This is a genomic window from Natronorubrum texcoconense (assembly GCF_900100335.1).
Lineage (GTDB): Archaea > Halobacteriota > Halobacteria > Halobacteriales > Natrialbaceae > Natronorubrum > Natronorubrum texcoconense.
The window spans coordinates 846,016-961,358 of sequence record NZ_FNFE01000001.1; the positions used below are offsets into that span (position 1 = coordinate 846,016).

Annotated in this window: 94 protein-coding genes, 3 tRNA genes and 1 pseudogene (2 of these 98 only partly in view); 46 read left to right on the top strand and 52 right to left on the bottom strand. The window is 59.0% G+C overall.

The window, feature by feature from the left end; all coding sequences use genetic code 11:
* The 4 genes in view from phaC to BLT08_RS04035 are tightly spaced (at most 52 nt apart) and all read right to left on the bottom strand, a layout consistent with a single transcriptional unit that may run on beyond the window.
* Positions 1–668, bottom strand: partial view of a class III poly(R)-hydroxyalkanoic acid synthase subunit PhaC gene (phaC, locus tag BLT08_RS04020; RefSeq protein WP_090303478.1) — the 5' end (the start) only. It extends 910 nt beyond the left edge of the window; the window shows 668 of its 1,578 coding nt (coding positions 1–668); its start codon is at positions 666–668; its stop codon lies off the left edge, out of view.
* A complete protein-coding gene (locus BLT08_RS04025; protein ID WP_090303479.1) occupies positions 665–1,210 on the bottom strand; it encodes a poly(R)-hydroxyalkanoic acid synthase subunit PhaE in 546 nt (181 codons plus the stop codon). Before BLT08_RS04025 ends, phaC begins: the two co-directional genes overlap by 4 nt.
* Before the next feature lie 52 nt (positions 1,211–1,262).
* Positions 1,263–1,748 carry a hypothetical protein gene (locus BLT08_RS04030; RefSeq protein ID WP_090303480.1) on the bottom strand — a complete coding sequence of 162 codons (486 nt, stop codon included), beginning with the start codon at positions 1,746–1,748 and terminating at the stop codon, positions 1,263–1,265.
* Positions 1,745–2,065: an AbrB/MazE/SpoVT family DNA-binding domain-containing protein gene (locus BLT08_RS04035; protein ID WP_090303481.1), complete on the bottom strand. Its 321-nt coding sequence runs from the start codon at positions 2,063–2,065 to the stop codon at positions 1,745–1,747. Before BLT08_RS04035 ends, BLT08_RS04030 begins: the two co-directional genes overlap by 4 nt.
* Positions 2,066–2,328: 263 nt before the next feature.
* Between BLT08_RS04035 and BLT08_RS04040 the strand changes: the two genes are divergently transcribed.
* The 7 genes from BLT08_RS04040 (at position 2,329) to cdd (ending at position 10,380) form a co-directional block, all read left to right on the top strand.
* A complete protein-coding gene (locus tag BLT08_RS04040; protein WP_090303482.1) occupies positions 2,329–2,964 on the top strand; it encodes a MaoC family dehydratase in 636 nt (211 codons plus the stop codon).
* A gap of 231 nt (positions 2,965–3,195) precedes the next feature.
* Entirely contained in the window at positions 3,196–4,593 is a 1,398-nt protein-coding gene (locus BLT08_RS04045; protein WP_090303483.1) for a phosphohexomutase domain-containing protein, read from the top strand.
* A 229-nt stretch (positions 4,594–4,822) separates the two neighbouring features.
* The gene (locus tag BLT08_RS04050) at positions 4,823–5,887 is read left to right on the top strand and encodes a BMP family lipoprotein (protein WP_090303484.1); all 1,065 of its coding nucleotides are present in this window, start codon (positions 4,823–4,825) and stop codon (positions 5,885–5,887) included.
* Positions 5,888–5,893: 6 nt separating this feature from the next.
* Positions 5,894–7,540: an ABC transporter ATP-binding protein gene (locus tag BLT08_RS04055; RefSeq protein WP_090303485.1), complete on the top strand. Its 1,647-nt coding sequence runs from the start codon at positions 5,894–5,896 to the stop codon at positions 7,538–7,540.
* The gene (locus BLT08_RS04060) at positions 7,537–8,802 is read left to right on the top strand and encodes an ABC transporter permease (protein ID WP_090303486.1); all 1,266 of its coding nucleotides are present in this window, start codon (positions 7,537–7,539) and stop codon (positions 8,800–8,802) included. The genes BLT08_RS04055 and BLT08_RS04060 overlap by 4 nt, the downstream gene beginning before the upstream one ends.
* Positions 8,795–9,862, top strand: coding sequence for an ABC transporter permease (locus tag BLT08_RS04065; protein ID WP_090303929.1), 1,068 nt, complete (start codon positions 8,795–8,797; stop codon positions 9,860–9,862). The genes BLT08_RS04060 and BLT08_RS04065 overlap by 8 nt, the downstream gene beginning before the upstream one ends.
* Before the next feature lie 119 nt (positions 9,863–9,981).
* The gene (gene cdd, locus BLT08_RS04070; protein ID WP_090303487.1) at positions 9,982–10,380 is read left to right on the top strand and encodes a cytidine deaminase; all 399 of its coding nucleotides are present in this window, start codon (positions 9,982–9,984) and stop codon (positions 10,378–10,380) included.
* Between the two features lie 28 nt (positions 10,381–10,408).
* Here the strand turns inward: cdd and BLT08_RS04075 are convergent, their stop codons facing one another.
* Both BLT08_RS04075 and BLT08_RS04080 read right to left on the bottom strand, forming a co-directional pair.
* Entirely contained in the window at positions 10,409–11,008 is a 600-nt protein-coding gene (locus BLT08_RS04075; protein WP_090303488.1) for a flavin reductase family protein, read from the bottom strand.
* A 59-nt stretch (positions 11,009–11,067) separates the two neighbouring features.
* Positions 11,068–11,496, bottom strand: coding sequence for a DUF488 domain-containing protein (locus BLT08_RS04080; protein ID WP_245724163.1), 429 nt, complete (start codon positions 11,494–11,496; stop codon positions 11,068–11,070).
* A gap of 198 nt (positions 11,497–11,694) precedes the next feature.
* Here BLT08_RS04080 and BLT08_RS04085 point away from each other — a divergent pair, with 198 nt between their 5' ends.
* Positions 11,695–12,522: a nucleoside phosphorylase gene (locus tag BLT08_RS04085; RefSeq protein WP_090303490.1), complete on the top strand. Its 828-nt coding sequence runs from the start codon at positions 11,695–11,697 to the stop codon at positions 12,520–12,522.
* A gap of 50 nt (positions 12,523–12,572) precedes the next feature.
* Here the strand turns inward: BLT08_RS04085 and BLT08_RS04090 are convergent, their stop codons facing one another.
* From BLT08_RS04090 to BLT08_RS04105, 4 genes are all read right to left on the bottom strand, one after another.
* Positions 12,573–13,946, bottom strand: coding sequence for an APC family permease (locus BLT08_RS04090; protein WP_090303491.1), 1,374 nt, complete (start codon positions 13,944–13,946; stop codon positions 12,573–12,575).
* 358 nt (positions 13,947–14,304) lie between these two features.
* Positions 14,305–15,069 (bottom strand): mechanosensitive ion channel family protein, encoded by a 765-nt coding sequence (locus tag BLT08_RS04095; RefSeq protein WP_090303492.1) that lies wholly within the window; start codon positions 15,067–15,069, stop codon positions 14,305–14,307.
* Position 15,070: 1 nt separating this feature from the next.
* Positions 15,071–15,883, bottom strand: a complete 813-nt coding sequence (gene dacZ / locus BLT08_RS04100; protein WP_090303493.1) for a diadenylate cyclase DacZ — start codon at positions 15,881–15,883, stop codon at positions 15,071–15,073.
* A 510-nt stretch (positions 15,884–16,393) separates the two neighbouring features.
* A tRNA-Leu gene (locus BLT08_RS04105) sits at positions 16,394–16,478 on the bottom strand.
* 481 nt (positions 16,479–16,959) lie between these two features.
* Between BLT08_RS04105 and BLT08_RS04110 the strand changes: the two genes are divergently transcribed.
* Positions 16,960–17,268, top strand: a complete 309-nt coding sequence (locus BLT08_RS04110) for a transcription initiation factor IIB family protein (protein WP_090303494.1) — start codon at positions 16,960–16,962, stop codon at positions 17,266–17,268.
* A 141-nt stretch (positions 17,269–17,409) separates the two neighbouring features.
* Here the strand turns inward: BLT08_RS04110 and BLT08_RS04115 are convergent, their stop codons facing one another.
* Positions 17,410–17,901 (bottom strand): phosphopantetheine adenylyltransferase, encoded by a 492-nt coding sequence (locus BLT08_RS04115; protein WP_090303495.1) that lies wholly within the window; start codon positions 17,899–17,901, stop codon positions 17,410–17,412.
* 144 nt (positions 17,902–18,045) lie between these two features.
* Between BLT08_RS04115 and BLT08_RS04120 the strand changes: the two genes are divergently transcribed.
* The 3 genes from BLT08_RS04120 (at position 18,046) to BLT08_RS04130 (ending at position 22,488) form a co-directional block, all read left to right on the top strand.
* A complete protein-coding gene (locus BLT08_RS04120; protein ID WP_090303496.1) occupies positions 18,046–20,301 on the top strand; it encodes an NADP-dependent malic enzyme in 2,256 nt (751 codons plus the stop codon).
* A 291-nt stretch (positions 20,302–20,592) separates the two neighbouring features.
* A complete protein-coding gene (locus BLT08_RS04125) occupies positions 20,593–21,945 on the top strand; it encodes an outer membrane protein assembly factor BamB family protein (RefSeq protein WP_090303497.1) in 1,353 nt (450 codons plus the stop codon).
* Between the two features lie 171 nt (positions 21,946–22,116).
* Positions 22,117–22,488, top strand: a complete 372-nt coding sequence (locus tag BLT08_RS04130) for a 30S ribosomal protein S8e (protein ID WP_090303498.1) — start codon at positions 22,117–22,119, stop codon at positions 22,486–22,488.
* A 137-nt stretch (positions 22,489–22,625) separates the two neighbouring features.
* On the opposite strand, the gene BLT08_RS04135 is transcribed toward BLT08_RS04130, so the two are convergent.
* Positions 22,626–23,621 carry a phosphate signaling complex PhoU family protein gene (locus tag BLT08_RS04135; protein WP_090303499.1) on the bottom strand — a complete coding sequence of 332 codons (996 nt, stop codon included), beginning with the start codon at positions 23,619–23,621 and terminating at the stop codon, positions 22,626–22,628.
* Between the two features lie 202 nt (positions 23,622–23,823).
* Between BLT08_RS04135 and BLT08_RS04140 the strand changes: the two genes are divergently transcribed.
* From BLT08_RS04140 to BLT08_RS04165, 6 genes are all read left to right on the top strand, one after another.
* The gene (locus tag BLT08_RS04140) at positions 23,824–24,795 is read left to right on the top strand and encodes a PstS family phosphate ABC transporter substrate-binding protein (RefSeq protein ID WP_090303500.1); all 972 of its coding nucleotides are present in this window, start codon (positions 23,824–23,826) and stop codon (positions 24,793–24,795) included.
* 58 nt (positions 24,796–24,853) lie between these two features.
* Positions 24,854–25,777, top strand: a complete 924-nt coding sequence (pstC, locus tag BLT08_RS04145) for a phosphate ABC transporter permease subunit PstC (RefSeq protein ID WP_090303501.1) — start codon at positions 24,854–24,856, stop codon at positions 25,775–25,777.
* Positions 25,774–26,709 (top strand): phosphate ABC transporter permease PstA, encoded by a 936-nt coding sequence (pstA, locus tag BLT08_RS04150; RefSeq protein ID WP_090303502.1) that lies wholly within the window; start codon positions 25,774–25,776, stop codon positions 26,707–26,709. Before pstC ends, pstA begins: the two co-directional genes overlap by 4 nt.
* A 169-nt stretch (positions 26,710–26,878) precedes the next feature.
* A complete protein-coding gene (locus BLT08_RS04155) occupies positions 26,879–28,540 on the top strand; it encodes a sensor histidine kinase (protein ID WP_090303503.1) in 1,662 nt (553 codons plus the stop codon).
* Positions 28,541–28,948: 408 nt separating this feature from the next.
* The gene (pstB, locus tag BLT08_RS04160) at positions 28,949–29,812 is read left to right on the top strand and encodes a phosphate ABC transporter ATP-binding protein PstB (RefSeq protein WP_090303504.1); all 864 of its coding nucleotides are present in this window, start codon (positions 28,949–28,951) and stop codon (positions 29,810–29,812) included.
* 61 nt (positions 29,813–29,873) lie between these two features.
* Complete coding sequence (locus BLT08_RS04165; protein ID WP_090303505.1) at positions 29,874–30,713, top strand: ABC transporter permease; 840 nt, start codon at positions 29,874–29,876, stop codon at positions 30,711–30,713.
* Between the two features lie 26 nt (positions 30,714–30,739).
* On the opposite strand, the gene BLT08_RS04170 is transcribed toward BLT08_RS04165, so the two are convergent.
* From BLT08_RS04170 to BLT08_RS04185, 4 genes are all read right to left on the bottom strand, one after another.
* Positions 30,740–31,012 carry a hypothetical protein gene (locus tag BLT08_RS04170; protein WP_090303506.1) on the bottom strand — a complete coding sequence of 91 codons (273 nt, stop codon included), beginning with the start codon at positions 31,010–31,012 and terminating at the stop codon, positions 30,740–30,742.
* The gene (locus BLT08_RS04175; protein ID WP_090303507.1) at positions 31,009–32,397 is read right to left on the bottom strand and encodes an FAD-binding oxidoreductase; all 1,389 of its coding nucleotides are present in this window, start codon (positions 32,395–32,397) and stop codon (positions 31,009–31,011) included. The genes BLT08_RS04170 and BLT08_RS04175 overlap by 4 nt, the downstream gene beginning before the upstream one ends.
* A gap of 204 nt (positions 32,398–32,601) precedes the next feature.
* Complete coding sequence (locus BLT08_RS04180; protein WP_090303508.1) at positions 32,602–33,336, bottom strand: HNH endonuclease; 735 nt, start codon at positions 33,334–33,336, stop codon at positions 32,602–32,604.
* A gap of 167 nt (positions 33,337–33,503) precedes the next feature.
* A complete protein-coding gene (locus tag BLT08_RS04185) occupies positions 33,504–33,953 on the bottom strand; it encodes a universal stress protein (RefSeq protein WP_090303509.1) in 450 nt (149 codons plus the stop codon).
* A gap of 206 nt (positions 33,954–34,159) precedes the next feature.
* Here BLT08_RS04185 and phoU point away from each other — a divergent pair, with 206 nt between their 5' ends.
* Complete coding sequence (gene phoU / locus BLT08_RS04190; protein ID WP_090303510.1) at positions 34,160–34,831, top strand: phosphate signaling complex protein PhoU; 672 nt, start codon at positions 34,160–34,162, stop codon at positions 34,829–34,831.
* A 25-nt stretch (positions 34,832–34,856) separates the two neighbouring features.
* On the opposite strand, the gene BLT08_RS04195 is transcribed toward phoU, so the two are convergent.
* From BLT08_RS04195 to BLT08_RS04215, 5 genes are all read right to left on the bottom strand, one after another.
* On the bottom strand, positions 34,857–35,231 hold the full coding sequence (locus BLT08_RS04195; RefSeq protein WP_090303511.1) for a DUF8055 family protein: 375 nt from the start codon (positions 35,229–35,231) through the stop codon (positions 34,857–34,859).
* A 2-nt stretch (positions 35,232–35,233) separates the two neighbouring features.
* Positions 35,234–36,925, bottom strand: a complete 1,692-nt coding sequence (locus tag BLT08_RS04200; protein WP_090303512.1) for an FAD-dependent monooxygenase — start codon at positions 36,923–36,925, stop codon at positions 35,234–35,236.
* Positions 36,925–38,505, bottom strand: a complete 1,581-nt coding sequence (locus BLT08_RS04205; RefSeq protein WP_090303513.1) for an electron transfer flavoprotein subunit alpha/FixB family protein — start codon at positions 38,503–38,505, stop codon at positions 36,925–36,927. Before BLT08_RS04205 ends, BLT08_RS04200 begins: the two co-directional genes overlap by 1 nt.
* Position 38,506: 1 nt before the next feature.
* Positions 38,507–39,376, bottom strand: coding sequence for an electron transfer flavoprotein subunit beta/FixA family protein (locus tag BLT08_RS04210; RefSeq protein WP_090303514.1), 870 nt, complete (start codon positions 39,374–39,376; stop codon positions 38,507–38,509).
* Positions 39,377–39,628: 252 nt separating this feature from the next.
* Positions 39,629–40,489 (bottom strand): polymer-forming cytoskeletal protein, encoded by an 861-nt coding sequence (locus tag BLT08_RS04215; RefSeq protein WP_090303515.1) that lies wholly within the window; start codon positions 40,487–40,489, stop codon positions 39,629–39,631.
* A 126-nt stretch (positions 40,490–40,615) separates the two neighbouring features.
* Between BLT08_RS04215 and BLT08_RS04220 the strand changes: the two genes are divergently transcribed.
* Complete coding sequence (locus BLT08_RS04220) at positions 40,616–40,813, top strand: DUF5800 family protein (RefSeq protein ID WP_006090731.1); 198 nt, start codon at positions 40,616–40,618, stop codon at positions 40,811–40,813.
* A gap of 62 nt (positions 40,814–40,875) precedes the next feature.
* On the opposite strand, the gene BLT08_RS04225 is transcribed toward BLT08_RS04220, so the two are convergent.
* The gene (locus BLT08_RS04225) at positions 40,876–41,826 is read right to left on the bottom strand and encodes an AAA family ATPase (RefSeq protein ID WP_090303516.1); all 951 of its coding nucleotides are present in this window, start codon (positions 41,824–41,826) and stop codon (positions 40,876–40,878) included.
* 117 nt (positions 41,827–41,943) lie between these two features.
* Between BLT08_RS04225 and BLT08_RS04230 the strand changes: the two genes are divergently transcribed.
* Positions 41,944–42,028: transfer RNA gene (locus BLT08_RS04230), tRNA-Ser, on the top strand.
* 270 nt (positions 42,029–42,298) lie between these two features.
* Here BLT08_RS04230 and BLT08_RS04235 read toward each other — a convergent pair.
* A complete protein-coding gene (locus BLT08_RS04235) occupies positions 42,299–42,709 on the bottom strand; it encodes a nuclear transport factor 2 family protein (RefSeq protein ID WP_139171263.1) in 411 nt (136 codons plus the stop codon).
* Positions 42,710–42,784: 75 nt separating this feature from the next.
* On the bottom strand, positions 42,785–43,879 hold the full coding sequence (locus tag BLT08_RS04240; protein ID WP_090303518.1) for a PAS domain-containing sensor histidine kinase: 1,095 nt from the start codon (positions 43,877–43,879) through the stop codon (positions 42,785–42,787).
* 265 nt (positions 43,880–44,144) lie between these two features.
* Here BLT08_RS04240 and BLT08_RS04245 point away from each other — a divergent pair, with 265 nt between their 5' ends.
* The gene (locus tag BLT08_RS04245) at positions 44,145–45,788 is read left to right on the top strand and encodes a 4Fe-4S ferredoxin N-terminal domain-containing protein (protein WP_090303519.1); all 1,644 of its coding nucleotides are present in this window, start codon (positions 44,145–44,147) and stop codon (positions 45,786–45,788) included.
* 55 nt (positions 45,789–45,843) lie between these two features.
* A complete protein-coding gene (locus BLT08_RS04250) occupies positions 45,844–46,047 on the top strand; it encodes a hypothetical protein (RefSeq protein WP_090303520.1) in 204 nt (67 codons plus the stop codon).
* Positions 46,048–46,106: 59 nt separating this feature from the next.
* On the opposite strand, the gene BLT08_RS04255 is transcribed toward BLT08_RS04250, so the two are convergent.
* Entirely contained in the window at positions 46,107–47,633 is a 1,527-nt protein-coding gene (locus tag BLT08_RS04255; RefSeq protein ID WP_090303521.1) for a (R)-citramalate synthase, read from the bottom strand.
* Positions 47,634–47,878: 245 nt separating this feature from the next.
* On the opposite strand from BLT08_RS04255, the gene hpt reads away from it, so the two are divergent.
* Positions 47,879–48,439, top strand: a complete 561-nt coding sequence (gene hpt / locus BLT08_RS04260) for a hypoxanthine/guanine phosphoribosyltransferase (RefSeq protein ID WP_090303522.1) — start codon at positions 47,879–47,881, stop codon at positions 48,437–48,439.
* Between the two features lie 13 nt (positions 48,440–48,452).
* On the opposite strand, the gene BLT08_RS04265 is transcribed toward hpt, so the two are convergent.
* Together BLT08_RS04265 and BLT08_RS04270 are read right to left on the bottom strand one after the other, a co-directional pair.
* Entirely contained in the window at positions 48,453–48,845 is a 393-nt protein-coding gene (locus BLT08_RS04265; protein WP_090303523.1) for a DUF192 domain-containing protein, read from the bottom strand.
* A gap of 86 nt (positions 48,846–48,931) precedes the next feature.
* Positions 48,932–51,460 carry a methyl-accepting chemotaxis protein gene (locus tag BLT08_RS04270; RefSeq protein ID WP_090303524.1) on the bottom strand — a complete coding sequence of 843 codons (2,529 nt, stop codon included), beginning with the start codon at positions 51,458–51,460 and terminating at the stop codon, positions 48,932–48,934.
* 174 nt (positions 51,461–51,634) lie between these two features.
* Here BLT08_RS04270 and BLT08_RS04275 point away from each other — a divergent pair, with 174 nt between their 5' ends.
* Positions 51,635–52,174 carry a DUF7097 family protein gene (locus BLT08_RS04275; RefSeq protein WP_090303525.1) on the top strand — a complete coding sequence of 180 codons (540 nt, stop codon included), beginning with the start codon at positions 51,635–51,637 and terminating at the stop codon, positions 52,172–52,174.
* Positions 52,175–52,198: 24 nt separating this feature from the next.
* On the opposite strand, the gene ppc is transcribed toward BLT08_RS04275, so the two are convergent.
* The 4 genes from ppc to BLT08_RS04295 form a co-directional block, all read right to left on the bottom strand.
* Positions 52,199–54,889: a phosphoenolpyruvate carboxylase gene (gene ppc / locus BLT08_RS04280; protein ID WP_090303526.1), complete on the bottom strand. Its 2,691-nt coding sequence runs from the start codon at positions 54,887–54,889 to the stop codon at positions 52,199–52,201.
* A gap of 382 nt (positions 54,890–55,271) precedes the next feature.
* Positions 55,272–55,517 (bottom strand): DUF7861 family protein, encoded by a 246-nt coding sequence (locus BLT08_RS04285; RefSeq protein WP_090303527.1) that lies wholly within the window; start codon positions 55,515–55,517, stop codon positions 55,272–55,274.
* 68 nt (positions 55,518–55,585) lie between these two features.
* On the bottom strand, positions 55,586–56,398 hold the full coding sequence (locus tag BLT08_RS04290; RefSeq protein ID WP_090303528.1) for an ABC transporter permease: 813 nt from the start codon (positions 56,396–56,398) through the stop codon (positions 55,586–55,588).
* Complete coding sequence (locus tag BLT08_RS04295) at positions 56,395–57,513, bottom strand: ABC transporter ATP-binding protein (protein WP_090303529.1); 1,119 nt, start codon at positions 57,511–57,513, stop codon at positions 56,395–56,397. Before BLT08_RS04295 ends, BLT08_RS04290 begins: the two co-directional genes overlap by 4 nt.
* Positions 57,514–57,697: 184 nt before the next feature.
* On the opposite strand from BLT08_RS04295, the gene BLT08_RS04300 reads away from it, so the two are divergent.
* Positions 57,698–58,024: a TRAM domain-containing protein gene (locus tag BLT08_RS04300; RefSeq protein ID WP_090303530.1), complete on the top strand. Its 327-nt coding sequence runs from the start codon at positions 57,698–57,700 to the stop codon at positions 58,022–58,024.
* Between the two features lie 1,070 nt (positions 58,025–59,094).
* Here the strand turns inward: BLT08_RS04300 and BLT08_RS04310 are convergent.
* Positions 59,095–59,757 carry a helix-turn-helix domain-containing protein gene (locus BLT08_RS04310; protein ID WP_090303930.1) on the bottom strand — a complete coding sequence of 221 codons (663 nt, stop codon included), beginning with the start codon at positions 59,755–59,757 and terminating at the stop codon, positions 59,095–59,097.
* Between the two features lie 151 nt (positions 59,758–59,908).
* Here BLT08_RS04310 and BLT08_RS04315 point away from each other — a divergent pair, with 151 nt between their 5' ends.
* The 4 genes from BLT08_RS04315 (at position 59,909) to BLT08_RS04330 (ending at position 65,504) form a co-directional block, all read left to right on the top strand.
* Positions 59,909–61,972 carry a hydantoinase/oxoprolinase family protein gene (locus BLT08_RS04315; protein WP_090303531.1) on the top strand — a complete coding sequence of 688 codons (2,064 nt, stop codon included), beginning with the start codon at positions 59,909–59,911 and terminating at the stop codon, positions 61,970–61,972.
* Positions 61,969–63,825, top strand: a complete 1,857-nt coding sequence (locus tag BLT08_RS04320) for a hydantoinase B/oxoprolinase family protein (RefSeq protein ID WP_090303532.1) — start codon at positions 61,969–61,971, stop codon at positions 63,823–63,825. The genes BLT08_RS04315 and BLT08_RS04320 overlap by 4 nt, the downstream gene beginning before the upstream one ends.
* 32 nt (positions 63,826–63,857) lie before the next feature.
* Positions 63,858–64,493 (top strand): isochorismatase family protein, encoded by a 636-nt coding sequence (locus tag BLT08_RS04325; RefSeq protein WP_090303533.1) that lies wholly within the window; start codon positions 63,858–63,860, stop codon positions 64,491–64,493.
* Positions 64,494–64,556: 63 nt separating this feature from the next.
* A complete protein-coding gene (locus BLT08_RS04330; RefSeq protein WP_090303534.1) occupies positions 64,557–65,504 on the top strand; it encodes an isocitrate lyase/PEP mutase family protein in 948 nt (315 codons plus the stop codon).
* 290 nt (positions 65,505–65,794) lie between these two features.
* Here BLT08_RS04330 and BLT08_RS22450 read toward each other — a convergent pair whose 3' ends face one another.
* From BLT08_RS22450 to BLT08_RS04345, 3 genes are all read right to left on the bottom strand, one after another.
* Positions 65,795–66,247: a hypothetical protein gene (locus tag BLT08_RS22450; RefSeq protein WP_139171264.1), complete on the bottom strand. Its 453-nt coding sequence runs from the start codon at positions 66,245–66,247 to the stop codon at positions 65,795–65,797.
* Positions 66,248–66,745: 498 nt separating this feature from the next.
* Positions 66,746–67,540, bottom strand: coding sequence for a DUF429 domain-containing protein (locus BLT08_RS04340; RefSeq protein WP_090303536.1), 795 nt, complete (start codon positions 67,538–67,540; stop codon positions 66,746–66,748).
* A 158-nt stretch (positions 67,541–67,698) separates the two neighbouring features.
* Positions 67,699–68,172 carry a hypothetical protein gene (locus BLT08_RS04345; protein ID WP_090303537.1) on the bottom strand — a complete coding sequence of 158 codons (474 nt, stop codon included), beginning with the start codon at positions 68,170–68,172 and terminating at the stop codon, positions 67,699–67,701.
* Between the two features lie 390 nt (positions 68,173–68,562).
* Here BLT08_RS04345 and BLT08_RS22455 point away from each other — a divergent pair, with 390 nt between their 5' ends.
* From BLT08_RS22455 to BLT08_RS04355, 3 genes are read left to right on the top strand one after another with little or no spacing between them, the layout of a single operon-like run.
* A complete protein-coding gene (locus BLT08_RS22455; RefSeq protein ID WP_139171265.1) occupies positions 68,563–69,024 on the top strand; it encodes a DUF6884 domain-containing protein in 462 nt (153 codons plus the stop codon).
* Positions 69,024–70,262, top strand: a complete 1,239-nt coding sequence (locus BLT08_RS04350; protein WP_217636365.1) for a tRNA-guanine transglycosylase — start codon at positions 69,024–69,026, stop codon at positions 70,260–70,262. The genes BLT08_RS22455 and BLT08_RS04350 overlap by 1 nt, the downstream gene beginning before the upstream one ends.
* Positions 70,262–71,827, top strand: a complete 1,566-nt coding sequence (locus BLT08_RS04355; protein WP_090303539.1) for an ATP-binding protein — start codon at positions 70,262–70,264, stop codon at positions 71,825–71,827. Before BLT08_RS04350 ends, BLT08_RS04355 begins: the two co-directional genes overlap by 1 nt.
* Positions 71,828–71,928: 101 nt before the next feature.
* Here the strand turns inward: BLT08_RS04355 and BLT08_RS04360 are convergent, their stop codons facing one another.
* Complete coding sequence (locus tag BLT08_RS04360) at positions 71,929–72,381, bottom strand: phospholipase D-like domain-containing protein (protein WP_090303540.1); 453 nt, start codon at positions 72,379–72,381, stop codon at positions 71,929–71,931.
* The gene (locus BLT08_RS04365) at positions 72,353–76,441 is read right to left on the bottom strand and encodes a DEAD/DEAH box helicase (protein ID WP_090303541.1); all 4,089 of its coding nucleotides are present in this window, start codon (positions 76,439–76,441) and stop codon (positions 72,353–72,355) included. Before BLT08_RS04365 ends, BLT08_RS04360 begins: the two co-directional genes overlap by 29 nt.
* A 155-nt stretch (positions 76,442–76,596) precedes the next feature.
* On the opposite strand from BLT08_RS04365, the gene BLT08_RS04370 reads away from it, so the two are divergent.
* The 5 genes and pseudogenes from BLT08_RS04370 to BLT08_RS23270 all read left to right on the top strand — a co-directional run bounded on the left by BLT08_RS04370 (position 76,597) and on the right by BLT08_RS23270 (position 84,182).
* Positions 76,597–77,067 (top strand): hypothetical protein, encoded by a 471-nt coding sequence (locus BLT08_RS04370; RefSeq protein WP_090303542.1) that lies wholly within the window; start codon positions 76,597–76,599, stop codon positions 77,065–77,067.
* Positions 77,068–77,173: 106 nt separating this feature from the next.
* On the top strand, positions 77,174–79,681 hold the full coding sequence (locus BLT08_RS04375) for a DEAD/DEAH box helicase (protein WP_090303543.1): 2,508 nt from the start codon (positions 77,174–77,176) through the stop codon (positions 79,679–79,681).
* Positions 79,682–79,722: 41 nt separating this feature from the next.
* Positions 79,723–82,437, top strand: coding sequence for a homing endonuclease associated repeat-containing protein (locus tag BLT08_RS04380; RefSeq protein WP_175529229.1), 2,715 nt, complete (start codon positions 79,723–79,725; stop codon positions 82,435–82,437).
* A gap of 317 nt (positions 82,438–82,754) precedes the next feature.
* Positions 82,755–82,998, top strand: a pseudogene (locus BLT08_RS23545) (DUF5797 family protein); the annotation flags it as partial.
* Positions 82,998–84,182: a homing endonuclease associated repeat-containing protein gene (locus tag BLT08_RS23270; protein WP_245724165.1), complete on the top strand. Its 1,185-nt coding sequence runs from the start codon at positions 82,998–83,000 to the stop codon at positions 84,180–84,182. The pseudogene BLT08_RS23545 and the gene BLT08_RS23270, both read left to right, overlap by 1 nt.
* A gap of 206 nt (positions 84,183–84,388) precedes the next feature.
* Here the strand turns inward: BLT08_RS23270 and BLT08_RS04390 are convergent, their stop codons facing one another.
* Complete coding sequence (locus BLT08_RS04390; RefSeq protein ID WP_090303545.1) at positions 84,389–84,859, bottom strand: tyrosine-type recombinase/integrase; 471 nt, start codon at positions 84,857–84,859, stop codon at positions 84,389–84,391.
* A gap of 963 nt (positions 84,860–85,822) precedes the next feature.
* On the opposite strand from BLT08_RS04390, the gene BLT08_RS04395 reads away from it, so the two are divergent.
* On the top strand, positions 85,823–87,628 hold the full coding sequence (locus tag BLT08_RS04395) for a DUF262 domain-containing protein (protein ID WP_090303546.1): 1,806 nt from the start codon (positions 85,823–85,825) through the stop codon (positions 87,626–87,628).
* 352 nt (positions 87,629–87,980) lie between these two features.
* On the opposite strand, the gene BLT08_RS04400 is transcribed toward BLT08_RS04395, so the two are convergent.
* The 7 genes from BLT08_RS04400 to BLT08_RS04430 all read right to left on the bottom strand — a co-directional run bounded on the left by BLT08_RS04400 (position 87,981) and on the right by BLT08_RS04430 (position 100,796).
* Entirely contained in the window at positions 87,981–88,670 is a 690-nt protein-coding gene (locus BLT08_RS04400) for a hypothetical protein (RefSeq protein WP_090303547.1), read from the bottom strand.
* Positions 88,660–91,581, bottom strand: a complete 2,922-nt coding sequence (locus tag BLT08_RS04405) for a hypothetical protein (protein ID WP_217636367.1) — start codon at positions 91,579–91,581, stop codon at positions 88,660–88,662. Before BLT08_RS04405 ends, BLT08_RS04400 begins: the two co-directional genes overlap by 11 nt.
* Positions 91,578–92,414: a hypothetical protein gene (locus tag BLT08_RS04410; RefSeq protein ID WP_090303548.1), complete on the bottom strand. Its 837-nt coding sequence runs from the start codon at positions 92,412–92,414 to the stop codon at positions 91,578–91,580. Before BLT08_RS04410 ends, BLT08_RS04405 begins: the two co-directional genes overlap by 4 nt.
* 14 nt (positions 92,415–92,428) lie before the next feature.
* Complete coding sequence (locus BLT08_RS04415) at positions 92,429–93,337, bottom strand: hypothetical protein (RefSeq protein WP_090303549.1); 909 nt, start codon at positions 93,335–93,337, stop codon at positions 92,429–92,431.
* Positions 93,338–93,365: 28 nt separating this feature from the next.
* Positions 93,366–98,024: a DEAD/DEAH box helicase gene (locus BLT08_RS04420; RefSeq protein ID WP_090303550.1), complete on the bottom strand. Its 4,659-nt coding sequence runs from the start codon at positions 98,022–98,024 to the stop codon at positions 93,366–93,368.
* Positions 98,025–98,334: 310 nt separating this feature from the next.
* Positions 98,335–100,323, bottom strand: coding sequence for a DUF5591 domain-containing protein (locus BLT08_RS04425; protein WP_175529230.1), 1,989 nt, complete (start codon positions 100,321–100,323; stop codon positions 98,335–98,337).
* Between the two features lie 251 nt (positions 100,324–100,574).
* Positions 100,575–100,796 carry a hypothetical protein gene (locus BLT08_RS04430; RefSeq protein WP_090303552.1) on the bottom strand — a complete coding sequence of 74 codons (222 nt, stop codon included), beginning with the start codon at positions 100,794–100,796 and terminating at the stop codon, positions 100,575–100,577.
* Between the two features lie 201 nt (positions 100,797–100,997).
* Between BLT08_RS04430 and BLT08_RS04435 the strand changes: the two genes are divergently transcribed.
* The 5 genes from BLT08_RS04435 (at position 100,998) to BLT08_RS04460 (ending at position 106,217) form a co-directional block, all read left to right on the top strand.
* Positions 100,998–101,390 (top strand): hypothetical protein, encoded by a 393-nt coding sequence (locus BLT08_RS04435; protein ID WP_090303553.1) that lies wholly within the window; start codon positions 100,998–101,000, stop codon positions 101,388–101,390.
* Positions 101,390–101,854 (top strand): hypothetical protein, encoded by a 465-nt coding sequence (locus BLT08_RS04440; RefSeq protein ID WP_090303554.1) that lies wholly within the window; start codon positions 101,390–101,392, stop codon positions 101,852–101,854. The genes BLT08_RS04435 and BLT08_RS04440 overlap by 1 nt, the downstream gene beginning before the upstream one ends.
* Entirely contained in the window at positions 101,844–102,860 is a 1,017-nt protein-coding gene (locus BLT08_RS04445; protein WP_090303555.1) for a hypothetical protein, read from the top strand. Before BLT08_RS04440 ends, BLT08_RS04445 begins: the two co-directional genes overlap by 11 nt.
* Positions 102,861–102,962: 102 nt before the next feature.
* Positions 102,963–103,592 (top strand): restriction endonuclease, encoded by a 630-nt coding sequence (locus tag BLT08_RS04450; RefSeq protein ID WP_090303556.1) that lies wholly within the window; start codon positions 102,963–102,965, stop codon positions 103,590–103,592.
* Positions 103,593–104,552: 960 nt separating this feature from the next.
* Positions 104,553–106,217, top strand: coding sequence for a site-specific integrase (locus tag BLT08_RS04460; protein WP_090303558.1), 1,665 nt, complete (start codon positions 104,553–104,555; stop codon positions 106,215–106,217).
* Positions 106,218–106,497: 280 nt separating this feature from the next.
* Here BLT08_RS04460 and BLT08_RS04470 read toward each other — a convergent pair whose 3' ends face one another.
* Both BLT08_RS04470 and BLT08_RS22460 read right to left on the bottom strand, forming a co-directional pair.
* Complete coding sequence (locus tag BLT08_RS04470) at positions 106,498–106,785, bottom strand: ribbon-helix-helix domain-containing protein (RefSeq protein ID WP_090303559.1); 288 nt, start codon at positions 106,783–106,785, stop codon at positions 106,498–106,500.
* A 1,737-nt stretch (positions 106,786–108,522) separates the two neighbouring features.
* Complete coding sequence (locus tag BLT08_RS22460; RefSeq protein WP_139171266.1) at positions 108,523–108,900, bottom strand: hypothetical protein; 378 nt, start codon at positions 108,898–108,900, stop codon at positions 108,523–108,525.
* 195 nt (positions 108,901–109,095) lie between these two features.
* On the opposite strand from BLT08_RS22460, the gene BLT08_RS04475 reads away from it, so the two are divergent.
* Positions 109,096–110,322, top strand: a complete 1,227-nt coding sequence (locus BLT08_RS04475) for a tyrosine-type recombinase/integrase (RefSeq protein ID WP_090303560.1) — start codon at positions 109,096–109,098, stop codon at positions 110,320–110,322.
* A gap of 332 nt (positions 110,323–110,654) precedes the next feature.
* Here BLT08_RS04475 and BLT08_RS04480 read toward each other — a convergent pair whose 3' ends face one another.
* From BLT08_RS04480 to BLT08_RS04495, 4 genes are all read right to left on the bottom strand, one after another.
* On the bottom strand, positions 110,655–111,125 hold the full coding sequence (locus BLT08_RS04480) for a hypothetical protein (protein WP_090303561.1): 471 nt from the start codon (positions 111,123–111,125) through the stop codon (positions 110,655–110,657).
* A 272-nt stretch (positions 111,126–111,397) separates the two neighbouring features.
* Complete coding sequence (locus tag BLT08_RS04485; RefSeq protein WP_090303562.1) at positions 111,398–112,501, bottom strand: tyrosine-type recombinase/integrase; 1,104 nt, start codon at positions 112,499–112,501, stop codon at positions 111,398–111,400.
* Positions 112,502–112,667: 166 nt separating this feature from the next.
* Positions 112,668–112,742, bottom strand: a tRNA-Glu gene (locus BLT08_RS04490).
* 97 nt (positions 112,743–112,839) lie between these two features.
* Positions 112,840–114,129 carry a helix-turn-helix transcriptional regulator gene (locus tag BLT08_RS04495; RefSeq protein WP_090303563.1) on the bottom strand — a complete coding sequence of 430 codons (1,290 nt, stop codon included), beginning with the start codon at positions 114,127–114,129 and terminating at the stop codon, positions 112,840–112,842.
* 147 nt (positions 114,130–114,276) lie between these two features.
* Here BLT08_RS04495 and BLT08_RS04500 point away from each other — a divergent pair, with 147 nt between their 5' ends.
* A complete protein-coding gene (locus BLT08_RS04500; protein WP_090303564.1) occupies positions 114,277–114,855 on the top strand; it encodes an MBL fold metallo-hydrolase in 579 nt (192 codons plus the stop codon).
* A 94-nt stretch (positions 114,856–114,949) separates the two neighbouring features.
* Here BLT08_RS04500 and BLT08_RS04505 read toward each other — a convergent pair whose 3' ends face one another.
* On the bottom strand, positions 114,950–115,343 hold the final stretch of the coding sequence (locus BLT08_RS04505; protein ID WP_090303565.1) for an ABC transporter ATP-binding protein. Its footprint extends 656 nt past the window's final position; the window shows 394 of its 1,050 coding nt (coding positions 657–1,050); its start codon lies beyond the right edge, outside the window — the gene reads right to left on this strand; the stop codon is at positions 114,950–114,952.

The window sequence follows — 115,343 nt, forward strand, 5'->3', positions numbered from 1 at the left end:
ACAGGATCCATCAGCGCGAAGCCGACGTCGAGGAATTCGGCGGGAACGTTGTCGAAGGTGTCGGTGACTGTCTCGGGGTCGTAGTAATCGTCGGCGCCCCAGAGCTCGAGTACGCCGCCGTCGCCGGCGAAGCAGAGGCCGGCGGCCATCAGCGCGAGGTTTTTGACCTTCTCGGGGTAGAGCGCGGCGTACATGGCCGACTTCGTGCCACCCATACAGTAGCCGAGGATGTTGATCGAGTCCTGGCCGGAGCGCTCGCGGACCACGTCGACGCAGTTGTCGATGTAGCGGTTGACGTAGTCGTCGAGTCCGAGCGTGCGGTCGAGCCTGGAGGGCTCGCCCCAGTCGATCAGGTAGACGTCGAAGCCGGACTCGAGCAGCGTCTGGACGACCGAGCGGTCGGGCTGGAGGTCGAGGATGTACGGTTTGTTGATCAGCGCGTACGTGACGAGGATCGGCACGTCGTGTTGCTCCTCCGTCATCGGCTCGTAGTGGAGGAGTTTGAGCTTGTTCTCCTCGTAGACGACCTCACTCGGCGTCTGGCCGACCTCGACGTTCTCGAGCGTTTCGGTCCGATCGGGTGTGACTTTGCTCTTGTCGGCCAGATCGGCGGCCGCCTCCCAGGTCTGGCGCTGCATGTCCATGACGGATGTGAACGGGTTCATCATTCCTCCTCGAGATGGTCCAGAACGCGGTCGAGTTTCCCCTCGACGGCGTGCTGGCGGCGTTCGAGTTCGACGAGGCGGTCGCCGACTTCGACGACGTCGTCTCTGGTCGCGAAACCGAGCTGGCTGAGCGTCTCCTGTGAGGCCTCGTCTGCCTGTTGCTGGAGTTCGAGGATGTCGCCGACGGTCTCGCCGGTCATTTTCGCGAAGGCGGTCGTCGACATGACGTCCTTGAACGCCTCGTTGGCCGTGTTGAGCCAAATGTCACGGAACTCCTCCATGTCGACGTCCTCGCCCTCCACGCTGTCGTTCATCCGCTCGACCATCTGCTGGGAGGCGTTCATCCACGTTTCGTAGGCCCGCGCGTAGCCCTCGACGCCCTCGGAGATCTCGTTCTCGTCGGTGGCGTCGCCGACGGCCTCGGACCAGCTCTCGACGAACTGGGCCTGGGCTTCCATGTTCTCCTCGATCGCGTCCATAAACTGTTCGTTCCACTGTTCGACGACTGCGTTCCAGTTCTGGTCCTGGGGCTGTGAATCTGTCATTGTGCTAAAATTGGGGGTGCGGCGCTGAAAAGGCTGCGCCTGATGCTGCGGTCTACGCCGAGACGTCGAACTCTTCGGCGGCTTCCTCGACGTTGTCGGCGACGGACGTCACGTTCGCTTCGACCTGTTCGTGGGCCTCGAGTGCGGCGTCGAACGAGCTGTCGACGACTTCGGAGTAGTTGGCGGCGAACTCGTCGTAGGCGGCTTCGGACTCGTCGATGGCCTCGACGACGGCCTCGAGCGACTGGTGCTGTGCGTCGGTTGCGGAGTCGAAGCCTTCGTCGACGAGTTCGCGGAGGTCGTCGAACTCGGCGGCCTGCTCGGGCATGGAGGCCTCGAGGGCGTCGAAGTAGGCGTGGACGGCGCCCTTGGTCAGTTCGGCGTTGGATTCGAACATCGCGCCGGAGCTCTCGACGGCGTCGCCGAAGGCGCTGATCGAGGACTTCTGGGCCTCGAGGGCGTCGTGGGTGAGGTTCTGGGACTGTTCGAGTGCGGTGCGCTGTGCGTCGAAGACGGCGGTGAATGGGTTCTGAGTCATGATTGATCTTCTCGGTTTCGCTTGACGGGTACGACGATCGTCTGGACGATATCGCCCTCTTCGATGTCGAGGGCTTCCCGTTCCGGGCCGGGAATGCTGATCCGACCGCCGCTCTGGACGCGAGCTTTGAACGTCGCCGTTCCCATGTTCATCGGGCCGAAGCTGGAACCGGTATCGAACGGGTTCGAGCCGCTGGCCTGCATCATCTTCTTCATCATCTCCTGCTGGGATTCGGCAACCTGCTCGCCTGCCTCCTGCATCTGTTCGGTGAACATCGCAGGCGGGAACCAGAGCGATCGGTCGGAGTCGTCCGTCATCAACAGAACGTACGGGCTCGGACCTGATAAGAGTTTCCACTAGATACCATCTAATACCATCCAATGGTTCGGAGCGTATCGGACGTGCTCTCGCGGTCTTCAGACGGGCGACGAGTCGGCGATGCCGATCGAACGAGGGTACGGGAATCACCCGATCGAGCGAGTCGGGCGAACGAAAATAGCTAATAATCGTGTACAATACGGTTAAAATCGTCCAGGTCAGCCAAAGAAGTCATAACCACCACACACCTACCGGCCCGTAGATGTCCCACGAGAAGCCTGCGAAACATAACTTCGCTGCCATGACCGACGCGTGGACGTCGATGGCCCAGACTCTCTTCGAAAGTGCGACTGCTGCCAACCGCGCGGCGATGTCCGCCATGTTGGCACCCGGCGTTTCGAACGGCTCCGATACCGAGACCGTCGCCGCGTCGATTCCGTCCATCGATCACTCCCACCTCGACTGGCAGTTCGACCGAACGGTCGACGACCCGGCCCACATCAGCGTCGGCGACACCGTCACCTTCGAGAAAGTCCTGAGCGAGGACGACGTCCGGGCCTTCGCCCACGTCAGCGGCGACACGAACCGACTCCACCTGGACGAGGACTTCGCCGCCGGCACCCGGTTCGGCGAGCGAATCGTCCACGGGACCCTCGTTTCCGGTCTCATCAGCGCCGCGCTAGCGCGACTCCCCGGACTCACGATCTACCTCTCCCAGGACCTCGAGTTCAGCGGGCCAGTCGGCATCGGCGACCGCGTCTCCGCCCGCGTCGAGATCGTCGAGGACCTCGGAAACAGGCAGTTCCGCCTCGAGACGATCATCCGGAACGAGAGCGAGGACGCGACCGTTATCAACGGCGAAGCGGTCGTCCTCATCGACGACATGCCGGAAGAGTAGTCGACGTTCCACGCCGTCGACCGACCGTTCAGGCAGTTTAGCAGCCTCTCGTTTTCAGCCCAGCCCTCCCCCGCCCGCCGATTCCGTATAGTAGCCACTGAAAGTCAACGCACACCCGATCGCAGGACGGCGTTGCGATCGGTGTGTAAATCGTTTCAGTTGTTACTATAGCGACGGCGCTTCCGAATCGGGTGCAACGTTGCTAAGTAGTTCCTCGCGGAACGGCCTGCTATGACGCTCTTCGGGACTGCAGGGATCCGCGGCCCGGTCGAAGAGGTAACGCCAGCACTCGCGCTCGCGGTCGGACAGGCCGCCGGCGATCCCGACACGACGTTCGTCGTCGGCCGAGACGGCCGAGAAACCGGACCCGCACTCGCCGCGGCGGTCGAAGCCGGCCTCGAGAGCGCCGGCTCAGACGTCGTTCGAATCGGCGAAGTACCGACGCCGACGCTGGCGTTTGCCTCGCGCGGCCGCAAGGGCGTGATGCTCACCGCGAGCCACAACCCGCCCCAGGACAACGGCATCAAACTCTTCGCGAACGGCGTCGAGTTCGACCGCAACGCCGAACGCGCCGTCGAGGATCTGGTCGAGAGCGACGGCGAAATCGAGTCCGTCCGCTGGGACCAGTGGGGCGAGTCGTCGACGCTCGAGGTCCTCGACGCGTATCGGGACGCCGTCGTCGCCTACGTGCGCGAGCAGTTCACGTCGTCGAGCGATGCCGCGGCCGACGACGCGCCGCTCGAGGGGCTCGAGATCGCCGTCGACTGCGGCAACGGGATGGGATCGCTCGCGACGCCCCACGTCCTCGGACGACTCGGCGCCGACGTCGTCGCGCTCAACGCGAACGTCGACGGCCACTTTATCGCCCGCGAGAGCAAGCCGACGCCGGAGACGCTGTCGGACTTTTCGGCCTTTTTAGAGACGAGCTCGTTCGACCTCGGACTGGCCCACGACGGCGACGCCGATCGACTGGTCGTGCTCGGTCCCGACGGCGAGGTGATCCACGAGGACACCGTGCTCGCCCTCGTTGCGGCCCACTACACGGCGGCGAGCGACGCCGACGATCCCGTCGTCGTGACGACGCCCAACGCATCGGCGCGCATCGACGAACAGGTCCGAAACGCGGGCGGGCGCGTCGAACGGGTCCGTCTCGGCGCGCTTCACGAGGGGATCGCTCGAGAGCGCCGTGCGGCGGCGGACGACGACGAGACGGCCGTCGTCTTCGCCGCGGAGCCGTGGAAACACATCCACACGGCCTTCGGTGGGTGGATCGACGGCGTCGCGAGCGCGGCCGTCGTCAGCGCCCTCGTCGCCGCGGCCGGCGATACGGAGACGCTCCGCGCGCCCGTCACCGAACGGCCCTACCGCAAGGTCAGCGTCGACTGCCCGGACGACGCCAAAGCCGGCGCGATGGCCGCCCTCGAGACCGACCTCTCCGACGCGTTCCCGGCGGCGGCCGTCGACACGAGCTACGGCGTTCGACTCGAGTTCGAGGACGCCTCGTGGGTCCTCGTCCGCCCGAGCGGGACCGAGCCCTACGTGCGGATCTACGCCGAGAGCGACACCGTCGACGACCTGGTCGCGGACGCTCGCGATGTCGTCGAGGCCGCGATCGCGGCTTCCCGGTGAGCGAATCGGATCCGAAGCGCCGAAACCCGATTCGACGCTTCGGTCGGGTTCACGACGGCGGAGTCGAACCGGATCGGGTTTCGTGAAAGCCGGGCGATTTCGATTCCGGCTATGCGTTTCACGCCGCTCGTGTTCGGAACGAATAACAAGTGTAGACAGACTAGTTCTGTTACTATTACATTCGTCGATTCCGACGAGTATAAACCGAATGTCTACGCTATTCAGGGCTATGGCGCAGAATCGACGGCGGTTCCTTACTGGTGCAGGTGTCGCAGGACTAACCACGTTAGCCGGCTGTGTGGGCGGATTCGGCGAAGACGCCGACACGGAGTTCAACGTCGGCATGATCTACGCGAGCGGCGGGCTCGGCGACAACTCGTTCAACGACATGGCGCAGTCGGGGATCGAGGACGCACAGGACGAGTTCGACCTCAGCTACGATCAAGCCGAACCCGACGACGAGGGTGAGTTCGACGGCCACCAGCGCGACTTCGCGGAGGGTGGCGAGTACGATCTGATCACCTGTGTCGGCTTCGCACAGGAGGACGCGCTCGCGGAGAACGCCCCCGAGTACCCCGATCAGAACTTCATGATCATCGATACCGCGGGTATCGAGGAAGACAACGTCCGAAACTACGTCTTCGACGAGCCGGGCGGCTCGTTCCAGGTCGGCCACCTGGCGGGACTGTTGACCGCCGAGGAGTTCTCGGCCGGCGACGGAGAGACGAACCCGGACGAGGACGTCGTCGGCTTCGTCGGCGGCGTCGAATCACCCCTGATCGAGTCGTTCGAGGCCGGCTTCACCGCCGGCGTCGAGTACGCGAACGACGACGCCGAGGTCATCTCCTCGTACGTCGGCGACTTCAACGACACGAGCGGCGGTCAAGAGGCCGCACTCTCGATGTATCAGGACCACGGCGCCGATATCGTCTTCCACGCCGCGGGTGCGACCGGCGTGGGCGTCTTCCAGGCCGCCGAATCCGAAGGTCGGTTCGCGATCGGCGTCGACTCCGATCAGTCGCTCGAGGAGGAAGACTACGCCGACGTGATCCTCGCGAGCATGGTCAAGCGCGTCGACGAGGCCGTCTACACGGCCGTCGAGTCGATCGTCAACGACGAGTTCGAGGGCGGCGAAACCGAGGAGCTCGGACTCGAGGACGGCGGCGTCGAGGCGGTCTACGGCGACACGATCGGCGACGAGATCCCCGACGAGATCACGGAGCAGGTCGACCAATCCAGACAGGAACTCATCGACGGCGAGATCGAGGTTCCGGACGATCCCGACGACGTCTGATCGCGCATGACCGAGCCGGGAACGGAACACACCGACGACGCGGGCGGAGTCGAGACAGCGACTGCGGGCGATCTCGCGGTGCATCTCGACGGAATCACCAAACGGTTTCCGGGCGTCGTCGCGAACGACGACGTCGACCTGCTGGTCGAGCGAGGGAGCGTCCACGCCCTGCTAGGGGAGAACGGGGCCGGAAAGACGACGCTGATGAACGTCCTCTACGGGCTCTACGAGCCGAACGAGGGTCGCGTGGTCGTCGACGGCACCGAACGGGCGTTCGGTTCGCCGCGCGATGCCATCGACGCGGGGATCGGCATGATCCACCAGCACTTCATGCTGGTCGACACGATGACCGTCGCGGAGAACATCGCACTCGGTAACGAGCCGCGAAAGTGGTTCGGGATGGCGGTCGACCGCGAGCGTATCGAGCGCGAGATCCGGGATCTCTGCGATCGCTACGGGTTCGACGTCGATCCGACGGCGACGATCGCCGACTGTAGCGTCGGCGTCCAGCAGCGCGTCGAGATCCTCAAAGCGCTCTACCGTGGCGCCGACGTTCTCATTCTCGACGAGCCGACGGCCGTCCTCACGCCCCAGGAGGTCGAGGGGCTCTACGACGTGCTCGAGGAGCTAACGGCCCAGGGGAAGACGATCATTTTCATCACGCACAAACTCGGCGAGGCGACCCACGCCGCGGACGCGATCACCGTCCTCCGGGACGGGGAATCCGTCGGCACGGTCGATCCGAACCGGACGACGCGAGAAGAACTGGCCGAGTACATGGTCGGCCGAGAGGTCCTCCTCGAGGCCGAAACCGAGCCGAACGAGGTCGGCGAGACGATCCTCTCCGTCGAGGATATTGCCGTCGAAGACGCGCGCGGCGTCGAGGTCGTCTCGGGCATCGATCTCGAGGTCCGGGCCGGCGAGATCCTCGGCATCGCCGGGGTCGACGGCAACGGTCAGGCCGAACTGATCGAAGCGATCACGGGGCTTCGAGCGCCCGAACGCGGGTCGGTCGTCTTCGACGACGCGGACGTGACCGACTGGTCGCGCCGCGATCGAATCGACGCCGGCATGTCGTACATCCCGGAGGATCGCCACGAGCGCGGGCTCGTGATGTCGTTCGATCTCGTCGAAAACGGCGTGCTCGGAAGCCAGCGCTCCGAGGAGTTCTCCGAGTCCGGACGCATCGACTGGCAGGGGGTCCGGGACCACTCCGAGGAGATCATCGAGACCTACGACGTTCGCCCGCCCGACGCGGAGGCGGACGCCGAATCCCTCTCGGGCGGCAACCAGCAGAAGTTCATCGTCGGCCGCGAGTTCGAACGCGATCCGCGGCTGGTCGTCGCGACCCACCCGACCCGCGGCGTCGACATCGGGTCGACCGAGTTCATCCACGAACGGCTGCTCGAACTCCGTCGGGCGGGTATCGCCATCCTGCTGGTCTCGTCGAATCTGGACGAGGTGCGGAGCCTCTCCGACCGGCTGGCGGTCATCTACGAGGGCTCGTTCATGGACGTCACCGATCCCGACGATCTCACCGAGGAGGGACTCGGCTTGCTCATGGCCGGCGAACGGCCGGAGTCACGAGCCGCGTCCGACTCCGCCGACGGAATGTCACCGACCACCGACGCCGATTCCGGAGGTGACGCATGAGACAGCGACTCGAGGCGCTTCTCGAGCGACTCGTCCGTGCGTCGATCGTAGAGCGGATCGCCATCAGTATCGCGGCCCTGTTCGCGTCGATTCTGGTCGGCGGCGTGCTCGTGTTCGTTTCGGGCGCCTTCGCCTCCTGTCAGACCGGGCTGAACGTCGCCGGCTGGACCTTCTGTTACAACCCGATGCAGGTCTACTACGAGCTGTTCTTGGGCGCGCTCGGCCACCCGCTCGAGGGCGGCTGGAGTCCGGGGAACCACCGACTGGCGACGACGCTCCAGCAGACGACGCTGCTGATCTTCACCGGACTGTCGTTCGCGGTGGCCTACCGGGCCGGCCTGTTCAACATCGGGACGCAGGGACAGTTAGTCGTCGGCGGTCTCGCGACGGCGGTCACCGTCGTCTACGCCTCGCTGGTCGTTCCCAGCGGCGTCGTCGGGACGGTCGTGCTCATCCCGCTCGGCGTGCTCGCCGGTGCGGTCGCGGGTGGGTTCTTCGGCGCGATTCCGGGTGCGCTCAAAGCCTACGCCGACGCGAACGAGGTCATCACGACCATCATGCTCAACTTCGTCGCCGTCGGGATCACCTCGACGCTGCTATCGTGGCAGTTCCAGGACCCCGACAGCCCCAATCCGGGGACTCGGCGAATTCCCGAGTACGCCGAGATTCCGAACATCCCGCTCGTCGGCTTCAGTAGCCGGGCGAACTTCTCGCTGCTCGCGCTCGCGTTCGCGATCGCGCTCATGATCGGGATCGCCTGGCTGCTCGCGCGTACTTCCTTCGGCTACGAACTCCGGACGAGCGGCGTCCAGCCGGAGGCGGCCGCCTACAGCGGCGTCGACGAGAAACGGATGATCGTCACGAGCATGACCCTCTCCGGCGCGCTCGGCGGCATCGGCGGCGCGCTCTGGGTGCTCATGCAACACGGCCGCTGGCTCGAGAGCGTGCCGCCGCTCGGCTTCGACGGCATCGCCGTCTCGATCCTCGCGGCTAACAACCCGCTGGGTATCGGCGTGTCGGCGCTCCTCTTCGGCGTCCTCGACAGCGGCTCGAGCGCGATCGGGACCGCGACGGCCGTCCCGCCGGAGTTGGTGGGGATTCTGAGCGGTCTCATCATCCTGTTCGTCGCGATGCCGGAGTTCTTCCGTATGATCGGCACACGATACGTCGAAGTCGGCAGTAGCGACCTCGTCCGCACAGACGGCGGTGAACTCGCCGAAGACGGTGCAACGGCCGACGACGGAGGTGAACGCGATGATTGACGGACTCTCACGCTGGACCGTCATCGCGATAACTGCCTCGGTTGCGGTCCTCTGGATCGCGCTCGGTGTCGTCTTCCCCGATTCGTGGGCGGGCGTTACGCTGTCGGTCGCCGCCAGCCCGGGAACGCACACGGCGATGCTCCGGCTGGCCGTCCCCATCGCGCTCGCCGCGATCGGGGGGATCTTCGCGGAGAAGAGCGGCGTGATCAACATCGGAATCGAGGGTCTGCTCATCGTCTCGGCGTTCAGCGCGGTGATCGTCACCTTCTGGCTGGGCTCCGGCGAGTCGACGTTCGCGGTCTCACACCACTGGTGGGGACTGCTCGCGGGCGTGCTCGTGAGCACGCTGTTCGCGCTGCTGTTCGCGGTCGTCTGCATCGAGTACAAGGCGGACCAGATCATCGCGGGACTGGCGCTCTGGCTCATCGCGCTCGGGCTGGCACCGTTCGTCTCGCGGATCGTCTTCGACAGCCCGAACACCGGCAACGTCGGTACGTTCGACAACGTGACGATCCCGGTGCTGTCCGAGATTCCGCTGCTCGGCTATCTGCTGTTCGACACGCCGCCGCAGGTCTACCTCATGTTCGGGGCCGTCCTCGTCGGCTGGTACGTACTCAACTGGACGAGCTTCGGGCGCTGGGTCGTCGCCAGCGGCGAGAATCCCAAGGCGCTCGACACGGCCGGCGTCGACGTCCGAAAGGTCCGCTACGCGGCGGTCATCCTCTCGGGCGTGTTCGCCGGCCTCGGCGGTGCAGGGTTCGCTCTCGGCCAGCTCGGCACCTTCGCCGGCGGCGGCGAAACCGACATGCAGGGCCGCGGATTCATCGCCATCGCGACCTACCTGTTCGCGAACTACCACCCCCTCGGCGCGCTCGCGGGCTCGTTCCTCTTCGCGGGCCTCGACGCGTTCCAGCTTCGGATTCAGAACATCGGCTACGCCGTCCCGTCGGAGCTCATCCGCACGATTCCCTACGTGACGGTGATCCTCGTGATCACCTTCGTCGGGAAGACCCGGCTGCCGGACGCCGCCGGCGAGAACTACGAGTCCGGCGAGGACTGAGCACCGCTTCGCGTCTGGCAGCGGTTCTACAGGCGGCCGAGGCAGAGTGCCTCGGGGTTCAACCCCGAGCGGTTCACGGCCGTCGGTGCCTTCTTGTCCGCGCTCGAGCTAGCACCGCTATGAACGAAACCGAACTCCTCGAGATCGCCCGCGACGTCCAGTCCGACGCCCACGTTCCCTACTCCGAGTACCCCGTTGGCGCCGCCCTCGAGACGGCCGACGGCGAGGTCTTCGTCGGTTGCAACCTCGAAAACGCGAACTACAGCAACAGCCTCCACGCGGAGGAGGTAGCCGTCGCCGAGGCGGTCAAGAACGGTCACCGCGACTTTACGCGGCTCGCCGTCAGCTCCGGCCGCCGGGACGGGGTCACCCCCTGCGGGATGTGTCGCCAGACGCTCGCGGAGTTCTGCGACGACGACCTCCTCGTGATCTGCGACGAGGGAGAGGACGAGGAGCCAACGGAGTACACGCTCGGTGGCCTGCTGCCGAACACGATCACCGAGGAGATGCTCGAGTAACGAGTCGAGTCGTCCACACGCTATTCGGTCAGAACTGGCGTTCGAACTCCACCGGATCGGAGACCGTGTAGTACGGCCCGCCCAGCCGGCCGACGGTCGGGAGGTCCCGCATATCGAGTTTTCCGTCACCCTCGGCGAGCAGTTCCTCGTCGACGTGGACGTGCTGGACGTCGCCGAGGATCATCAGTTTGTCGTGGACCTCGAGCGAGTCGTGCAGCGTACACTCCATCGAAACGGCCGCGTTCGCGACGCGCGACGCCGACACGGTCCGACAGTCGGCGCGCTCGACGTCGGCGAGATCGAACTCGCTCTCCTCTGATGGGATCGCGGCCGAGGTGTGGTCCATCCGTTCGATCTCGGACTCGGTGACAACGTTGACGACGAACTCGCCGGTGTCAAGGGCGTTTCGCGCGGTGTCTTTCAGTTCGTCGCGGTCGCCGTTTGGCGTGTTGAACAGCACCGTCGGTTCCTTCAACGAGACGTAGTTGTAGGAGCTAAAGGGAGCCAGGTTGTCGACGCCGTCTTCGGTTCGCGTGCTGATCCAGGCGATGGGACGGGGGGTGACGACCGTCTTGACGAACCGCGCGATTTCGTCTTCGGACCGCTCGTCCGTGTCGAACTCGTGCATGGATCGCGGATAGGGGTGCTACCATATCAGTTCGACGGGTTCCGGCGAGTTGGTGAGGGTCAGGCTCGTTCCGCGAGCACGTCCCGAAGCACCGTCCGGTGGCAGCGCTTCTTCGCGGTGTTCTCGAAACAGACCAGCGCCAGCGACTCGCCGTCCGCGAGTCGGGTTTCGAGGCCCTCGAGCGCCGCCCGCGCGTCGGCCGACTCCTCGAGGTGGTCTCGATACGCCTCCTCGAACCCGACCTCGTCCCACGCGGCGTTGTGCGCACCCTCCTCGCAGACGCCGCGCATCTTGAGGTCGTCGACGGTCGTCCGGAACGACTCGAGCAACTCGGTGGGCGGCCCGAGTTCCGGCTGATTCTCGTCGACGGCCGCGTGAAACCACGGCGTCGGTTTCCGAACGACGCCGACGAGCGTCGTCTCGGGCGGGAGATCGACGAGATCGTGTTGCAATGCGGCGACGTAGGTGTCCGCGAGCGTGCCCTCGATCCCGGCCGCATCGTCGGCTCCGGCTGTACCGCCAGGTTCGCCCGCACCGTCGGCACCAGCCGTACCGTTAGCCCCGGCTGCACCGTCGGCCTCGGCCGTGTCGTCAGGTTCGTCCGGTCCCTCGAATCCGCGTGCCATACCGGTCGGTACGTCGGCCCTGCAGTTATATACGGCGGCGGTGCGAATCACCGCGTCTGAATGACCGGCGACAGCGAAGATCCGAACGCCGACGTACAGTACCACCTCGAGGTCGGCTCCGACGACGTCGCGGAGACCGTGCTCCTCCCGGGGAATCCGGAGCGACTCGAGAAGATCGTCGACTTCTGGGACGACCACGAAGTCACGGCCCACCACCGCGAGTACCGGACCGCGACGGGGACAACCGAGGGAACGCCGATTTCGGTCACGTCGACGGGGATCGGCAGTCCGTCGGCGGCCATCGCCGTCGAGGAACTCGCCCGCGTCGGCTGTGACACGTTTATTCGTGTCGGCTCCTGTGGCGCAATCCAGCCCGAGATGGACGTCGGCGATCTGGTGATCACGACCGGTGCGGTCCGCCAGGAGGGGACCAGCGACGAGTACGTTCGGGAGGATTACCCCGCCGCGGCCGATCACGAGGTCGTCTGCGCGCTGATCGCGGCCGCCGAGCGACTCGGCTACGACTACCACACGGGCATCACGATGAGCGCGGACTCCTTCTACGCGGGGCAGGGGCGACCCGGCTTCGACGGCTTCGAGGCGGCTAACGCGGACGATCTCGTCGACCAGTTGAAGGAGGCGAACGTCAAAAATATCGAGATGGAAGCCAGCGCGATCGTGACCATCGCGAACATCTACGGTCTTCGCGCCGGTGCCGTCTGTACCGTCTACGCGAACCGCGAAACCGGCGAGTTCCGAACGGAAGGCGAATCACGCGCCGCCGAGACGGCGACGCTCGCGACCCACCTGCTCGCGAAGATGGACGCCGTCAAGCGCGAGGCCGGCGCGGATCGCTGGCACGCCGGGCTCTCGCTCGAGGACGCGTGAACGGCGGTCGGCCGAAAACCGGTCGCTGATTCGAATCGCCTACGACTCGTCTATAACTGCTCGTTCTCGTGGAGGCGTTTCATCCGGTTCTCGAGGTCGACGCCGCGCTTCTCGAAGTACGCGATTCGGGCCCGGTAGAAGAGGTAGCCGAGAATCATCCAGCCGGCGAGGACGGCGACCATCACGGGCAGTTGCGTCGACACCAGCACCCAGAGGATCACGGCGGAGACGACGGCGCCCGCGGCGGTGATCTTGAGCAGCCACGGCGGCAGCTTGTACAGCGAGTACTCGTAGCGGTCGGGAAACACCTTCGGCAGGTTCCACAGCGCGACGCCGGCGACCGCGAGTCCGAACAGGATCGTCAGCGAGAGCGCCACGGAGAGCGTGACGGTTCCCGGCGAGATCGGCGCGACGAGCAGCGGCGGGACGCCCAGCAGGAGGACGGCCACGTACGGCGAGTCGTAGCGGTCGTGGATGCGGGCGATCGCCCCCGGAATGATGTTGTCACGCCCGGCCCGCATCAGGAGCCTCGAGTAGGCGGTGTAGGTCATGTTAATCGACGTCAGCGCACCCATCGCCGCGGCCATCAGGACGAGTGCGGTCAGTGCCGTCGGGAAGTTCTGTAGGGACACCTCCGCAACGGCTGCGTCCATGCCGCCGAGGAGTTCGTAGTTCGTCGAGCCGACGAGAACGACGACGAGTCCGACCAGCAGCGAGAGCGAGATCGCGGCCGAGAGCCCGAGCACGCGCGGGATGTTCTTCGCGGGATTCTCCATCTCCTCGCCGAGTTCGACGACGAGTCGGAAGCCTCGAAGCGGGAAGTACAGCGAGACGACGGCGACGATAGCCGGGCCGGTTCCCTCCGGGAACAGCGGCGTGTAGTTGTTCGTATCGACGATGAACGTGCCGGGAACGATGAACGCGAGCATTCCGACGACGATAATCGACACCATGATGAACTGGACGATAGCGACCATCTTGATCCCGAGTACGTTCAAAACGATAAACGGGATCAGTAGCCCGTAGATCAACCAGATATCGGGAATCGCCGGAATCGCCGAGATGTTGTCGGCGACGAACCCGGCGTACTCGGCGAAGCCGAGTCCGATGAACAGCATGCCGGCCCAGACGCCGGGGATCGTGATCCAGGGGAGCAAAAAGCCCCAGAACGGACCCACGAGCCGCGACGCGTAGACGTAGCTCCCTCCGGCGACGGGTATTGCACTGCCCAGCTGCAGCGACATGAGGATCCCGAAGGTCAGCGGGATCAACGCGAGCAACAGCGCGAAGATGATCCCCGGGCCGGCATCCCCCGCCAGCGGGCCGGGAAGCACGAACGCACTCACTCCGATGACGTTCCCGATTATCAGTACCGTGGCCCCTATCAGCCCAACTTTCTGATCGATTATCCCGTGTTCAGACATTGTATCTATCTCGAGAGATTGTTCGTGATATATCCGGTAGTGGATAACAGTGTTACGGATTATCGATGCATGCGGTAACAGTGGTTGTAATATTTGCCAGCAGGGATTCCATAGCGGGTCGCTGGGTGATCTCGAGGGAAAAAGTAGCGGACTCGAGTTCGGCAAGTCAGCGAGCAACAGTTCGATCGGTATTTGAGATGCGCACGAGACACTCGGCAGCAATCGGGCCCGCAGGTCAGTACACGAGCCCGCATTGCGCTACCGATTCGTCGGACTCGTTCGATAGCGGAGTCTCTGATTCTTTTCGACTCACGGGTCGTTTCACTCCCCGTTCGTAAGCGGTTCTTTCCGAACCGCTCTACTCACGAATCCGGACGATTCCATCCTCGAAGACCTTCCGATTGGGGACGATATACTCCTCGGACTCGTCTTCGATTTTCGTCACGAACAGGTCGACTTCCTGGACGATTCCCGTCTGCTCGCCGATCCGGATCCGGTCTCCGATCCCGTAGGGCTGGTTGAGCAACAGGTAAATGCCCGCTGCACTCGAGACGAGAAAGTCCTTGAACGCGAGGGATCCCACGAAGACGAGTCCGAGAGCGTACACCGTCAACAGGATCAGCAACGCGACGACGTGCACTCCGATCTGACCCAGCGCGATGATGAGGGTCACGTACAGGACGGTGTACTTGACGAGTTTGGGGAGGACCGACACCTCCGGGAGTTTGACGCCGCGGAGATACTCGCCGACGACCAGCTCCGCCTTGTCCGCGACGATGAAGCCGATGATGAGCACGAGGACGGCGATGAACACCTGCGGGATGAACTCCGTCACGCGCAGCCAGAACGCGTCCGTATCCAGCAACTGCGCGATGTGAATCGCCGTGAGCACGGCGATCCCGTAGATGAACCACGAACTCAATCGCGCGACGATGCCGACCGTGGAGGTGCCGATCGACTGGGCGGTTCGCTCGAACGGCGTCCCCTCGACCGTCTCCGGCACGCCGGATGCCGTCAACAACTCCTCGTTGAGCCGTCCGACCAGATAGCCGACGACGATTCCGAGCGCCAGCACTGCTGCGGCTATCACGGCCGGTTCGTCGATGAGGGTCTGCCAATCCATATCAGTACGCCTCCGGATCGACCTCCAGAATGAGCTCGCCGGCCTTGAACGCCCGCACGAGTCCGTCGCTCTCGGAGAGGACGATCGTTATCGCGTTCGTATCCCGCGTGATCGCCCCACCCGCCATGTGGCGCGCGCCGAGCCCCTTCGGAATGTCGACTCCCTCGGCGGACGGCTCGAGGTACCGATACGCCGAGACGATCTTCCCCGCATCGGAGATGACGAACGCCCCGTCGAGCCGCGAGAACTCCTTCAACATCACGTTCACGATCGGGTCGCCGACGTGAACGTGAGATTTCTCGAAGGGGTTGTACGACAGCGGCCGGGACTTGTTCATCACCTTGCCCGCGTCGCCGACGACGAACAGCGCGCCGACCGGTTTCCCCTTCTGTCCTTTCTTTCCGAGTTCGATGGCCAACTCGAGAACCGCCTTGACGACCTCCGGCTCCGCCCGGGATTTGACGAAGAGGTCGTAGATTCCCGTGTGGGCTTCGGCATCCGCGCGGACGCGAGAGAGCGTGTCGATACTGTCCGAGAAGGTGTTCGTCGCACACAGGAGTTCGTCGCCACCGTCGATCAAGTCCTGCTCTAACGCGCCCTCGAGGCCGAACTTGATTCGCTCTCTGATGTCGTCGAACGCCAGGGGAAGTTCGACGAACGTCTCCGCGCCGACGGCGTTTTCGGTGCCGATGACGATCAGATCGAGGTCCTCGATGTCCGTAAACCGCTCGTAGTACGAGCCGCTCGGCGAAAAGAGAACGACCGCATCGACATTCGCGTAGAGATCCCCGAACACGTCGTCTAACCCGTCCATTGATCATACAAGTCGGTCCCGCGTGAATAAGCGTTGTGGACCGTCTGACGTGCGTCTGTCGCGTGGCATCCGGTTTCGCCGGTCAGAAGGCCGCTCCCGGCCGTGACGGGGGCTCGGCGACGGTCGGGTCACCGATTCGGATCGGTCCTCGAGTGTCGGCGGACGCTCGCAGCGTGGGCCTCGATGGTTGTTGGGTGGGTTGCTCGAGTGGTATCGTACTCGACTGTGCGGGGCCGGATTCTCCGCCCACGACGTAGTTCGTGTAGTAAGCGCGGGACCGGATTCGAACCACGTGAAGACGTGCTCGCGACGCTGCGCGCGTCTTCTCTCGTTCGAATCCTCTTCGCGATGCTTCTCCTCGCGTCATTGCTCGGAGAAGCATGCGCGGGACCGGATTCGAACCGGAGCAAGAAATGCTCGCTCCCGATAGTCGCTGCGCGTTCCTTGCAAGATCCGAATCCTGTCCTGCTCCTTCACTCGTTTTCTCGCTGCGCTCGAAAACTCGTTCAGTGCGCGGGACCGGATTCGAACCGGCGGACCCCTACGGGACAGCGTCCTAAGCGCTGCGCCGTTGGCCTGGCTTGGCTACCCGCGCGCACTCTCAGCTATCCACGAACTCAGTAAGAAACTGTCGATACGCACTACGGGTGTGTCACCGGCTCCTCGGGTGACCAGTCCGGCGGAACGATGAACGTCACGTGCTCCGAGTCCCGGAGTTGATGTAGCTCCGCCGCTTGTTCGGCCAGCGATCGATCCCGGTACGGCATTTCTAAACCGCACCCGGTGCAGACGAGCTTGCAGGTTGGCTCTTTCATAGACGAGACGCAGCCGCGGATCGTACCCGGTCGACGAGCGTCTATTGGAATGGCGGGACAGCGACGGTTTAGTAGTTGTATCCTAGTGAAACTGACAGTGAACGGCCAGTTCGCCTACTCGTTCGTAGCTGAACATTGTCCGGGACAGCGCCGCGCTGGTCGATCGTTTCGCCGAGTATATGTCTCGAGTCCTATCGATATACTCAACTTTTGATACACCTATTCCGTAGCTTTATCGGCGATGCACCGATACCCTCTCGTATGCACAGCGCTCGAGATCGTATCGAATACGAACAGTGGCTCGATGAACTCGAGTGCGTCGCGGACCGACTGGAGCTCTCGACCGACGCTCGGTCGTGTGCGGTGGATCTCTTTTTAGCCGACGTTCCCGACGAAGACCGGTCGAAACGGGCGGTTCTCGCGGCGAGCGTCTACGCCGGATCGCTCGTCGCGGGCGACGGCCGAACGCAGGGGGCCGTCGCCGACGCTGCGGACGTCTCGCGACTCTCGATTCAATCCCGCTGGAAGGAGTTACTCGAGACCGCGGGTCTCGAACCACCGCGGTGGTAGGTCGATCTAAGCCACCGTTTCGACCGTTTCAGGGGGACAGTTTCACACTGAGACACTGTAAGTAGACGATACGCAGCCGAAATCGGATACAACAGCGGTGAACAGTCACCTACATCGCAGACGATGGGGAATTTCTCCGACTCACTCGGAGCGGCCCGTCTCGCTGTCCGCGTCCTCGAGGACGTTCCCGTGTTCGTCGATTTCGCCCATGACGATTCGCGTACTCGAGATAATGTCACCGTCGTCGGCCCGCAGGTGCGGAACGACGACGACCTCGAGTGGGTCGTGGCCTCGTTCACGTCGGATTTCGTTGATCCGCTCGCCGCCGTCTTTGGTTTCGGGCGAGACGACCAGATAGTCGAACTGCGGTTCGGTCGCGATGCCGGTCGGTCCGTCGAGGCGTCGAATCTCGAACTCGCGGTCGTAGTCGGCGGCGATCGATTCGAGTTCGTCCTCGAGCGCCGCTTTTCGCTCGTCGAACGCTCTGACTCGTCGCTCGACGTGTCGTGTCTTCGGTGCGAGTTCGTCGCTCGTCAGTCCCACAGTCACGTCCCCGAGTTCGAACGCCCGTTCGAACAGCCGTCGATGGCCATCGTGGACGGGGTCGAACGTCCCACCAAGCGCGACGTCCATACTCCACCTCACTCGAGCGGTGCGTATAAAACGGTCGAATCGGGGAACGACGCGATGCGAGGGGGAGAGACCAATCGATATGTTCGACAATTGTCGTACCTCCCCTTCGCATTGTTTTTAGTAGTCGCCCGCAGTGTCCCCGATATGGGATTAGACGAGGATTCACTGGAGTACCACCGAACCGATCCGCCCGGAAAGATCGAAATTTCGACGACGAAGCCGACGAACACGCAGCGTGACCTCTCGCTCGCGTACTCACCCGGTGTCGCCGCGCCATGTTTGGAGATCGACGCGGACGAAAACGAGGCGTACACCTACACGGCCAAGGGTAACCTCGTCGGCGTCGTCTCGAACGGCTCCGCCGTGCTCGGACTCGGCGACATCGGCGCGCAGGCCTCGAAGCCGGTCATGGAGGGGAAAGGCGTCCTGTTCAAGCGCTTCGCCGACATCGACGTCTTCGACATCGAACTCGACGAGGCCGATCCCGACAAGGTCGTCGAGGCCGTCAAGATGATGGAGCCGACGTTCGGCGGCGTCAACTTAGAGGATATCAAAGCGCCGGGCTGTTTCACCATCGAGGAGCGCCTGCGCGAGGAGATCGACATTCCGGTCTTCCACGACGACCAGCACGGGACGGCGATCATCTCCGGCGCGGCGCTGCTCAACGCCGCCGATATCGCTGGAAAGGACCTCGAGGACCTCGAAATCGTCTTCTCGGGTGCCGGAGCGAGCGCGATCGCGACGGCCCGCTTCTACGTCTCGCTCGGTTGCAAGAAGGAGAACATCACCATGTGTGACTCCTCGGGGATCATCACCGCCGAGCGCGCCGACGCGGGCGACGTCAACGAGTACAAACGGCAGTTCGCTCGCGACGTCCCCGAAGGCGACCTCGCGGACGCGATGGACGGTGCGGACGTCTTCGTCGGCCTCTCGATCGGCGGCATCGTCTCGCAGGAGATGATACAGTCCATGGGCGACGATCCTATCGTCTTCGCGATGGCTAACCCCGATCCCGAGATCGGCTACGAGGAGGCTAAAGCGGCCCGCGACGACACCGTCATCATGGCGACCGGGCGTTCGGACTACCCGAACCAGGTCAACAACGTCCTCGGCTTCCCGTTCATCTTCCGCGGGGCACTCGACGTGCGCGCGACCGAGATCAACGAGGAGATGAAGGTCGCCTGCGCCGAGGCGCTGGCCGACCTCGCACGGCAGGACGTCCCCGACGCGGTCGTCAAGGCCTACGGCGACGAGCCGATCCAGTACGGCCCGAACTACATCATTCCGAAACCGGTCGACCCCCGGGTGCTCTTCCGCGTGGCGCCCTCGATCGCAGAGGCCGCGATGGAGTCCGGCGCCGCACGGACCGAGATCGACCTCGAGGCCTACGAGGAGGAGCTCGAGGCTCGCCTCGGCAAATCGCGCGAGATGATGCGCGTCGTCCTCAACAAGGCCAAGAGCGACCCCAAGACGGTCGCCCTCGCGGAGGGCGAGAACGAGAAGATGATCCGGGCGGCCTACCAGATCCAGGAGCAGGGGATCGCCCTGCCGATCCTGATCGGCGACGAGGGCGAGATTCGCCGGACCGCCGCGAACCTCGGGCTGGACTACGATCCGCAGGTCGCGGACCCTTCGGTCGGCGACTACGAGGCGTACGCCGAACGCCTGCACGAACTCCGCGCGCGGAAGGGGATCACGCGAAGCGAGGCCGGCGAACTCGTCGAGCGCGACTCGAACTACTTCGGCAGCGTGATGGTCGAACAGGGCGACGCCGACGCGCTCCTGACCGGACTCTCCCATCACTATCCGTCCGCCCTGCGCCCGCCGCTGCAGGTCATCGGAACGGACGACGACGTCGACTACGCGGCCGGCGTCTACATGCTCACGTTCAAGAACCGCGTGATCTTCGTCGCCGACGCGACGGTCAATCAGGCCCCCGACGAGGACGTCCTCGCCGAGGTCACCAAGCAGACGGGGAAACTCGCCCGCCGGTTCAACATCGAACCGCGCGCCGCACTGCTATCGTACTCGAACTTCGGCAGCGTCGACAACGAGGGCACCCGCAAGCCACGCAAGGCGGCCGCGATGCTCCAGGACGACCCCGAAGTCGACTTCCCCGTCGACGGGGAGATGCAGGCCGACACGGCCGTCGTCGAGGATATCCTCGAGGGCACCTACGGCTTCTCGGACCTCGACGAACCCGCGAACGTGCTGGTCTTCCCGAACCTCGAGTCGGGCAACATCGGCTACAAGCTGCTCCAGCGCCTCGGCGGCGCGGACGCCATCGGCCCGATGCTGGTCGGGATGGACGAGCCGGTCCACGTTCTCCAGCGGGGCGACGAGGTCAAGGATATCGTCAATCTGGCGGGTGTGGCGGTCGTCGACGCACAGCAAGAGTAACGTGATTCGGAGCGAACGCGGTTCGGAGCGAACGAAGTGAGCGAGAACCGCGGCAAAGCGAACGGGGAACGCAGTGACCCGTGAGCGAACGAAGTGAGCGAGAACCGCGAATTGCGAACGGGGAGCGCAAGCGACCCGTGAGCCGGAAATGAGCGAGAATCACGAGACACGAACGGGTAACGAAGGAAACCGTGAGCGAGCGAAGTGAGCAGGAACCGCCAAGTGACGAACGAGCGGCGATCGATCACCGCGTTTTAGCTGTCGCGGGTACCGAGTGTCAGTAGAACCCGAATGCAACGTCCGAACAACTCCTCCGTGTCGGAGACCGATCGAGACCGCGCTGCTGGCTTCTCCCGCCGGCGACTGCTCGCCGCGAGCGGCGCGGCCGCGGCGACGGGACTCGCCGGCTGTGTCGACCTTCCGACGTCGCTCGGCAACCGCCTCGAGGGCACCGAGGACGTCTCGCTGTTCCACGGCGGACTCCGTCGACTTGGGTACTACCCAGACGAAACCGTCCCGGAGTCGGTGACCGTCAACTGGGAGTTCCCGCTCAACTACGTCGAGCACACGGCGGCCAAATCCAGCCCCGTGCCGACCCCCGACGGGGAGACGATCCTGTTTGCGGGCGATACGGGCTGGGTCTACGGCTACACGCCGGGAGGCGAACTGCGCTGGTCGACGCGAACGGGCGCGACGGACCTCGGCTTCCACGGCTCGGCGGCCGTCGTCGGCGACACCGCCTACATCGGGGGCTACGACGGCGACCTCTACGCTCTCGATATCGAGGGCGGCGAGATCGTCTGGCGGACTCGATCCGCGGATCTCGACGACGCGCTCGCGATCGGCTCGAGCCCGGCCTACCACGACGGCTCGCTGTACGTCGTCTCCGAGTACGGCTCGCCCTCTACGGGGACGCTTTGGGAAATCGATCCGAACACGGGCGAGCCGACCTGGAAGGACGACCGCATGTGGGGCCAGCCCCATCCCTCGCCCACGATCGACCTTGAGACGGGGCGAATCCTCGCCGGCTCGAACGACGGCGTCCTCTACTGCTGGGAGTACCCCTCCCTCGAGTTCGCGTGGGAGTTCCAGGCCGAAGCCGACGGTGAGGAACGGGAGGACGGCGCCTTTCGCGCGGGCGCCGAAATCAAGGGCACGCTCGCGGCCCACGACGGCTACGGCTATTTCGGTAGTTGGGACGATACCTTCTACTGCCTCGATCTCGAGGACGGCTCTCAGGAGTGGGCGTTCGAGGCGGGCAGATCGATCATGTCGAACCCGGCGGTCGATGTCGAGACGGATATCGTCTACATGGGAAGCGACGACGGCTTCGTCTACGCGCTCGACGCCGCCTCCGGCGAGGAGATCTGGTCGACAGATGTCGACGGCCGCGTCATCGGTGCGCTGACGATCACCGCGGAGACGGTACTCGTCGGCTCGTACGATTCGCATCTCTACGCGCTGGACAAGGAAACCGGCGACCGAAACTGGCGCGTCGAGAACCGGGGGCGCGTCACCAGCGCACCGGTCCCCGTCGACGGGCGAATCTACTACGCGGAACGGGCCGTCGTATCGACGGACGACGAAAACGAGGAGACGACCGAGGTTCCGGGCCACGCGTACTGTCTGGTCGGAGACGAGTGAGATCGGTTGCGGACGAACGAAGACTGGTGAGACGGGGACAGACCAACGAGGACGAGCGAATTCGGCTCGAACGCGACGACCGCGATACCGTGTGAGCACGGCGCACGGCTGTCGTTCATCGCCGGCGTCCATCCCGTTGCATATAAATATCCGCCGAGATTGTTTGCGGGTATGCAAGACCAGGGTAGCTCTACGCGCAAGCGAACCGGTGGCCGACTGAAGAACGTCCGCAAACGCCGAAAGGACGAACTCGGTCGCCTGCCGACCGAGACGCAGGTCGGCGAACAGCGATTCCGAACCGTCGACGTCCGTGGAAACGGAACGAAGACGCGCGCACTCGCAACGAACGTCGCGAGCGTCAACAAGGGCGACGAGACCGTCTCGGCCGACATCGAAGACGTCGTCGAGAACGACGCCAACCCGAACTACGTCCGCCGAAACATCATCACGAAGGGCGCCGTCATCGACACTTCGGAAGGACAGGCCCGCGTCACGTCCCGACCCGGCCAGACCGGTCAGGTCAACGCCGTTCTCCTCGAGTAACGTCTCGATTATCGGTTCGTCCGGCGGAGTCGGACGACACTCGTACCGTTCGTTCGACCGCGAGTGACGACGCTCTCGAGCGCGGCGTCGCGGTGACGGGAGAGACAAAGAGTTGGGTTTCCAGCCGAATACCGGGCTCAGGGCCGCGGCGCGGCCTTTTGCAGCGCCGTCTCCGCGATGTTGCCGCCGTAGTCGGCGCTTCGTGAGAGCGAGTCGACGATCAAGCCGAGCGACTGGGCCTGGACGGGGTCTAAGTCGCGCAGCATGTCGTCGATCCGCCGGGTGTGTTCGTCGATCTCGAGGACGGACTCGAGGGCGGCGTGGCCCAGTCGCGTGGCCTCCTCGGACTCCTCGGCGACCAGCGCGTCCATCGCCTTCTCGAGGATGTCGGAGGCGTCCCCGTGGAGTTCGACGAGCGCGTCGGCGACGTCCTCGGGGATCTCATCGAGCTTGAACGCGAGATTGGAGATCTTGGCCGCGTGATCGGCCACTCGTTCGAGTTGGCGCGCGCTCGAGTGGTAGTCGAAACAGTCCTCGCGGGGAACGCCGAGTTCCTCCGCGGCGCGGGGCGAGCGCAGCGTGGCGCGGAAGATTCGGGAGACGACGAGCCAGAGCCGGTCGACGTCGTCGTCGCGCTCGATAACGTCCTGTGCGATGTCGTCGTCGTTCTCGACGAGCGCAGTGACGGCGTCCTCGAGCATCGATCGGGCGATCAGGCGCATTCGGCTCACCGCGTTGACGATCGAGAGCTCCGCGGAGTCGAGGAGGTCCTGAATGACGACGCTGTCGGTCGTCTCCTCTAACACTTCGACTCCGACGAGACTCTGGGTCGCACTCCTGATCGCGCTGCGCTGGTCGGTCGTGATTCGGCCCGCCTCGAGTCGGATGATGTCGAACCCGCTGACGTACATCGTCATGACGGCCCGCGTGAGTCGTTCGCCCTCGAGGTCGGTGATTTCGAGGGTCCCCTCCTGACGGTCGGTCTCGCTCTGGGGCGTCAACAGGAGCGAATCGTTCTCGGGGTAGAATTCGACCGTCGTTCCTGCGCTGACGCCGTTGTCGGTCGCCCAGGATTTCGGCAGTGAGACGGTGTACGTCGAACCGCCCGTTACCTGCACTTTGCGCGTCTCCATGCGAGACGCTTTCGGGAGGGTACGTATAAATTCACTCCTCTCTATAGATGTCGTCTCTCGGATCAGGGGGACAACGTGGCGATAATCCGACGTATGTAACCGTTCTACGGCAGGAACTCGCTCCTGTTACTCCGTGTCGAACATAGAGATATATAGATAACATAGTAGGGTATTTAGACTGGACGTGCGCTATACCTACTCGATGGGTACCGAGCCGATGTCCGGTGCGGACGGCGTCTCTCGTCGTCGCGTTTTACTCGGTGTCGCAGGATCGAGTCTGATGGGACTGTCGGGGTGTATCGTTCACGGCGAAGATAGCGGTCTCGAGGGCGAGATCGTTATCGACGGATCGAACACGTTGTTGCCCAACAGCGCCCTCGTCGCCGAGCAGTTCAACTGGGAGAACAATCAGGTACAGATTCCAGTCAGAGGGTCGGGAACGGGAGCCGGTTTTCAGCAGTTCTGTCGCGGCGAAACCGATTTACAGAACGCGAGCCGCGATATCGCCGACGACGAGCAGGATCTGTGCGACAGCAACGACGTCGACTGGATTCAACTCGAGGTCGTGACGGACGGACTCGCGATCATGAAACACCCGGAGAACGACTGGTGTGACTGTTTGACGACCGACGAACTCCGCGAACTGTGGGAGAGCGGGTCGGACGTCGAAACGTGGCAGGATCTCGACGACGAGTGGCCCGACGAGGAGATCTCGTTCTACGGCCGGGATACGGCGTCGGGAACGTTCGATTACTTCACGGAGACGATCAACGGAGACGTCGGAAACATTCGCAGCGACTACAGCGGAACGCCGGACACGAACGCGATCATCCGCGGCGTCAGAGGGAATCGCAACGCGATCGGGTTCGGCGGCGCCGGCTACTACTACGAGAACGAGGACGACCTCGATCTGATCGCCGTCGACGACGGCGACGGCTGTATCTACCCCGAACCGGACACGATCGAAGAGGGCACGTATACGCCGCTTTCACGGCCGATGTACCTCTACGTACGCGAGCAAGCGCTGGAACGGGAGGTCGTCCGGGTGTTCCTCCGGTACTATCTCGACAACACCCAACAGACGGCCCGAGACGTCGGCTTCTACGCGGTTCCGGACGAGACGATCGACGCGCAGCACGAGAAACTCGACGAACTATTCGAGGAGTACGAATGAACACCGCTATCGACGGCACTGAGCCGCACACTGATCGACGAGGAATTGGGGGGAGACGATGAGCACTGAGCCGATCGATCTCAGCCGTGAAGACAACAACGTCGGATCGCTCGTCGACAGGGCCGCGAAGTGGATCTTTTTCTCGTGTGCGCTCGTAACCGTACTGACGACGCTGGCGATCATCGTCGTCCTTCTCGACGGGGCGATCGACTTCTTCGCGGAGGTATCGGTTGTCGAGTACCTCACGGGGACTACCTGGAATCCGCGGGACGCAACCGATCCGAGTTACGGGGTTCTCCCGCTCGTCTGGGGGACGCTCGTGGTGACGATCGGCTCGGCGCTCATCGCGCTCCCGGTCGGCACGCTGACGGCGATCTACCTCTCGGAGTACGCCGACGAGCGAGTTCGTCGCACCGTCAAGCCGACCCTCGAGATTCTGGCCGGGATCCCGACGATCGTCTACGGCTTTTTCGCACTCTCGTTTATCACGCCGATCATCCAGTACTTCTACGCGGACGTGGGGACGTTCAACGTGCTCTCCGGGGCGATCGTCGTCGGGATCATGATCATCCCGATGGTCTCGTCGATCTCCGAAGACGCGATGAGTTCGGTGCCGGATTCGCTTCGAAACGCTGCTTACGGTCTCGGTGCGACGAAGTTCGAGGTCTCGACGCAGGTCGTCCTCCCGGCGTCGCTGTCGGGGATTCTGGCCGCGTACATTCTCGCGATCTCTCGAGCGATCGGCGAGACGATGGCGGTCACGCTCGCCGTCGGAATGCTCCCACAGATCACGATGAGCCCGTTCGCCGAGATGCAGACGATGACGGCGTACATGGTCGAAATTGGGACCGGTGACGCCTCCGTCGGCTCGATCGGCTACATGAGCCTGTTCGCGATCGGGCTGACGCTTTTCGTGATGACCTTCCTGATGAACGTCGGTAGCATGTGGATCCGCTCGCGCTACCGGGAGGAGTACCAATGAGCGCGCCGACCGAAACCGACGCGTTCGAGGTGGACGACTCCTCGATCCGTCGGATGCGGTTCTACGGGCGGATTTTCCTCGGCGCCTGCCTGCTGGCGACGATGGTCGGCATCGTCGCGCTGATCGCGCTCGTCTTCGACGTCGTCAACGAGGCCTGGGGCTGGCTCACCTGGGAGTTCCTGACGCACCCGCCGTCCTACCTGGCCGAACACTACGATCCCGCGAACTACGGCGACCTGCCGACCGGGCCTGGCGGCATCTATCCGGCGCTCGTCGGTTCGATCTACCTCATCGCGATGACCGCCGTCTTCACGCTGATCCTCGGCGTCGGCGCCGCGATCTACCTCGAGGAGTACGCCGGCGACAACCTCCTGACGCGGTTCATCGAGGCGAACATCTCGAATCTCGCGGGCGTTCCGTCGATCGTCTACGGACTGCTCGGACTGGCGCTGTTCGTCAGAGCGGTCGGCGCGGGCTCGAGCCTGCTCGCGGGTGCGCTGACGCTGACGCTGTTGATCCTTCCGATCGTCATCGTCCAGACGCAGGAGGCGCTGCGCGCGGTGCCGGACTCGATGCGCCGGGCGTCGTACGGCACCGGTGCGACGAAGTGGCAGACGATCCGCAACGTCGTCCTCCCCGAGGCCATCCCGGGAATCATGACGGGGATCATCCTCTCGCTCTCTCGAGCGATCGGCGAAACGGCACCGATCATCATGGTCGGCGCGGCCACCTCGATGTTCGCTCCGCCGAACCTGACCGATCCGACCGGCTCGTTCGCCGCGATGCCGATGCAGATCTTCACGTGGGCGAAAGAGCCCGAAGGTGACTTCCAGCACATCGCGGCCGCCGGTATTATCGTCCTCCTGACAGTTCTGTTGCTGATGAACGCGGTCGCGATCTACATCCGGAACAAGTACGATCGGCGGAAGTAGCGTCCACACGCCGGACGATCGCATCGAGCCCGCGGACCGTTCCAGTTCCTGCTGTTCGGTTTCGGACCGATCAAACACGTTAGTACCTGGCCCAAATGACAGTGAATTAAGGCTATGGCCACAAGAATAATGCGTTCGTTATCTGTATCGTGTATCGATACATGCTCGCATGAGGCTCGTGCATCGGTTCGGAATCGTGTTTTTGGTCGTCGTTCTCGTCGCGGGAGCCGTGCTCGTGGTCACGTTCGACGCCCACCGAACCGACGTCGAGGAGCAGGCGAACACGTCGGTCGCCGACCGAGCGACGCTCTCGGCGTCGATCCTCGACGACCGCCTCGAGGAACAGCGGCGAACCGTCGCAGTCGGAGGGATCAACCCCGATCTCGCCGCCCACGGAGCGGATCGGCAGGGGGAGGCGCTCGAGCGGTTCGTCGCGTCGACCGCGTTCGACGGGGCGTCAGTAGTCGACGAGGATGGAACGGTCCAGTCGTTCGAGACAACGTCACTCGGGTTCGAATCCGAAGCGATCGTCGGTGACGACTTCAGCGACCGCACCTACGTCCAGCGGGCGCTTGCCGGCGAGCAACACGTCAGCGACCCGTTTCGGGCACAGACCGGCAACACGGTCGTCGTGATCAGCGCGCCGCTCGTCGTCGACGGCGAGGTCGTCGGCTCGATCAACGGCGGCTCCCAACTCGAGGAGACGGGTCTGTTCGACGGGCTAAGCGGTGACGACGAGCGAGAGGCCGTCACGGTCGCGACTGAGACCGAGACGCTGTACACGACTGCCGATCGCTTCGACCAGACCGTCGCCCACAGCGCCGACCTCGAGACCGTCGATTGGACGGTTACGGCCCACCGTGATCGAGCGGCGGTCGACGCTCGAATCAACCGGCTCGCCGTCTTTCAGGCCGTCTCCGGCATCGCCCTGCTCGGCTCGATCATCGTCTTCGGCGGCTGGGTGTACCGCTCGAAGATCCGTCGGATCGGCCAGTTCGCAGACCGCGTCAGGGCCCTCGAACGACGGGAGTACGACGCGGGCCCGTCGTTCGAGGGGGCCGCCGAGTGGCGGCGCATCGACGACGCGCTCGAGCGACTCGGGACCGCACTGGCCCGGCGCGAGCAGATGCTGCTCGTCCTCAATCGAATCCTGCGACACAACCTCCGAAACTCGCTCAACGTGGTCGCCGGTCGGGCCAGCGACCTCGAGGATCAACTGGACGGTCCCGAGCGGGAATCGGCCCGAGAGATCCGGCTGGTGACGGGTGAACTGCTCACGTTAGCCGACCGAGCGCGGATGACCGAGGAGTTGCTCGACCCGGTCGGCGAGGAGTCGCCGCGGATCGATCTCGCGGCCGTCGTCCACGAACGCATCGTCCAGTTCGGGCTGTCGGGAGCCGACGACGCGAAACCGAACCTGACCGTGACGATGCCGGATCGAGCCGTCGCCGTCTGCGGACCAGAGATCGCCGTCGCGATCGACGAACTGCTCGCGAACATCGCCGACCACGCCGGCCCCGAGCCGACCGTCGACGTCACCGTCGAGACGGACGACGACGTCGTTCGGATTCTGGTCGCCGACGACGGGCCCGGCATTCCGGCGGACGAGGCCGCCGTCATCACCGGCAACCGGAAAATCTCGCAGGTCAGTCACACCGGCGGCATCGGGCTCTGGCTGGTCGACTGGATCGTGACTCAGTACGACGGACGGCTGCTGATCCCGGCGGCGGACTCGAGCACCGCGGCGATAGCCGACGGCACGACCGTCGTCCTCGAGTTCGCTCGAGCGCCGGACTCGACAGCGGACGCTGACGACGAGGAGCGGACCTGATACACTTCCGGCGCTATCGCCCCGATGTTCGGGCGGTCGATGGCCAGGGTTGACGGCGTTCGTGCCTCGACTACAGTTCCCTATATATCCCTCAGTAGCGGTATATGGGCGACAGCAGCCGAACGGAGTCGTCATAGCACACTATTTATTCGATCGACTGATCGTGTCGGATATGACGACGGCGCCTCGAGTCGGACGATCCGAGAGATTGACCGACCGAACTCCACCAGATAGGACCCTCTGCCGGCCCATGTGGCCAGTTCGTCGGCCTCTCGAACCAGATTGCCGGTCCGCCGAGCCGAGTAACGGTCCCGTCGTGGCTCGAGCGAGTACCTGCGCGACACTGCCCGTAACGAAGCACATTTCGGAACAAGTAACTGCGTGAGTCCCAAGGATCAACCACCTCATATGACCGCGAATGGCGGCGGACCCAGAACCGTATCGACGACAGAATCCGACGGCGCTCGGTCGGACGTGTCGATGGCCGACAACGCGCCGCTCGGCACCCCGCGCGTCGACGATGCCGTCATCGAATCCCGAGACCTCGACGTCTTCTACGGCGACGATCAGGCGCTTCACGGGATCGATATGGACATTCCCGAGAAGAAGGTGACCGCGCTCATCGGTCCCTCGGGCTGTGGGAAGTCGACGTTCCTGCGCTCGATCAACCGGATGAACGACCTCATCGACGTCGCTCGCGTCGAGGGCGACCTCTACTTCCACGGGAAGAACGTCTACGACGACGACGTCGATCCCGTCGCCCTCCGGCGGAAGATCGGCATGGTCTTTCAGAAGCCGAACCCCTTCCCGAAGAGCATCTTCGACAACGTCGCCTACGGGCTGCGCGTCCAGGGCAAAGACGACGGCGACGTCGAGAAGCAGGTCCGGACCGCACTCGAGCGCGCGGCGTTGCTCGAAGAAGTCGAAGACCAGCTCGACTCATCGGGACTCGACCTCTCCGGCGGCCAGCAACAGCGACTCTGCATCGCTCGCGCCATCGCGCCCGACCCCGAGGTCATCCTGATGGACGAGCCGGCGTCGGCGCTGGACCCCGTCGCCACCTCGAAGATCGAGGATCTGGTCGAGGAGCTCGCCAAGGAGTACACGGTGGTCATCGTCACGCACAACATGCAGCAGGCGGCCCGTATCTCCGACAAAACGGCCGTGTTCCTCACCGGCGGCCACCTCGTCGAGTTCGACGACACGAACAAGATCTTCGAGAACCCCGAGAGCGATCGAGTCGAGGACTACATCACCGGAAAGTTCGGATAGAAAACACGTTCGGTGAGGCTTTATACCACCCGGAAAACGGATAGTACATGGTGTCGCTCCGGTGAGCCTGATTACGGTTGCCGAGAAGGAATTTCTCGATACCGTTCGTTCGAACGCACTGCTGGTGTCGACGCTGGCGTTCGTGCTCTGGGCAGGATTCCTCGCCGCGATCCAGCACGTCCCCAACATCCACGAGGGGAGCTATCTGCCGCGAAGTACCCTCGCGTTGATGAACAGCATGCAGCAGTCGGCGGTGTTTTTCGTCCCGTTGATCGGACTCGGACTCGGCTACAACGCGATCGCCGGCGAGCGCGAGCGCGGGAGTCTCAAGTTTATGCTGGGGCTCCCGCATACTCGACTCGATATAGTGGTCGGCAAATTTCTCGGCAGAACAGCCGTTATTTGGGTTGCCATACTTTCCGGGTACACTACTGCTGCCGCTGTTGCGATACTTACCTACGACTCGTTCGCGCTCGGGATATTCGTTCGGTACACGCTCTTGACACTGCTGTACGGGTCGGTTTACGTCGCAATCGGAGTCGGCTTCTCGGCGTTCGTGAAATCCAGATCGATGGCTTTCGGGGCTGCAACCGTTCTCTTCGTGGTGTTCTTGCTGCTCTGGGACGCGTTCTTGCTCTTCTTGCAGCTAGTCGCTGTTGGCTGGGAACTCCCCGAAAACGGCTTGCCGGAGTGGATACAGTTCGTCGGGGTACTCAACCCATCGACGGCGGTCGAGTACGCCTCGAGAGCGCTCGTCCCCGAGTTTCACGAACTCACGGTGTTCAACGAGTCCGATGCGCTCTATCTGCAAAACTGGGTTGGACTCGTCGTGCTCGGCCTCTGGCTCGTCGGGCCGCTCGCGATCGGATACGCACGGTTTAGACGAACGGATCTCCACTGACCGTCGACACTTCCGATAGCGGAGGATCACGTTTCGGTGTCGTAGGTCTGGCCTATTGCTGCGGATCGGTTTCGGAGCCGTCTCTCAGTCCGACTCGAGTGGCCCGGCGTCGCCGCCAGCGGTAAACGCTCGGGTTCGACATCGACCCCGACGGTCTCCGACAGATACTCCGAATGCACCTGAAGCGTGTTGTCGACATCGTAGGGGTGCTGGATCAGGGTGTCGACGTCGGTGTTCCCGTCGAGGCTGTAGAGTCGCCCGTCGAGAGTGACAGCGCGGTCTCCTCCGCCGGCGGTCACGTCGCCGGCTCGATATTCTGGTTGACCCGGAAGAAGTTGTCGGGATCGTACTTCGATTTGACCTCTTGCAACCGGGCGTAGTTGTCCCCGTAGGTCGCTCGGATCCGCTCCTCGCCTTCGTCCATCATGAAGTTGATGTACGACGCGCCGGCCGAGTGCGGGTGCAACGCCGCCCAGTAGTCGCGAGCCCACTCGGTGATGCGATCGCGTTCGGCGGGGTCCGGATCGACGCCGACGATCACCATCGACCACGTGGCGTCGCGGTGGCTCCACGCCGTCTCGTCCGCACCGACGCGGTGGACGGCCCCGTCGATCGGGTAGAGGTGCATCGTCGACTTAGGGGTCGGCACCTCCCCGAAGCGTCGATGCTCCTCGATGGCGTCGTCGGTCAACTCCGCCACGAAGTCTCCCTTCCAGTACCACTGGTCACCCGGCGGGTAGAGGTCGTCGAACATGCTCTGGAGCGTCGGATACGGCATCGGCCCGACGTGTTCGAACAGGGGTTCAGCTACGTCGCGGGCCGGTTGGATCGCGGCCTCCGCCTCCGCTTCCGGGCCCGTGTAACACCACAGCAGCCCGCAGACCTTCTCGCCGTGTATCTCCGCCGGGAAGGGATCTCCCGGAACCTCGGCAGTGAGGTAGAACGCGTAGACGTCCTCCGGCGCTTCGGGCAGCCACTCGCGGTACCAGCGCATCGTCGTCTCGAGTTCCTCGATCGGCCAGAACATCGGGCCGGCGACCACCGTCTCGACCGGCTGTAACTGGAACTCGAACGCGGTGACGACGCCGAAGTTACCGCCGCCGCCGCGCAGCGCCCAGAACAGATCGGCGTTCTCGTCCTCGCTGGCGTGGACCAAGCGGCCGTCGGCCAGCACTACGTCAGCGCTCACGAGATTGTCGATGGCCAGTCCGTACTTTCGGCTCAGGTAGCCGTGGCCGCCGCCGAGCGTCAGTCCGCCGACGCCGGTCGTCGAGATGACGCCGCTGACGGTCGCCATCCCGAACGCGTGGGTGGCGTGGTCGACGTCGCCCCAGGTGCAGCCCGGTTCGACGCGGACCGTCTCCGCCTCGGGGTCGACTCGGATCCCGGTCATCTCGGAGAGATCGATGACCAGTCCGTCGTCGACGAGCGCCAGTCCCGGACCGCTGTGGCCCCCGCTTCGAATCGCCGTCTCGAGCCCGCGTTCGCGTCCGAACGTTACCGCTGCGATCACGTCCGCGACGTTCGCACACCGGACGATCAGCCCCGGGTGCTTGTCGATCATTCCGTTGTAAACGGTGCGCGCGTCGTCGAACGCCGGATCGGCGGGTCGAATCAGTTCACCTCGCAGCGTCGCCGACAGTTCCTCGATCGCCGCATCATCGTCTGTTGCTGTTGTTGCCATACTATCTCCCCCGTCCGACTCGCGACGAACGGGTATCGCCCCGGTAATAGCGTGCTATTACCAAGCACGCATCTAGGGACTACCGAGAGCGTGATGAACGTAGTGAGTGCCGATCCGGCAGTCACTGGGCTCCGTGCGACCGCTGCGTCGCGGTCACCGGCTGCAGGACCGAAAGCAGGCGTAGGGAAGGTCTGTACACGACGTTCACAGCGAGACGACGAGCATCAGGAGGACGTACCCTATCGCGGCGAGCATCGCCCAGCGGATCCCGGCGTGGTTGACGGCGAACCGGAGCGGCGTGTCGTCGACCAGTCGTTCGCGAGCGGTCCGGGGCTCCCGACGAATCGCGACCTGGGGCGACGCGAACACGCTGGGACGAACCGGGGCGTTCGCTCGTCGCGACGCGAGTTCGTGCGTCGAGAACCGGTGATTGGCGGAGAGCGAGCCTCGAGTACAGTTCGGCTCGCGCTCGAGTACCAGTCCGGCACACGGTTTGCAGAGGATCAGGTGGTCGGTCTCCCGCCCGTCTGCCGGTGTCGGCACGTCGGTCCAGGCGACCAGTTCCGTCGGGTCGTCGCGCTGGGCTCCGCACCGACTACAGCACTGATCGTCCGGGGTCCGCATCCGGGCGACGGGAGCGGGCGCGGTGCGGTCGGGAAAGAGCGGCGCGTCGTCGCGAACGTCGTCGAACGCGCCGTTGGACCGGTGGATCACGCCGTGGCACGGACGACAGACCGTGAGTAAGTTCTCGAGGTCGTCCGGTCCGCCGGCCGATCTCGGGACGACGTGGTGGGCCTGGAGCGTCCGATCGTCGGCCCCGCAGCGCGTACAGGCGTACCCGTCCCGACGCAGCGTTTGTTGGCGAAGTTCCTCCCAGCCCTCGCCGTAGCCGTGATCGTCGGGTCGGTCGCCGGTCTCCCGTTCGCTCCGATTCCCCATCGGTTTCGAGACCGTACGACTCGTGGTCTCAAAGGACCATCGGCGGACTCGAGACGACCCCGGCACGCTGACGATTCCGGTCACGCAGAGAACTCGGCACTCGGACGACCATCGTTCGGACGAAAGCGGTGAACACAGCGGTCCCACCGAGAGCACTGGGGCGACGATCAGGCCGCGTCGATACTTCCGTCCGGTCGAACCGTCACGACCGGGACGGGTGCCGTTCGCACGACTTTGTCGGTGACGCTGCCGAGAATCCGTTTTTCCAGACCGGTCCGGCCGGCCGTTCCGATCACGATCATCTCGGCGTCTAGCTCCGCCGCGTACGCTGCGATCTCCTCTGCGGGGACGCCGGTTTTGACGACGGTCTCCGTCTCGAGACCGCGTTCTTCGGCCGCCGCCGCGAGATCGTCGGCCCACTCGGCGGCGACGTCGGTGACGTCCTGTTTGCTCTGGGGCGGCGCGCCGCCGATCGACGAAATCTCCGAGATAGTGACATCGCCGACGGCGAGCGCGTGGACCGTCGCATCGAGCTTTTCGGCGAAATTGAATCCGATTTCGGCTGCTTTTTCGGCGTACTCGCTCCCATCTGTTGGTATTATAATGTCGTTTGCCATCGAACGTACTCTATTTCAGGTGTTTAGAGGACGTTCGTATAGTGTTTTCCAATCGAGCAACGTTAGCGATGGGGTCGGCTCTTCGGGTGTTGTCCCGTCCGGTCCGCCTCTGACACCCGCCAGCTGACTCCGTCTGGTTACTGGACGCCGCGATCACCGTCGAAATGAGCGCAAGCTATATCTTCGCCCGGAAAGGTGCGTGAATCATGGCTCGGAAATCGTATCAGGAGCAGCTCGCGGAACTCCGCGAGGATATCCTCTACATGAGTGAGGTCGTCATGGAGCGACTTCGGATGGGGCTCGACGCGCTGGAGCAGAAAGACGACGAGCTCGCTTACCAGGTGATCGAGGGCGACGGCGAGATCAACCGAATGTACCTCAATCTCGAGCAGGACTGTATCGATCTGCTGGCCCTGCAGCAACCGGTCGCGAGCGACCTCCGCTTTATCGCCGCCTCGTTCAAGATCATCACCGACTTAGAGCGAATCGCCGACCTCGCGGTCAACCTCGGCGAGTACACCTTGGACGCCGAGGAGAACCTCTTCCCCGACGTCGACGTCCAGGAGATGGGCGATCTCACCCTCGAGATGATCGAGGATGCGATGGTCGCCTACGACGTCGAGGACACCGAGGCCTGCCGGGAGCTGGCCTCTCGCGACGACGATCTCGATCACTTCGCCGAGCGAGCGAGCGAGATCGTCGTCCGAGACCTCATCGAACGCGAACTCGACTCCCCCTCGGAGGTCGAACTCCTCTTGCAGGACGTCTCCCGGCTACTGTTGACGATTCGTGACCTCGAGCGCGTCGGCGATCACGCGGTCAACATCGCCGCACGGACGCTGTACATGGTCGAGAACGACGACGAACTGATCTACTAGCGGCATCTCCGAGTCCCGGCGCGCGTCAGCAGCGCTCTCGCGGTGGCGTTCCGGTCAACAACTGGCCGACGTCGTCGACGTTTCGCGTCTGGACGAGCAGTTCCGCGGCTTCTCGGACCGTAAAATCGGCGTCGAACGCGACTCCGTAGCAGCGAGTGTAGCACTCGAGCCACCGGTTCATCGCTCGTTCCAGAGCCTCGAGTTCGGCCGGCGAAAACGGGACCAAGCGACCGCCGGTTCGGGCTTCGACGTAGAGCCAGATCGCCTGCCCCGCGCCCTCGCGGAGATACGTCGAGGCCTTCTCTGGCTCGAGAACGGTCTTGTCGTCGACTGCAACGGCAGCCCGATCGCGTTCCGCGCGGCGCTCGAGGGCCGCGATCCGCGGGCCGTATCGGCTCACGGCTATCCCTCGCGGTACTCGACGCCCTTGCCGCCCCGCGGGTGTTCCCACTCGGTGTCGGCGACGATCGCACAGGTCCCACACTCGATGCAGGGCTGGGTGTCGAGGCTGACCAGGGTCTCCTCCGTACCGTTCGTCTTCACCGTCTCGGAGCGGTAACAGCCGCCGCCGAAGTCCTCGGCGCTGACCGGGCAGGCGTGGACGGCCGCCCCGCTGGCCTCGGCGGACTCGTCTCTGAGTTCGATGTGGGGGTTTCCGACGTCCGTATCGTAGGTGAGGTCGCCGATGCGTTCCTCGAGCGTCGGCGGCTCGATCTCGCTGCCCCAGTGGATGGTCCGCCCGTGTTGCTCGCCGATGACCGTCGGGAGCGTGACGTACCCCGTGCTCGTGTCGGGCAACATCGACACCAGAAACGGCGAGTTGTAGGCTCGCTTCAGCAGCCCGTTCGCGATCGGGTTGCCGACCGCGAGCGAACCGACTCGGGACTCGAGCACTCGATCGACCGCGCTCTCGACCAGGTCGTGCTCGCCGACGCCCCGGCTGAGTTCGTAGCGTCGGGGCCGGAGCTTGTCCATCGTGCCGGATTTCTCGAGCATCTGTGCGTACCGTCGACCGGCGGCCTCGGATTCTGCATCGTCGCGGGTGACCACGAAGGCGTCGGCCGCGAGCGCGCCGGCGGTGACGGCGTGGTTCATGCCCTTGATGATCGGACCCTGGGCCTGCATCTGACCGGCGGCGTCGCCGACGAGTACCAGTCGGTCCTGGTAGGGCTCGGGGTGGGCAACCTTCTTCGAGTCGGGGACGAGTTTCGCCGAGTACTCGCGCTCGTCGTAGTCGTCGCGGAGCCACTGGGCCAGCAACGGATGGGTGAGCAACGCGTCGAGCAGTTCGTGTGGCTCGGCGTTCTCTTCGACGAGGCTGTCGAGGTGGAAGACGGTCCCGATCGACAGCGAGTCCTCGTTGGTATACAGGAAGCCGCCGCCGCGAACGTCCTCGAAGAGGTCGCCCGAGAACAGGTGGGCGACGCCCTCGTCGTCGTCGATCCCGAAGCGGTCGTTGACCACGTCCGGCTCCATGTCGACGACGGCTTTGACGCCCTGGAACCACTCGTCGGGCTCCTCCCAGTCCATCAGCCCGGCGTCGCGGGCGAGTTCGGAGTTGACGCCGTCCGCGCCGACGATCAGGTCGGCTTTGATGGGATCGAGTTCGTCGCAGGTGACGCCGACGATCTCTCCGTTTTCGCGGAGCAGGCCGTTCACGCGGACGTCCGTCAACACGCCGCCGCCCGTCTCGCTGGTCTTCTCGTGGACGCGCCGCTCGAGCCAGGAGTCCATCTGCCGGCGGAGCACCGCGTCACACCAGTCGGTGTCGTGCTCGTGCAGGTCGGTTAGCTCGTAGCTCTTGACCTTGTTCCCCGCGATGTTGTGGATGTGGTAGTCCGTGACCGGCCGTTCTGCGGCCGCCTCGCGGAAGCCGTCGAAGAGGTCGTCGATCGTGTAGGCGGCCGACTCCTCGGCGTAGATCAGTCCGCCGGAGACGTTCTTCGATCCCGCTTCAGTGCCGCGCTCTAAGACGAGCGTCTCGACGCCGTGATCCGCCAGTCGCGCGGCGGCCGCGGCCCCGCCGGGGCCACAGCCGACGACGACGGCCTCGTAGTGTTCGTACTCGCCCGTGTCGTCGCTTTCAGTACTCATCAGTCGTCACCTCCGCTCCCGTCCGCCATCGCCTCGAGTTCGATCTCGCCCGATTCGACCGCCCGCGTCAGCCGCGGCAACACCTCGAACAGATCGCCCTCGACGAAGTAGTCCGAGAAGTCACGGATTCGGGCGTCGGTATCCGTGTTGATCGAGACGATGGTGTCCGACTCGTCCATCCCGACCTTGTGCTGAACCGCGCCGGACACTCCGGCAGCAATGTACAGCTCGGGCGCGACGACCTGTCCCGTCTCGCCGATCTGGCGTTCCTCTTTCGAGTACTCCTCGACGTGGCCCTCGAACTGGTAGGACGAGGTGACGATTCCCCGAGTGATGCCGAGTTCGGCGTCCTCGAAGGCGTCGGCCAGATCGAGTCCGAGCTCCATCCCCTGGGTGGGATCGTCCGCGATGCCGCGCCCGAGACAGACGACGACCTCGTGGCCGGTGAGGTCGATTCCGGCCTCGAGCTGGTCGTGCTCGGTGATCTCGACGCGGAACCAGTCCGCCTCGAGGTCCATGTCGTGTTCGATCACGAGCCCCTCCCGGTCGGAGTCACGTTCGATCGGATCGAAGCTGCCGGGGATGATCGACGCCCCCTGCGGGTGGAACTCCCGTCCCGGATTGTCGAGACAGAGGATCGTCGAGTACTCGAAGCCCGAGAAGTCCGGCCGCTTCATATGTAAGACCTTCTCGAAAGTCTTCTTGACGCCGGGCTCGCCCGTCTTGACCGGGTTCGAGACCTCGTTCTCCTCGATGTAGAGGTCCGAACAGTCGGAGGCCAGCCCGGAGTCGAGTTCCGCCTGCACCTTCGCCGAGAGGTCGCGACCGTTGTTGGTCGCCGGGAACAGGATGTACCGTGGCTTGTCGTACTCGCGCCAGTCGGTGCTCTCGACGGTCCCCTCGCCGCGGGCCATGTGGGACGTAATTTCGGTGTAGGGTTTGTGGAGGAATCGCTCGAGCCGTTCGTCGTCGTGGTACACCGCGACGTCCGCACCGTAGGCGATGCACTCCTCGGCGAGCCCCTCGCAGTCGTCGCCCATGAGGAACGCGACGACGCGTTCCTCGTCGTTGTAGTCCTCCTCGAATTGGTCCATTAGTTCGCGGGCCTTGCCGAGCATCTCGAGCGAGACGTCGAGCAACTCGCCGCCCTGGGTCTCGCAGAACACCCACATGTCGGCGTACTCGCCGTCGGCGAGCGCGCGGACGTGTCGCTTGTCGCGCGTTGGGTGTGAGAGGCCGTCGTCTTCCTCGACGTCGGCTTCGTCCGGTTCGGTCTCCTCGTCCTCGACCGCTTCATCGACCTCCTCGCCCTCGGCTTCTTCGCCGACGTCCTCTTTCGTCCCCTCGTACTCGCCTTCGGTCTCGGTTCCCTCCTCGACGCCGTCGCTGGCTTCCGACTCGTCGGCGTCGAGTTCGCCGATGTCCTCGAGGCGCTTGTGGACCGCTTCGCGAGCGGTCGCCCGATCCTGTCCGGTCTGTTCGGCCTCGAGGATCGTCTGCAGTTCGTCCGCGTCGTCGATCGTCTCGAGTTCCTCGGTCAGTTCGTCGACCGTGTGTTCGTTGGGGTCTACGTCGGTCATCTCAATCACCCGCTCCTGTCGCGTACGGTTGCATCTCCTCGAGCATCTCGCTCATCTCGTCTTCGTCGCCGGGATCGATCATCGTCGCCTCCCGTTCCGAGGGCGCTTTGGGGATCGGATCGACCGACGAGACGATCGTCGGCGAGCCGTCGAGCCCGATGTAGTCGGGATCGAGGTTCAGATCCTCGTGGTTCCACGTCGTCAGGTGCTCCTCGTGGTCGGCCGCTCGTTCCTCGGTTTCAGCCCTGAGTTGCTTGTGCGTCAGCCGGTGTGAGGCCTTTCGGTAGGTCGGCTCGAACTCGGGATCGGTGACGACGAAGCAGGGAAGCGGCACCTCCACGGTCTCGATCTCGTCGATATCGCCCTCGACGAGCCGTTTCGCTCGGAGCACTCGCTCGTCGGGATCGATGTCGAGCGCGAGGACGTGCGTGACGATCGGCCAGTCCATCGCCCACGCGGTCTGGGGGCCGGTCTGGCCCGTCTCCCCGTCGGCCGATTTGAAGCCGGCGAAGACGATATCGATGTCGCCGACCTCCTCCTGATAGGTCTCGAGACCGGCACAGAGCGTGATCGCCGTCGCCCACGTGTCCGACGCGGCGAGTTCCCGGTCGGAGAGCAGGTAATTGTCGTCGGTGTAGACCGTCTCCATGGCCTCCTTCAGGACGTCGGCGTAGCCCGGCGGGCCCATACTCATCCCGCTAACGTGCCCGCCGTGGCGAACCCGCGTTTGTAGCGCGGCCTGGACGGCGAACTTGTCGTTCGGATTCATCACCGTCGGCGTCTTTCCGCGCTCGAGGTGGCCGTCCTCGTCGAACGAGACGGCCCCTTCTGAAAAGTCCGGGACCCCTTTCGTCAGTACGATCGATCGCATCGCACCCTCCGTTTCGGTTGTGTGATTGTCACTCCCATGCCTGTCAACCCCTATCGTAATTATCGGTATTAAGAATAGGGGTAAAAATCGCCACGAGAAGCCGTCGGTCCGCTCGCTACTCGTTCGACCGGCGACACTTTCGGCTCGAGGCGGGCAGCGAATCCACGACAAGGGATCTCTCGGCGGACGTGACGAACTGACCGTCGGATAGACGATCACGGATGCAACCGACTGTTAGCGATTCGGTCGTGCTCACTCGGGATCGCGTTCGGTCGTCCCCATCGTAATTTCGCCGTCCGCGCGGATCGTGCCGTCGATTTCGGCTTCGGGGCCGAGTTCGAGGTCGTTGCACGAGACGTCGCCGAGGATGCGAGCGGTCGGTTCGATCGTGACGTCGCCGTCGCGGGTCGTCAGATCGCCGTGAATTCGCGTTCCCTCGCCGACGGTGACGTCGCCTCGAGCGCGGAGGCTGCCGAAGATCGTCGTATCGGTGCCGACGTCGATCGTCTCGGCGCGGACGTTGCCGTGAAGCCGGCAGTCGTCGCCGATCGTCGCGGGCGTCGAGACCCGCCAGGCGTCGTCGCTGACGGTCGCGTTCCGGGGGATCACGAGCGGTTCGACGTCGGGTTGGGCGTCTCCCTCTTCGTCGACGAGTTCGGAGACGAGCCGCTGGGCGGTGTCCTCTTCGCCGACGAGCAGGAGATGTTTGAGGTAAACGAAAAGCAGGACGATGGTCGGCATCGGGTTGCGGATGACGATCCAGCCGTTGGCCTCGAACCCCTCCTCGATCTCGACGTCGTCGCCGATGTCCAGATCGCCGGCGACTTTCATCTCGCCCGCGACGTGGACTCGCTCGCCGATGTAGGCGTCCTGCCCGACCAGCACGTTCTCGGCGACGTCACACCACATGTCGAGTCGGCAGTCGCCCTCGGCTTCGATGGCACCGCCGAACTCGACGCTCTCGCCGGCGAGGACGTTTCGGCCGCGGACGCCGAAGTCGATCGTCGACCGGGCGCCGACGAGGACGTCTCCGTCGGTCACGAGGTCGACTTCCTTGGCTTCCGTCCCGTCGGGAACGACGAGTTCGTCGAGCGGATCCCTGCTAAATGCCACGTTTCAGGCCAAAGGAGTTATCCGGTAATAAATCTCGCGCGTCGTCCGCCGTCCGTCTGACGCGCGTCTCACGCCTGTCGGATGCAGTCGCCTCGCTTTTATGGCCCCCACCGCGTACACTCGCACATGACTACACTTGCGTTCGACGACGAGGGCGTCGACGTCGTCTACGAAGGAACCGAATTTCGCCTCGAGAAGGAACTCATCGAAGAGGCCACGGAGAAGTCCTACTACGACGTGACTGACCACGAAGTGCTCAAGATCGTCGCCGAACAGCCGAACCTGCAGGGCGAACCGCGGCGCGTCGGCGATATTCTCGACTGAGCGTCAGATCTCGGGCGCGCGCTCTCGACGCTACCACTTTCGGTCGAACAGAACCGCAACAGTCAGTCGATCGTCGGCACCGGCACCGACTCGAGGACGCGCTCGACGATCCGCCCCTTGTCGGCGTCGTTGACCGTCGCGTCGGGCGTCAGCACCAGTCGATGCGCCAGCACCGGCTTCGCGACGCGCTTGATGTCGTCGGGGGTGACGTACTCCCGGCCCGTGACGACGGCGTACGCGCGGGCCGCCTCGAACAGCCGTTGGGTTCCGCGCGGGGAGACGCCGGTCTCGACGCGACCGTCGGTTCTGGTCTCTCGCGACAGCGTCGCGATGTACTCGAGCAGATCCTCGTCCACCCGAACCGTTTCGGGTACCTGTCGTAACTGCGAAACCTGCTCGGGCTCGAGGACGGGATCGACCGACGGACTGCCGGTCTCGCGACTTGCCCGGCGGCGGAGCAGTTCGACCTCGCCGTCCGCGTCGGGATACCCCATCGCCGTCTTCACGAGGAAGCGGTCGACCTGGGCTTCCGGCAGGGGGAACGTCCCCTCCTGCTCGACGGGGTTCTGCGTTGCGATGACGAAGAACGGATCCGGGAGCGGGCGGGTCTCGCCGTCGACGGTTACCTGTCCCTCCTCCATGGCCTCGAGCAGCGCGGCCTGCGTTTTCGGCGGCGCGCGGTTGATCTCGTCGGCCAGCACGATGTTGGCGAAGATCGGGCCCGCCGAGAACTCGAACTCGCGGTCCTGTTCGTTGAAGATGTGCGTGCCGGTGACGTCCGACGGGAGCAGATCGGGCGTGAACTGGATCCGCGAAAACGAGAGCCCCAGCGCGCTCGCGACGGTTCGGGCCGTCAGCGTCTTCCCCGTTCCTGGTACGTCCTCGACGAGCACGTGGCCGCGGCCGACGACGCCGAGCAGGATCTCCTCGAGAAAGGCGCGGTCACAGATGACGGCGTCGCCGATCGCCTCGAGGACGGCCTCGCAGTCGGCGGTCGCCTGAGTTCCGTTCATGGTTTACGAGTCGCAGACTCGTGTCAAATGGATTTCGCTCTCGAGGGACGAGAGCGACTCACATTCAGGCGGAAAAATCGAAACGGGTAAAAACGTCTCCCGGGTAAGTAAGGATGAGCCGAGATAGCCTAGCCCGGCCAAGGCGGTAGATTCGAAATCTACTGTCCTCACGGACTCGGGAGTTCAAATCTCCCTCTCGGCGTTTTCAGCAGCACAATACGGCGAGCGGAGCGAGCCGTTCGTGCTGCTGGAAACTCGCACAGGGAGTTTGAACGAGAGAAGACGCAGCGCGACCGACGGGAGCGACCGTCTTCGCGTTGTTCAAATCTCCCTCTCGGCAGATTCACAGAACGGTGTAGCGATCACGATCCGAAGCGCTCGAGAATCACGATTCGGCCCTCGAGTCCGATGACAACGCGACGCGTCCCGTTCTCGCGAGTTCTATCCGCCCGCTCGAGGGACCCCCGCCCGATCACCCATCCTCCTGACCGGCGTAGATGGCTTCCCACGTCACGTCCGCCGATTGCTGAACGGGCTCCAGGTAAATTCGACCCCACTGAATGCGGTCTCCGGAGATTCCCTTGATGACGACCCCGCGAACGTCCAGTTCCTCGTCCGTCTGTGTACCGTGCATTCGCAGCTCTATCCAGGCAGTGTCGTCGTCGATCATCGTTCGCGAAAACTCGACCGCCAGATCGGGGGTGGTCTCGAACAGCTGTACCCAGTTCGCCCGAACCTGCGCGCGCCCGGTGAACGATCGTTCGGGATGGGCGGGCGTTTCGCTCCGATAGTCCTCGTGGAAACACGAGATCAGTTCGTCGAGGTCGTGATCGTTCATCGCCCGCAGGAACCGATCCACGACGTGTTTGGTACTTTGTGACACGGAGACTCTCCACCGGCGGCGGTGATAAACCCGAGGTGGCGAACAGTGAGTGAGTCGTGAGACGCGGTACGAGTTTCAATCGGTAGGTTCGTCTGCGGCGGGGAGCGTGAACGAGAACGTCGATCCGCCGTTCGGACCGGAGTCGATCCAAATCTCGCCGCCGTGTCGTTCGACGATCCGTTTACAGAGCGCGAGTCCGATCCCCGTTCCAGGGTGTTCCTCCCGGCTGTGCAGCCGCTGGAACACCTCGAACACCCGATCTTCGTCTTCGGAGTCGATCCCGATTCCCTCGTCGTTGACCGAGACGGTCCACTCGTCTTCGTCGCGCGTGGCCGAAATCGTCACTCGAGGCGGCCCCTCGCCTCGGTACTCGATGGCGTTGTCCAGCAGGTTCTGGAACAGCTGGCGGAGCTGGCTGGCGTCGCCCGCGACGATCGGTAACGGCTCGCTGGTGATCTCCGCGTCGGTGTCCTCGATTCGTCTCTCGAGATCCATCAGGACGTCCTCGAGCACGGCGTCGAGGTCGACCGGGTCGAAGGAGTCGCCCCTCGTATCGATTCGCGAGTACTCGAGGAGCCCGTCGATCATCGCTCTCATCCGCTCGGCTCCGTCGACGGCGTACTCGATGAACTCGTCGGCGTCCTCGTCGAGTTCGTCGGCGTATCGGCGCTCGAGGAGCCCGAGGTAGCTCGTGACCATTCGCAACGGCTCCTGGAGGTCGTGAGAGACGGCGTACGCGAACTGCTCCAAGCGCTCGTTGGACGCCTCCAGTTGACGCTGATACTCGTGGCGCTCGGTGATATCGAAGTGGGCGACGGCGACGTATCGTTGCCCGCCGTCGGTAAAGGGTGCTGCCCGCATGAGGAACCACCGTCGCTCGTCGGGAGAGTGACACGGGTACTCGAACTCGAACAGGTCCCGTTCGCCCGCGAGGATTTCGGATAAGCCCGCGGCAACCGCCCGTGCGGTCTCCGTCTCCGCTTGCGCGGTGACCTCGAGATAGTTCGTCCCGATCGCGTCCGCCGAGAGTTCGAGATCGTTCGCGTCGCCGAACTCCCGCCACGCGCGGTTCGTATGCAGGATCGTTCCCTCGTCGTCGAGAATCGCGAAGTTGATCGGGAGGGTATCAACTGCCGCAGGAACGAGAGCCTCCGGCTCTCGAGAGTGCATAGACGGGTCCAGTCGACCGACGGAAATAACGTTGTTCCCGGCAGGTTGTGGTGGCACGATTTCGGATACCGTGGCTCGCTACAGGTACCACTGTCGGCCGTCGACCAGTATCTGACTGCAACCCTGGTGATCGGCGACAGTGGAGAGATGCATGTCAGTCGCAAGCATCCCGTTTATCGATATCTGCCTGTTAGCTACAGTGTCAGTATCTAACAATGGACACGGACCGCATCTACCGCGCCGCTCGTCGGGGCGAGGTGGCGCGATGAGTTTCGACGACAGCGATGAGCGCGACGAGGAGGAGCCGTTCCATCCACTCGGAGAATCGTGGCAGGACGGCCTCGAGGACGCACTCGAGGACACCGAGTACGACGCGGAGCTGGGGATGGAGATGGCGAAAGACGCCATGCGCGTCACGGAGGGGGAGCTCTCTGAGGAAGAATTCTACGATCGGTACCACGACGACGTCGTCGAGGAGTTCGGCGAGGATAGCCGGCCGATGGCCGACGAGATCGAGGCCGCTCGGGAGGAGGACGGGCGGTTCGAGGAGACGCTCTCGCGGTTCGGCGTCGGCGAGGACTCCCGACGAAACGTGATGAAGAAAATGGGGGGTGTCGGGGCCGTGGGGCTCGGAGCGTGGGGCGCAACCAACAGCGGCGGCACCGATTCCGCATTCCTCCAAGACGAGGACCAGGAGGCGGACGAGCCGGACGATACGAACGGCGAGGGCGTTCAGTGGGGGATGGCGCTGGACCTCGAGCACTGCGACGGCTGTCTCTCCTGTGTCGTCGCCTGCGCTGAAGAGCACGACTGGGATCAGGGGGCGAACTGGATGTACGTCCTCGCGTACGAGGACGACACCGTCTCGTCGCCCGACGCCGACGACTTCGAGTCGACGGAGGACTTCGAGTATCTGATCCGACCCTGTCAACACTGTACCGACGCTCCCTGCGAGAAGGTGTGCCCGACGACGGCTCGTCACACCCGCGACTCGGACGGCCTCGTCCTGACCGACTACGACGTCTGTATCGGCTGTCGCTACTGTCAGGTTGCCTGCCCGTACGGGGTCAACTACTTCCAGTGGGAGAATCCGGAGGTCGGCGACGACGAACTCGACGAGGACCACGTCTACGACGAACGCGACCGTCCCGTCAGCGCCCGCGGCCCGCGCGGCGTCATGGAGAAGTGTACGTTCTGTCCGACCCGACAGGACGGCAACCTGGGCGACGAGATGGTCGGGACGACCGCCTGCGAGGACGCCTGTCCGCCCGAAGTGATCCAGTTCGGCAACATGAACGATCCGAACAGCGACCCGCAACGCTACATCGAAAACACCGCCAAGAGCCGAACCCTCGTCCGCACCGCCGGCGACCTGCCCAGCCCGGAGGACCTCGAGGAAGCACTCGACGGCGAGGACGACGACCTCGAGTCCATCGTCGACGCTGTCGAGGATCTCGACGAGGAGATGATCGGGAACCTGCTGGCGATCGCGATACTGAGCGACGAGGAGCAACTCGAAACCGAGGAGAACAGTAGTCTCGTCGAACAGGAAGCCGACGCACTCGAACTGGTCGAAGTGTTGGTGGATCACGGCCTCGACCTCGAGGACGAGGAACTCCTGATCGAACTCGATTTCGCCGAGGAGCCGGACGATGACGAGGAGTTCGAGGGAGCAAGCGAGGCGCTCGCACAGGAGCGACTCGACACGTTCGCCGGCGACCCCGACTCGAAGTTCAAGTTGCTCGAGGGAATCGGGACGGATCCGAACGTCGTCTATCTCGGCAACGAGCCGGGACCGAACGCTCACCAGGTCGAGGGACCGGTGAGCTACGCCGACGTCGGTCAGACGGACGACCGAAAGGACGTCCTCGACGAGGGAACCGTCGGCATCGACGGCCCGTCGCTCTGATCGATCCGGCGACTCGACTCGCCGGCTTCATTACGACTGGCTCGAACGTCCACGTATGAACGTTCGTCAGCGGGTGATCGTCGGCAGCCTCTGGATCGGGGTCGCGGCGTTGATGGCGATCACGCTCGAGCCGGGGATTCCGTCGACGGTCGACGGGTTCGCACGGCTGTTCGTCGTGATCGTCGCACTGTTTCTCGCCGTCGTCTACCTGTTCGATCCCTGGAACATCCACGGGCGGCTGATGCCTAACCAAGAGTAATCAGCGGGAAGCGTCAGTCATCCCGAAAACGCCGATCGCGTCGAATCGCTCGCCGCTCGTCAGTCGTCCGCCGGTGTAAGCGGCTGCGGATCGGCTGCGAGGAGTCGATCGAGTGCGTCGACCATCGCCTCCACACTCGCCCGCGTGATGTCGGCCTCGCTGCGAGCGACGGTGACCGAGCGATCGTTGCGAACCATCGTCACCTCGACCGTGACGACGGCGTCGGTGCCGCCCGTCACGGCGTCGACGTGGTAGGAGTCGAGTTCGGCGTCGGCCATCGAGCCGAGCGCCTCGCGAACGGCGGAGACGGCGGCGTCGACCGGACCGGAGCCGGTGCCGCTGGCGACGCGCTCCTCGCCGCCGACGGCGAGTCGGATGCTCGCGGTCGGAACGGCCCCGCCGCTCGTCGCGGTGAGGTCGAGCAGTTCGACCACGCGTTCGCGGTCGTCGCCCGTGACGTCCTCCGCGATGGCGAGCAGATCGGCGTCCGTCACCCGTCGGCCGCGGTCGCCGAGTTCGGTGACGCGGGTCGCTATTTCGGCGACGGCGTCGTCGTCGGCCTCGACGCCGTGTTCTTCGAGCGTCGCCTGAACGCCGGCACGCCCGGTGTGTTTGCCGAGTGCGAGCCGTCGTTCCCGCCCGACCGTCTCGGGCGCGTAGGGCTCGTACATCTTGTCGTCCTTGAGCGTGCCGTCGGTGTGGATCCCGCTCTCGTGGGTGAAGGCGTTCTCGCCGATGACGGCCTTGTTCGGCGCCAGTTGAATTCCCGTCGCTCGGGAGACGGTCTGTGCGAGACCGTACAGCTCCTCGAGCTCGAGCGTCTCGACGTCGTAGACGTGAGAGAGTGCGATCGCGACCTCCTCTAAGGCGACGTTGCCGGCGCGCTCGCCGAGGCCGTTGACGGTGCAGTGAACGAGGTCGGCGCCGGCGGAGACGGCCGACAGGGCGTTCGCGACGCCCAGTCCCAGATCGTCGTGGGTGTGGGCGCTGACCGGCCCCAGTTCGGCGAGTCGGGAGACTGCCTCGGCGGTTCGTTCGGGACCCGTGTGGCCGACGGTGTCGGCGAAACAGACCCGGTCCGCTCCGGCGTCGAGGGAGGTTCCCATGAGCTCCTCGAGGTAGTCGAGGTCGGCCCGGGAGCCGTCTTCGCCGATGACCTCGACCCAGAGGTCGTGGCCGGCGGCGTACTCGACGAGCTCGGCGGTCTTCGCGAGGTTGTCCTCGCGGGAGGTGCCGACCTTCCCCTCGACGTGACGGTCGCTCGAGGGGACGACGAGGTGGATGCCGTCGACGTCGCAGTCGAGCGCGAGGTCGATGTCGGTCCGGATCCCGCGACAGAAACTGGTGACGCGGGCGTCGAGGCCGAGGTCAGTGACGCGGGAAATAGCCTGACGCTCGCCCGCCCCGGTACAGGCGCTGCCGGCCTCGATGACCGACACGCCGGCGCGCTCGAGTGCACGCGCGATTTCGACTTTCTCGTCGGGCGAAAGCGAGACGCCCGGCGCTTGCTCGCCGTCGCGAAGCGTCGTGTCGAGAAGGCGGACGGTACGGTCCGGAGAGATCGTCTGCTCGGCGGAGTGAGTCACAGGTAGGAGTGAAGAGTGGTGGCTTTCATCGCTGAATTTCACGCCCAGCCGGGTTGCCCCGACTTCCTCTATCCTCGGACTCCGGCGTTGAGAAGGTATCTCGTGCCATTGTATCTCCCCCTATCGAATCACGGCGACTTAACTCCGCCGGTCACGGTACAACCTGCGAGCGGGTCGTCCACGGAGTCGAGACGTAACGCCGACCCGAACACCCATCCACCTCCCCGTCGTACCCCCACTCGAGTATGGATTCAACTCTGGAGCCGCTCGCGCGCTCGCTTCGCGAGGCCCCGGTCGTCGACAGAGACGGCTACGAATACTTCGTCCACGGCGTCACCGACGGCGTCCCGCCGGTCGACCCGTCGGTGTTGCGGGCGATCGCCGAGGGCATCCGCGAGCGTGTCGACCTCGAGTCCGTCGACACGCTCGTCGCGCCGGAAGCGATGGGCATTCACCACGGGACGGCGCTCTCGCTCGCGACCGACGTCCCCCTGGTCGTCGTCCGCAAGCGCTCCTACGGCTTCCCCGACGAGGTCGCCGTCCACCAGGAGACCAGTTACGGCGAGGATGAACTCTTCTTGAACGGCGTCGACGCTGGCGATCGCGTGGTCGTCGTCGACGACGTGCTCTCCTCCGGCGGAACGATCGACGCCGTCTGCGGGGCGCTCGAGTCCGTGGGTGCCGAAATCGTCGACGTCGTGACCGTTCTTCGACGGATCGACGTCGACCACGAGGACGTCTCGCGCGACGTGACGAGCCTGCTCGACGTCCGGGTTCGGGACGGAGCAGTCGAGATCGTCGACTGAACACCGGTCGAGATCACTGTTCGGCGAGAACGAGTTTGTCACCAGCCTCGACGTTCGCCGCGGCTCCGGCTGGGAGTTCGACGAGCAGGTCGCACTGCTCGCGGGCGAAGCTCCGCCACGGCCGCAGTCGCTCGACGCGTTGGACGACGTCGTCGACGACCCAGACGGCGTCGATGGGGAAGAAGACGAACAGCATGTGCACGTCGCGCGTCTTGGCCGTGTCGAACCGGAACACGAGCGCGGAGTCGTCCGGAAAGGATCGACGAAACATCAGCCCGCGGGTCTGGCTCACGATCGATTCCGCGAGTTCGACGTCCGTCGCCAGCACGTCCTCGTGGCTCACGGGGTCGGTCTCCGCCTCCAAATCGTCACCGCGTCCGACTGTCGAGTGGTGAACCAGCTGCACGCTCTCGGCTCCGGGGGCGAATAGCAAAAATCTTCTCGCTGGCGTCGAACGCGGACCGATTCGCCGACGCTCGCTCAGCCGTCGAGCTACTCGTCGAACGAGAAGGAGTCGTCCTCGGCCGACTCCTCGGACGCGTTCGCGTCCGTCTCAACCGTCTCCTCGCCGAACGAGAAGGTGTCCTCACCGGCGTCTTCGTCGCGTTCGACAGCGTCTCCATCCGGAGTCGGAGCGTCGCCGACGACGGCAGCGCCGGTGGCGGTCTCGAGGGACTCGAGTTCGATACCCGAGGCGCTGCCGTCGGTATCGGTTTCGAACCGGTCGAGCGCCTCCGAGAGCGTCACCGCCTGTTGGGAGAGATCGTCGGCCGATTCGGAGACCTCCGATAGCGCGGACGTCTGTTCCTCGGCGGACGCGGCGACGTTCTCGGCTTCGGCGGTGGTCTCCTCGGAGATCGTCGCCACCTCGTCGACCATCGCGACGACCTCCTGGGTCGATGCGGCCTGCTCCTCGGTTGCCGCCGAGATCGACTGCACGCCGTCGTTCGTCTTCTGTGCGTACTCCGCGATCTCCTCGAGTGCGGAGCCGGCGTTCGTCACGAGTTCGTTGACCTCCTCGATCTCCTCGCTGGTCTGGTCGACCTCCTCGGCCGACCGCTCGGTCTGGTCCTGGATCTCCTCGAGTCGGGCGCTGATCTCGTCGGTGGCCGTCTTGACGTCCTGGGAGAGCTCCTTGACTTCGGCTGCGACCGCTGCGAACCCGCCGTCGTCGCCCGCGGCGGATCTGGAGGCCTCGATGTTGGCGTTGAGCGCGAGCATGTTCGTCTGCTCGGCGATCTCGGCGATCCGGTCGATCAACTCGTCGACCGTCGCGACCTCGTCACGGAGTTGGTCGAACTCCTCGACGACGGCGTCGCGATCCCGCTCGAGTTCCTCACAGGCCTCGATGGCGTCGTCGAGTTTCTTTCGCCCGTCGCGGCCGGTCTGGGCGGTTCGCTCGGCGACGTCCGCGACCTCGTTCGAGGAGGCGGCGATCTCTTCGGTCGTCGTCGAGAGGTTGTTCATCTCCGCGTCGACCGACCGTAGCGACTCGTACTGCTGGTCCGCGCCGTCGGAGATCTCCTGAACCGACGCGCTGACCTGTTCGCTCGCGGATCTGACCTCCTCGCTCGAGGCCGTGACCTGCTCGCTGGCGGTCGCGACGTCGGTCGCGAACCGGTTGAGGTGCTCGACGGTCGCTTCGATCTCGGTGAGCATCTCGTTGAAGTCGACCGCGATCGCTTCCATGGTCTCGTTATCCGAGGCGTTCGGATCCATCCGAACGGTGAGGTCGCCGTCCGCAGCGTCTTCCATCACCCCGCAGTACGTCGTCGCTGCCTGCTTGAGATCGTCGTTGATCCGCTCGACGCGTTCGCGTTCGCGCTCGGCGTCGGCCCTCGCGTCCTCGGCTTCCGTGATCTGCAGTTTCAGTTCGTCGCGCATCGAGCCGAAGCCGTCGTAGAGTCGGCCGATATTGTCGATCCGCTTGGTCTCGAACTCGACATCGAGATCACCCTCCTCCATCTGACCGACCTTGTCGGTCAGTCGGTCGATCGACGTCGCCGTACTGCGGCCGATCACGGCACCGACGAGACCGATCAGGAGGACGCCACCCAGCGTGGCCATCGTTCCGTACTGGTTGACCGAGTTAACGAAGCCGTAGGCCTCCTCAGTCGACGTGTGAGAGAGTACGACCCATCCCGTTTCGGTCCCGTGGTACGCCGCAACGTAGCCGTCCGGATCGAAGTCGTGTGGCGAGGACTGAAGCGCACTGACTGGTGGCTCGTCGAACGTCATCGACCCCGAGTGAGTCGCGTTCTCACCGGCCAGCGCCTCGTCCAAAAGTGGGTGCTCGTCCGCGTAGGCGGTCTGGAATCCGGAGTCGACGAACCCATCCTGTAATCCGTCCGCGCCGCTTCCGGTGAGTCTGTCGTCGAGAATGATCTGTCCCTCGCGATCGACGACGACCGTCGATCGTTCGCCCTCGACCGTCGCACCGAGATCCGTCATCACGTGCTCGAGTTCGAACGACACGACGATCGCCGTGTCGTCCTGGCCACCCGTGCTGATATAGTACGAGACGACCGGCGTGTCGTCGACGGCGTACGGCTCCGTTCGTTCGACGTTCGACGCCGAAATTTCCGAATCGATTCGGTGTGGCTCGGGGAACTCGACATCTTCGAGCGTCGCCGCATCACTCGTCGTCGTCGCTAACAGTTCGTGGCTCTCCTGGTCGACGTAGTGGATCGCTTCGACCTGTCCCGATAACTCGAGTTGGAGGTCGTAGAGATAGGACTGGATCGCTTCTTCGTCACCCGATTCGACGACGGGTGTATCGGACGTACTGGCAGTCCGTCGTTCGTTCTCCTCGTCCCAGTTGTCGATCGTGTTCGCCTCCTGAGCGGCGAGCGACTGTTGGTCTTCCAGCGCGTTCTCTTCGACGCTGTCGGTGATCTGGGCCGTCGCGACGAATCCGATCGCGCCGACGGAGAGGCCGAGTAGTAACAGGGCGATACCGAACTTCAGTGCGTAACTTCGTCGAATCGTCGATGGGACGATCCGTCGTATCGAATCGAGCATTGAGATAGAACAGTTATCATTATTCAAAAAACCTTCCTGTTTGACCTAGTATCTCGCCAGCCTACAGGAACGGAGTGAAAAATGTTATGGCCAAATAGGGTGTGCCGTTGACAGTTGTGTCGAACCCCGCTCGGTGCATTCAAACCGATTCGTTCCCTACCGTTGACTCGAGGCATGGAGAAAACGCCCCAGGGTACGTCCGTCGGCGTCGACGACCCGTACGAGTTCGCAGGCGTCTGTGACTATCTTACCGGCGAGGGGCGGTGTCGCTACGCGTTCGACCACTACGAACACGATCCGGAGTTCGCCCGTGAACGCGCGGCCGACGACTACGCCTGTCCCGTCGTCGATCCCGAAACCGACGAGACGTGGGCCGACTGCCCGCACTTTCGCTCTCGAAACCACGATCGGGAGTGCGTCCGCTGTGGACTCGAGGAAAAGCGCATGGCCCACGACGACGAGCGCCCGCTGCTCGAGGAACACCACCTCTCGTACGTCCGCAACGGCGAGGAGCTGACCCACGAGATCACGATCTACCTCTGTCGGTGGTGCCACTCGAAGGTCCACAACTCGTGGGCCCGGATCACCGACGACGCCGCGCCGGAGCCGGACGCGATCGCCGCGCTCGAACAGCGCCGGGGGCGCGAGTACGACGAACTGGGCTTCGAGTCGGCTGCAGAACGGTACGGTGACGATAAAGATGGCACCGATTGAGAGAAGCGGCCACCGGACGGCTCGCTATCCGGTGTTCTTCATCCCGGCCGCGATCCCCTTGACCGTCAGCCGAAGCGTTCGTTCTTCGATGTCGGTTCGGTGAGTTCGATCGAGGAGGTACACCTGCAGCAGGTTCAGCGGATCGACGTAGGGGTTGCGCCGCGCCAGGTTCTCGCCGAGCCAGTCGCGGGTGTGGAGGGTCTCCCGTTGACCGATAGTGGTGATCAACTCGGTCGCTCGCTCGTACTCGCCGGTCACTCGCGGGAAGAACCGACTCCGAAGGTCGTCGTTCGCCAGGTCGGCGTACTGTTCGGCGATTTCGAGTTCGGTCCGGGACAGCGAGAGCGCGGCGTTGTCGAGCGTGGTTCGGAAGAACGACCACTCCTCGTACATCTCCTGGAGGGTGTCTATCGAGCCGCCATCGTCCAGGTAGGCGTCGAGGCCCGTCGCGAGCGCGTACCAGCCCGGCAGGATACAGCGAGACTGCGTCCAGGAGAACACCCACGGGATCGCCCGCAGGTCCTCGACCGTTCGTTCGCCGCTGCGCGAGGCGGGGCGCGATCCCAGGTCGAGATCCTCGATGACCGTGATCGGCGTCGCCTGCTCGAAGTACCGGACGAAGCCGTCGCTCTCGAGGAGGTCGCGGTACTCGCGACGGGCGGCGTCGGCCATGGTCTCCATCGCCTCGACCCACTCGTCGCGCACCTCCTCTTCGGGCTGCTCTTTGGCGTACAGCCGCGCGCGAAGCTGTGCGTTGACCATCTGTTCGATGTTGCGCTCGGCGATGCGCGGGTTGGCGTACTTTTCGGCGATCGCCTCGCCCTGCTCGGTGAACTTGACCTGTCCTGTGACCGTGCTGTTCGGCAGCGCCAGCAGCGCCTCGTTCATCGGACCGCCGCCGCGGGAGATGGAGCCGCCGCGGCCGTGGAACAGCCGCATCGTCACGTCGTGATCGTCGCAGATCTCGCCCAGTCGGCGCTGGTTCTTGTACAGCGACCAGTTCGCCGCGAGGAAGCCGTTCTCCTTGTTCGAGTCGGAGTAGCCCAGCATGATCTCCTGCGTGTGCCCCCGTGCCTCGAGGGCCTGTGCGTAGGCCTCGTTCTCGAAGAGGGTCCCCATGATCCGGCGAGCGCCGGAGAGGGCGTACTCCGTCTCGAGCAGCGGCACGATGTCGAGTCCGCAGTGTTCGGGCAGGGAGACCACGCCGGCCTGGTCGGCGAGGAAGAGTACCTCGAGGACGTGGCTGGGTTCGTCGGTCATCGAGATGGCGTAGGTGTCGATGGCGTGGACGCCGTACTCGGTCTGCCAGTCCCCGAGGTTGGCGAACAGGTCGAGGACCTTCGTCGACGATTCCGAGAGCCCCTCGGTTTCGGAGAGGTCGACGACGGGTTCGTCCTGGAGAATCGCCTCGGTCAGCAGGTCGGCACGCTCTTCCTCGTCCATAGCGTGGTAGTCGATCCCCTCGCGATCGAGGGCCTCCGCGATGGCGTCGGTGTGGTTCTGCTGGTGTTCGCGAAGATCCAGACTGGCGAGCGAGAAGCCGAAGGTGGCGACCTGTCGCCGGATCGGGTCCACGTGCGCCTCGGCGACGCTCTCCGCGCCGTTGTTCCGGAGGCTCCGGGCGATGATCTCGAGGTCGTCGAGCAGGTCGTCGACCTCGTCGTAGCCGCCTGGGCGTACGTCGCCGACGCGCTGGAGCCGCTCGCGCATCAGCTTGAGCTTCTGTCGGTACGGCTCGTCGGGGTAGCGCTCCTCAGCGGTTCGGGCGCTGCCGGGCAGTCGCTCCCGATCGTCCTCGAGCGTGACCAGGAAGTCGGAGCCGGGGTCGATCCGGCTCCCGTCCTGACTGAGGACGCCCGACAACCGTTTGAGCTCCTCGCGATACTTTTCGAGGATCACCGAGCGCTGGCGTTCCAGCGTGTTCGCGGTCACCTCCGGGGTGACGTAGGGGTTTCCGTCCCGGTCGCTGCCCGCCCACGATCGGAACTCGAACAGCTTGGGGATCTCGAGGTCGCCTTCGACTTCGTCGTCGATCGCGTCCGCCAGTTCGTCGTACACTTCGCCGACGACGTCGAACAGCGTGTTCTCGAGGTACCACTGGACGTTTCGAGCCTCGTCCTCGGGCTCGGGCTGGCGGTTCCGGACCTGCGGCGTCTGCCAGAGACTCGTCACTTCGGCGTCGATATCCCGCCAGATCTGGCCCTCCTCCTTCTCGGTCAGCAGCCGCTCGTCGAGCGTCTCGAGTTCGGTCGAGATCGTTCGCAGCTTCGATTTGACCGTCTTGCGTCGGGCTTCCGTCGGGTGGGCCGTAAACGTCGGTTCGATCAGCACGTCGTCCAAGACCTGTCTGACGGTGTCGACGTCGCTGTTACCCAGCTCTTCGGCCGCGGTCTCGAGGCTGTCCTCGAGGGTCCCCTCGTGGGACTCCGTTCGAATCGTCCGCACCCGCTCGCGCTCTTCGGCGAGGTTGATCAGTTCGAAGTAGGTTGTGAACCCCCGAGCGACGACTCGCTGGTGGTGTGGCGACAGTCCGCGGAGGTCCGCGATGAGCGTATCGCGCGAGTCGAGCTCGCCCGATCGGTAATCGATCGCGGCCTGCCGACACGATTCGACCGTTTCGAACGCTCGTCGAGAGGTCTGGTCCTCCAAGACGTCGCCGAGCAACGCACCGAGCTCCCGGACGTCCTGTCGGATCTCCCTGTTGTGAAGTCGCATACCAAGAGCGTACGGCTTCTACCTCAAAAACCCCCGTGGAGGCTCGCTATCTCCCATTTCATCCTTTTCCGTGATAGTTACTGACGGTGACTGATTGGAGTGAAATCGGTCGATCACCGAGTCGAGAATCTGTCACGTACTCACACCTCGGTGTAGACCGGTCAGTAGCGTTTCATGTGAGAATTAGCAACTCGGATTCGAGTACTTTTATCGGGTCCGACAGTAGCCCACGGCGAGACCGTCATTCAATTATTTTGATCGATGATGATAGACATTCCGACGAAATTGATGAGATCGAACTGGCGCGCGCACTCCTCGCGGGCGAATATCAGTTTCCTATTTGACGTATTGACGAGGTCGATCTCGTTCCGTGTCGACCGCGTCAGCCACCGCGTTTTCGATACCAGACTCGAGCTCCGACCGGCGACTCGTCTGCCTTGAGCTCCAGTCTGCGCAACACTAACGCCTGGATGGCGGGCGTGACGACGAGTTCGACCGTCCCTCCACTGTCGGCCTGCAGTTCGAAGACGCAGTGTCCGTCCCGCTCGTCGATGCGTTCGATCGTCCCGACCGACCACCGATCGACGTCGTGGGTCGGTTCTCGAGCGTGGATTCGATCGTGGTTCATAGACGCATGGAGGTCGAGCAAACGGTTGAAGCCACGGTGCCGACGGTGCGAGTTTGCCCCATCGTCCGTCAGTAATCGCCGAGCACGCCGAGCCGCCTCGCTCTGCGGGTCGCGTACTGAAAGACCGCGTAGCCCACAACCACGTAGCCGCCAGCGACCGCGACCAGGAGGCCGAGGTCGGTCGGCGAGAACTCCCAGAGACGAACGCCGTCGACCATCGCCCGCTGGAGGAGTGCGCTCCCGTGAGCGAGGGGGAGAAATCGCATCCACCCGAGTTCGAACGCGGGTGCCGAAATCAGGACGATGAATCCGAACTGGAGGAGATTCAGCCAGTTTCCGACCTGTTTGTAGAGCACCGTGACGCCGCCGGCCGCCAGACCGAGTCCGAGCACCGACACGATGCTGAGCGTCGCGACGACGACGATCGTAAACAGGTTCAGTTCGAGCGTCGTCCCGGTGATCAGGATCATCGCGACCAGAATCACCGTCGAGGTGATGAACGTCCGAACGATCTTCGCGACCCCTTTCAGCATCGCGACGGGTGCGAACCCGAACGGCGTCATCACGTGGCGCTCGAGGGTGCCCCACTGCACTTCGCTTCCGATATCGTTCGAGATGGAGGAGTACGCACCCACCGACAGCGTCCACAGGAAGTAGCCGACGATGATCCCTTCGATCGAGTCGGTGAGCGCCTGCCCGGCGATCATCTGTCCGCCGTAAAAGAGCACCCCGAAAAAGAACAGGGAGATGACGATGCCCCCGATAGCGTTCGCCGGATAGCGCACGAAAATCAGAAACTCGCGGTAGAGCACGGCCCGTGCGAGGTGATAGTAGCCGGCTGGTTGCGGCGTTACGTCCTCCTCGCGCAGCCGTTGGCTCATCGTTCCCCCCGATCGACCGCCGTCAAATCGACGAACACGTCCTCGAGGTCGGGTTCGATCGTCCGCACTCGCTCGAGCGTCACGCCCGCGGCGCGGAGCGTGTCAAACAACTCGTAGAACCCGTCGCTGTCCGTCGTCAGTTCGATCACGTTGCCACGGTCGTACGGCTCGACGCGAATTCCGGCGAATCGGTCCTCGAGACGCGACACGATCGCCGCGTCGAGGTCGCGGCTCGCGATCTGCACGCGGTGGCGATCCGTCCCGTCCAGCAGCGCCGCCACGGTGTCGTCGGCGATGATCGCTCCGTCGGACATGATGAGGACGCGGTCACAGACCGTCTCGACGACGTCCATGTCGTGGCTGCTGAGGATAACGGTGAGATTCTCTTCCTCGACGAGCCGTCGCAACTCCCGCTGGAGGGTTCGAGAGCTCTCGATGTCCAGCCCCAGCGTCGGTTCGTCGAGAAAGACGACTTCCGCACCTCCCGCCAGAACGCTCGCTAACGATACTTTCTGCTTCATCCCGCGCGATAGCTCGCGGACGGGAACGTCCGCCTTCGCTTCGAGTCCCAACTGCGTCAGGAGCCGATCGTGACGGTCGCGCACCGAATCCGGATCGACGCCGCTGATCGTCGCGAAGTATCGAAGGTTCTCCCGAACGGTGAGCCGCCAGTAGTCGTTTCGCGCCCCCTCGAGCATCGCGTCGACGTACGCGTACGCCTCTCGAGGTCGATCGTAGACGTCGATCCCCCGTATTCGAACGGTCCCCGCGTCCGGCAACACCATTCCGAGAATCGACTTGATGAGCGTCGTCTTCCCGGCCCCGTTCGGGCCGAGCAATCCCACTATCGAGCCGGTTTCGATCTCGAAGGAGACGTCGTCTACGGCGGTCACCGCCGTCGGACCGTCACCGAATCGCTTGCTGAGGCCGGTCACGGAAACGGCGACGTCGTGACGGTTCGTTGTCGCGGTCTCGGTCCCGGCAGCGACGTCGCCCCCGGTGAGTGGAGCGGCATCGGCCGACGGAGATCCAGCGGATTCCACAGCGACTCCTCCACTGGGCCGGGAGCCAGCGACTTCCTCATTCGACGATCCGTCGTTGTCTCGCGCGGTCACTGTGGCGATTTAAGCGTGGTAGCTACAAAAGCGCGCGGCCAACGGGAGTTCGATACCGATCCGAGACTGCAACGGTTCCACTCGACAGCCACAGAACTCCGCGACACCGCGGGAACGGAGTGACCTGCAGCACATCCGCCGATCCAGCGCCACGTTTTTACGAACTAGTCGTGTCGATGGCACCGTGGGACGCTATCAACCTGGGCAACACGATTCGTTTATTAGCTGTAATACGCCTCGTTGCGGGGCAAGCAACGCTCCTGAAGGATCTCCGGAGTACGATACCGACTGCTGGCGGTGTGGGGAACCGCTCGGTGGAAAGCCCGAACCAGGTGATACCGTTCACGTCGACATCGTCGACGAGAAAGCCGACGGGACGCTCGTCTGCAAAACGGAAAGCGGGTTCGTCCTCTTTCTCGAGGCGGATATCGCGGCGATCGAAGCGACGGTTCGAGTAACCTCCGTCGACGAGACGTACGGCGAAGCAGAACTCGTCGAAACGGGCTCGTAGCTGGGGCGGCGTTACGATCTGTCTCGGTTGCGAAGGGGTGCTTCGGTAGGGACTCGAATTATGCGAAACGCTCATTACTGCTCGTGATTCTCTACTTCAAGTCTCCGATCATACACTTTTTGTCAGCTACGTTCGCAAAAATGCTCCGTCAGGGATTTGAACTACGCGAAACACTCGCTACGCTCACGTTTCTCTAATTCAAATCCAGGGTCGCATTTTCGGCTCACGAGGTTGTTCGCCGAGAAGTGCTCCGTCAGGGATTTGAACCCTAGTCATTGCCGTGAGAGTCCGCTCTGATTGAAAGACCGTTCAGACGACTCTCAATCCCCCGAAATCGCCGACGACCGTGATTTCGGCCCGTTCAGTCACAACTGACGGTCGCTTCCTATATAAAAACCCGCGAGTTTGCCCCTCGGGCAAAGCCGACTCGCATAGCCCCGTTGTTATGCGAACCGGATCGACTTCCAACGGCAGCGCGACCCGAATAGCGCTAAGGCTAGGTTTGTCATGACTCAGTGGCCTGTGTCGAAGCCCTCAGACCAAGGTGTTTCTCCCTCCAGTGATCAAGCCGTAGCTTAGAAGCGTGGGTGGCATCCCACTACTTACCTATCTGGCGACCCGCGGGTATACAATGGCAGTACCAGATGTCCAACAGCCCCTGTCGGCTATTGGATGTGATGCGTGCCAGTCTGCCGTCCAATCTGGCGGGCAGCAGGAGTTGTCGTTTCTTCTCTTGGACCAGCTCACGATTCCCGTCCTCAGCTGTGACGAGCACCTTGAACAGTTCTCTTCGGTCTGTGGATTGACATCCGAAGACACGGTCGATCTCCTGCATCATCTACCGGCCGGCGGATTGTCGTGTCCCAGCTGCCGTCTTGTCCCGTACAATTCGCCGCATCCACTAGTCCGAGTCCAAGACGGCGCCATCATTCCGTTGGCGTGTCCGGAGCACCAAACCGAGATCGTCCAACGGTTCCAGACGGGAATCCAGACACAGCACCAGCTGACGGTCGGCCTCGATACTAGCACAGGTCCATCCCTGAAGGATCCGTAATCCCGTTAATTTCGGGTCATTCTTGTTCGAGTTCGATACGCTCAAATTGGCCTCTTCCAGTTCGTTTGTGACTATCTGCTAACGCCGACGACAACAACGTACGTTCCGCTTTTCGGAGATGCTCGTGCAGTGTTGCCCGGCTGATCTCTAACTCTATCGCGAGGTCTTCGTTCGTAATCTTTCGGGGCCAGTCGTAGTACCCCCGCGCGAGCGCTTCGGTGACAACTTCTCGCTGTCGCTCAGTTAATGGCGAGTCGGTGGTCGCTCTGAACTCCTCGAGTTTGCCGAGTGTGACCGTTCCGAACCCCTCTAAATCGTCGATAATGTTTTTGAGATCTTCACGCTGGAATACGAGAACGTTGTACTCGCGTTGACGGCCCGAAACCGTATTTGACCGGCGCAGTGTGCCGTGGTTCTGATAGATGGCCGTATACGCACCGCACGAGGGTTTGGTTATGAGTAGATTCTCGTCATCGAGACGCTTGACGTGATTAACGTGATCCGCATGCTCGAGGTCCGATTGAAAGGAATCTGCATGAGGGCCGGCGTGAAGAACGAAGGTGACGAACCCGTTTTGGATCTCCTCGATTTCGATCGGAATCGGCGCATCGATATCCGCCGTAAGTTCTCTGAGAATGCACTCTCGGTGCTGTGTGAAATGGAGTGTGGCGGTAAACATCGCTTCGCTACTGTGCCAATACCTCCCAAGGTGAAAAAGCACTCGATGAGGTCAGAATACCGTGAGTGGCTAACCAGTATTTAATCAGCCAACAGCTGTTGGGGAAATTCTTACTCCCCAACACGGTGTCTACCACACTGTACGATAACATATGACACATAATCTCGGCGTTGACGTGGGTGGTACGTTTACGGACGTTATCGTCTTCGACGAAACGACCCACGAAATCACGATAGACAAGGTTCTCTCGACGCCCAGTAATCCATCGGAGGGCGTGGTTCACGGGATCGAGGAGGCAACGGCAAAAGCGAACACATCGGTATCCGAACTTGACCTCCTGTTTCACGGTACGACAGTCGTGACGAACATGCTCTTGGAGGAGACGGGGGCGCGCGTCGGACTCATTACGACTGCTGGGCACGAAGACATCCTCCACTTGGCACGAGCGTGGACGCCCGGCCCACTCTATGGCTGGATGGACATGGAGAAACCGGATCCGCTCGCTGACCTCGTGGATACCCGAGGTATAGCTGGTACGATCAGTTCACCAGATGGGAACGAGACCGAATCGCTCGACGAAGAAGAAATCAGAGATGCCGTCAAGGAACTCGAGGCAGCTGGCGTCGAGTCGCTGACCGTTGCGTTGTTGAACGCGTACCTCAATCCCGAACACGAAGAACGCGTCCGCGAAATTATCGCCGAAGAGGCACCGGAGCTTCCGGTATCGATTTCCTCCGAGATCGTCCCGGAGTACGGTGAGTACGAACGGACGCTGACGACCGTCATCAACGACTACGCACGGCCAACGGTCATCGAGTATCTCGAGGATCTCGACGACTCGCTCGCAGACGGTGATTCGACGGCCACGATGAACGTCGTTCGGTCCGACGGTGGGCTCATGAGTTCGAAAGCCGCCAAGGAGCGGCCGGTCGAACTCGCGCTGTCGGGACCCAGTGGTGGCGTCGTCGGTGCGGCGACCATCGCGTCGAAGAAGGGCGTTCCCGACGTATTGACGCTCGATATGGGTGGGACGTCGACTGACGTGTCACTCGTCGAAGACGGAACCCCTGAGACGACCCGCCAGACGAAGGTCGGCTATCGAGAATTCAAATCTCGATCGGTCGATGTGAACACGGTCGGAGCCGGCGGAGGCTCGATCGCCCGCGTGCAACTGAGCGGATCGTTACAGGTTGGCCCGGAGAGTTCCGGTGCCGACCCCGGGCCGGCGTGTTATGGCTTGGGCGGAGACGAACCGACTGTGACGGACGCGAACGTCGTCCTCGGTCGGATTCCGCCGAGTGTCCAACTCGGCGGCCGGATGGAACTCGATAGAGAGGCAGCCCACGATGCTGTGGCGACAGTCGCCGACGAGCGTGGGACTTCGGTCGAGGAGGCCGCTCAAGCGATCCTCGACATCGTCAACGAGAACATGCACAGCGCACTCCGCGTCGTGTCCGTCGAACAGGGCTACGATCCCCGAGAGTTCGGACTCGTTGCCTTCGGCGGTGCCGGGCCGATGCACGCTAACGCGCTTGCAGATATCATGGACGCCTACCCCCTGATCATCCCACCGGGACCGGGCGTTATGTCGGCGTTTGGTTTCTTGACCTCCGACATCCAAAACGAGTTCTCGGAGACGTATCTGGAGACCGAGGAAGATGTCGACGGCGGGGATGTCTACGAAAAACTGCGGGATCTCGAGGCCGAAGCGACTGACTGGCTTGTCTCCGAAGGCGTCGACGAAACCGACCACGAGTTCGAGTACTTCGCCGAATGTCGCTACTTCCGCCAGGACATCCAGATGTCGATCCCGGTGACGATTGAGAACCTCCGTGGCGAGACAGGGCTCGCAGAAATCAAAGGCGATTTCGAGAGCCGTCACGACCGCCAGTTCGGATTCTCGCTCGATGCACCGCTCGAGATTGCGAATCTCCGCGTCATCGGCAAAGGAACGCTGCAGGGTGTTACTATCGAGGAACAGGAGCTGACAGATGCCGATCCGAGTGCCGCTGAGATCGACGACAACGACGTGTACTTCAGCGGTGACACCTACGAGACGCCGATCTACGATCGCACCGAGTTGCGTCCGGGCAACGAGATCGACGGGCCAGCGATCGTCACCGACGACGATTCGACAGTCGTCCTGCAGCCGGATCACAGTGCGACTATCGACCGCTACGGAAACATCGAGATTAACAGAGGTGAGGGTCAGTGAGCAATTCAACACCAGCGTTCGTCGGCGAGCACGATGTCGATCAGACGACGCTCGATATTATCGAGAGTACGCTTTCGAATACCCGCGAGGAGATGGATCGGGTCGTCGAAACGACGGCGATCAGTCCAGTCATCCGCGAACAGTCCGACCAGTTCCCGCTCATCGCAGATGCGGAGGGACGAATGGTCATGGGCCAGTTCGGTTCGGCGATTGACACCATCCTCGAGAACTCGCCGTTCGAGCGCGAGGACCTCGAGGACGGCGACGTGATCGCGACCAACGATCCCTACATGTGTGCCGGTGCCGTCTCGCACACGCCGGACATGCTCCTGTTGCGCCCGATCTTCTACGAGGACGACCTCGTGGGCTTCTCGAGCCAGTGGGGCAACCTGATGGACGTCGGCGGGAAGACCCCCGGCAGCATGCCCGTACAGGCGAGTACGATCTTCGAAGAGGGGATGCGACTGCCGCCGGTCAAACTCTACAAGCAAGGTGAGATCGACAGCGAACTGCTCCGCTCGTTCGCCCACAACACGCGGCTCCCCGAGCACGCAGAAGCCGACATCAAAGCGTTAGCTGCAGGGACGAAGGCCGCGGAGACTCGCGTTCACGAACTCTGTGATCGCTTCGGCAAGGAAACGTACGTGGAAGCCTGCGATGCTATCCTCGACCGCACCCGGGACGGGATGGTCGACCTCATTCACGAGTTCATTCCTGAGGGCGAACGCTACACCTTCGAAGATTACGTCGACGACGACGGGATGGGCAACGGCCCGATCAAACTCCACCTCGAGATCTACCGGGAGGGAGAAACGGTCTATCTCGACTGGACCGGTACGGACGAGCAGGTGCCGGGCACGGTGAACTTCCTACTGAACGAGAAGATGTTCAAAATGTTCACCGGGGTCTTCCTCATCATGGCGTTTGACCCGTTGCTCACGTTCAACGACGGCTACTACGATCTCTTCGAAGTGACCCTGCCCGAAGGGTCGGTTATCCAGCCGGAGTTCCCAGCACCGCTGGGGAATCGCCTGCCGCTTATGGCCCGGCAGTTCGACGTTCTGCAGGCGACCTTCTCGAAACTCATCGACGGATTTTCCGTGGCGGGCAGCTACGGGACGTCGCCGAATCTCGTTTACGCAGGAACGGACTCGGACGGAAACGAATTCCAGATGCTCGAAATTCTCTACGGCGGTATTCCGGCCCGGCCGGGCGGTGACGGACTCGACGGTCACTCGTGGTGGCCGCTGTTCCGGACGGTCCCCGCCGAGTATCAGGAAGCCTACTACCCGCTAACGATCGACGAGTACAGCACCCGCGCTGATACTGGCGGTGCCGGCGAGTTCCGCGGCGGTCACGGGATTACGAAGGTATACACTTTCGAGGAAGACGGTGCGATCACGTTCCAAGACGACCGTGCACACACGTATCCGTGGGGCGTCGATGGCGGCAAGCACGCCCAAACGAGCGAGAAGAAACTGATTCGGGCCGATGGGACCGAAGCAGAGCTCCCATCGAAAGTCGAAAACGTGGTCGTAGCGGCAGGTGACAAACTCGTCTTCAGCACCGCTGGTGGCGGTGGACTCGGAGATCCGCTCGAGCGCGAGGCTGCCGTCGTCGCCGAAGAAGTCGAACGCGGACTTCTCACCGAAACGGCTGCCCGATCGGACTTCGGCGTTGTCCTCACCGAGGACGGCACCGTCGACGAGGCAGCCACTGACGACCAACGCGATGAGATTCGGGCGAACCGTGACGGTCTCCAGAAGTTCGATTACGGTCCGTTACCGGACGACGAAACGCTCGAAGCACGTATCGCCGACGAGCGCCGGGCGTTCGAGAATCGAAACAACTGAGCAACGGACGAATACGATCAACCTACCACATCATGGATTGGCCAACCGACATTGACGCCGGCTACGACGAGGACGACTTCGGGAAGAGCGTCGGCCTCGGCGACCGGCCCGCACTACTAGTTATCGATCTGATAAACGCCTTCACCGATCCCGATACCAGTCTCGGATCGGATGTTACCGACGTGCTCGAACAGACCGACCGCCTGCTCGAGTGCTTCCGGGAGCACGATCTGCCCCGGTATTTCACGACCGTAGCGTTCGAAGAGTCCTACGGCGATGCCGGACGATTCATCGAGAAGGTACCCGCATTGCGAGAGTTGCAACTCGGAACCGAGGCGGTCGAAGTGGACGATCGGATTGCACCCGTAGGTGACGAGCGAGTCATCCTGAAAAAGTACGCGAGTGCATTCTTCGGAACGGATCTGCAAACGGAGCTAACGACACAGGGTGTAGATACGCTCGTTCTCGCTGGCGTTACGACGAGTGGCTGTATCCGAGCAACGGCCGTCGATAGTCTCCAGCACGGCTACCGCACCATCGTTCCGGCCGACGCGGTCGGTGACCGCGCTGACGGACCACACCTAGCGAATCTCTACGATATCGACGCGAAATACGGTGACGTCGTGACAACTGATAGCGTACTCGAACACCTCTCAACCAATGCATAACCACGCCGACAACGACCGATCTCCATCGACACCGACTTCCACGGCTGCGCCGAGTGATTCGCTATGACTGACGCCGGTGCAACACTGCGAGAGCGCCTCGAGCGTGACGAACTACTGACCTGTCCCGGTGTCCACGACCCGCTCACGGCCGGCGTTGCCGACGCCATAGGCTTCGACGCCATCTACATGACCGGATACGGGACATCACTCTCGAAAACCGGCTATCCCGATGCCGGTTTCATCACGATGCCGGAGATGATCGACAACGCCGCGAACATTCAGGAGCGGATCGATGTCCCACTCATCGCCGATTCAGACAACGGGTACGGCAACGCGACGAACGTCGTCCGAACCGTTCGGGAGTACATCAAAGCTGGCGTTGGCGCCATCCACATCGAAGACCAAACGTTCCCGAAGCGGTGTGGGCATACAAAAGGACGACAGGTCATCCCACGAGAGGAAGCAGTCGGAAAGATCGAAGCCGCCGCCGACGTCCGAGACGACCGTGCTGAGGACTTCGTTCTCATCGCCCGGACTGATGCCCGTGGCACCGGTGATGGCTCGCTCGACGAGGCGATCAGTCGTGTGAACGATTTCCTTGAAGTTGGCGCTGATATTGCGTTCGTCGAGGGGCCAACCGACGAGTCAGAACTCGAGCGCATCGGCCGTGAAGTCGACGGACCAATCATCTACAACTTCGTCGGCGATCTTGGCTCCTCGCCGTACGTCGATCTCTCGTCGCTTGAGGAGTGGGGGTTCGACCTCGTTATATTCCCTATTGCCGCAACACTATCGACCATCGCAAACGTCCACGCCGACCTAAGCGCTTTCGCCGAGGATCCAGTGGCGGCGATGCGGGATATCGATGACGAGTTCAACGAACAACCGGTCGGAAGCCTCCACGAGTTCGCCGGATTCCCTGAAGTCATTGAATGGGAGCGACGGTATCTTCCTGATGACGAGCAGAACAAATACGACGGCTCGTTAGGTGATGACCCGGAGACTGAGTGAGAGTTATCACTCAACAGGGTTCTCTATCAGTTGACAATGCCTTTTTCACCCAGAGTGAAATATGGAATCTGCGTTTGGGCCACAATTAGTATGGCCGTTCTCACAGAAATGTAAGGAGGAAGCCCACGACTTCAGTCGTGAGAGGAATCCGACAAGGCCCGATTGTACTCCTCTACAGGTAGTACTTCCTGGACATCAATACATTCACTATCAAAGTGGTTGTTCATAGTTAGTGGTTGATTCTTCAAAAACGACGACGAGAATAGCGATACTATTGGTTAGGTAGTGAGCTAGCTCGCGCTACTATACATAACCTCCTCGAGGTCGTCGAAGACGAGATACTTCTGTTCGTCACTACGTGCTGTGAGTAGCAGGTCGGTGTCGTACTCCTCACCCTCGAGGGTGGCACTATCGACAGTCGCACTGACGACTATCTGATGATAGTCGTTTTCGAGATTGACGCTGACACACTCATTTTCGTAGTGATATTGGTGATAGAGTGACATCACAGTGTACTCCGCCATCGGCACCGACGCTTCGTCGTCAGTTCCAGCGGTATCTCTACGCCAGAGGAATGCGAGGATTTGGTCGCCCTCTGTGATTGGCGTCTCTCGGTCGTATTCAGCTGATCCGCCTCGTAGCATGGATAGATGAACACACCGATCGCATGTCTTCTCTCCGTGATCAGTGACTACCGGTTCGCCTGAGATCTGTTGCTCCGCTCGCTCGAGTTCAGTACTCATGATTCCACCGACCCGCTTTCTGGGTCCAGTTCTTCGTTGTGTTCAGAAGTCGTTTCCTCTCGGCTTTCGCCGTCTTTATGCGATCAACGGTGATTAGGTGATTTTGTGCGGTCATGATATCGACTCGGCATTGCCCTTGATGTCCGCACGGTGAGGTCATGATCACCGTTTTAGGGACGGTGATCAGCCCCTCGCAACTTTTCGGAGTCGACCTCCGCATAGCCGCGGCATCGACCAAGGGTAGTTCGATTCGGTTAGGGCTCGAACATAAAGATTCCCCATACCCCCACGTGGGTTCCGACGTCTCGAAGGTCCCCTACCCACTCCCAATTATCTGGCAAGAACACCAGATTAGATCGCGACTGTCACCTCTATGTGAATACCCGCCTCTAAATCATCCAGATAGGAACGGATTCCAATCCACGGAACTGTCTCATATGAAGTTGGTCACAGCTTCTATTGGATTGTGTTGGAGAGTAACCCTGTGTGCTGATTAGTCTATTCAGAAATGAGTTGATTCTCACTCCGATAGACCATTTGCATCGGTAGCCCCTTCGCATCGGTCTGTGGATCTGATGGGAGTCGGTGAAACTCCCTATTTGGCGCACAGGCTGTGAGTGCAAGCGCACATGCATCCAGCACGTCATCGAGACCGACTCTGTGGCCCTCTCGTCCAAGTTCTTGAGCCACTGTCCGCCAGTCTCCCTGCGTATATTCAGGTACGTCCCTGAGTACAGCCAATCGTTCTGCAACTCCGGATGCGGTATGTTTGCTGTGTTCAAGCGGCGTGCCTTTCAGTGCACGAAAACACACTTCTGGATGCCCTTCAATCAGAACCTCTCGGTCGCCATCGCCTAAGAGTAGGTTTTCCACCTCCACAATTCCTTCTGAGATACCGGCTGCCTGTTGCGTTAGCCGTTTTCCAGTCAGTTCTTCGTTCGTATCGCCTATTTCGCTATGATCAGCACCAGCTGCAGCTAACTTCGAAGCCTCTCGTGCCGGCGCAGTAAACACCGACCTGTATTGCGACCCGATGACCTTCCTAGCGAGGGCGTCACAGTGCCGAGAAAGTTCTCCGTCTTCTTCGACGCACGAACACGCATCTGATTCGAGCGACTCACAGAGTCCGATTGGGACATCGACAACGATCCGGCATGCAGATGTACCGTAGTGATCCCAAACACCCGTGATCTCCTCGAATACCTCTACCGATGGGGGGTCCGACCCGTCTGTATATGCTATAGAAACCCACTCGCCGGACGACCAGTCAACCCCAACGTACTGTGTACACATCTGTGACTCGACTTTATGGCTAACTGACTTGTATCTATGGTAGCGCAACCAAGCTCATCCGTCTCATTACGGATCCGGATTAGAACCCACTGCGAAGGCGGCGGGACATAGTTCCAAGCATTAGTCTCTCTGCAAATATTTCCCGTCACGTTACATATTCAAGGCGTTGAAGTCTGGATCATCAGGTACGGTGTTCCCGGTCGAGGTGTGTAGAACGAGATTGTTCCGAATTGAATCGGCAGAGACCCAAACGAGACCCAGTCGTTCGATGCCTCGAAAATCCCCTGCTGGATGACCATCAACTCAAGCGGTGGCGCGATCAACGCGGTCATAGCGCCCAATTCAGCTGTAACCTCTCCCATGAGCAATACGGCCATCCCAGCCCACACGAGGACACCAGAAACAACCACTGAGGGTCGAGCGGTCAGCACCCATATCGCAGCAAGAATCAGGAGCGCTCCGAGTCCTCCGCCATTGAAACACGCTGTCAAGGCGTCTTCGAAACGGTCGATGAGATTGAGACCACCGATCAAAAACAAGCGATTGACGAGCTTATCAACCGGGCTGAGAACGCTATCGACACTGGTGACGCCGTCTACCTCGAGGCCGATTCTAACGTCGCCTAACAGCACTACGAAGAAGCACTGGAAGCGTTGGAAGCGGCCAGAGTAGTAGCAACCGAATTGGATTTTGCTCGTCGGTCAATTCGCACGTGTAGTGTGTGGTACATTCATACAAGGAATTATATAAATAAGAGTGTTTCAACAGAGTCAATATTTTATGCAACTAACCGGTATTCACTCCTGCCTCAAACTGTACCGTATTTGCTGGTTTTATTCACGCTATAGTTATTAGGGTAATGAGATTTGAGGAAACGCAATCACAGAGATACTGACTGTACCGAAGCTCAAATCCGACGTCAAAACAGGTGGTATAGATTACTATAAAAGAAAATAGCAGTTCAGAAATCGCTGAACCACCGTCAATTATATACAAGTACACCAACGATCAGGTGTAAGAGCATGTCGACACTACTTGTTCAATCCTGCTCGAAATCCAAAAAACAGACGCCTGAACCCATTTCTGCACTCGATTTGTACTCAGGCTACTTCTTCAAAATTATAAAAAAGTCGAGAAGAGAGGGGACAGTGAACTCTGATATAGATATAGGAATTTTGTCTGCAAAATATGGATTCGTCAAAGCTAATGAAAAAATATCGGCATATGACCGCAAAATGGATACTCAGCGTGCGACAGAACTTGGGCCGACAATGAGGCAGCAGCTACACCAATATATATCTAACATGGGATATGAACGGGTCGTAATCAATGCTGGTAAAGAATATCGTAAAGCGATTGACGGGTTCGACAATGATCTATCTGTCAATACGTACCACGTATGTGGTGATGGACTTGGCCTAAAAGGGCAATCATTGAAACAATTCCTGAGAGGAAATGAATCGGGTATCAAGAGAGCAAACTAATGTCTAAGTCAATTATATCACCTGTCGATTTCGAAGTGACGTCGACAGCTGGCGATGCTCGAGCAGGGTTACTCTCGGTTGGAGAGACGGTTATTCAGACGCCAAATCTATTTCCTGTATTGAATTTTTACGGTGGTGGCACAATAAACAGCAACTACGGTGGTGGAATTCACCGAACTATCAAAGAGTTCCTGATAGGTCACAGCCGAGTTGACGGTGGTGATTACTCGAGGTTCTTTGATGGGGTGATGACGTCCGTTTCGTCGCTGACTGACTACAATATTACTCGAGAACGGTATGACGACTATGTTTCCCAGCCTGTCAAAGAACGCGACCTCTTCTCACCTTTTTCTGGAGCCTTATTTATCGATTCTGGAGGATTCAAATTCCTCAGTAGCAAGGAACTCGACGGGAGCAATTTCCAAATCGAGATTGATCAAAAGAAGGTCTACGAGATTCAGCAGAAGATGGGTGCAGATATAATTGTCAACCTTGACCGACCGATTGCACCCGATGATACGCACAAACAACGTATCGAGAAAGCTCAGCAAACCGGGGCGAACATCGCAAAGTTCCTCGAATTATCGTCTGACTTCCACGGTGCCCGATATCTAACACTTCATGGTTACAACTATTCCATGATGGATGAGTTTCTCACTGAGATCACCCGCTATACGAGCGCTGAAACGCTTCGGTCAGCTTTTGATGGAATTGCCTTAGGGAGTCTCGTTCCGAAAAAAGATGACCGGAACGCACTCATTGACGCCGTTATCGACTGTCGTGCTGTTCTCAAAGATTGGGGGTTCAAGGAACTACCGCTCCACGTTCTTGGAATCTCGAGCCGGGCGATCCCGCTTCTCGTCGCACTTGGAGTGGATACCTTCGACTCATCAACATACCTCCAAACCGCCATAAACGGTGGATATTGTACGTCATTGATGGAGACGGTAGACGTTTCCGAGGCAAATCCCGAACAGTGTGACTGTCCTGTCTGCTCATCAGAGCATCTGAAAGAGTGGATGAGAGGAAATGCACCCTATCAGAAAGACATGCTAGGGGCGGTTGCGATGCACAACTTAATAGTTCAAAAGCGAGCAATCTTTGAAATACGTGACCGAGTCAGACGTGGTGAAACTGAACCGCTAATTGAATACATCGAATCAACCGTGGCGCAGGATAAACCAACGCGAGACCACGCGCACCGTGTTGTCAACCACTCACTTGGAGGGTACTTCTAATGAAAAAGAATCCGAAAGTTAACGAGGTTAATGAATTTCTCGAGATTGCCAGCGACTTCGAAGACCCACTCGAGGTGATCCGGGAATCACTATCGAACGCTTACGACGCGAATGCATCAACCATCGAAATTGAAATCAGAAGCCGTGAAATGGGCTCTGATATCATCATCGACGACGATGGCGACGGAATGACCTTGCGTGATCTCGAGTCGTTTTTTGATTTAGGGAACTCACGAAAGACGGATTCGATCGGGTACAAGGGCCACGGTACGAAGATATTCTACAAGAGCGATCGCATCGTTGTTAATACTGCTTCTGATGAGGCGAATCTCCGCGCAGAGATGGACGAACCTTGGAAGAAGCTCAACCAAAGAGAGCTTCCACAGTATGAGGTGACCGAAACACCAGTTAGGAAAGGGAACTCCGGGACGAGGATTCGAATCCGAAACTTTCGATCCGGACAAGGGTTCGATCCGGAATCGCTCACCTATAACAAAATTGAACATTATCTGAAGTGGAAAACGATCGCCGGATCAACGGCGTATCTGTTCGATGACGAGGACCGGGAGATGAACATCACAGTAAAGTTGGGTGACGAAATCGACGATTCCAGATCCAAACTAGAAACGACGACTCGGTTCGAATTCCCCGAGGAACAACTTGACCCCGACACGTCTTCGGAATTCCCAGCCGAGAGGATGTGTAAGCACTACGAGCCGACCGAAGTTGAGGTGGAACACGATGGTGGCACAGCGACATTACAGATAGTCGGCATGGTTGGTGGGAAGGCCGCCCGAAACGAACTGCCGACTTACGGTAAGCACTCCGCACAGTTTGGTGTCTGGCTGGCGAAAGATCACATCAAGGTCGAGCGCCTGAATGAAGCGATTTCACACGACAACGAGTTCCTTCATTTCTTCTTCGTTGTCAACTGTCAGGATATCGAACTCTCAGCAAACCGGGAGTCGATTCGGAACAAATCCAGTTCTGTGTACCAGCGGCTCACAGAGGAGGCCGAATACTATCTTTCGAAGGTTACCCAGGATCCGTGGTTCAAAGAGTACCTCGAGGTTCGTCGAGATGCCGAAATCAAGCGTCGTGCCCGAAACCGCCGGAGTTCATTGAAGGAACGTCGAGAACGCGTCGAATCAGGGCAATCGCTCGACCCAACCAATCGAACGGAGGTCCTGCTCGCACTCGAGCGCTTCAACGGTAAATCGGATGCTTCGACGATTATTGTCGAGGATTTCGAACCCAGCGCCGATGTTCATGCAATAGTGAGACAAGGTGGTAAACTCAGAAACGCAGCTGTACATCATTCTCTAACGGATCACTTTGAGGATGATCTCACATTCGAAGAAGTTAATCTCATCATCTGCTGGGAGTATGGCGACCCCACAACGCTGCGTGAATATGAACGAACGGGTTATCTTGGTGGCGAGATTGAATTTCAACTCGAAAGTAACGGGCTCGTTTACGAAGACGACGGACAGTCTTTCATCGAAATCCTCTGTCTGAATCAGGAGTCCGATGAAGTGACGCGGCAAGCGGTCATCAGCGACTGAGTCGACAAATAAATTCGTTCGAGAACTCTTATGCGGGTACAGCGAAGTAGACGCACTCTACTCCCGATCATGACGGAACAAGAAACCGCGCCGCTTTCTGTTTAGAAATCAGAACAGTGGATGTCGAGCTCTGTTTCAAGATACGCTTCGATACTTTCGTATTCGTTCTCGATGATCTCACAGAGTTCGCGGTTGAGAGAGAAGCCTCCTCGAGTGATGTTTGCAGACCCCATGTACACGTATTCGTTACAGATCACGGCTTTCGCATGGAGGTCGTCGAGTTCGATGAGGGTAATATGATCAGGCAGTCTGCGACGAAGATAGTTGTTGTGTGATTCACCCTTCTTAACGATGATCATCACCTCCGTTTCTGGTAGCTGGTGGAGTGCCTTGGATAGACGAAGCGTACGGTCTTCGAGAGCGTTCGTCACCGGGAACTTGAGTTCAACATCGCTCATCCACGGCGAAACGATTGCGACCCGTCGGGCATGGACGAGCGTGTACCCGATGAAATACGCGAGGCTGTTAGAAGTCAATGAAAACGCTTGTACCATCTATCTCACCTGCGGGCGGAAGCTCTCGGTCGAACATAGCGCTGGTAGCGTTTTCAGAGGGGACTGTAGTAAGGATGAAATCACGGAGTGCCTCGAGCACCACATAGCTTAACGAGTCATTCTGATCGTGCCCGGAAATACATTCCGAGAGATGGAGGTTCTCGACGCAGCCATCGATGTCCGGCGAATAGAACATCGTCTCGACGCGATCGAGGTCATCGATATCAATCTTAAGTGCCGATACTTCACCCTCTGGGAATTCGTCTGCACCGTCAACCTGCTCACGAGCGACGACGTGTTTAGTTCGGATTGCTTCGTCCAGCGTTACACCTTCATCAGTCTTGAACTGACGACAGCGATCGACGGTCGAAATGATTTCCTCCTCGACGCGGTCGATGACGTCGTCGTAGAGTACTTCGAGGTGAGATTCGATTAGGCCCCGTATCCGATCGTCCGCAGTACTTTCAGCGAGAACTTCGTCGACGAAGTCTTCATCTGCCCATAGCCGCTCGGCGATCACCTGTTCGTTGTACGTGAGCCGGGCAATTGCCTCGAGGACGGAACCGGGATCGGTCCGTAGTTCTTCATACACTAAATCAACAATCCCTTGGCCGCCTTCCGATCGTTCAAAGACGTAGACCTCGCCTTTCTCTTCGTCGAAGCCGTAGAGCAGCATTGTGGTATTGACGCTGCTCACGTCTGCAGTCAGCTGTAAGAAGAAGTGAGCGGCCGTGTGATAGAGCAGGTGGTGGTAATCAACTTCGGCGAGATCCTTGTACTGTGCCACCTCAGCGCGAAGATTGTCCTCGATACTCGCGAGGAACGGTTGGATGTCGAAGACGAGGCCTCTCGTTTCGAGTTGGAAGCCAAGTGGTGTGTCCGGGCTCGAGATTTCACGTTGGAAGCGGTCTCTCGAACTATCGAAATGATAGCCGATGTCCGGACCCATCGGCTTTGCAGGTTTGATATCCAGTGTTACTCCAGCGAGTTCGATCGCGGCCGTGAAATCTGCGAGCGTCAACGTGCCCGTGGACTCCTCTGTAATCCGTTCCGTGACTCGAGTGTTGACGTTTGCGGTCGAGTGGATCTTTCCGTATGCGCGATCGTCGTGGCGGAGACACGAATCGAGGTCAGTGAGGATCTGGAGGCACTCGGGACAGTACCGGACGATGTTGAGTGCTCGATCGCCCGTGAGATCAGTGATTTCGCTCGTCCGTATCGTCTCCGGAACAAGCATTCCGTCCCGCTCTTCTCCCGAAATATCTTTCTTGAATTCAAATTCTACCCCATCTTCGGTCACCCTCGTTCGTGGCAAGAACGCTTGCATTACACCTGAGTCAGACTGGTACTCGCTTCTGTACGGAGCATGCGTGCTTACCAGCTGGTCAATTGACTCTTCAGTCCCTTCACGGTCGTTCTCTCCACGGAAGACGGTAACGTAGCGTCCAGTGTCGCCATAGTAATTGGGTGGAACGTACCAGACGTCCCTGGCGAGTCGATCCCCATCGACTCGTAGATAACGGTCGACGTAGTACGCTGCCCTCAACAGATGTTTTACTGCGAATACACTGAGATACGGTGTGTAGTAGTCGACGTACTCCTCGAGTTCACTCAGCGCGGATTGTAGGTAATAGACACGCCGCTGAGTGCGGTAGAATTCAGCTAGCCTGTCATCGGTGGTGAGCGCGTCGAGTTGATCGACTGCCTGCTGAACCGCCTGCAGTTCATCCATATTCACCGTCGGCACCGATCGATCAGTCGCAGCGTTAGCAGCGGTCCGGAGATGGATGAGGTCACCGGTACAACGGAAGATATCCGCAAGAAGAACGGAAAAGTGTTCTACCCGATCTGAAGGCGGTCCTTCGGCCGACGAGGCTTGCTTACGGATGTTTTCGAGTGTGTTCCGTAGTTCGCGAGCGTTCTCTTCGTAATTAGAATCCCCTGCTTCACGAAGTACTGATTCATACCCTCCGGTTTGACCCAGGAAGGCCTTTACTAGCGTCAGTATCTCCTCTTGAACATCGTCGAGATGTGAATTGATAGCGTCGGATCCCCGGACAATCTCGCCACCATTGACGTCAAAGTAGCCTTCGATATCCTCGAACTCATCTTCAATCTCTCGAACATGTCTCGCGAGGTCCTTGCGAACCTCTTGGACGATTTCTTCCGATAACAGTGATTCACTCGTGACCTCAATATCGAACGCTTCTTCGAAGAAGGCGCTCGGCTCATCGATCATGTGGTAGACGCGATCGAAGCCGAGATCGTCGACGAGATACCCATCGAGAAACGCGAGATGGGACTCACGCTGTGTGATGTACTGGTGACGGTTTTCCCTGACCTCTGAGGCCCGATTGTAGTACTTGCGAAGGCACTCGTGGATCCACTCGACGACGCTATTATCCGTTTTCAGGGGAGTTCGAATCTCGGATCCAAGGAACCGATCGGCTCGATAGAACATGTTGGCATCCCCGGTGAGATTTGAGAGGAAGACGGCGATGTGTGCGTCCATTCCCGGTTCCCTCGCTGCTCTGCCTGCTCGCTGGAGGAACGACGAGAGGTTCCACGGAGTCCGGTACTGGGTGACGATTTTGATCTCCCCGACGTCGATCCCGACCTCCAAGAACGACGTCGATAGAAGGACATCGCTCTCCGATGCCGACTCGGAGTCGAAACCTGCGTCCGAATAGACTGGCATGAACGACAACGGTTCGTCGATGTACGCGTGGTTCATCTGGTCAGCGAGCCATGGCCAGTCGTCGGTCGCTTCTCGATCGGTGTGATACCGCCAGAGTTCGCGATCTCCGTCGGCGTCCTCGAGCTGGATCCGTTTCTGGTTCACCTGCGAGATACTGTCGATGAACCCTAGGAGCTTGCTTCGATCGCCGTTCTCGTCCTCGAGAAGACTGTGGCCCAGCATCATGTGCTGCTGGATGGACATCGGAGCCGCACCGGGGCCATCAGAGTCAGCGAGCAGGAAGTAGTAGTGCTCGCGGTCGTCGTGATCCTCATCGAAGTCGGATGCTGGCGGCTCTTCCGTTACGATGTCGTCGGACGAAACGTCGAACAGACGCTTCCCGAACCGGTTCGCGTTATCGATCGTTGCACTCGATCCCAGCCACAGGATTGGATCGTTGGAAGCGTCGTTTACGTTCTTGATTACATTGGCTGCGTGCGATCCCCGTAGCTGGGTGTAGAGATGAACCTCGTCGAGAACGATCGTGTCGATCAGGTCGACCAGCGGATAATTCGGCTTGAGAGCGAATCCTTCCAGGGACTCGAGGGTCGTGAGGATGATGTTCGGCTGGTTGTTCGAGACGAGTTCTTTTCGGGCGAGAGTTAGGTCTCGGTCAGTGAACGTATGCTCTTCAGGGTGTTGCTCACACCGCAGTTCGTAGGATCTGGAGGAGCCGTGGAATTCTAGTGCGTTCGATCCATCCCCACACCAGCAGTTCGTCAGTCTGAACCGCGGTGGGACCTGCGATTGATCGAAGAACCGTCCGTTTCCGGAAACATCACCGAGCTCGTATGGCTGTTGGCCGACGTAAACACCTGCCGATAGTTCGTCCCCAGTCTCTTCACGAATAGTATGGATGTGCTCGAGGATACGGCCGAGCTGGTCCTGAAGTAGTGCCCGGCTCGGGTAGACGATTGCAACGGAGTCCTGGCGTCCTTCACGAAGGAGTTGATAGAGTGGGCCGAGGAACGCCTCGGTCTTTCCGAAGCCAGTGGGTGCGGAGAAGATTGCGGCTTTGGTCCGACCGTCGTCTCGTTGGGCGCGCTCGAGTTCGTCGACCGTTTGCCAACTGTTCTTTTGGAAGTCTAGTGGATCGAAACCGAAAACCTCGATGATGTCTTTGACGAACTGATCGTTGCCGTCATAGGGAGATGTCTGGCGACGCTTCTGTTGCTGAGAAGCGTATTTGAGTGCGCCCGTGAGGAATGTAGCCTCATCTTGATCAGCATCGAAGAGCTGGCGATTATGGAGAAAAGACTGGATGAGCGGCCGGACTTCGGGATTTAAACGGTTGGGATCAGTATTCCGGTCAATGTGTTGCATGTGGAAATGGGATTGTTATCTCGATGTGTTCAACGTGCATCCATGAACGTTTCCCTCGCTAGCTAACGATGCTTACAATATAGGTGTAGTTTGCATTTTATTATCCGGTCTTATCAATCCGCAAGTTTCAGAACTACCCACAGAGATCAGTAAATATGGGAGAACTTGCAACCCGGTACCAATCATATCTGTGTAATCAGTTTTCTGAATTATATCCCTCATTAGATTGGAAAACAGAACATAGAATTGCAGGTACCCCAGTTGACATTGCTGGTGTTGGAGATGGGATACTCCTTGTTATCGAATTAGAATGGCGCCGTGCCGACCCAGCGGATAACTCTGCCAAGCTTTTCCGACATTTAAGCACTGGACAGGTTGATCAGAATCACGTCACTGTCATCCAAATCTTCACAGGATATTACGATTTGGAGACTGGTGGAGTCTCATCAAAGAGAAAGAATGCAGAGTTCATCGGTCACATTGCAGAGGACGCAATTGATGCACTTTCCTATTACTCCGTTGACTTTGACCCTGAACCGCCAAAGCGAGGTGGCGATTGGGAGGAAGACTGGAAAGCGAGCGCAAAAGAAACTGTGTCTGCCATTTCTGAAAAAATCCGAACGTAAACAGCTAGTGACTACCTAGCGGCCGCCAGCTATTTACAATCTCAAATATGATATATTCTGAATAGTAGTTTAGAATTCGGTTGGATATTACAGTCGGTACTAATAGATGAAAATCGGAGATATCGCAGACAACGTCACAGATCAATCAAGTCCCGGCGAGCTATTTCGAGACAACTGGTTAGGTTCGATTCCTGAGGCACAATGGCCCTCGTATATCGACGAATCAGCTGATCTCCTTCAATACGGTATCGGAATAGGAGAAACTAACTTAACAAAGGCTGATTTTGCGAGTGAAACAGGTGAGTACTATCGAGAGGGCCTGGGAAAGTCGATGTCCGTAGACTACGAAGAGACGACGCTTCCCCTCGGCTACGTTTCCGGACGAAAAGTCGGACTCGTTGCGTGGATGTTGACGGAACTTCAGCGCGAAATTCGTTCGTCAAAAACGACGAATTTTAAATCATCAAGTCGCGCTCTTGAAGCGATCGTGAACAAGGCTCTATTGCAGTCTTTCGAAGGCGATGACTCCCTCGACGCAAAAGGGATTGATCGTATTCGTCTGCCAAAAAGCGTTGCAGTCTCAGATCTCGTCTCTGAGATTTTCTGTCGGCCACGAAGTCCCCAGTACGTCGAGGCGATTGTCGAGGTTGCGACTGGGTACCGGCGTTCTACGAAAAGCCTCCTCGAGCTAGTCGAAGAGCCGCAAATGGTCACTCCATTCTGGGAACACCAACGAAAGGCCCTCTCACGATGGCTCAAGAACGATTGCAGAGGATACGTGGATATGGCGACTGCAACTGGAAAGACTGTCCTCGGTCTCGGAGCAATCGCGCACCACTTCGGAAAATTACACCCCATTGATCGAGAACTCACCGAACCAAATTTGCAGCCGAGTGATCAACGAGGGACAGTTCTAGTCGTTGCTCATCGTACGGTAATACTCGAGCAGTGGAAACGCGAGTTCGACCATCGATTGAACATCCCGGAAGCGAGTACTACGACCGGCGGCGAAGAGACTGTCTCCTTCTCATGGGGGGATGTCCACTTCTGGACGCCGAAGCGCGTTCTCCAACGTGGCGTCCCTGACGCTGACCTCGTCGTACTCGACGAAACACATCACTATCTGGGCGATAGTGGCTTTGGATCGATACTGAACGAGTTCGACGGCGACGTCGTCGCGTTGTCCGGCTCGATTGACGAAACGAATGCGCGGACACTAGAGCGTCGCAACATCGAGAAACTGCTTACCTTTACGCTGCGCGATGGACAGAGGGCAGGAATCGTCCCGCGCTGTGACTGGAAGGTACACCTCGTCCCCTACGAGGGACAGTCGGTTCTCACCGACGTGACTGAGCGTTGCCAGCAGGGTACCGAACGGTTCTCTGATGGCGGTCCCGAAGATGTAATGCAGGAGCTGGATCGAGATCCATCCGAGGTCGCGTTCGAAACCCTCCACGAGGCTCGATCGGTGGTACAGTCTACAGCAGGCCGTGAGATCAAAAAGAAACATGACGGCTATCGCGAGTTCTCATCGGCAGTGAAATCACGGAATTTGACGAAATACAATCTTTCTCCGGAGCTATCGGAGATTACGAACTTAGTCCTAGAGTCCGTTACAGATCACAAGTGCGTAGTGTTGCTCGAATCCGGGGATGAGATCGAAACCGTCGTATCGGGACTTCGCCGTGAACTCGGCGACGAGTTCGATGACTACATCCAAGTCGTTTGGGAGAGTGCGGACGATACGATCGAGGTCGTTCGTGAATTTGATGAAAACCAAAAGTCAGGGGCGATTATTGGGACGGCATCCGTTCTCGGAGAGGGTGTCGACATACAAACGGCGGACGTGGGGATCAATCGGGCCAGGGGTCGACTTAGTCGATCGTTAGTCCAACGCATGGGTCGTATCCTCCGAAACCCAGATGGTGACAAGGAAGCGGAGTTCCACCACATCATGGGGATTCCCACCACAAGCACTGCTCTCCTCCCTCAGGAAGACGGGATCGAATTGCTCGAGACGGCGAGTCAATTGTTAGCTTGGGGTTCATCGTTCGAGGCACAACCAACGTTCGAGACACGATCGGCGGATGTCGCCGAAACGATCTGGCAGCTCGAACGAGAGGGTGCAAACGCTATCGACGACCTAGCCCCGCACAATTATAGTTGGCCATCCGATCGTGAGGTTCGGTCACACCTCGAACAGCTGTGTGCGGACGCGATTGACGCCGAATCGTCGGTTCTCTTGGCTCTCGAGGACACGAGCGAGTCTGTCTCTAGTTCTCCAGAAGAGAGCGCTCTAAACTTCGTCAGCGGTGTCGAGATGGAAGCAATCCCGATTGCCACGGATCTATGGAAGAAAGTATCGAGTACAGTCGCCGATAGCCGAAATTGGGACGATGAGCAAGAATTCGTCGCAGAGGCGATCAGGGAGCATCTTGACGAGATAGACACTCCCGATTTACCAGTGGTGGGCGAAGACGGGACCGAAGAGCCCAGATTTGTAGAACTGAATCCCGTTCTCTACGCAGTCGTTCAATCTAAAGTTGTAGATGGAGTCAATACCTCTACGATTGTCCGAGCGGCTGTAGAACGGGAATTAAGACTTGGGGAATGACAGAATAGAACTTCTAACACAAGACAAATATGCAACAACAGATGGAAAAGAACCTTTCAGCAGCAAAAAAGTACCATACTATAGCAAATTTATCCCATTATGTATTTTTGTTCATACTGTTCGTGACTATTACAAGTGTAGTTATACCCGGTACCCCTTGGTGGCCGTTTGCAGCCCTTTCGGTCGGGGTCTTCCTGATTAAAGGAAAACTTACTAGTTTGAGAGATACTCACGCTAACCGTCTCCTCGAAAGCTGTGTGTCGAACTGCAATGAATTGACCGATGATACCGCCAAAGCTATCGACAAAGAAGATATAACCACTGCTCGCCAGCGAGCTCGAGAGTGCGCAGAGACGGCAAGTAGAGTCGAAAAGCAGGTCTCCCAATTCAAGAAAAAAGACGGCTCGGACGAACAACAGCTGCAAGAGCTACGACATCATCACAAACGATCTACCAATCTAGTCGAGTTCCTTGACGAAAATCTGGAGGGGATACAGCAAGCAGTACGCAACCTAGAGCGCGTAGAGAAAGGGGCCAAAGAGGCCTATCAATTGCTCGCAGACGGGGAACTGCAAGCCGCATCTAACACATTAGATCAGTATCAGGGTGCACTACGAGAATTGCACGACCGACCCCCGCTCGCTGATCAGAAGGAACTGCATGGTCTCGACTCACAGATTGAAATGTTGATCGAGACCTACGAAACACTTGAGCAACGTCTCGAGTTTACGCCAGTCGTCAAGCGGCTAGAGGGCGTACTCGCGGAAACCGATATCATCCGAAACAAACAGGGAGACCGTGTCGATACCGATACTCTCCAGAATGCGGTTGAGCAGTTAGAAATAATAGAAGACGCTATCGAAGAGCCTGACCACGCCTTCTTTCTAATCAAGCATACTGAATTATCCCTTCCTGAATTAGACGACGTGTCAGGAATTGGAAAGGGGTATCGCGCACGCTTAGAGAAGCATGGAATCTCCACACCAGAGGAACTGCATCAATCAAATTCGTTGACCGGTATAGATAGTATTGGTCGAAACCGCGCCAAACAGTTTCAGGAGGCTGCAGGACAGGCAGCTATCGACTGTATTTCTGATCTTCGCTCAGATTTGGAAGAGCGGATTGAACGCCGTGAGCAAGCTAGCAACCAGCTTACGTATGCGGAACGTCGCTACCGGATTGCATGTGACCATCTGGACCGCCAGTACTTCTCCGATGTAGACCAAGAGCTTACGAAAGCAAAGGAAGCACTCGAGTCGGTTCCGGCCTCAGGATTACAACCTGAGGAGCGTACACAGTTCGAGAAACTAGAGGCAAACATCGAGAAAAAGCGGGCGGAACTCCGGACGGAGAGACTCCGAAAGGAGTTCGAAGATGCATTAGACGAAATTGACACGTATATCGCCGAGGGGCGTACCGCGCTAGAGAACGAGTCATTCGATGCCGCGACGGGAAAATTCGGTTACGCTACACAGTGTTGTAATAATGCGAAAGAGATCACTTCCAAAGTGGACGACGGGGAGCAGGCGATCTATTCTCGACGAGAAAAGGTCAACGACCTGCTCGAGGAAACACGCAATCGCCGTCAAAAGCACCGTGTCTTAGATTCGATGTCAACTGCTGAAACACAAATCAGTGATGGAAACTACCGCGTCACTGACGGTTCGTTCTCCGAGGCGATAGAGAACTACAATGAGGCGATCGATTACCTACAGCGGGCGCGTCAAACTGCAGAAGAGAACGAGTTGAGCTATACATGGGAAATCACCGAGCGACTCGAGCAGGTAGAGCAGTATCGCCACCACGCGGTTCAAGAACGCGAACGGCAGCATGAGGAGAGGAGGGAGGAAGCAGTATACAAACTCGACCGTGCCGAACAGCTCATCGAGAAGGGGCATCAGCATCTGGAGGTCGACGACGTCGATGCGGCGGTCGAATCACAGCAAACAGCCGCCACCCTCGTAACCGAAGCGACCGCATTGTTTGAGGAAGTCGATATCCTGGAAACTACCGAGCATCGTGATAGAATCGATACTCTCGATCAATCCGTCTCTCGGCTGGATTCATCGATAGATCAAACTGCAGAAGAGGCGTTGCAGGCCGGAGGTCCTAGCCGACAACAACTCATCCAGTATCTTCAGGACCTCGCAGTGATGTTCGATGAATCGCCGAGTGAGGATTTCATGAGAGAGTATGGGAAATATTCTATCGACGAATATTATGCTGCATTTGGTTCCTGGACGGATGCGCTCAGAGAGGCAAACCTCTCCCCGATTGATCAGGCAGCTCGGAACCGACGGAAATATTCTCGAGCGGACATTCTTGATGCAGTCGTCGAGTTAGCAGAACAGCTCGGCCACAATCCCTCCCTAATGGAAATGAATCGGAAGGGCTCAATTTCGGGTACCACAGTGGGTACCCGATTCGGAGATATGGATACAGCCATCGAACTTGCAGGCCTGAAGGATGTCACCCTAGAATACTCTGAAACAGACATCGAGGAAGATACCAACGAAGAGGAGGTGACTGCGACGGTTACCACTGAACGAACTACGACTACGGCGGAACCGTCGGAGGCTGATCTCGAGGAGCTAACGGAAGTCAGCGGTGTCTTCCAATCAGATGCGGCTGCCCTCGCAAAAGATGGATACACATCGAGAGAGAAACTCAAAGAAGCATCTGCAGAGGACCTTCAGGCAATCGACGGGATCGACATTCAACTGGCATTGCGGATCAAAGCTGATATTGAGGATTAGAAGAGGATGTCGAACTTCACTTTCGGAGCCGATGTCCGATCACGGATGAATTTCGGGTACAGGAGGGAATATTTAACCGTTTCTGAGATAGACATCTACCGTAATCAAATTCAACTGTCTCCATGATAAGACCGCCGACTCTCATATTGTTGCATCTAACGAGTATCCGAAGCCAACCAAAGCGGGAGCTTTTCGGATCGACTTCGGCACGTCTACTAACGGATGGAGGGCATAAACTCACGGAACAACAGGATGGAGAAGACGTAGAAGAAGTTGGTGGGTTCGTCTTTGGACAGGTAGAAGACAGAGCCAGTTTCATGAGTGATCGCCCCTCAAAAGAAGAGACCATTCGGAACGAGAGAGACGGTCTTTCAGAGGCAAACTTGAGCCGCTTAGCAGACATCGTCGAACTCCAGCCAACGAAAAATAAAGAGCTCCAAGAGAGATGGGAGTTCGATTCCGGGAGCGAAGTACACCAGTATCTCGAGTCGGAGCTCAAACAGTATTATTACCGTGATGAGAGTAGCCTCATCCGCGTGACTGATGAGGCGGAACAGCTTATGAACGAAAATGACCAATCTCGGGGATCAGCGGGCCAAGATACGTCCGGTGAGGTGTCCACTTCATCTGGTTCGAGACCTTCCACTAACGAACCCGTTGACCTACAAGACCGTAATCTCATTATCGCACTAGTTGGTCTTGCTCAAGAGTTAGGTCGTCTTCCAACAGCAAGCGACGTCAACGAGCGGTGCGAGTACTCTCATCAACAGTATCGTGAAGTGTTTGGATCGCTTGTTGGTGCGTACAAGCGAGCCGGTCTCATTCCAGAAGACACCTCAGAAGCGGAACTCACAGCACATACTACAGCACAATCGTCGAACGAGACCGAAAGAGAGAGGAAATCAGCTTCAGACAGTTCCCCATCTAGCTCTGTCTCTCCGGATCAAGAGGGAGGCAATAAAAGAGAAGGAAAAGTATCCCAACCCCCTGCTGCATCCGGCACACTCGAGGAACCGGCTACACAGGAGCAGACGAAGGATGACGATACACGCTCACTAGAAGTAACTCAAGGCGACCTCGTCCAGGAGATTCAGCGCTTTGCGGAGATTATCGATGAACCGCCAACTGAACCGTTGGTCACCGCTTACGGCGAGTACGAACCGACGGCCTATGAAACGGTTTTTGACTCGTGGAATCAGGCACTCGAGGAAGCTGGCTTTGATCCTACAGATGTGCCGGATTGGAGCAATCGAAAGTACACGAACACGGGAATCCTCGATGCGATTTCGAACTTGGCGGAGAAGCTTGGGCATCCACCGACGACAACTGAAATGAACGAGCACGGAGACGTCACTGGTGGGATTGGCTCCCTTCGGTTCGGGTCGTGGGCTAACGCTATCAGATTTGCAGGTTTTGAGCCTAACGAGCGACCTTCAGTCCAAAAGGGCACGGCTGCCAGCAGTGGTTCACATGATCGGTCTGGAAGTCCCACAGCTGATAGCGGGAGTTCTAATGAGGCGACGACTGCTACCTCAGTGTCTACGGACGCTAATACCGAGGTTGAATCGAGCCTAGAGGAACTAACAACGATCAGCGGTGTACTCGAATCAGATGCAGTCGCTCTCGCTGAGGCAGGGTATACCTCGAGAGAGGCATTAGTAGAAGCCTCTGTCAACGATCTCAAAGAGATAGATGGAATCAGCCTTCAGCTTGCGTTACGAATCAAAGCCGATGTTGAGGAATAGTTCTTCTCCTCAAATTTATGGTTATCCACAGCCTGAGAACGGATACACCTCTCAAGAACGGACTGAAAGGCGGTGGCGAATACCTTCTCAGTCGAGATCTGCACAATCGTCAAGACTTCCTCGCCCATCAGTGACTAAAAGTGTGTTTGATTGGTTCTAACGCTGTTACCTCAAGTAAGGTGACTGAAAATCTGATCCGTCGATTGCTAGTTCGCATGGAGTAACCAGAGTTGCACGTCCTTGAGGCAACCGTCATCAAGCGAAATAATCCGATAGGTGGCCGAGTGACGCAACGTATGGAGAGTGACGTCCTTGAAATCGCCGATATCACCGCCGGCGACATGAGTGCGGACGTCGTCCTCGGTCGCAGGCTTTTCGACCAGGCGCTGGAGCGACCGAGTGGTGAGGCGGTCGCTCGAGCGGGTGGGAAAGAGGGCGTCGGTGTCTTTCCAGCGGTCGCGAAGGTATCGCCGGAGTAGTCGGACAGTGTCGTTCGCGAGGTACACCGTCCCGGCCTCGAGTTCGACATGGTCGACGTCGAGGGCGCACACTTTGCCGACGCGAAGGCCGGCGTCATAGAGGAGCGCGACTATCGCCTCGTTTCTATCTTGAAAATACGTCGGGACGGAGCCGGATAGGCATATGTCCCGGAGCTGTTCGACCTGTTCGGGTTTCAACCAGGTACTGGCACGCCCGTCGCTATCGGTGTGTTGAACGTCGGTATGTGTCGTCGATCGTTCACTGGACGGTGTAGCACACTCGGTGTATTACCAAGTTGCCATTTGCAGCAGGGTCGGTCATCGCGGTCGGGAGTTTGTCGTACTCAGCCTGTTCTAAACGATTGTCAGTTCTTCTCTAGTATTCTGAACCCTCCGAAGATTCTGAACCCACTTCATGTGTATAATCTCAAAATAGCGTATTAGCTGGTTAACCTCTCTCCCTTGGAGTTATGACCAAGTTTTTACATAGGTATCGAAGAGACTTCCATTCACAGCCATATTTAGGATATTATAGTTGTATTCACTTTTCTTCTTCTCGTATTAACTCCGAGAATTTGTATACGTTCCTCCGAAGATTGTAATTATTGTACGCGGCAGAGGGATTAGAATGTCTAGTGGGGAGGAGAATGTGCTTATTTGCCGTTTATGGTAGTTTGACAGTTGTAAATAGCGAATTCGCCCTACTGTAGCGAAGAGACAAAGATTACACTCTAGACGCACCCATTCCAAAACCTGATTATTTGTTTACAGATGGCCAATCCTGTTCTCTTTGTGACGTATATGAACAAGCCATATCAAAATAAACTTGACAGATCCCGCATCCGCGAAAACATCCTTTGTGGGGCCTCTACGGCCTATTATTCCGCCCCCATCCGCCGACATGTCTATAATGGCGAAACGTTTTTATGACAAACTGCCCTCTGTTCGAGTAGCTTCTGACATCGAGACGTTCGGTGTTAGAAGTGAGGGGCGTAAGCCCCTGAGCAAGTGAGTCCCTCGGACTGTCCTTGTCGGGGTCCGGTCCGAGGGGCACCCCGGAGGCGTGGACACCTCCTGAGGCTTAGGTGACTCTTTGTGTCCCAGCCTATCAAAGCTATCGCCTCCGGTGAAGCTCGAATCCACAAATAAAGGAAACAACGTATGAGCTTCACCGCATCCGGATACCACCACGGTATCACGACGGACACAGTTAGCATCGGAACGCTGCTCGCGCGCGACCAGGTTTACAAGATGGTCGACAACCAGCGTCCTGTCGCCTGGGGCGCCGAGCAGATGCAAGAAAACTTCGACGACGTCGACGCCCTCCCGGAAGTCAACCGGGGAGATGACGGCCCGGAAGGACACGAAACCCACTTCCTCGGAGTCATCGAGCTCCAAGTCGATAGTCACTACGAGGCTGGCGATGGACCAGTCGTCCAATACGTTGTCGATGGGCAGCAGAGGATGGTCGCGGCGAGTCTGCTCGTCGCCTGCCTGACCGAGAAATACCGTGAACTCGGTGACCCAGATGCCGCACGGGAACTGACACGGAAGTACCTTGAGACACAGTCCCGCGATGGCACAGAGACGACCGTGCGCCTGACCCAACTCTATGACGATGAGGAGGAAGACGAGGAGGCGGCCGACCTCTACGACGAGGAGTTCCAGATGCTTCTCGACGACCCGACAACCCCGAAGGACGCAATCACGCACGACAAGCTCGGTGACCTCATCCACTGCATCCGGACGGAGATCGACGCTCGAGTGAAGGGTCCAAACGACATCGAGCGGCTGGAAGAGCGGTTCCTTCACCGTCAGGTCGTCGGCGTGTTCAACTTCAGCGAGAGCTACTCACCGTACCGCCTGTCGGAGGGCTGCAACGGTCGCGGCGTCCACTGGGGACCGGTCGACCACATCAAAAACCGGCTTATGGAGCTGGCCGAAGAGCCGAGCATCGACAAACCGAACGTCGAACGCTCCTGGCGAGAGGCTCGGCGCAATCTGGACGAGGTGAACGAATCTCGGGCGCTCCGTTACTGGGTGATGGCATACCCCCATGTACCGGTCGAGGACAAGATCACGAACTCCAAACTGTACGACACAGTGAAGGAGATCATGGACGAGCGCCTGGACGAGGGTGCGTTAACCCTCGAGGACTACGCTGGTGATCTCGCGACCGGAACCGAGTACTACCGGGACGTCGCACTCGCGAACATCACCCACTACAGGGATGACGCGGACAATGCCGAAATCAATCGGCATCTCGAGAACCTAAACAAGATCGGGGCGACGCCGCCCCGTATCCTCGTCGTGCGTGCGCTCTACACAGGGCTCCCCGCTGACGAGCTGATCTCGATCCTCGAGATGACCGAAAAAATGTCACTCGCACGTCGAGTCGTCGAGCGGCGTGTCCCGCAAGAAGTTCGGGCGTACATCACTCTCGCACACAGCGCGTTCGAGCCGGGGGTCGATACTGTGGCCGCTGTCCGCGAGGAACTCGAGGACCTGATGCCCTCGAAGCCGGAGTTCGAACGCGCGTTCGCGCGCATGGAGTGGAACAAAGGCAAAAAGACCCAGTACGTCCTCTCGACGCTCGAGCACGAGCACTTCCGATCGGGGAGCAGCAGCCGCTTCGGGGGGCGTACTGAGGGTGATGTCGAACACATCGCGCCGCGCGGAAGCTTCGATACCAAGAAGTACTCCGCCTGGGGCGACTCCCTCAGCGTTACGCAGGAAGAGTTCGAACTCGATGTCGACCGTATCGGGAATCTCACCCTCCTCGAATCGCGGCTCAACATCGCCGCAAGCAACGATCCCTTCGACCAGAAGGCACCCCACTACGCCGACAGTCAGTACACGATGGCCAACGAGGTCGCCGACAACTACAACGGCTGGTCCATGAACGATATCAATGACCGGTCAGAAGAGCTGGCCGAAACTGCAGCCGATATCTGGGTGGACCTGTAGCCCACACGTTCTATTATTTTTATTTACAATCGTGTAAACAACATATAGGTCGGTAGCTAATGAACCTTTCTTGATTAAACCTACTGTCTAATTAAATGAGCTTTGAAATTAGTCTCTTTATTGTTATTTAATATAACTACAAATATTTATGATATTTACTTACCGTGAGAGAGATATTCTGAAACAGTTTAGCTCTTACTGTGAATAAATTCGAGAGTGTTCATAGTAATATATAGATAATAGATTCCCACACTGCAAGTTCACCACCTATAGGTTCCGTGATTTTTATACGGGCCTATAAATGTAAATACGTAATATAAGCAGTAAAACAACAAATTCGGAGCTCGTATACTTAGGATAGTGAAAGCTTGACGTAGCTTTCTAAATCAGATCTACGGAGTTCCTCAATTTGATTATCTTTTAACGATTCAAGATATAGTGGGTCATCCGATAAGAGATCGTCGACAATCGGTTCGATCGGTGTTCCCTCATATGGGCCGAAAATGTCGTCTCGAGCCTCCTCGAAAAACCGTCGCATATCCTGCCCGAACTCTGCAGCGTGCGATTTGCGAGCCTCGAGGCTCGTATCTTCCCCACGGTACACGTGCCCCTTCCAGTCCCAATTATCGAGAAGCTCATCGATAGCCTCGATCTTCGCCTCACTGACCCGCTCAACGCGGCTATTGAGTCGCTGCATACCGTTTACCATACTGTTCATGCTGATCCGTTCTTCGTGGATCTTATTGCTGACCCGCCGTTCTTGATCCGCAACCAGCTCCTCTACGGTATTGATGATCGAATTCAGCTCTCCGTACTCATTGTTCTCGAGGTGGTGGCGAGCATCCTGAACCGCCTCTTTCGCCTCCTCATCGATTTCAATCGATGTTTGGAGAAACTCCTCGGCGAGGATCTGCTGGAGGACAGTCTCCTCCATGGTTTCGGCGATTTCCTCGAGGCGACTCTCGAGCTTTTTGTGGCGATACTGCTGGTAGATGTCCTCGACCTGTTCTTCGAACGACTTAGGTTCGGGTTCAGTTGACATAGTGATCACTCACCTCGATAAACCGGTCACCAAGACGGTCTATTCCTGCACCACCCTCGTTGATCTCGAGTGGGACCTTCTGATACTGATTGACGACTGGCATTGCCGTCAGCTTCTGACTGATCAGCGCCGCGCGGATTTGTTCCGCACGATCACCATTTCGGAGTTCCGTCGCACGGGTCGCTGCGTCTACGGATTTATCGATGTCTTCCTGTGAAAACCGACAGAACTTCCCAAGCTCTTCGATGAAATCGGGGTTCACGTCATCATACGTTTCGAGACCCTCATAGAGGTCCGTGATCCTGTCAAGGTCGACGCCAGCGAGCTCTGTAGAGACCGTTTCGACGACATCCTCATCGAACTCGCGTTCGCTGATCTCGTCGAGCTCGCGTCGGACATCGTACATCGCGTCGGCAAAGTCCTTCAGCGACTTTCTCGTATCGAATCGAACTCGACTTTCGATGTTGTTGATGTACCCGCGTCCAAGCATCGTCAGGACGTCGTATGGCTCAGAACGCTCCATCCGTTGGCGGACAGCGGGGACGTCGAGGCTCCCGGCCGAGATTGCGAGGAACTCGCTCATCATCCGCTCGATGTCGTCTGCGTACTCCATCGCGGATTCGATGTGATCGTACTCTTCCGGCGGCAGTGCCGACTTCAACTGTTTCTTGAGCTGAGAGTCCACGGAGAACTCCTCGTCGCTCTCAAACTGGTCGTTGAGATTTTCTGGTGTGGGCTCCGTCCACGGCGAGTCTAATAGACACAAGTGAGTGTACGACGCTAGAACGAAGTCGGTGAAGTCGTACTTGGCGTGTTGTTTGTAGAACACGCTGTCGTCCTCGAGGTACGTGTCGATGATTTTCTGGCGCCACTGGTGGGCGTAATCGGTCAGCTGCGTACCGAGCTTCTGTAACGTCCCCTCAAGGTCAGCGGTGTTTTTCTTTTCGACTCGCCTGACGCCGAACTCGACAAGCGTTCGAAGGTCCGATCTCCGAAACTCGTGTCGATCAAGGACAATCTGATCGGTATCCGGGGATTCAGTCCCGTCCGGGTAAACGAACGGGTATTTCTGGCTACTCAGGTTGTATTCTAGTGGTTGTCCTTCATAGAGACGATATTCATCCGTCAGCTCTTCGAGCAAGTCACGGAGAGCGGTCTTAATGTACCGGTCAGTCTCCGGGTGATCGGTCGGACTGTCGAGCCAAGAGTCAATCGTCGCCTTCTGATCGTCGACCGTCTGCTCAAGAACCGACTTCTCTTCGCCCTGAGTCTCTTTCTTTTTGGTCGTTCCAGTTTTCGTCGTAGTCGTGACTTCACCACTGGCTCCGGATTCTGCGACGAGGATCTGCTGAGATTCCTGATCGATTGTTATCTGCTCTGGCAACTTATCCGGGTCTTCGGGGATGAGGCCGAACGCATCGGCGAATCGCTTGTCGATGACGATTACTGGCCTCTCGCCGCTCCGGTCGACGGTGCCGTACCACTTCGCGAAGTCGGCGAACTCCTCTGCATCTTCGTAGACTTCGTCCGCAGCGGAGATTTTGTTCGTCAGACTCCGGAGGACGCTCGCACTCGAGGGGACATCGACGAATCCCTCGTGGTACTCCTCGAGCACCTCGAAGACGGTCATAATGAACTCTCGAGGCGATTGCTGGCTCTCATCCAGACCAGTGTACAGCCGGTGCAAGAACGTCTGATTGAACGGGAACAGGTCGCGGAACGACTCGTCACAGAAGTCGCACCGGGCGCAGATTGAACCGGAGGGAGCTTCTTTAAGCGTCAACCCACCGGAGTCGTCCTCCTCGTACCTGACGCTGTCGTCGAAAGACTTGATGTAGCCGAGATACGGCCGAACAAAGTCGACGGCGATGTCTTCGTCCAGGAAGAGCACGCTGTTCGAGTTACGCTCGTTCGTCTGGAAGAACTCGAAGCGATCTTCTGCAGTCCGCGTGTGCAAGACGCTAGTCGAGTCGCGAGTACCGGCGACGATGAAGTCCCAGTTGTCGCTCCCTTTGTCTCGCTCCATGTAATTTCGGAGCTTCTCGGCTTCCATCGCCGTAATCGAGAAGTCCTCGAAGATGATGACCGGTCGCGTATTGGTGAACTGACTGCCAACGTGCTCGAGGACGTCGTCGAGTGACGCGGTGTTGTATCGGTCACGGACCTCCCGCCACAGTTCTTGATTGAACGCATCGACTGCTTCCTCCACACCGACTGACTGCTGGAAGATTTGTAGCTCGTCTCGTTGCTTGTATTCGCCCTCAGTGATGAACTTGATCTCGCGGGCGTACTCACCCTTTTCAACGAGCAGCTGTAACTTTCCTCGAACGAAGTCGCGGATATTGTCTTCCTGATCACCCGTGGGGCTGACCTCGTAACCGCGGCTTCGAAGGTTGAGAATAGCACCCGAGGTTGCGTTGTTCGCGACCGCCTGAGGGATGTTTTCGATATCATCACGAAGCTGTTTGAACTCCGACGCCCCAGGGAGCTCCTCGCCGAAGTGTTCCTCGTAAAACTGGGGAATCCGTTCGGACAGGATTGACATCAGGTCGTCGTCCTTGTCGATGTGGAGCAGCGGGCGGCCATCGTCACGCAGGCGGTGAGAAAGGTATGCACAGAGTTCGGACTTCCCTGTCCCAACTTCGCCTTCAATGACGACTGCGAAGTTACCGACGCGGTCAGCTGAGAACAGTCGGTAGACACGTTCCTCACCCCATTTTTCTGCGTTAGATGCATTCGTTCCCCGGAACACCTCCATACGACGATGGGTAAAGTCGAACAATCGACGGTCCTCGGATCGAACCGCCGCGACTTTACTGAACAACCGCCGGAGGGTCTCTTCATCGATCTGGTCGAAATGCGGACATCGAGCGTCCGCCACGGCCGGAGTCTGGAGTTCGTTCGTTGTCATCCAACCACCTCGAGTGTGTTCGCTTCTCGGTCGATATCACTGTGGCTCGGCACACGATCAAGACTGATTGCACCTGCGTCACCGCGTTCGACGATTCGTATCGCACCATTGCGAACAAGGGTATAGAGCACCCGGGCGAACGGTGCAGGAACGGTACCGTCGGCTGTCAACTCGATCAACAGGAGATTCTGGTTGAGCCAATCGAAATAGTCCTCGATCGAAATTCGATCGTCCTCACCAAGATCTTCGACGGCAAATCGGATCGAGTGTTCAATCATGTCTAAGTCGGGATAGACTGTGTGTGATCGGCCGCTCATTTTGTAGACGAGTCCGAGGGAGTCGACGAGCCGCGTCCAGTTGACGAACTTTGGCTCGTTGAGGACGATCGGGCCCTGACTCGAGCGAGGCCGATACCCGCGGTCACTCTGTTGCCAGTCGTTAATCTCGTTGAAGAGGACCTCATCGTTACTCTCGAAGTACTGGATATCGTGTTGGAGCAGATACTGGTAGTTCAAAAGGACGACTGACTGTTTGCCCCAGTCACCGGGTTCCGCTCGTGTCGCCAGCTGGTTGAGCGCGGTCATGCGGAAGTCGAGTCCGCGATCACCGGTCTCCCAGGTATACTCGATCGTATAGTAGTCCGGTTCTTCGCGACCGATCATACCGAGCTGCTGGAGGCCATTGAGGCCTTGCTTGAGCAGATCGGCGGGTAGGTCGGTGTCGTCACGTAGCTCCTCAGACGTCGTATGACCCCTGCGGATCGATTCGAACACGGTCCGTAGTGGACCGGGCGTCTGTACCGTGTTGAGGATGTAGCCTTGATTTTTACTCATCGTTGGTCAGTTCGTTAGTTGATGTCAGAGAGCCAATCGTAATAACGTGCATCGATCCGGCTCTCTTCGGGTGCTAATCGTCGTCGGGCGGTTCGTGCGTCGCGAAGTTTTGGGGATCGCTTGGCATAGGAGGGGTCGAACGTACTCCCATCGTCAGAGACCGTACGGTTCAACGTTTTGGCCACGTCGATCGCAGTTTTCCGATCCCACTCGATACGTCGACGAAGCCAGTTGCCTAGGGCTGGTACTTGATCATCCGAATCTAGCGGAACACTCCCGTATTCGTTCGGACGAGCAAACACGTCACAGAACACCCAGTACAGCGGGAGATATGGTGCCTCGGGAAGCCGATCGAATAACTCGGTTGTCTTCGAGAGGTCTTCACCGGTCACGAGTGAGTAGAGTGACGCGTTATCTTGGACGAACAGGTTCTGCGTGTCAGTTAGCGGCAGCTCCCAGCCTTCCTGATCGTAATAGTTGCTGAACGCCTCGTGGATGCGATCTGCGGGGCCAACGCGGGTCGCAAACTGCTCCTGTGAAAGCGGTCGCTGTCCACCGTCGGGTGTGAACCGTTCGTTCTCGGTGAGGACGACAAGCGTGCCTTCCCCTGTCGAGAACTCCGTGACCAATGGTTGAATCGAGTACTGCGTCTGGAATTCGTAATACTCGTTCGTCAGAACACAGAGGTCAGACCCCTCTTCGAGTTCGATACCCCCGAGAACGTGGTAATTGTAGCCGGGGAACTGGTACTGTTGGCCACCGTCGAGTTGTCGCCACGACGTGGGGAACGTACACTGATCGACTCCCAGATACGAGATTGCTGGCAACGTCCGTAGCAGCCACCATCTGGAGTCGGGGACGTCATCGTAGATAACCGCAACACCCGGTTGTGTCAACCGGTGTCGGATCATCTCGAGGCTCATCTATATCACCCCGCTTTGAGCGCTCACGTCAGTCACCACCCTCGTTTCCAACGATGCCAGCGAGTGTTCGCCGGTCCAGGAGGTCGTTCTCGAGATAGTAGGCAGGCGTCCGGGAGAGTAAAAGACACTCATCACAGTAGCTGTGGCACCGCTTGCAGCTTGCGATATCTATGACGTGCTCTTCGAGCCTGTCTACCTCTTCGAACACTTGCCAGGTGATTCCGTTACCTCCCTGTCGACCGTCGACGATGAAGATATCTAACGTTTCGTCGGTCGTACTCGTCTTCACGTTGAAGTCGGATCGGTCACAGTTGGCGACGATTGCGACCGCCTTCTCGAGCGATTGCTCGAGGCTAACCAGCGCCTGTGGCCAGGACTTCCCGTCGTGGACCACACCATCGTATCGGTCCTGCACGCTCGCGAGATCAACACGGAAGTGAAGCCCCTGTGTATGGTACTGCTGGCCGACGGGACGGTACGTTTCTTTCTCGACATCGTCTAACTGATCGAGCCACGAGTCTCCAGTCGAACTTGACTCGTTCTCATCACGCTCGACAAGAGCCTCTGACCGCAGGACCTTCTTTTTCGGGCTACTCGAGTGACGGCGCTCGAACGCGTAGACGAAGTTGGTCAGTTCGAACTGCCCGTAGCTGACGGTTGCTGGCAGGTCGAACAGCGTGATTTCTTCCGACTCATGGAAGTCTTCCGTGGCGCGACGAACGTGCGTCGTCATGAGCCCACGAGTGCTGTAGCCGCGTTGGCCACCAACTGCCGACTTGCACTCGACACTGCTTACGCCATGGATGTCCGTTATCTCGAGTGACTCATCGCAGTGAGGACAGAACTCCTGATCCGTCTCATAGCTCTCGAACGGACGGTCACAGTCTTCATTTGTACACACGGCAAGTTCTACGACCGGCGAGGAAGTCGCTCGAACGTCGTCTACGATGTAATCCGTTCCATGGAGTGTGAGTACCGCACCCAGATCGTTCTCCTCACCGGGGTACATGTCGTATAGGCGCCCGGACGACTCGAAGCTGATGTGGTCCCTGCGGCCGCTGAATTTCACCGGGAACGTCTGACCGAAGTTGCGGTAGTTCGCCAGGTACCCCAGCCGTGAGAGCCACTGATCGAGTCGGCTATTCGTCTCCGTGAGATTCTTGTTCGCATCAGCCCCGCTCGACATCGACGTAAGCCGTGAGAACGTTTGCTCTGTTCGCGTCGACAGCGAGAGCGGCCCCTCCTCGAAGAAGACCTCCTCATAGACCTCGACACCACGGTAACCGAACACCGACTCGACATGTTCATGAAGCGGGTCGTCCATCTCCTCGCTGATGAAATTACGGAGGATTGAGAGGTGCTTCTCGACCGCTGAAACATAGCTGGACAGGTTCTCTCGCTGAGGCTCCGAAAGGGTGAAAACGCGCTCGAAGACGTTTGATTCGTGTGGGTTCCGGGCCAGATAGGCAAACACCTCCGTTACGACATGGCCGGCGAGTAGTTCGTCGAATTCGTACGGGTCCGGCACTCGGATTGGTTCGAAATCTGCGAGATATTGCTCGAGGTTTCCGTAGTAGTGTCCGTCGACCGGATGAGTCCCTCGAGCGACGGTCATCACGAGCGACGAACTACCACGGGTACGGCCCGTTCGCCCCGACCGCTGCACGTAGTTCGTCAACGTCGGCGGGATCCCCACCTGGGCTACCGTGTCGAGAGTCCCGATGTCGACCCCAAGTTCCATCGTCGGCGTCGCACTGACGACATTGACGTCCGGGTCGTCTTTTCGGAACCCTTCCTCAATCGCCCCACGGAGCGTATGGGGGATGTCCCCCTTGTGTATGCCGACAGTTATGAACTCAGGCTCTTTGCCGTCGTGTAGCGGCCGCGTGACGTCGTGGGCCCAGTGGTCGATTGCGTACGGCCAACCAGAGTCCACCCTTGCGTAGCCGGGATCGGCCCTGAGCGTATCACCTTCACGGGTGAATCGGTCATACGTCTCGAGTGTGTCACCACAGTTCTGGCATTCATGGATCCCATCTCCCTTATCAGGGATTGGATAGGACGAGTAACAAGAAGAACAGAACGCAGCGCTCGGAAGTAACACGATCGTCGACTCATCACGCCGAGTCGTTCTGATGAAGACCCCGCTATCCGCTGGTTCGTCCTGAAGAGAGGCTTCGTTAACTGTCTCCCGTGCGTCTTCGAGATACGCGTGTACCTCATCGCGTGCAGGCTCGTCAATTCCAGCCATCTGGACGGCGTTTTGAACTTCTTCCCAAGACTGCAGCGAAATAATCCCCTCCGCGAGGAACGCTTCGAGGATATCGTCGAGCACTTCGTCAATCTGCTTTCTCGAGATTTTCATTCGACTGTCGAGACGGTCAGTCATTTTCTCTCTCGTCAGGCCATCGAAAGCGACCTTGTTGTACCGGAACGCATTGCTTTTGCCCAGCACGAACATCGTATACAGTTCGTGAGCAACGACGAGCGCTTCGGGATCTTCGAAGGACGTCACCGGCTCAGCGGTTATTATCGCACTCTCGATGAGGTTCTCACACCGGCTCAACATCGCATGTGCCTCAATATCGTCGAGAAGCGTCCGAAGGAAGTTGTAGGCCGTCCCGTCTTCGTCGATTTCGTTCTGGATAAGCGGCTGCCAGTACTCCTCGCGTAGACGGTCCGACACGGTACGGAACAGCTCGTAGTTGTCCATCTCGCCGCCAGCCTCGATGAGTTCCTGGACGTAGAGCGTCTCTGCCATCAGCCCGTACTCGGTTTCGATAATCTGGTCACCGACGCTTTCAGCAGCACTTCGAGAATCAGAGAAGACGAGGGTCTTCTTCGACGGAGTCACCCGGCAGATTTCGGTCAGCATGTACGACAGCAGCGAAGATGTCGGCACGCCAACGTCGGTGGTTTTGATCCAGCCCTCACAACCCGGACATTCGTCAGCTGGCCCATCAGCGCTGATCGGCGCGAACACCGTTTCATCGCCGTCGTCGTCCCACTCAATATACGGTTCGTGACAACGTCGGCAAAACTGCATCTCCGGAAGCGCACTGTTACACTCCGGGCACTTGCTGTCACGGGTCACGAGGTCACACTCTTGACACCAGTAGACCTTGTGCGGCGGCTTCAAGAAGACGTGATACTTTTCGGTGATGATCCCAGCGAGCTGACCGAACGCCATTACGGTCTCGAGGATTCCCTCCGGATCTTCGAGGCCGAGTTCGGTTGCTTCGGCGATCAAGTCGTCGTAGGCTTTAAATTCGACTTCACCCGTCGTTCCCGAATCAAACCACGAGGTGAACGCAGGGACTTCGGGGACGGCACTGATGACGAACTCGTACCAGCCACTGAAGAACCCGCTATCCTCAATGACGGCTTCGACAACGGCGTTTCGTCCCTCTACCGAGGCAAGGATTTCGAGTTCGTCCTTCTCTTCGTGCTCGAGTAACAGTTTGTCCAGAGCGTCGACGATGGGCTCGATCATCCACTCCTCAGCCCGGGGTCCGAGCTGAAGGTCATCTGTCGCGATGAGCCTGATGGAACGAAGTGTCGCGAGTGCGCCCTCGAGTTCGAACTGTGTGATCTGTGTTTCAGCAGGCCCGTCTACCTGTGTCAGCGCCAGTGTGTGAATGATTTCCTCGAGTGTGGCTGGTTCGAACCGGCCGAAATTTGGCGTATCCTGAACCGGGAACTCACGTGCAGTGAAAGAAATGTCGTTGATTTCTCCTTTCGGAGTTCCCGTTAGATCGCTAGCCAATGAACGTGGGTCCTCGACCGTCGCCGAAACCATCGTAACCTGTGGGTCCCGATCGGCATAGAACGCTTTGAGTCGTCGGGAGAGAAGCGAGACTGCCGATCCTTGGATTCCGCTCCAGACGTGGGCCTCGTCAAAGACGATGTGCTTGACTGGCTGGTCGTTTGGCTCGGTGCCAAGGATTTCCCGGGTCTCCGGGTTGTTCGAGACAAACATATAATCAAGCGCCTCTGGAACCGTTAGTAGAATGTCAACACCGCGGCGGATTCCGTCACGGGTGACCCGTACCCATGAGTATGTGATGTCGTCGGTCCCAACGGACGTCTCATCGAATATACGGAGCTTTTCCGAGTCATCGCGTGGGTCGACGAGACCACGAACGTAAGATCCTGCTTCAACCTCATAGTCTCGAGTTCCTACACGCGTTGGCGTGTCAGAGTCCCAGATACCAATGGTTATTCGATCTTCAGGATCTCGGTATCGGTTAATTTGATCGAGATACGTCAGAAACCGATTGAGCTGGTCGACGCCGAGGGTCTTCATCGGATAGACGACGATCGATTTTAGCCCCTCTTCGTCCGTCGACAGACAATCGTTGAGAATCGGCAAAAAGAACGCCTCCGTCTTTCCAGAGGCCGTCGGAACCGCTAGGATGCTATCTCGGTTGGTCGTTTCGATAGCTTCGATCGTCTCAGCCTGATGCTGATATAGTGAGCCTTTCGTATCCCCTGCGAATAGCTCCTCTACAATTGCGTTTGTGATCGCTTCATCGTAATCCAGATCCGCAAGGAATTCTGCAGCGGATTGATCGTGGAACTGCGGTGCGTCGACAAACTCAACGAAGGGGCCTTTCTGTTCGATTAAATCATCCGCTACGAACGATGTGGCGTTACTGACGCCGTCGACTTCGTTGAGTTTGGTCATCGCACGGTTCCACCAGGTAATTTCTGCAGCACGGGCCTTTGCGCTTTCAAGTGTGTCGTGTGGTGTGTGCATCGTGTAAAGTATGGTCAGTCAGTTTGTCATTGTGTTTCAGTTCTTATAAGATGTTTCGACTGGATATCACCGCATGTTATTCATGTCTATATCTGTTGTACACCTCAACAGAGTCACATTCCATGTAGTATAAATCTGGAATGAAAAATTGATAAGCACCACAGTCTCGAGCGTGGATGCATCCGAGGTGCGTCCACGCTTTGGTAAAGATTGCTGAATAATCTCTATATCCAGAATATTAGTCTAAGTAGTCTATCAGTTCTTGGATGTTCGTATTCCGGAAATGTTCAGTGAGCTGGAATGATTTTGGGTTCTGCGGGAAGACAATCTCATCACTTGCACCCACACCAGACTCGTCGAGAGCTGTTTCGATAACACCCCGGTATTGTGCGCTAGCGACATATGCTACGACCTCATCATAGTGATCCTCATACGTTTCCAGATATGTTTGTAACCGTTTCGTGACCAGGTCAATCTGCTCGGTATCTTCGCTTGTGAGCATATACTCGTACCCGAGGACAGGGTCCTCCCTCTCTTTCTCCTCTGGTACAGGACCGTACATACCCGACAAAGTTACTTTATGAATATGGTCACGTTTGTCCTCGAGTTTCGTCTCCAGAACTGAGTGAGTTCGGGACTCCGAGTAGGGCTTTTTTTGACTACATGGAACGAGCAACAGCACTCGTTTGTCAGCGGGTGGCTCATACCGTTGGGTGAGGATATTAAAACTACTTGGATTATACTTTAGCGAGATGCTTCGTGTCTCAGTGCTCTCGTCGACACCACCACCCCATTTTGAGAGTTTTGTCTGATCACTGGTCAAATCCGGACCTGCAACCAAATCGTACGCTTCTTTCTTTTCGAGATCGCGACAAAGTTTCTTGTTCCGAACCTGTGCTTGTTTCAGTCCTTTTTTAATATCGGGGTTATTCCGAGCGAAGTCGATCACATATTCGAGAAGTGTGCCCTCGCGAATCCGATCGCGAACTCGATGGAGTTCAGAATTGTAGACCTCGAAGTTATGCCTCGCAAGCGCTGCATAGTAATCGCTCTTGATCGGCTCACCGTTGCTCTTGCGCTCTTGACGCTGATCGTAGCTCAAGTCCATGTTGAGCTCATCAACGAGAGTCTGGTAGTCGACATCACTCTCTGAACCACACAGCGTACAGTGTTCGAGCGTGCAAGGGAAGTCGCCGTCTTCTAAGTACGGTTCAAGCTCGTTGACGTGAATTGTCTCCCACGTATCTGGGATGGTGTATTTCGCATAGGTTGCTGTCTGGACGTGCGTTGAACAGTCAAAGGTATCGACACCGAGCAACGCTAAGAGGGATACCTGCTTTCCGCCGACACCGAAAACATGGAGCCCGATCTCATCTGCTCGAGAGCTCGGGATCGCATCGGTTGCTCCTTGTACAATATCGATCAGAACATCGATGCTACTCCGGAGGGGAACGAGCGACCCGATGGCAAATCCTTCAAACGACTGTTCTACGTTTGCTTCTTCAATTCGTTCGAGGAACGTTCCGACGTACCAGTTGACCGTTTCGTAATCGTGCCCGTGAAGCGCTACGTAAACACCCGGTTCGTTACCATCGCTCTTTTGTTGTTTCAGCCGCTCAGCTGCATTTTCGTTTGTCGGGAATCCATCGCTAAGGGTGTCGGGGTCTTCAATAATCTGGAGACATTCAACTGCGCTGTCGATACTACGCTCCATTCGTTCTACCTTCTCTTCCTCGTTTAATTTCGGAGGAATGGGATAATCAAGAGTTGCGATAATGTCCGATCCAAAATCAATCTGAAGTCCAAGAATACTCTTTGGGTTTGTATATAGCCCCCACTCATTTTCGGCTCCACCTTCGACTGGTGCTTGACCGAAAGTATTCGAGTTCATCAGCTTGAATCCACCCGAATCTATGAATACGGGTGCATCAAGACTGTCGAAGCGCTCGTGGAAGGTTTGCGATCGCCAAAAGTCGTTGAGATTCGCTGGGGAGACACCATAGTCCGTGAAGCTCATCGCCTGAAACATGATCCCGTCCAAATGGGAACCATCAATGAGATTATCTCGTATGCGCCGCCAAATTCCTCCAGACTTCTCTGTTGTACCTCCAATAAAGTTGATAACAGGAAAAAGCGCGGGTGTAGAAACTGGACCGTGTGGAACGCAGAGCTCGCCGAGGCGACCATATCCATCGTCACCTTTCTCCTCAACTCGAAACTCCGCCATTGGTTACTGCTCTATGAAGGATATATGGTGAAATATCTTCTTTATTCTCTTTCTGGAGATGTAGTGTTCAACAGGGAGATGGCCAGTAAACCAATATGTGGGTTCTGTTATAATGGTTTTCGGCGGCAAATCACGCTTGTGAGGCTGGTCGTAATCCAGTACGTTGTAATCGTTGCTGCACTCAATACTCTGGTGTTGTTTATTTTAGGTTCTAAACAGCTATCTTAGAGTCCGATGAAGGAGGATCTGTATCATTCACCTTCTTCTTCCAGGCTATCACAGACGATTTCACGTAATTCATCATACAGTTCTGGATGATGCTCTTGGAGGACTTCTATATCTCTTGGCAGTTCTTCATTAATACGGCCTCTCACACGTGAGATCGCTTGATATCGGTTATTTTCGTCGACATGCTCTCCACCTGTAATCTGCTTCCTATCGGTCTTAGTCATTAGCGCACGTGTCCGTGCCATCTCATCCGTAATTTCGTTGGGCATTGCAAATATACCTACTATGTGCAAATATACAAACTTTGTGCATTTGCATACGTTTGCGTATTTGCAAACCATTAAGATGTACGGAGTGAAAGAGGATAGTGAGAACTCGTCGTCAAGAAGAAAATCACGGCGGGTAGGGCCGCCGAGACGGGTTCTCATCAAAAAGGCCAAGAACCCATGACAGAATCAATACCACCCGATAAAGAAGTTGTCGCTAAGCAGTTGACTGGAAACATATCAAAAATAAATAAAATAGCTCTTAGGGACGGCTACGAACTGCAACTCAACGGCGCGCGTAACTTCGGCACAGGAATCGCAGACGTCCAGATCATCAATCTGCTATACACAGAACAGGAACTTCCGCAGCTGTACAATCGCAGCCAGAGTGCAACGGCGGCGATGGAGGAGAAAGACGAACGCTGGCATGAACAGTATCGTGGCAAGTTCGCCCGCATGCTCCAGTATCGAATCCTAATTCGAGATGATGCTTCCCCGGTGAATGCCGACGTGACGACGCCCAATGGCCGCTTCACGGGCAGTGAGCATAACGCTGGAACGGAGGCCACATGATGAGCGAAATCTGCCTCCAGTGGTCGCCCGAACACGGGCCGCGCCGCAAACTCACCATCACACCAACCGACAGCGGCTGGGCCAAAATCGCGGCCGTCTGGGACGGTTCGCAGTGGCACGAAACGAGCTACGACCTGATCCAGGCCCCAACCATCTCCGCGCCCGATCACGCTGACGAGAACCCGACTCCGCGAATACTCGAGACACTCATCGAACAGATTAACCACACGTGGGACTCCGACACGCCGCAGGTCCTCGCGTTCGACAGCCCGAACCCGATCGTCATCGCAGCCAGAGACGAGATATTGCGCTCCTACAGTGCCCGATCGACCTGCTGGCAGCCGATCGAAAAACCGGCACTCGAGCCACTCATTCGTGATCACGGACTGCCATCGGTGACCCCACTCGCTGAAACACCGTACAGTCGCAGCCAACTCGAGCGAGGTGAGCCAAATGGCCGATAGGAAGCTCAAGAAGCGACTCCAAATGATCGCACCGGACTCGAGAGTTACGCTCACTTGGATGGCAGACGGAGACACCGTCCACAGTCGAGGAATCATTGGGTGCGACAACCAACCGATCCGATCCAGACGGATCGAAGCTCCCGACCGAGACCTCCTGCTGACGCCAACAGCTGACGGAATTTCGGTCTCGAAGATCACCGCGACGGACACGGAGCCCCTTGGAACATTGAACTCCATCCACCCGCGCGAGCAACCGACTGAGACGCTCCGAATTACCGACGCCGGCATCGACGTCCCACCCACACTCGTCGGCTACACCGGCTCGCTGATACTCAGAACACACGCTGACAGTAGGTACATCACAATCGACGAACCAGGGCTCCAACAGTACTCGCGCCGCTTCCTCGTCGAACTCCACCCGCTGTATCCAGTGTTTGTTCACGAGAAGCCGTTGTGGATCCGTCCGTCATCGGGTTCAGAACGTAAATACGAACTCGTCGACGACCGAAGCCACAGCGAAACGCCAGAGCCGACCAGCAACCAGCAGCGATACGGTGATCTCCAGCGGGTCGCCAACACAGTCCATACCCTTTCGACGGCGGTCTTCGCTGACGACAGGCTCGACGAACGCGCGAGCGATCGTATCGGGCGGAAACTCCATGCGTTGCAATCGCAACTGCTGGACGCTCGGACAGTGTTAGTCGAACCATCGCCACGAGAAATGCCCTTGACGACCGACAAAGCGGCCAGATACTCGTGGGAAAAGTATACCGACGCCCTCGAGTGGATCGACACCCAGATAGACACTCTTCAACAGCGGATCGAAACGGACGACGAACTCCCGCTCGAGCGCAAATTGGCAGCCAAAACCCGCCTCTCTCAGCTCACCGAACTCGACGCGATCCGCCAAACACTTGCCGAGTCGCATGACGTCCCGGCATCGATGACCGACGAGCAGCCGTCGAAGGACAACCGACCACAATTGACTGTCTACAGAGGACCATGACCGACAGCACCGAGCTTCCCACCAGCACCGAACGGAACAGTTGTACAGAGATCACTGCCGAAGTCCAAGCCACAATCCACGACGGGACAGGAGGTGAGCGAGATGAGTGAGGATCAGTCGCCAACTGACGCCGAGCGAGAGTTCACTCGAGATATCGAAGGGCGCGGCAAAGGCGACGGCCGCTGGCTCGAGTTCCAACTCTCGCGCGCACTCAAACAGTGGGGCTACGTAACGGACATGCGTGAGACAGCCTACGGTCTCGAGATCGACGTCGTCGCCAAGCGGAAAGAACCACGGAACAGACCAACTGACTACATCGTCGCCGAATGCAAAGACTGGGAGAATCGCTCGATCACCCCAAACGTCATCTATCGACTCTGCATGCTCGCATTCAGCTGTCGAGCAATGCCAGTGTTGTGCCACACGACGACGCTGACACCGAAGGCCCGAGAAATCGCCCAGAAATGGGAAGTTCGAGTCCTCACGCTCGAGGATTTACATCGTGGTGCACTGCCAGCACCGAACGTGAGTGCACCGATCGAGGAACTGTGCATGCATCGAAGACAATGCACTCCTCGCGAGGGACGGGGGACACTGCCAGTGATGCTCACCTACGAGCGCGAGCGGCACTTCTCCTACGTTCCTGGCTTCAAAGCCAAGGGGCGACTCTGTGAGTATCAGCCGATCGAGAATGCTGACGAATCCCACTCGTCCGAAGACAGTGGTGAGTAGGGCGGCTCACAACCGAGATACAATGCAGCCACCGATACTCGCTCGCAATCGACTCGAGGTTTTCAAGTTGGTTCGAACAGCCTCGTTGCTAACTCGCTGAGCGAGACGGAGAGACACCAGCTACACAGTTGACGAGTGGCCTGCTACATGAAGGCGACCCCCGTTCTCGCCCGTAGCTGACTGTATGCGGCGTCACGGCCCGCTACCTCGATTTTTCTGAACAACAGCGCTTCCGGATCCAACCAGACGATACTGAACTCCTCGAGAGAAGTCGTCTCTCTCCCACACGTACCGAAATCGGTCGCTGCGCCGCTGGTTATCCGGCCTGTTAGCTGTGGGTATTTCTTCGAGGTGTCTCTCGGTAGTCTATAGAGCCGACAGCTACACATCTGAGACCGGTACGACAGCTGTCTCTTGGGCTATGAATCTCCGTGGAAAAGGACGTTAGTAGATCTAACTACGTCTCGACTCGATAGTATACTGAAGAATCCGCCCTATACATCCGTAGTGCAATTTGCACAGTTCATTTCAACCGTTATTGTATGCAACAGGCGGTTATTACACTGACAGCGCTATCAGCCCCGACACAGAGAGAAACAGATCGCTCGAATCAGGCAACTCCCCTGCACGCAGTGGGTTTTGGAGCGCTGGAAAGAAGACAACTCTCACATCATAGAGTCATCACCCTGTCAAGTGGTGCTTCCGGTCTGGTGGTCTTCGGTGTTGTAACATGGACAAAAAACGCACATTCTTCGTCGTAATAGATGACGGAGCAGTCTTGCGATTTCTCACGGGGGCGGAATAGGACGAGATCGATGTCGCGCCACCACCCACCAGACGGCGTCGGGGTGGTTGTTTTGATTGGTACAATAAAAACTGCCACCAGTGTATTCAGTTGTGCGTGTCCAATAACTCATACCACCAGTAGTATTTTACAAACTCACCAGTAGAATTGTCTATATGACGGCTCTGAAATGGACTTCGGAATACGTCCAACGAAAGTTTCCCGACGACGTTCGCGAGGTTCGGCGCGCGGAAGGGGAAAACCCAGACGTGAAACCGACCCACAAATGGCTCCGTGAACATGGTTTGATCGGCATCCAAGGATACGCAGAACGCCACGACAAGACTGTGGATGATGTCCTCTTGAACGAATGTGGGTTCGACTCTCGAAAGCGCAAGCCGCTCCCCGGAACGCACGGTGAGACGAAGCAGTTGGTCCGCAAGTGGCTCGAAGACGAGGATACGGCATTTAGCCGCCTTGGTGACACATCTATCAAAAGCGCTTGGTCGCACATGCGCAAGCTAATGGAGATCTCTCAAGACGCTCTCGGCTCGAGCAACCTCCTCCGGCCAGCCCGTGCTCCTAAGGGGAAAAACATCCGCCTCACGCTCGACCTTTTCCGAGCGATGAACGAGGAATTAGAGTCCGAGGGATCCCGATATAACTACGCCTCAACGCTGAAGTCATTTTACGGCTATCTGGAGATGACCGGCGAAGTCGATTCGAATCCGGCTGAAGCAGTCCTCCCGCGAATGGGCTGGTCGTACACCCGCGAATCTCCTGAAATCGCTCTCAAACCAGCGCAGGTCCGGAAGTGCTGGGAAGCAACTGAGTCCGTCGACGAAGATACTCTCGAGGAACTCGGCAGCGCGGAGTTACGCGAACTGCTCACCCAAAAGATACTCTTGCTCTGCCTCGCCGGCTGTGGACAGCGGACCAGTGACCCACTAATCACGCACGCTAAGGAAGATATCATCCTTGACCCAGCTGATCCCCGGATCTGCTTCGACGAGGAGCGTAAGAACGGTCAAGGCACTACACCGATCATGGCAGGTCTAGACTACTTTGAGGAGTACATCGGGTTACTCGAAGAGGAAGGCTACGAGATGTTGTTCCCAAGTGAGGATTCGGAGGACGGTACCCGATCTGATGGTTGGGTACGCAACGAGGTCGAGAAAATCGTCGATCGAGCCGACATTCGACTGCCTGATGGATCGAGGCCGACGCCAAAGCATTTCCGCCAATTCTGGTACAACGAGTACTTTGATGCCTATGAGGCGTACATCGCCAAGGTCGAGGACGTTGCAGCGGCTCAGTCAAGCGCCTCGGCGGAGATCGTTGACAAACACTATCTTGCCAGCCATCGCGCTCGAGACCACTTTCGCCGCTTCGCGAACGCTCACTTCGAAACGGCGTTCCCAACCGATGTCGTGATTTCGCCAGAGGAGATCGCTGAAGCTCGAAATACAGGGGACGAGGATGACCAGAGTTCGCTCACGGACTTCGTGACGAGGCCAAAGACAGACAGCAACTCGACACACGCGATCGTCGGCGCTATGGCAGTCCTTCCAATCGTGAGGTGGAATACGGAACTTGCGACCTCTCGAGCTGTTCGTGAGTTCGCGGCGATGAAACACGACGAGGAAGTGATCGATCCAACGTCTGTGCACGGAATATCGCAGTTCCTCGTTGGTGTTGTGGCAATTTCAGTCATGGCGTTGGTATTGATTACGGTCGGGTATCCAATGTGGTCGATCGCCGTGATGCTGCTTGCTGCGTGGGCATTCACGACCTCGTCAATCGATATGGCGGAGCCCCGCCCGGTTGCTGCGAGTAGCTGAATTGCTACAGGCCAGTATACTCGCTGGCATATTCGTTAGTCAGCCAGTCAACCTTCCTACCAGCCGTCTTTTCAGTCAGCCATACAGTTAACGGGTAGAGAAGAGAACGAACCTGCTACGGGCCGAATTGAGTCCTCAAAGGATACAGGGAAAGAGTTCAGCGCATGGTTTCATGCCGGAGTCAATGTCAGTCGCCCCATCGACTTTATTCATCACACGATCGACGACTTGTGCGTCGAGGTTCTCGAGGTGACCGATCACTTGTTCAGTGTACGCGACGTCAGTCATCTAAGCTAAGGCGCTCGCGAACGTCGTTAGCCGACTGCGTGTCACCCTGTTCCCGCTGCTCATGGCTCGTTTTGAGTTCTTTGAGCGTCTCTTCCGAGAGCCTCGTCGGTGGATCGATCCAGTCACGGAGTGCGTCGCGGATCGCCTCTGACCGCGAGGTGTACCCGCGACGCTCGTACTTCTCGTCGATCTCCTCGAGGAGGTGATTTGGAACCCGGACGTCGATTTTGGAGGTGCCGTCACCATTTCCTTCACCGCCATCATTGGTGTCAGTACTCATTATTGTGTGAGACGTGCGTCTCACAGATGACTATTTGCCCTGTACTGAGCAGTAACTACATCTGAGAATGTATCGGCGGATAACCTACCAGCTGCGATAGATGTTCCGATCGTCGTGCAAGATACACAGCGCAAATGTGGCATAGACTGGTGATCGTTCAGACAGAAAGCATATGCCAATATATTAGAGATTTGAAAGAGTATGCTTGAAGAGCGGGGTGGTCGCGTCTTGTGGTACTCTGTCGGAGTGGCAGTTCTACTGATTGTCTGTATCCTGTACTCTGGGGCACTCGCAGCACCGTACAATACGAATGGACCGTCGTATGCTGTCGCCCATGAGTCAACTGAGGCGTTCGAGAACTACGTCGAAGACAACGAAGAATTGCAAGAAATGTCGGCCGTTCCCGTAGCCGACCTTTCGCCGGAGACTCAACGAGCGTTCGGCGAGATGCAGAGCAAACAACCGAGGGCCGGTAACCAATATGAACACGGCGGATGGCAACGAATCGGACCCGTCTCAGTCTGCCACTCATCGCTCATTTATTGTGACGAGTATACCGATTGGCCCGATTTCCCCACAGAACACTATATTGGCGGTGGTTCCTATACCACATATGGACTCGTAGAGAACGACGGGGACGAATACCTTGTCCGGACGACATCCGGACCTCGGTTAGACTTTGGTCCACTCCTTCATTTGGTCATAAAAGTACTAACCTTAGGCCCGTATGCCGTTTTTCTTCTTTTGACGGGGTTTACACGAAAGGAGGGTACGAATGGAAACCAGACCACGTACGCTACGGTCGGGCTTGGATTAGCAGGAGCAGTGTTGGTACATCCCTATATTCTCATGTGGGCCGGACCTTCCTCGAGACTGTTCTTTTTATCCCTTGGTATCCTCGCGTTCGTTTCGTGGGGAACTATGCTGGCTTGGTCATATCTTCGTCTCACGAGTGACAGAGCGCCACCAAGGTAGACGGAAGCGTTTCCTGCGAGAACGAGTATTTCGATCTGATCTCCGGGCATCGAGTGATAGTAGAGATTCGTCAATTTTCGTGCGTTGTACGGAGCAAACGGTACGATTTGTGTGGTCAGCAGGTGACCGTGCTAGTCAAGCCTGTCGTAGGAGCTACCCTCGCCATCCACAGCGGTTTCTCACTGGCGGGCGCGTGCCATGTAACGCGTACTGACCGCTGGACTTTCTGCCAGTTGCATTAGATGCTCTCGCTGCCGTGCAAGATACAGAGCGCGAATGCCGCACGAGAGTCGGCTTAAGTTGCGACAGTGGAGATCGCTCAGCACAGGCAGAGAAGCTATCGAACTCAAAAAATAGGTGAAGACCAAATTCTGAGTCTAACCGTTTTAGTTCGCACGTGTAGTGAGCGGATGGTTCACTTCTATCCGTGTGAAACAAGTGAAGCCAACGTACTGCCTCATCCTCTATATTCAGTAGGTCGTTTCTGACGTCTATCCAAGAGGTGGGTAGCTGCTCCGGTAACGCCTCCGCTCATACTGACCAATCATCAACCCTCGCAGATCGCCTCTCAGTCTGTGTCACATTCGCACCTTGTATCCAGCATGACTCCTGAAACCAATCTCCGTTTTAGGGTTTCAACAGAGTTAGTGAAGCCAAGTAGTGACTGGTACCGAACCGAGCAAGCAACAGTTCGGACAACGACCTCAAATTAGACGCTGACCCTTCAGCTCAACCCATGGGACGAGTTCTCCCCTGTGGCGATTATTTCCAGTTGGTAGTTATACTGCTCCCTCCGGGAGCGTCTGTATGGCCACCGTCGTTCGAAGAATTGTTGAGATCATCTCTATGGATTTCACGGGAGTGCGTATATGGGAGAAGTTCCTTGAAATATATCGGTGGGATGTGCTCTCTGGGGTTAAAACCATCAGCAAGTCTGTACCTACTACTCGAGGAAACTGTTGCAACTGGTTCGATTACACCTAGTCGCCTACCTTCTTCGAGCCGATTATCGATAGCCGATTCCGATGCCCTGATTCCGCGAATTAGCTCTTGTCGCTGTCTCTCTGACTCCGACAGCAAAACTACAATCTCTATACTACCTGCACGGTCTCGGTATTGATTGAGGTCGATATCGTTCATGGATCTGAACCGTGTCGACGTGTTAAAATAATCCTTTGGGGAGAGGGGGTGTAGAGAATTATCGTACTTTAATTTTGGCGTGTTACTACCAAGGAGTGGACGTCAGCCCGTTTAAGACCTCCCTCCGTATCGACGCCTATGCTCAACTAAGAAAACTGCAGCCACCCGCACACTCCCCAACGTGTGACTAGAGTGATGAACCGCACCGAAACCAGTGAACTGACGATCTCAAAAATGTCTAATAGAAAACCACCCACCGCTGCCGCGAAGAACAGTCAAACAGATGCGTCCTTTGACGTCCGCGAGCTCATCCGAGCAGAAACGATTGACGAACTCGGCCCTCGACAGGCTATAGACTTTGTATCGGAGTTGTCCGACTGGTATCGCTGGATGCGCAAACAGGGCATAAGTAGAGACGAATGGCAATTGGAAGGACACAGTCGGAGTACAGCGAATAACTACGTTCAACGACTCTGCCGTATTCTTCCGGAGCTCTGGAACGAGTTTCGTGGCTATACGATGCAGATCTCCCCCGAGATGGGAGACTGGTACCTCGAGCAGCTACGAGACGACGAGATCCGAAAGGAAAACGGTCAGCCATACGCAGGAAGCTCAAAGAAAAAACAGGTCTGCACCCTGTTGAGTTTCTTCCGATTTCGATCGAGCCAGCGAAATGGAAAGGAGTGGGAACCGGCCACGCTTTTTCAGGCAGATGCCGGTACTCGAGTGGCAGATCCGATCAAACGAGATGAGAGAAGTCTCATTCGTGAAGCTGTACTCGAGTACAAAACGGTAAAGCGCTACAACAACTGCACTCCCGAAGAGAGAGACCGAATCAAGGGCGAACTCGCTCAACGTCTTGGGAAGCCGAAAGAGGAAGTTACGAAAAGCGATTGGGAAGACGTGAACCGATGCTGGATGTGGCCATCGATCATCATGGTTACTCTCGATATCGGTGCCCGACCGGTTGAAATAGAGAGAGCCAGTACAGAGTGGCTTAAGCTCTCGGCACCGGAAATCGAGATCCCGAAGGATGACGCCGCTAAGAACGATCAAACGTGGACCAATACGATTACGGAGCGGACGGCAAAGGTGCTGCGACGCTGGCTCCAGCAACGAAACTCCCTGCCGAAATACGACGATACTGATGCTCTCTGGCTCACTCGAGAAGGCAACCCATATTCTCCGGGTCCGCTCGGCCGAAACCTTCGGAACATCATGGATGAAGCCGGGATCGATCACAGTGACCGAAATATCTCATGGTACAGTCTGCGATACTCACTGGCCACATCTCTCGCCAAAGAAGCCGACAGTCACGAGGAAGTCCGTAAACAAATGCGTCACAAACGGCCTGAATCGACTATGCGCTACATCCATCCGCCCGACGAAGATGTCCGTAATCATCTCCGACGTATCGCCTAAAATTCTACCACTGAGGTATTGTCGTGGCGTGCTTTCCTATGCTAAATCCGTAGATCTCTACGCTATTGCTGTCTCACTTAGTGGGGTACGCCCCGTACATAAACTCTGATCAGATAATCATGGGACGTAATAGAGATAGCTCGACTAACGTACACTGTCGGTGCACATGTACACTGCAGGTGTACACTGAAAAGAGTAGGGACAGACCGGCTACAGTCGATCACACCCGATGGCGTCGATGCCGCGCTCAGCGTGGTCCGGATCGAGGTCGCCGGATCAGACAATAAGGGAATTGACCGTGTTGAGAGTTAGTTTAGTCATCTTTCCCCCAGTTACAGGTCATCAGTCGGGCTGTTATAGGTACGATCAAACCGCTTAGCATGTGAGAGTGCCTTTCGTTCAATTTCAGCAAGAAATGTTTTTGCGGTCAAGACTGCGTTGTCAAGTTCATCTTTATCACAAGTAAAGTAAACATCTCTCAAGTGGTAGTTTGGGTTATTAGATTTATATTCGGATGTTTCCCATTCGTAGTCAGTGAACATTTCCGTTGTCTCCTCCACAATCCATTCTGCGACTGTGTGGCGTCGCATGTTTTCCTCGTCCTCTAAGTTCTCCGGATAATTCCTGTCAAGGTTGTAGCCGGATGGTTCTGGGATATTGCCTACGATTACCTCTACTTCGTCGTCATTCTGTTCTATAAGAAGTATCTCGGAGTCACGACTTGAGAACGGCATATCAATATCGTACTTGATGTCCGCTTCGTCTCGAAGTTTGGCTGACCGATTCGAACTTCTGTTAGCCATGGAGAATTATAACGAGTTGTAGTACTTGGTTCTTGTCTGTGAAACAGCTTGAGCAGATTCTAAGCTCTGTTATTTGATGATGTGGTTTGAGCTGGCGTTGATCGAAACTGAACTGCTGAATACATTCTCTAAGTCTTGCACGCTGTTTTTCATGATAGCTGAAGGATGACGTCCTTTCCGGTAACTCCCTCCCCATATTGAACCCGACCCTCTCGCCGCACTCTGAATAAAGAGATCGTATTACAACTAATGGTATATCATACGAGCCAACCTTACCCCATGCGGTTCAAAGCATCTTGCCTATCCTCGACAGGTGCCTGATCGTATTTCATCGTCGTCTCGGGGCTCTTGTGACGCAACTGTGCCTGTGCTGCTGCCAGATCCTCCTCTCGAGTCATGTACGTGCCTGTCGAGTGGCGAATCGTGTACCAGCTCATCTGCCGGTCTTCGTAGTCGATGCCGGCGAGGTCACACAGGTCGTGAAGCAGCCGCCGAAGCGTCGACGATCCGTAGGTGTTCCCCTCTCGAGTCAACCAGAGCTCGTCACGACCGTCGTACAACTCGTGCGTCGCTCGTTGATCTAACCAGCGGTCGAGCATCTTGATCGTTCGGTCGCTCAGACTGACACGCCAGTGTCCTTCGTTCTTCGAGCTCTCTTCTTTCGGAATACGAAAGATTCCGTTCTCGAGGTCGACCCACGAGGTCACTGCACGACCGACTTCGATCGGCCGGAGGCCGGCGTCAAGGCTGGCACCAACGAGGCTCGGAATCTTCCAGCCGTTGGCACGGTCCCAGTCCGCTTTCGTGACGTCTGTCTTTGGCTTCTCGAATCGCTGTGCCAGATACGCTTTCATACGATCGCGTTCGTCTGGCGTGACGTTGTTGTAGTGTGGAACGCTACCGTGCTCGAGCGAAGCTTCCCGAACGAGCTTCCGTTCGTCTCGAGTGAGAAAGTCCCTCGGTACGGTCGTCTTGCTGCCGGAGCTGAACCGTATCTCGGGGTCCCATTCGTCGCCACCGCGCTCGTGCGCGCGCCATTTGAACAGCATCATCACGGCCTTCTGGCAGCAGTCTCGGTGGGCATCGCTGTAGTCGTCGTATGCGAGTTCTCGCATCCACGCATCGGCGTGGTCGTGAGTGATGCTGGTGGTGTAGTGGTCTTGCTCGTCCCACACGTACCGGTAGAAATGATCCATCCGGTAGATACGTGAGCCAACGGTGGTCTCGGCGTACCCCTCTGCCTTCTCGGGATCCTTGCCGAACGAGAGGAGCCATCGGAGACAGTCCTCACGTTCACTGCGATAGTCTACCAGCTGGCGCTGCCCGAGTCGCTGTTCGGTCGGCCCGGGAACGAGGGCGAAGTCGCTCAGATCCATCTCTGGACCCTCGTATCGAGCAATGCTAATCGGATTGCCTGTCCAAATTCGCTAATCGCAAGACGGCGCCGGGATGGCCCGACTATGTGAATCGAATTGACTTCGAGTCCCATGGTTACTTGAGGTTAGCACGGGCTCAAAATCACGGGACGGCGTCGGGGAGAAGTGCTCCGTCAGGGATTTGAACCCTAGTCATTGCCGTGAGAGGGCAATATGATTGGCCGGACTACACCAACGGAGCGTGCGACATCAGATAATTGTGTGGAGGACAGTTTAAGGATTCCGTTTCGATCCGTCACTGTCCCGACGTACCACAGATATGAACGGTGACACGACTGTCACTCCTCGAAGGGAGATTTAGTTGCCTCGGGTTCGAATCCTTCGAGGCTGATGATGTTCTCGCGGCCGACGCGAAGCTTGCTGATAGTCCCCTCCTCTTCCATATCGGAGAGGAGCATGCTGACCTTGGACTTCGACCAGCCCGTTTCCTCGACGATGTTGACCTGCTTCATTCGGCCACCGTTCTCGCGAATGAGTCTGACGACTCGATCCTCGTCGGTGAGCAGTTCTTCGTTGGTCAGCGGGCTGGCACCGTTCGTCGAGTCGTCGCCATGGCTCTCGCCTGCGGACGGCGGCGCTGTGTCCAAATCCGTCTGCTCGGCTGACGTGACGTTCGACTGCGTCGTGGCGCCGGCGGCGGCCGTGCGATCGTCGGTCCCGGATCCAGAGTGTTGACGTCGGTACCAGACGGCGGCGCCACCGACCCCCAGTACGACGAGGGCGCCGAGAGCCAGGTGCCACGCCGCGTCGTCGCTGTTCGTGATCGCCGAAACGGCCGAGCCAGTCTCATCGTTTCCGCCGCCCGCACCCTCCGTGACGAAGACGGCGCGCGGATTGCCGTCGAGGAACTGCTGTTCGCCCTGCCATAGCACCGAGTCGGCGTTCTCGAGCGTGTTGTGTGAGGGCCGGGCCTCGTCTTCGGGCCCGATACGATCGAACGTGAGGCCGTCGCCGGCGATGATCACGATCGACTGATCCGAGCCGATATACATCCCTTCGAAGACGTCGCCGACTTCGACGGTCCCGTCTTCGGCCTTCGCGAAACCGTTCCAGGTGAACGACATCTCGACGATCCCTCGAGTTCCGAACCGATCATCGACCGTCGCGGACCGATTGAAGTTCGTCGCCTCCATCTCCCGGTCGGTCGTCTCGGCGCCGCTTTCGGTCATCCCGTGGGTCCGCGTGACGAATCGCTCGTACAGTCCGGTCTCTTCTTCCTCGAACTCCTCGGCAAACTCTTCGAAGGCCGCGCGCTCTTCGGACTCGTTTTCGGTGTCGAAGCGCTGTTCGTGCTGGAAGGTCCACGTTGCACTGCCGTTTTCGTGAACGGTGATCTGGAACGTCGTCGTGTCGAAGTCCTGTGAGTCACCGGCGATCGACTCGTCAGCCATCGTGTCGGTTGTACTCGAGCCCTGAACGGTCGACTGCGTCGCTGGGACCGACTGAGACGAGGCGCTCTCGCCGACACCGGCGACGGACATCGCCATCGGAACCCCGACACCGGTGCTGCCGGCGAGAAAACCGATAACGACGAGGGCGACAATGGCGACGGAAACCGACCGGTTCATTCGTCTACCACTACGTGGCGGAGCTAAAAATGCTTGTGAATACCGGAACCCGTCATCGGTCATCGGGAGATCGTCGATCGAGAGCGGAGATACCGCTGGTCGAAGCGTGTCGATACGCACAAACCAGTCGATAGCGTAGCCACGGCCATGATCGCCAATCTCGCGCAGGGCGTCCAGGTGTTCACGAGCAACGTCTACCTCGTCGACGGCGAGCGAACCGTGCTGGTCGATCCGGGGGCGAACTTCGACGTCGTTAGCGCCGTTCGCGATCGAGTCGACGACCTCGACGCCGTCGTGCTCACGCACACGCACCGGGACCACGTCGGCAACCTCGAGGCCGTTACAGACGCCTTCGACGTCGACGCGTGGGGATACGACATCTCGTTCGACGGCGTCGATCACGCTATCGAGGACGAGGAGACGATCCGACTCGGGGACGACGAGTACGTCGCCCTCCACACGCCGGGGCACAAGAACGACCACCTCTGTTTCTACGCGGCCGACGCGGGCATCCTCTTCGCGGGCGACCTCGTCTTCCAGAACGGGAGTTTCGGGCGCACCGACCTCGAGGAGGGCGACCGCGAGCAATTGATCGAGAGCATCGATCGGCTGCTCGAGCGGATCGACGAGGGACTCGCGGAGATGCACACGGGACACGGCCCGAGCGTGACGAACAACCCGTACGATCACGTCGAATTGTCGGCCCGAATGGCCCGGCAGGCCTGAGTCGCGGACCGCCGAAACAGCGTCCATCCGCCGGCATCGAATTGGGCTCGACGCCACGGCCGAACTCGATCAGTTCGTTCCGACTGCGGGACCGTCACGGTTCCAGCACGTGCACACTCGAGGGCTCGAATCCGACAGTGATCTCGTCCGCTGGACTCTCCTCGAGCTGTAACACGATCGGAACGCCGTTCCACCGGCCGTACGCGCGGACGGTCTCCCCGCGGAATTCGCTGGTCTCGACGGAGACCGATAACTGATTCTGCTCGACGGCGGGCGACAACGCGGCCGCTCGGACGCAAAAGTGCACCCGCTCCGCCCCGTTCGAAACCGCCGGGATCGCGATCGTTTTCCCGCCGACGTCGACCGAGCAGCGGTCGCCGTCTCGAGCGACGACGGTCCCCTCGAAGACGTTGTTGTCGCCGACGAACTCGGCGACGAATCGGGTTTCCGGCTCGCGGTAGATCGTCTGCGGCGAGGCGACCTGTTCG

Excerpts from the sequence above, each read along its gene's own strand:
- BLT08_RS04025 (WP_090303479.1), bottom strand. The coding sequence starts at position 1,210 with ATGACAGATTCACAGCCCCAGGACCAGAACTGGAACGCAGTCGTCGAA.
- BLT08_RS04030 (WP_090303480.1), bottom strand. The coding sequence starts at position 1,748 with ATGACTCAGAACCCATTCACCGCCGTCTTCGACGCACAGCGCACCGCA.
- BLT08_RS04035 (WP_090303481.1), bottom strand. The coding sequence starts at position 2,065 with ATGACGGACGACTCCGACCGATCGCTCTGGTTCCCGCCTGCGATGTTC.
- BLT08_RS04040 (WP_090303482.1), top strand. The coding sequence starts at position 2,329 with ATGTCCCACGAGAAGCCTGCGAAACATAACTTCGCTGCCATGACCGAC.
- BLT08_RS04045 (WP_090303483.1), top strand. The coding sequence starts at position 3,196 with ATGACGCTCTTCGGGACTGCAGGGATCCGCGGCCCGGTCGAAGAGGTA.
- BLT08_RS04050 (WP_090303484.1), top strand. The coding sequence starts at position 4,823 with ATGGCGCAGAATCGACGGCGGTTCCTTACTGGTGCAGGTGTCGCAGGA.
- BLT08_RS04055 (WP_090303485.1), top strand. The coding sequence starts at position 5,894 with ATGACCGAGCCGGGAACGGAACACACCGACGACGCGGGCGGAGTCGAG.
- BLT08_RS04060 (WP_090303486.1), top strand. The coding sequence starts at position 7,537 with ATGAGACAGCGACTCGAGGCGCTTCTCGAGCGACTCGTCCGTGCGTCG.
- BLT08_RS04065 (WP_090303929.1), top strand. The coding sequence starts at position 8,795 with ATGATTGACGGACTCTCACGCTGGACCGTCATCGCGATAACTGCCTCG.
- cdd (WP_090303487.1), top strand. The coding sequence starts at position 9,982 with ATGAACGAAACCGAACTCCTCGAGATCGCCCGCGACGTCCAGTCCGAC.
- BLT08_RS04075 (WP_090303488.1), bottom strand. The coding sequence starts at position 11,008 with ATGCACGAGTTCGACACGGACGAGCGGTCCGAAGACGAAATCGCGCGG.
- BLT08_RS04085 (WP_090303490.1), top strand. The coding sequence starts at position 11,695 with ATGACCGGCGACAGCGAAGATCCGAACGCCGACGTACAGTACCACCTC.
- BLT08_RS04090 (WP_090303491.1), bottom strand. The coding sequence starts at position 13,946 with ATGTCTGAACACGGGATAATCGATCAGAAAGTTGGGCTGATAGGGGCC.
- BLT08_RS04095 (WP_090303492.1), bottom strand. The coding sequence starts at position 15,069 with ATGGATTGGCAGACCCTCATCGACGAACCGGCCGTGATAGCCGCAGCA.
- dacZ (WP_090303493.1), bottom strand. The coding sequence starts at position 15,883 with ATGGACGGGTTAGACGACGTGTTCGGGGATCTCTACGCGAATGTCGAT.
- BLT08_RS04110 (WP_090303494.1), top strand. The coding sequence starts at position 16,960 with ATGCACAGCGCTCGAGATCGTATCGAATACGAACAGTGGCTCGATGAA.
- BLT08_RS04115 (WP_090303495.1), bottom strand. The coding sequence starts at position 17,901 with ATGGACGTCGCGCTTGGTGGGACGTTCGACCCCGTCCACGATGGCCAT.
- BLT08_RS04120 (WP_090303496.1), top strand. The coding sequence starts at position 18,046 with ATGGGATTAGACGAGGATTCACTGGAGTACCACCGAACCGATCCGCCC.
- BLT08_RS04125 (WP_090303497.1), top strand. The coding sequence starts at position 20,593 with ATGCAACGTCCGAACAACTCCTCCGTGTCGGAGACCGATCGAGACCGC.
- BLT08_RS04130 (WP_090303498.1), top strand. The coding sequence starts at position 22,117 with ATGCAAGACCAGGGTAGCTCTACGCGCAAGCGAACCGGTGGCCGACTG.
- BLT08_RS04135 (WP_090303499.1), bottom strand. The coding sequence starts at position 23,621 with ATGGAGACGCGCAAAGTGCAGGTAACGGGCGGTTCGACGTACACCGTC.
- BLT08_RS04140 (WP_090303500.1), top strand. The coding sequence starts at position 23,824 with ATGGGTACCGAGCCGATGTCCGGTGCGGACGGCGTCTCTCGTCGTCGC.
- pstC (WP_090303501.1), top strand. The coding sequence starts at position 24,854 with ATGAGCACTGAGCCGATCGATCTCAGCCGTGAAGACAACAACGTCGGA.
- pstA (WP_090303502.1), top strand. The coding sequence starts at position 25,774 with ATGAGCGCGCCGACCGAAACCGACGCGTTCGAGGTGGACGACTCCTCG.
- BLT08_RS04155 (WP_090303503.1), top strand. The coding sequence starts at position 26,879 with ATGAGGCTCGTGCATCGGTTCGGAATCGTGTTTTTGGTCGTCGTTCTC.
- pstB (WP_090303504.1), top strand. The coding sequence starts at position 28,949 with ATGACCGCGAATGGCGGCGGACCCAGAACCGTATCGACGACAGAATCC.
- BLT08_RS04175 (WP_090303507.1), bottom strand. The coding sequence starts at position 32,397 with ATGGCAACAACAGCAACAGACGATGATGCGGCGATCGAGGAACTGTCG.
- BLT08_RS04180 (WP_090303508.1), bottom strand. The coding sequence starts at position 33,336 with ATGGGGAATCGGAGCGAACGGGAGACCGGCGACCGACCCGACGATCAC.
- BLT08_RS04185 (WP_090303509.1), bottom strand. The coding sequence starts at position 33,953 with ATGGCAAACGACATTATAATACCAACAGATGGGAGCGAGTACGCCGAA.
- phoU (WP_090303510.1), top strand. The coding sequence starts at position 34,160 with ATGGCTCGGAAATCGTATCAGGAGCAGCTCGCGGAACTCCGCGAGGAT.
- BLT08_RS04200 (WP_090303512.1), bottom strand. The coding sequence starts at position 36,925 with ATGAGTACTGAAAGCGACGACACGGGCGAGTACGAACACTACGAGGCC.
- BLT08_RS04205 (WP_090303513.1), bottom strand. The coding sequence starts at position 38,505 with ATGACCGACGTAGACCCCAACGAACACACGGTCGACGAACTGACCGAG.
- BLT08_RS04210 (WP_090303514.1), bottom strand. The coding sequence starts at position 39,376 with ATGCGATCGATCGTACTGACGAAAGGGGTCCCGGACTTTTCAGAAGGG.
- BLT08_RS04220 (WP_006090731.1), top strand. The coding sequence starts at position 40,616 with ATGACTACACTTGCGTTCGACGACGAGGGCGTCGACGTCGTCTACGAA.
- BLT08_RS04225 (WP_090303516.1), bottom strand. The coding sequence starts at position 41,826 with ATGAACGGAACTCAGGCGACCGCCGACTGCGAGGCCGTCCTCGAGGCG.
- BLT08_RS04240 (WP_090303518.1), bottom strand. The coding sequence starts at position 43,879 with ATGCACTCTCGAGAGCCGGAGGCTCTCGTTCCTGCGGCAGTTGATACC.
- BLT08_RS04245 (WP_090303519.1), top strand. The coding sequence starts at position 44,145 with ATGAGTTTCGACGACAGCGATGAGCGCGACGAGGAGGAGCCGTTCCAT.
- BLT08_RS04250 (WP_090303520.1), top strand. The coding sequence starts at position 45,844 with ATGAACGTTCGTCAGCGGGTGATCGTCGGCAGCCTCTGGATCGGGGTC.
- hpt (WP_090303522.1), top strand. The coding sequence starts at position 47,879 with ATGGATTCAACTCTGGAGCCGCTCGCGCGCTCGCTTCGCGAGGCCCCG.
- BLT08_RS04270 (WP_090303524.1), bottom strand. The coding sequence starts at position 51,460 with ATGCTCGATTCGATACGACGGATCGTCCCATCGACGATTCGACGAAGT.
- BLT08_RS04275 (WP_090303525.1), top strand. The coding sequence starts at position 51,635 with ATGGAGAAAACGCCCCAGGGTACGTCCGTCGGCGTCGACGACCCGTAC.
- ppc (WP_090303526.1), bottom strand. The coding sequence starts at position 54,889 with ATGCGACTTCACAACAGGGAGATCCGACAGGACGTCCGGGAGCTCGGT.
- BLT08_RS04285 (WP_090303527.1), bottom strand. The coding sequence starts at position 55,517 with ATGAACCACGATCGAATCCACGCTCGAGAACCGACCCACGACGTCGAT.
- BLT08_RS04290 (WP_090303528.1), bottom strand. The coding sequence starts at position 56,398 with ATGAGCCAACGGCTGCGCGAGGAGGACGTAACGCCGCAACCAGCCGGC.
- BLT08_RS04310 (WP_090303930.1), bottom strand. The coding sequence starts at position 59,757 with ATGTTTACCGCCACACTCCATTTCACACAGCACCGAGAGTGCATTCTC.
- BLT08_RS04315 (WP_090303531.1), top strand. The coding sequence starts at position 59,909 with ATGACACATAATCTCGGCGTTGACGTGGGTGGTACGTTTACGGACGTT.
- BLT08_RS04325 (WP_090303533.1), top strand. The coding sequence starts at position 63,858 with ATGGATTGGCCAACCGACATTGACGCCGGCTACGACGAGGACGACTTC.
- BLT08_RS04330 (WP_090303534.1), top strand. The coding sequence starts at position 64,557 with ATGACTGACGCCGGTGCAACACTGCGAGAGCGCCTCGAGCGTGACGAA.
- BLT08_RS22450 (WP_139171264.1), bottom strand. The coding sequence starts at position 66,247 with ATGAGTACTGAACTCGAGCGAGCGGAGCAACAGATCTCAGGCGAACCG.
- BLT08_RS04340 (WP_090303536.1), bottom strand. The coding sequence starts at position 67,540 with ATGTGTACACAGTACGTTGGGGTTGACTGGTCGTCCGGCGAGTGGGTT.
- BLT08_RS22455 (WP_139171265.1), top strand. The coding sequence starts at position 68,563 with ATGTCGACACTACTTGTTCAATCCTGCTCGAAATCCAAAAAACAGACG.
- BLT08_RS04350 (WP_217636365.1), top strand. The coding sequence starts at position 69,024 with ATGTCTAAGTCAATTATATCACCTGTCGATTTCGAAGTGACGTCGACA.
- BLT08_RS04355 (WP_090303539.1), top strand. The coding sequence starts at position 70,262 with ATGAAAAAGAATCCGAAAGTTAACGAGGTTAATGAATTTCTCGAGATT.
- BLT08_RS04360 (WP_090303540.1), bottom strand. The coding sequence starts at position 72,381 with ATGGTACAAGCGTTTTCATTGACTTCTAACAGCCTCGCGTATTTCATC.
- BLT08_RS04365 (WP_090303541.1), bottom strand. The coding sequence starts at position 76,441 with ATGCAACACATTGACCGGAATACTGATCCCAACCGTTTAAATCCCGAA.
- BLT08_RS04370 (WP_090303542.1), top strand. The coding sequence starts at position 76,597 with ATGGGAGAACTTGCAACCCGGTACCAATCATATCTGTGTAATCAGTTT.
- BLT08_RS04375 (WP_090303543.1), top strand. The coding sequence starts at position 77,174 with ATGAAAATCGGAGATATCGCAGACAACGTCACAGATCAATCAAGTCCC.
- BLT08_RS04380 (WP_175529229.1), top strand. The coding sequence starts at position 79,723 with ATGGAAAAGAACCTTTCAGCAGCAAAAAAGTACCATACTATAGCAAAT.
- BLT08_RS23270 (WP_245724165.1), top strand. The coding sequence starts at position 82,998 with ATGAACGAAAATGACCAATCTCGGGGATCAGCGGGCCAAGATACGTCC.
- BLT08_RS04395 (WP_090303546.1), top strand. The coding sequence starts at position 85,823 with ATGAGCTTCACCGCATCCGGATACCACCACGGTATCACGACGGACACA.
- BLT08_RS04400 (WP_090303547.1), bottom strand. The coding sequence starts at position 88,670 with ATGTCAACTGAACCCGAACCTAAGTCGTTCGAAGAACAGGTCGAGGAC.
- BLT08_RS04405 (WP_217636367.1), bottom strand. The coding sequence starts at position 91,581 with ATGACAACGAACGAACTCCAGACTCCGGCCGTGGCGGACGCTCGATGT.
- BLT08_RS04410 (WP_090303548.1), bottom strand. The coding sequence starts at position 92,414 with ATGAGTAAAAATCAAGGCTACATCCTCAACACGGTACAGACGCCCGGT.
- BLT08_RS04415 (WP_090303549.1), bottom strand. The coding sequence starts at position 93,337 with ATGAGCCTCGAGATGATCCGACACCGGTTGACACAACCGGGTGTTGCG.
- BLT08_RS04420 (WP_090303550.1), bottom strand. The coding sequence starts at position 98,024 with ATGACCAAACTCAACGAAGTCGACGGCGTCAGTAACGCCACATCGTTC.
- BLT08_RS04425 (WP_175529230.1), bottom strand. The coding sequence starts at position 100,323 with ATGGCGGAGTTTCGAGTTGAGGAGAAAGGTGACGATGGATATGGTCGC.
- BLT08_RS04430 (WP_090303552.1), bottom strand. The coding sequence starts at position 100,796 with ATGGCACGGACACGTGCGCTAATGACTAAGACCGATAGGAAGCAGATT.
- BLT08_RS04435 (WP_090303553.1), top strand. The coding sequence starts at position 100,998 with ATGACAGAATCAATACCACCCGATAAAGAAGTTGTCGCTAAGCAGTTG.
- BLT08_RS04440 (WP_090303554.1), top strand. The coding sequence starts at position 101,390 with ATGAGCGAAATCTGCCTCCAGTGGTCGCCCGAACACGGGCCGCGCCGC.
- BLT08_RS04445 (WP_090303555.1), top strand. The coding sequence starts at position 101,844 with ATGGCCGATAGGAAGCTCAAGAAGCGACTCCAAATGATCGCACCGGAC.
- BLT08_RS04450 (WP_090303556.1), top strand. The coding sequence starts at position 102,963 with ATGAGTGAGGATCAGTCGCCAACTGACGCCGAGCGAGAGTTCACTCGA.
- BLT08_RS04460 (WP_090303558.1), top strand. The coding sequence starts at position 104,553 with ATGACGGCTCTGAAATGGACTTCGGAATACGTCCAACGAAAGTTTCCC.
- BLT08_RS04470 (WP_090303559.1), bottom strand. The coding sequence starts at position 106,785 with ATGAGTACTGACACCAATGATGGCGGTGAAGGAAATGGTGACGGCACC.
- BLT08_RS22460 (WP_139171266.1), bottom strand. The coding sequence starts at position 108,900 with ATGAACGATATCGACCTCAATCAATACCGAGACCGTGCAGGTAGTATA.
- BLT08_RS04475 (WP_090303560.1), top strand. The coding sequence starts at position 109,096 with ATGAACCGCACCGAAACCAGTGAACTGACGATCTCAAAAATGTCTAAT.
- BLT08_RS04480 (WP_090303561.1), bottom strand. The coding sequence starts at position 111,125 with ATGGCTAACAGAAGTTCGAATCGGTCAGCCAAACTTCGAGACGAAGCG.
- BLT08_RS04485 (WP_090303562.1), bottom strand. The coding sequence starts at position 112,501 with ATGGATCTGAGCGACTTCGCCCTCGTTCCCGGGCCGACCGAACAGCGA.
- BLT08_RS04495 (WP_090303563.1), bottom strand. The coding sequence starts at position 114,129 with ATGAACCGGTCGGTTTCCGTCGCCATTGTCGCCCTCGTCGTTATCGGT.
- BLT08_RS04500 (WP_090303564.1), top strand. The coding sequence starts at position 114,277 with ATGATCGCCAATCTCGCGCAGGGCGTCCAGGTGTTCACGAGCAACGTC.